Raw genomic sequence first — 115,343 nt, forward strand, 5'->3', positions numbered from 1 at the left:
AAAGTAGTGGAGCTTCAAAAAACTTAGCGCATGCTTCCGAAGCGAGTTTTTTGTGACGCAGCATCTAAAGTAGTAAAGCTTCAAAAAACTTTCAGGAGGTGCAACATGGACATTGCTGCATTATCAATGGCGATGAGTCAAGCGTCCCTACACCAGGCTGCAGGGCTGCAAGTCATGAATATTGCCACAAAAACGACTGAGATCCAAAGCCAGAATCTGGTCCAAATGCTCCAGCAGAGCCCACACCCCAACTTGGGAAAAACACTTGATATTGTAGTTTGATTGATTTATGCTTATATACATAAGAACATGAGTTCCGGTTATCCTTGAGCCCTCTGGGCTTTTCTTTTGGCCAATAATACGAACATACGATCCTATATTGAGGTGATTCCCATGCAATCCTACTATCAAATGACCGCCCTGGAGAAATGGACTGAAGATTTATATCAGCGGTTGAACGTGCAACAGCCGTCGCAAATCTCCATTGAGTACATATCGGAGCGGCTGAATATCTGGATTCATTATCTGGATGTAAGAAGCAAGAGCATTGAAGCCTCTGCAGGCATGTACAGCATGTTTATTGACAGCCGCCTTCCTCCCGGGCTGCAGCGTCTCGAGTTCCTCCATGAGCTCTGCCATTTGCTTCGCCATGCCGGTAACCACACGCTGATGCCCGAACAGTTCACACAGGCACAGGAGGATGAATCCGAGCGTTTTATCCTTTATTCGGCGATGCCCTACTCCATGATTTCCGCCAGAACGTTGCCTGAACTCCGTGAAGATGCCGTCCAATATATCGCTTCAACCTTTCAGGTTCCTGCTGAGCTGGCCATGCAGCGGATTGACCAGATTCAGAGACGAGTGTTCCAGGGGCAATTGATGGCTGTGATGGAAAGGAACGAAGACAGAAATTTAATCCACCGACATATTCGGTAAACGCTGCGGGGATAATAAGTTTATGCATAATGAAATGCAGAGACCTTATGTATAGGGTGAATTTACCCGTAAGGGGGAGCGAAATGGACGCCATTCAAGTCATCCAGTTATTAATGACCCATCCGGATTACAGCGTGGATGCCGTGCATCCTGATATCCCGGATTTTGTTGGCATTGAGACCATTGAGGTCGATCATGAAACCCAGACCTTCTCCATTCTGCTGCAAGAACCGAAGGAAGAAGATTAGGGGAACCCATGGACAAAAAAAGTGACCCCGCCGGCGTCCGGCAGGGTCCATATCTATTAATAAGGGGGGTATGTGTATACTATAAGCCTGTTAGCTTAAGCCCTAATGAAATCCCGCTGAAGATGAACTGAATCTTTTACTAGAGCGTGTCTTCAAACTGGAAGAGCTCTGGGGAAGCAGGGATTTGAAAGTAGGGCCCCTAAAAGCCTGCAGCGGGTTCGTGCACTCGTAACGGACTCAGGAGACGCTATAGAGAGTAAAACCCCTGTTTATTCTCTTTTGCGGACCCAGACGACCTTATCTGCTCTGCATTCTATCTAAAAGCGGCCATCAGGGAGAAATAACTGCGCTGGAGTCCGTTTTCCTACTGTAACAGGCTAAAATCTCCAAATAAGTGCAACTCGGTCCGTTCATGCTCAGAGCCAGGAATACACTTTCCGGACGCACACACGCCTTCGGAAGAAGTGCGAAGTCTCTGAAACACCGAAACGTAAGCCTCCACCGAAAAAACTACCTAGTGGCGAAATGCCTTTCTCCGCGTGTGATCAGAAAATGCTACTGTACCCATGATTCCTTAGGGCATACAGCAGCAGGTTTTGGCGGGTCAAGCGCTTTGAAGACACGCCCTAGTCCCTATGATAGTATCGTAGAAATCGCAGCATGTATCCTTGTTCATCCTGATAGCGCTTGTCTGCACTACACTGCTCGTTCATGAGAAGAACGAATGAACAATCTGGCTAACCTGAGCTCACAAACTGCATTACGCCTATTGCCATCAGCAGGAAAAACACGATCAGAATCCCCCATATTACCCTGCGCAATATTTTTCTGGGATCATTGCCGGGTGGATGCCCGCCTTGACTCTCCAGCGTAGCTATCCGGCGCTCAAGCTCCTGAATTTTCTTTTGCTCAGACATATTCTCCATCTCCTTTTTTTGTATATACTCAATAAAACGCTTCCAAATCCAAAAAGTTTCATAAAAGGAAATTAACCTTTCTTTCATCTCTCTGTAACCTATCTCCCAATTTATTCCTTTACTATGGGAGGAGGAGGGGATTTCCATGAAAACACTCTGGGTTCTTATGTCTGTAATCCAGCTTATGTTCGCATACAGTCCGCAAGCCGGTAACATAGATGAAGATAATAACATCCGTACATTCCAGTATTCTTTGGAAGCTGGGTATAGCTGGAAGGCAACTTCAGCAGGTTCAGGAATGTATCAGGCAGATAACCGTATCTATATGAGCAATGACAGAGGCATATCCTGGCATAAGCTGAGCGATTCCTTGAGCGGCACTTTGCCAAGCGGCCCCATTGGAGACCTCAAGTTTAAGACGAAGGACACTGGATGGATTACGATCCATTCTCCACGACAAGGCGATATTGGACTATATAAGACAACCGATGGCGGAATTCACTGGGCCAAAGAGCAGCTTGAAGTACCTTCAAAATACGCTGCCGTTCAGTTTAACCCTGCCTCTCCTATATTTTTCACCTCTACAAATTATGGAATCGTCCTACTGAATGAGATCGGGCTGCTGAACGAGGAAGGCCAGACTGAGACCTCTCTACTCTTCTATGCAACGCAAGACAATGGACGTCATTGGACCCCCATCATGGATAGACCTGAGGGGGAATGGAACGGTTTATCCTGGAAGGCCTCTTTGGATCAGAAATCCGCAAGCTACTCATGGAGTATTACTATCGGCGATAGAACCTGGACTTCATCCAATGGGGAAATCTGGTCTATGAATTAAGATCCTTAGCATTTATAAAACGGGTGTCTTGAAGGATGGGCACAGCACTGCTAATATTCACCTGACAGCAGTAGGTCACATCGTCTTCATACCCGCGCTCACGGAGTTCACGGGCACTCGCACAATCCCATATAAGCTCCCTGATGGTTTTGCTGGAGTACTTCAAAGCTCCAATACAGACCTCAGCCTCAGGAGATTTGCTGCCGGTTAATTGGGAAAGAATCAGACCTGCACCTAAATAATCTTCAATGCCTGGACGCAAATTATTTTCACCCTCCCTAACATCGGACCACCTTTCGCCGCAGGGGACCACAGTGATATTTGCCTGCAATTGCTGCATTAAACGGTTAGCAATCTCAGCCACGGCAGACGCATTAAGGAAACATCCGATGAGCAGCGCCGGCACCTGTGAAGCAATCCATGTACAAGCAGCACCATTTAATGAACATAATACAAAGTCACGGCCAAAATCAGCAGAACTAAACGACAATGGAGACAGGGAATGCCCTCCTTCTCTGATCGCCTCCGCTCTTCCCCAGACGATTTCCGCACTGTTGGCTCTGGCATAGGCTTTGGCATTCTCATTGATTGGCGGGGGATACGGAAAGACATTAGCCTTGTGCTGAACCGCAGTCACTACCGTAGAAGAGAAGCTGAGCACATCAACGATGATCACAATGTCCCCACGTTCAGACGCGGCCCGCGCTCCTCTTTGCCCCCATTCCACTTTGACTTTATACGGTGTCTGGTCATAAAACATCGGACTTCCTCCTTTATCCCAATTTTATAGGCTGGAGATTATATTTGCTATAATATAAAGTTAAAAATATACAATTACTAGAGGAGGAACTATGAAATTCCTGTCCCGTATATTGTTCGCTATCTCGGTGATCGCTCTGATCCTTTATACCTTCGATCTTGCTGAAGAATACAATAAGGATCTTCTATACCTCCTAATAACTGGCTTCACAGGTTCCTTTTTTACCAGCTTCTTCGGGAAAGAGACCTCCAAACCGCTTATCCTCAGATGGGTATCTGCGCTTGTTGTAGTGGGAATTCTGCTCTATATTTTTGTCTTTGTAACACTTTGGGGTCTGGCGATCAGACCCTGACAAACACATATCTTTTATGAACTTTCAGATTAGGAGGACATTTGATGAGCTCCCCCTTTGTCCCAGTTCAAGCCCGCTCCTTCATTCTTAACTTGCCCGGTAGATATAACGAATGGAGGCCAAGTGTTAAATTACATAAATATGTATACTATTACTGGCTGTCTACCATCCGCAGTTTCCAAGACTCCCTAAGCCCAATTTCAATATCCGGCAGGAAGGAAATGATTGCCCCCGACGGCTGCATCGATATCGTATTCCAGATAGGAAAAGATAGGGCAACCCTTCATGGCATGATCGTTGGCACGTTGGACCGGTCACTTTATGTGGATCTGGCGTATGACCGCTTGCACACTTTTGGAATCCGATTTTATCCGGGAGGGCTGCAGGCTTTCTTGAGAGAACCGGCCGATTTATTCACATGATCAAGGCGCTGGGCAGCGGCACAGTAATAAGAAAGGAAGCCTATGACCGTATACTTACTCCTTACGGATATTTGTGGTACCTGGAGGCTTCGGTGGGATATGGCTGTTGTGTAAAGGGCGAGCCTGTAGAAGAAATGTTTATGGACGGGAATATTTATGGATACACCTGCACCCTACAGCGGTACATATCCGGGGAGTTCACCGTAATTGTACTCAGCAACAACGATGCCAGCCCCGTAGCCCGCCTTGTAAAGGGCCTGAGAAGCATTCTGTACACTGGGGCGACCTCCATCATAGTCAAGCCGGAACTTGCGGACGCCGCGGACTATGAGCAATATAGACACTTCGCGGGGGTGTACTGCTTTCTGCCAATGGGCTGGCATTTTACAATTCATTATGAAGAAGGCCTGCTGTATGTAGACCAGCTGTTCAATCAGGAGTTCAAAAAAAAGAAGTTCCAGCAGGTAACCTACAGTTTCGATACCTTGAACCTGCCTTATGAGAGATCCGGCGGATAAAGCGGTAAACAATAAAGCAGCGGAAGCCTGAGCAAGAACAATACTCTTAGCAGCCGCTGCGTTTGTGAGTGTGTAACTTAGGAAGCTGGATAAGCCGAAGTTACAGCCAGAATGATTTGGTAATAATTACGAGCAAAATAAACAATACCAGAATTGCCGCAGTCGATGTGCCAATACCGCCAACATGACCTACATTTTCTCCGCATCCACATGAACCCATTTCCCATTCCTCCTTCAAAAGTGAGTACAGCATAGAATATGCAGAATGCCCTTCACTGCTTGGGTGAAATGGAAATGTGTTGTTGTGCATTCAGCCGGTCTGGTTTATTTATCCGCCATGAATGTTACGTATGTTGCTGCTGCAAATACAACAACCAGCACCAAAGAAATGACGCCCATAATCCGTTCATTTTTCCAGGCACGAATTGTGTTTGCAATATATAGGATCATGAGCCCTGCCATCATTAGCGACAGGTTGATGCCCGTTATAAACAACACAACAAACCCTATCATTACACAACCCCAAATAATCATGAACCACAAAGGATAATTTTTAAAGATCGTTTTAAGCATTTTCCGCCTGCCTCTATTCCATCTCAAATTTATACTTCCCTATAATCTCACAATCCAGTCTCGCTAGCAACGGAGGAAGTTTGTCCGGCAGCCGTAAACCAAAAAAGGACAAGCTCTTAGAGCCTATCCTTATCCATTTAGAATACATAATTCTATATTGATCCAATTTATACGAGAGGCGCTTGAATCAATGTTGCGAAATTGAACTTGTGTACGTGACCATCATTTAAAGTAGTTTGACCCGTAACAAAATGGACATGTTTGCCGTTTCCTACTGGAATAGCCGGTCCTGTTCTAATCTTCTTCAAATTATGAAAATGGTTAAAGAAATCGGTTCTTTCCAAATCAATCTCATGGACATGACTTGCTCCTGCCCGAATCGCCTGTCCTGTAACACCTGCGAACCGGTGGTTGTGCCGATCTGCACCTTCTTCAGCCAGTTTAGTGCTCCCTTCAAATTCATGTACGTGTCTCTGTGCCTGAGTTGAGCCTGTTCTTATCTTCTTTATTGTAGGCCGTTTCTTCTTCATCCGTTGTCTACCTCCCTAAAATTATGCAACTTCACAACATCTTATTAAGGCAAACTCGGATAGGTGCACAGCCATTGTCAGATCTTTTCTGGATTCAAAAAAACCACAACATAGCAAAAACCCCTTGCTAGGCAAGGGGTTTAGTGAAGTGGGCCCTACAGGACTCGAACCTGTGACCAATCGGTTATGAGCCGACCGCTCTAACCAACTGAGCTAAGGGCCCGGATCTAAAGTATCCGTATGATATACAATGGCTGTAGGAAAATAAATTGGTTGCGGGGGCAGGATTTGAACCTGCGGCCTTCGGGTTATGAGCCCGACGAGCTACCGGGCTGCTCCACCCCGCGTCAGTAATCATATTCAAACAGCGACAATAGTTAATATACAATATACCAGGGACTAAAGTCAAGGATGATTTTGTTAATTTATTCAGGGCAGGAAACGTACCCCGTAGCGGCCCTTGCGGGAGCGATAAATTTCCACAAATCGGGGATCATGATAGCCGTAAATCCAGCCGTCCTGCTCCAGCCTCTTGGCCAGGCAACCTGCTTGAAATCTCGTCCTGAACAGCTTCGCGAAGTATATCCAGTTCATGATGCCTTCTTCTCCTTTGTTACGATAATGGATGTCTTCCTTCCCTGAAGTTATCATGCCCAGTTTTTAAAATATAAGCCGCCGAATACGGTATCCGCCAATAAAAAAACAGCAAGGCCCTCACCTTGCGGTGAGGGCCTGAGAAACATTGCCGGATACAATTCTGCTACACGCCGAACGAGGCCGGATCTTTGCGCCAGGACTGCAGCAGCGCTACATCGGTGTCAGCGATTGTGCCTTGACTCAGGGCTACATTAATCAATGTGCTGTAGTTGGACAAGCTTTGCAGCGGCACACCTGCTGCCGCAAATGCCTCAGTGGCCCGGTCCAGCTCATAGCTGAAGATGGCAAGCACTGCCAGCACCTCTCCACCGGCTTCCTGTACGGCCTGCGCCGCCTTAATGGAGCTGCCGCCGGTAGAAATCAGGTCCTCGATCACAATGACCTTCTGTCCGGGAGAGATAATGCCTTCGATCTGGTTCTGCTTGCCGTGGCCTTTGGCTTTGTCGCGGATATATGCCATCGGCAGATCCAGCTTATCGGCCACCCAGGCCGCATGCGGAATACCCGCAGTTGCTGTGCCCGCAATCACTTCAGCGTCCGGATAGCTGGCTCTGATCAGCTCTGCGAAGCCAGCGGCAATGTAGCCGCGCACTGCCGGGAAGGATAAGGTCAGGCGATTGTCGCAATAGATCGGCGACTTGATGCCGGAGGTCCAGGTAAAAGGCTCCTGCGGACGCAGCGCCACTGCCCCAATCTCCAGCAGATAGCTGGCGACTTGCTGGCTTTTATTCGATAATGTGCTCATGCTTGAGTCATCTCCTCAATAATAGATAGTGCGGCTGCGCGCGGATCCGCCGCAGCCGTAATAGGCCGGCCCACTACAAGGTAGTGGCTGCCTTGCCGGATGGCTTGTCCCGGCGTCATCACCCGGGACTGATCGTCCAGGGAAGATCCTGCCGGACGAATGCCGGGGGTAACCGTGCGGAACTCTGGGCCGCACGCGGCAGCAATCGCCGCCGACTCCTGCGGTGAAGCTACCACGCCGTGCAGGCCGGCTCCAGCCGCCAGCTTGGCGTAGCGCACCACGGTGTCCGCTACATTCCCGGCAATGCCAATCTCGCTGTTCATCACTGCCTCACTGGTGCTGGTGAGCTGTGTCACTGCGATAATCAGCGGCATTCTCAGCGACGGGTGCAGGCTGACCGCCTGGGCAGCCCCGTCCAGCGCTGCGGCCATCATGGCCGAGCCGCCGGAGGCGTGTGCGTTGAACATATCCACACCGAGCATCGTAAGGCTCTCCGCCCCACCCCGCACCGTATTGGGGATATCATGCATTTTGACATCGACGAACACGGAATAACCGCGGGCCTTCAGTTCTCTGATGAAGTCTGGTCCGGCTGCATAGAACAGCTGCATCCCAACCTTCATGTAACAAGGAATGCCTTCCAGCTTCTCAATGAGCAGCCTCGCTTGCGCTGCATCAGGATAATCCAGGGCAATCATCAGCCGCCCAGCCATTTCATCCCGTCTGGTAATCTCTCCGATATTCTCGTGTTCAAGCTGCTGTGGGCTAGTCTGTTCCATGTTCTACTCATCTCCTTATAGGTCTTATTAACGGCTACCGGGTCCCCGGGCATAGCGGAACGGTCTGCGATAACGCAAACCGTTCCAGTGGCATGCCCGAAAGGGCCGCTCATACAACTATAGGTTATTGTCCGACAAAAGCAGGCATGGACTGCGACGAGAAGTTGATCGTCTGCAGCATGATCAGCAGCGCCGTTACCGTATCCAGTGAGGTCATACATACGACACCGTTCTCTACCGCTTCACGGCGGATGCGGAAGCCGTCGCGCTCCGGCGTTTTGCCTTTAGTCAGCGTATTGAAGACGAAGTTGGCCTGACCGCCGCGGATCAGATCAAGGATCGTCGGCTCTCCTTCATCCAGCTTGTTGACATTCATCACGTTCAGGCCTGCCTGCTCAAGAGCATGCGCCGTACCGCCGGTGGCAATGATTTTGTAGCCCATGGCGTGGAAGCCCTTCATCAGCTCTACCGCCTCGGCTTTGTCTTTGTCCGCTACCGTAACGATGATCGCTCCGGTTGCCGGAATTTTCATGCCTGCTCCGATCAGACCTTTATAGAGCGCTTTGGCATAAAGCTTGTCGCGGCCCATGACCTCGCCGGTCGATTTCATTTCCGGTCCCAATGTAGGCTCTACTCTGCGCAGCTTGGCAAAAGAGAACACCGGCACTTTTACCGACACATAGTCGCTTTCCGGCCAGAGACCTTCGGTGTAGCCATCGTCTTTCAGCTTGCCGCCGAGAATGATTTTGGTAGCCAGATGAGCCATAGGAATGCCAGTTACCTTGCTCAGGAAAGGAACCGTACGCGAAGAGCGCGGATTCACTTCGATCACATATACTTCATTCTGGTAAATAACGAACTGGATGTTGACAAGGCCAATCGTTTTCAGTTCCTTGGCAATCTTGATGGTGATTTCGCTTATTTTCTGCTTCAGGCCTTCATCCAGATATTGCGGCGGGTAGACAGCGATGGAGTCACCGGAGTGGACACCCGCACGTTCTACATGCTCCATAATACCAGGGATGACTACGGTCTCGCCGTCGCAAATCGCGTCAACTTCGACCTCTTTGCCCAGCATGTAGCGGTCGATTAGCACCGGATGCTCCGGATTCACCTTCACCGCTTCAACCATGTAGCTCAGCAGCTCAGCATCGTTGTAGACAATCTCCATTGCACGACCGCCCAGTACATAGGAGGGACGTACAAGTACCGGATATCCCAGCGATTGCGCTGTTTCTACGGCTTGACTCACATCGGTTACCGTCTTGCCTTTGGGTTGTGCAATATTCAGACGGGCCAAAAGCGCTTCGAATTTCTTGCGGTTTTCAGCTTCGTCGATGCTTTCCAGACTGGTGCCGAGAATATTTACACCGGCTGCAGCCAGCGGTGCAGCAAGATTAATGGCAGTTTGTCCTCCGAACTGGACGATAACGCCAATCGGATTCTCCTGGGTGATGACATTCATGACATCCTCGAAGAACAACGGTTCAAAATAGAGCCGGTCCGAGGTGTTGAAGTCGGTCGATACCGTTTCAGGGTTGTTGTTGATGATTACAGCTTCATAGCCGGCTTTCTGGATCGCCCAGACCGCATGTACGGTACTATAATCGAATTCAATCCCCTGACCGATCCGGATAGGTCCGGACCCGAGCACGATAACCTTCTGCTTGTCGGAATGGATAACCTCATTCTCCGTCTCATAAGTGGAGTAGTAGTAAGGTGTGGAGGCTTCGAATTCAGCCGCACATGTATCTACCATTTTGAAGACCGGAGTTAGTCCCTGCGCAAGGCGCATGGCACGAACATCCACTTCCTTCGTCTGAGCTCCGCCCGGACGTCCTTCCGCCCGGATCTCGGCAATTGCCCGGTCAGTGAACCCTTTGCGTTTCGCTTGATACAAGGTTTCGGCACTCAGCGTCTCTTCGCTGCGCAGCACATCCTCGAAATTCACCAGGCCTTCAATCTTGGACAGGAACCACCAATCAATGCTGGTGATATCCTGAATCTCCTGCAGGCCGTAGCCGCGGCGGAACGCTTCCGCAATCAGGAACAGCCGCTCGTCATCCGCTTTGGCGAGACGACCCCGCAGCACGCTGTCTTCCAGCTGCTCTGCGCCCGGCAGGCGGAAACGGTGGACACCGATTTCCAGGGAACGGACTGCTTTATGAATCGACTCTTCAAAGGTACGGCCAATCGCCATGACTTCGCCGGTTGCTTTCATCTGCGTGCCCAGTTTACGGTTCGCCGATGTGAACTTGTCAAACGGCCAACGCGGAATTTTGCTGACGATATAGTCCAGTGTCGGCTCGAAGCAGGCGTATGTCTGTCCTGTAACCGGGTTAACGATTTCATCCAGAGTGTAGCCGAGAGCGATTTTGGCTGCCATTTTGGCAATCGGGTAACCGGTCGCCTTCGACGCCAGCGCCGAGGAGCGGCTGACCCGGGGATTTACTTCAATGACAAAATATTGATAGCTTTGCGGATCAAGTGCGAACTGCACGTTGCAGCCGCCTTCGATATTCAGCGCGCGGATGATCTTGAGTGACGCGCTGCGCAGCATTTGGTATTCGCGGTCGGACAACGTCTGGCTTGGTGCCACAACGATACTGTCGCCTGTATGTACGCCGACAGGATCAAAGTTCTCCATATTGCAGACAACGATACAGTTGTCGTTCGCGTCCCGCATAACCTCATATTCAACTTCCTTCATGCCGGCGATGCTCTTCTCCACCAGACATTGACCGATCGGGCTGTAACGGATACCCGCTTTGACGGTTTCACGCAGCTCTTCCTCGTTGTCGCAAATGCCGCCGCCGGTTCCACCGAGCGTATAGGCTGGGCGAACAATCAGCGGATAGCCGATTCCTGCGGCAAAACCCATCGCTTCTTCCACAGTGGTGATAATTGTGCTCTCCGGTACTGGCTGATCCAGTTCGCGCATCAGCTCGCGGAACAAATCACGGTCTTCTGCCTTCTCGATGGATTCCAGCTGTGTGCCCAGCAGCTTCACGTTCTCCGACTGCAGCACACCTGCGCGGGCCAGTTCCACGGCCATGTTCAGGCCGGTCTGTCCGCCCAGTGTCGGCAGCAGGCCATCCGGGCGTTCCTGGCGGATAATCGCCGTAACAAACTCAAGTGTAATCGGCTCGATGTATACCTTGTCGGCCATATTGGTATCGGTCATGATCGTGGCCGGGTTGCTGTTGATCAGCACAACCTCCACGCCTTCTTCTTTAAGCGCCTGGCAGGCCTGTGTTCCTGCATAGTCAAACTCGGCAGCCTGGCCGATGACAATCGGGCCGGAGCCGATGACGAGAATCTTTTTAAGTTTATCGTTTTTTGGCATGTTATAGAGCTCCTTTCACGGCTTCAAGCTGTGCTTTGGGTTGTGGTGCCGTGATTCTGGCATTTGCGGCAAGCTGGGCCTGGCGTGAGCCTGCTGGCGTCTTCGCTTTGTGATCAGCAATCATTTGCAGGAAACGGTCGAACAAATAGCTGCTGTCATGCGGTCCCGGCGCCGCTTCCGGATGGTACTGCACCGAAAATGCGGGGTAGCGGGTATGTTTGAGTCCTTCGACTGTCTTATCATTGTTGTTGATATGCGTAACCTCAAGCTCGGTATTGACAACTGAATCCTCATTTACTGTGTAGCCATGGTTCTGCGAGGTAATGAAGCAGCGTCCGCTCTCCAGTTCCTTAACCGGGTGGTTCCCGCCGCGGTGGCCGAATTTAAGCTTCTCTGTGTCGGCGCCGCAAGCCAGGGCGAACAATTGGTGACCCAGGCAGATCCCGAAGATCGGGTATTCGCCGAGCAGCTCGGAGATCGTGTTGACGGCATACGGCACGTCTTTAGGGTCCCCAGGGCCGTTGGAGAGCTGAATGCCATCCGGGTTCAGGCGGCGGATCTCATCTGCAGTCACATCATGCGGCACGACTACAACATCACAGCCGCGGCTGTTCAGTTCGCGCAGGATACCGGTCTTCGCGCCGTAATCGACCAGCACGATCCGTTCTTTGTTCCCCGGGCTGCTGTAGGTTTTGGTTGTAGATGTCCGGGCTACCTGATTGCGCAGCTCCTCAATGGTCGTGTCGCCCATCATTTCCATGAGCTCCTCCACACGTTTGTTGGAAGTGGTTAGAATGGCCTTCATCGTGCCGTGGTGGCGGATAATGCGGGTCAGCATCCGCGTGTCGATCTCGCTGATTCCGGGAATGCCATATTCCTTCAGCAGGTCATCCACGCTGTATTCGGCGCGCCAGTTGCTTGGCACTTCCTCATGGCGGCGTACAACAAAGCCGTGTACAAAAGGACGCACAGATTCGAAATCATCACGGGTAATGCCGTAATTTCCGATCAGCGGATAAGTCATTGTGACGATTTGCCCGCAGTACGAAGGGTCCGACAGCACCTCCTGATATCCCGTAATTCCTGTGTTAAAAACAACCTCGCCCGTCTTTTCGCCTTCAGCGCCAAATGCGGTGCCTGTAAACAGCGTTCCGTCCTGTAGCAGCAATCTCGCCTGCATTCCCATCCACTCCTTCTTGTTTCTGTAGTCTGATTCTATGCCTTGCATCATTAGCGGAGTGTAACGCGCCAAAATGCCGCCGCATGTTCACCTTGCCCCATACAGCCGGCATCTTCGCTCCACCAGTTCATTAATTAGCTTTTGTCCATACCGCTGTGCCGTCTACCCATGTCATAACCGGCCAGCCTTTAAGCTTCCATCCGGCAAAGGGAGTATTGCGTCCTTTGCTGGCAAATGAAGCCGGATCTACTTCCTGCTCCTCCTTGAGGTCGATCAGCGTCAAATCGGCAGGCGCCCCAACCGTGAGATGGCCTGTATTCAGCCGGAACACCCGGGCCGGATCAGCGGTCATCCGCTGCACCAGCAGGGACAGATCCCATTTGCCGGTTGCCACAAAAGCGGTGTAGAGCAGCGGGAATGCTGTCTCAAATCCGACAATGCCAAACGGTGCAAGCTGCATGCCTTTCGCTTTTTCTTCCTCGCTGTGCGGTGCATGATCGGTCACGATGATATCCAGCGTTCCGTCCAGCAGACCTTCGATGCAGGCTTCCACGTCGTGGCGCGAACGCAGCGGCGGGTTCATTTTCCAATTGGCATCCATGCCCGGAATGTCTTCCTCCGACAGCAGCAGATGATGCGGGCATACCTCCGCGGTCACCTTGATGCCGATTTGCTTGGCCTGTCGGATCAGCCGCACCGATTGTTCCGTGCTGACGTGGCAGACATGATAGTGAACGCCGGTTGCTTCAGCCAGCAGAATATCGCGTCCGACATGGATCGCTTCCGACTCGTTCGGAATGCCTTTGAGGCCATGCGCAGTTGCAAACTTGCCTTCGTTAACCGCACAGCCTTCCACCAGCGAGTCGTCCTCACAATGCGCGATTACAGGCATATCCAGTCCGGCAGCCAATTTCATGGCATCCTTCATCATCTGGGCAGTCTGTACGCCTACTCCGTCGTCCGTGAAACCAATGGCTCCAGCTTCCTTAAGTGCGGCAAAATCGGTCAGCTCGCGTCCCAGCTCATTTTTCGTGATCGCCGCATAAGGGAGCACCTTCACCAGTCCGGCTTCGCGCGCTTTATCCTTCACAAACTGTACGATTTCCGGGCTGTCCGTTACCGGGCGTGTATTCGGCATGCAGGCGATGGTAGTAAATCCGCCCTTGGCAGCCGAACGGGCTCCGGTTTCTACCGTTTCCTTATGCTCAAAGCCAGGCTCGCGGAGATGCACATGCATATCAATCAGTCCCGGGATCAGCAGTTTGCCTTCGGCTTCTATGATTTCAGTGGATTCATCGAGCGCATCCAGATTACTCTCAATTGCGGAAATTACGCCGTCCTTAACTACGATATGTCTAGTCTCTAACTCGCCTTCCTGGTTGAGCACGCTGGCGTTTCTAATGATCACGGTTATGATTCTCCTTTTACCTGCAGGCTGCAGCCGCAAGCTCTCTGATTATTATATAATAAAAATTCATCTTTGTGTATATTTATTAGTGTATTTATGTCAGCTTTTTTTAACTTGAAGAGTTGCTATTGAAGGGCTCTCTCCATCACGGCCATCCGCACAGGCACGCCGTTGGACATCTGCGGGAAAATCCGCGATTGGCTGCTTTCGACCACTGCGTCATCAATCTCTACGTTGCGGTTCACCGGAGCCGGATGCATAATGATCGTGTTCTTATCGAGCCGGGCCGCCCGTTCTTCCGTCAATCCATACTGTTTCCGGTATTCCTCGGCAGACAGCAGTATGCCGGATGCATGGCGCTCAAGCTGAACCCGCAGCATCATGACTACATCAGCCTTAAGCGCTTCTTCCATACTCACATAAGGAGCGTAGGCAGCAAGTTCCGGCGCCTGCATATTCTCCGGTGCACAGAACTGCACCTTGGCCCCCATCTTTGTCAGTCCCCAGAGGTTCGAGCGTGCAACCCGGCTATGCATAATATCCCCTATAATCGAAACTTTGAGGCCCTTCAGTCCGCCAAAATTTTTGCTCATTGTATACAGGTCCAGCAGCGCTTGCGTCGGATGCTCGTTATTGCCGTCTCCGGCATTGATTAGCGGAATGGACACCTTCTCGGCCAGCTGCTGCAGCACGCCCGCAGGCTTCAAACGCACAACTCCGGCATCGATCCCCATTGATTCCAGTGTGCGTACTGTATCGTAGATCGACTCGCCTTTTTCTACACTGGAAGCCGCAGCCGTGAAATTCAGGACCTGAACGCCAAGGCGTTTCTCGGCCATTTCGAAGGAAAAGCGGGTGCGCGTGCTGTTCTCAAAAAACATGTTGGCAACAAAATGTGATCTCAGTACCGGGGTCAGCTTCTCGGCCTGATTGTCCCAGTACGCTGTTCTCTCCAATAGCTCACGGATTTCCGAGCTGTCCAGCTCTTTAATCCCCAGCAGACTGCGTTCCTTCACCTTGGTTGCCGTCATCATTGTTATCGTTCCTCCCGGTTTGAAATAATGTAAACTTCATCCTTGCCGTCGAATTCGGTCAGCGCCACTTCGATCTGCTCATGCCTGGAGGTAGGTACGTTCTTGCCGATGTAGTCCGGACGGATCGGAAGCTCCCGGTGTCCACGGTCAGCCAATACAGCGAGTTGGATCATCCTTGGCCGTCCGCAATCCATCAGGGCATCCATCGCCGCGCGGATCGTGCGTCCGGTGTACAGCACATCGTCGAACAAAATCACTTTTTTGTCGTGGATGCCACTACTGCCTTCTGGCAGGGTCAGGTAGCTCTTCACTACCGCCCGGTCCATCTCTTCCCGGTTGTCTCCGCCTTCGCGGTCATCGCGGTAATGTGTGATGTCCAGCTCGCCGTAAGGAATATCAACACCTTCAATTTCCTTGATACGTTCTGCGATTCGCTGGGCCAGGTAAATTCCGCGTGTCCGGATGCCCACCAGCAGACAATTCTCGATACCTTTGTTTTTCTCCAAAATCTCATGGGCAATGCGCGACAGTGCGCGGCGAATTGCTGTTTCGTCCATAATTACGTTTTTCTCAGTAACCATAATCCGTCATCCTCCTGCTTGTACGCCCGTTCAAGCTCCCGGAAATCAAAAAACTCCTTGCCCAAAGCAGGCAAGGAGTGAAATCCGCAGATTCAAAAAGATGGCGTGTCCGCGCGCATAAAAAGACCCTCCGTACTCATACGGATTCCTTTCTTAAGTCGCGAACCTCGATTCACGTTACCTTGCCAGCCTCACGGGACTGAATTAAAGGCGCATATTCATTTAACAGAATTATGACAGAAGTCATGGCTTGTGTCAAATGGGAGGCAGTGGAAACAGAAAAACTGGAGGAGATTTAGGTGAAAGGACGCAGACTGCGGGAATGTTTGGACTTTCGGCCGCTGTTGTCTCCAGATTTATTTGATTGGATCCGCGTCACGGATTAAATCTGGAGACAAAGGCGGACGCATTCGCTCCTACAGTTCCAAAATCCCCTCCGCAGCTTCCACCTAAAATTGGAATTTTTCAGTTTAAGTAAAGGAGCAGAAAGAATATCAGCTTATTTCATGAAACTGATGATGATCAAGACCCTCTGCTTGTTTTACGTCTGCTTCCGCTCTGATATGATGAAGACCGGAGGCGACTTGATAATGGAACTGGAATTTATCACAGCTGCGCATTGGAATGATAGCTTGTGGGAGTTAATCGAACCCATGTACCGGGAGGCTTTTCCCAGCGGGGCCAAACCGGCAGGAATACTGCACAATATGCTGGACAGAGGAATAGCTTATCTGCATGCTGGCCTAGCTGATGGACATGTTGTAGCAATGGCTGTAACCGGGATCGTTGGAGGGACGGCCGATAAGCGGCTTATCATTGACTATCTGGCAGTTGCCAAGAAGTCGCGCGGAGAAGGCCTTGGCTCATTGTTTCTGGAAAAAATCATTCACTGGGCTGAACAAGTGCATAAGGCCGGTGGAATCATCATTGAAGTGGAAGCCGGAAACACGGCTGCGCATCTTGAGCGTATTCACTTCTGGGAACGGAATGGTTTCAAGCTGACACCGTATATCCATCAATATATTTGGGTGCCGGAGCCGTACCGGGCAATGCTGCGCCCGCTGAAGCAGGGGGTTGCTGTCGAAGATAATGGGGAGTCCTTATTCCGTTATATTAACAATTTTCACAGAAATTCTTACCGCCTATCTTGAGCGTGCTGCAACAAGAAGCCGCCGCAGATTTCTCTGCGGCGGCTTCTTAGTTGTCCGTTATTTTAGAATTCGAATTCAACGTCGCTGAGGCGTCTTTGAATTTCGGAGATTACACGTTTCTCATCCTCTTCACCTTTGGCGATAAAGGTCACGGAGAAACGAACAAATGGGCCTGCATCATCCCAAGGCACGGTGGAGATCAGCTTCTCGCGGATCAGGAACTGCGAGAAATCTTCGCCGGATTCGAAGCGGCGTCCGCCTTTGACACCTTTTGGTGCTGCTACGTACAGGAAGAAAGAACCTTTTGGTTTCTCTGCCTTGAAACCCAGGCTGTTCAGCGCGTCCACCAGCATGTTGTGGCGGCGGGAATACTTGGCAGCAATCGCTTCAGTAATCTCAGGGTGTTCCAGACCGTAGGCGGCAGCCTTTTGAATCGCGATGAACTGGCCGGAGTCATTGTTGTCCTTCACATCGCTGAATGCTTTCACGACCAGCGGATTGCCGGCAACGAACCCGATTCTCCAGCCTGTCATGTTGTAAGACTTGGAGAGTGAGTGCAGTTCTACGCCGACATCCTTCGCGCCAGGTACGGACAGGAAGCTCAGCGGCTTCACACCGTCATAAGTCAGCGCTGCATACGGAGCGTCATGGATGACTACGACGTTATATTTTTTGGCCCAGTCTACAACGGCGCTGAAAAATTCAGGAGTTGCGCTGGCACCCGTAGGGTTATTCGGATAGTTCAGGTAGAGCAGCTTCGCTTTGCGGGCAATATCTTCCGGAATGGAATTCAGATCAGGCAGAAAGTTGTTCTCTCTCTTGAGTTCCACCGTATAGACTTGTCCACCCAAATATTTGGTGTGGGTACCCAGTACCGGATAACCCGGAACCGTCATAATGGTGATGTCGCCCGGATTGATGAAGCAGGATGGCAGCATGGCCAATGCCGGCTTCGAGCCGATGGAATGCACAACCTCGTTTACAGGGTCGATCCCCTCTACACGAAATACATCCTTCAGGTAAGCTGCAGCGGCAGCTTTGAATTCAGGAATTCCGTTGTCGGAATAGCCGCGGTTTTCTTCTTTGGCCGCTTCAATGGCAAGTCTTGCAACAATGCCTTCATCCGCCATCTCGTCAGGCTCGCCGACGCCCATATCGATCAATTCAATATTAGGAAAATCCTGTTTCGCCGATGCTTTGGCGCGTTTGATTTTCTCGAATTTGTAAATGGATGTATCTTTGCCGTAGTTCGCACCGCCGATGCGGTCCGCAAAATTAGTCTGAATGAAAGTCTCTTGATACTGTTCGATACTCATAATTTTGTTCTCATCTCCTGGCTATTATTAAATATATCATTAAATATGAAGCAAAATTGTCTCCAAAACCATGGATTTATGATCACTTCATTTGTACTTATCTGCTGCGCAGCGTAAACAATACTTCTTCCATATCTGCCGGAATCGGTCTGCTGAACTCCATATACTCACCCGTGGAAGGATGCTTAAAGCCCAGTACGGCGGCATGCAGAGCCTGTCCGTTCATCATAATCCCCTTGCTGCGCCCGTATACCGGATCGCCGACCAGCGGATGCCCGATAAACTTCATGTGCACGCGGATCTGATGCGTCCGTCCGGTCTCCAGCTGCAGTTCCAGCAGTGTGCAGTCGCCAAAACGTTCCAGCACGGTAAAATGGGTCACGGAACGTTTGCTGTTTTTCTCGGTTACCGTGTACAGCTTGCGGTCATGCGGGTCACGGCCAATCGGAGCGTCTACGGTTCCTTGGCTATGTGCCAGGTTACCATGCACCACTGCGATGTAGCGGCGTGTTACACTGTGCTCTTTAAGCTGGGCAGCGAGTGAAGCATGACTGGCATCATTTTTGGCTGCCATAATCAGACCGGAAGTATCTTTATCAATGCGGTGTACAATCCCGGGACGAATCTCGCCATTAATGCCGGACAGATCTTTGCAATGAAACATCAGCGCATTGACCAGTGTACCGGACGGATGCCCTGCTGCCGGATGCACAACCATGCCGCGAGGCTTATTAATTACAATAACATCGCTGTCCTCATAGACCACTTCAAGCGGAATATCCTCCGCAATCAGATCGGTAACTTCAGCCTCTGGAACCGTAACAGCGATAACATCGCCTTCATTCAGCTTATAGTTGGCCTTAACCGGAGAACCGTTAACCTTAACATGTCCGCTGCTGATCCACAGCTGTACCTGAGAGCGTGAAATCTCTTCTTCCCAGGCCTCCGTAATATATTTATCAACCCGCTCCCGGGCATTCTCTCCGGAAACAATCCACTCCGTGACGTCCCTTTCTTCTTCGAAGGCAATTGCACCTGCCTGCTCATTGACGTCCTTGTTCAAATCATTCATTCCCTTCTTTTACTTCCTTTGATTCCTTAACTTCGATGATTTCGTCTCCGCTCTTCATATCCAGCAGTGTATCGAGAATAATCAGTCCAACCCCAATCACGATGCAGGAGTCGGCGACATTAAAAATAGGGAAGGTGTAGCTCCCGAAGTTGAACATCAGGAAGTCAACAACCTCACCGTTCAGCATCCGGTCCAAAAAGTTGCCTATAGCTCCGCCCAGCACCAATGCCAGAGCGGTAGGAAGCAGCTTCCGCGAGGCTTTGGCCTTATTCATATACCAGACAATTCCGACGACAACAACAACCGTAACTATAAAGAAAAACCATTGCTGTCCTTCAAGAATTCCGAAAGCGGCTCCACTATTGCGGTGGGAGGTAATAATGAAGAAGTCGTTTATGACCGGAATCTGCTCGCCGAGCTCCAGCCGGGTAGCAATCACATATTTGGTACCCTGGTCAATCAAAAACACAATTAGCGCAATCAGATAGTACACCACAGAAGTTGTCACTCCGTTCTTATTTTTCCCGCGTTATAGCGGTACGAATACTGAATAAAGACTTGTATATTGTAGCACAGGCCTCAAGAAGCCGTCTATTGCGGACCGTATAACCCTTTTAAGGCCAGGGGACTATTTACCATCGCTAAAAAGACGCTTCTCCGGTCAAGCTATCAAAGAACGAACCGGCAGGAATGCCGGGAAGCGTACGTTATGACAAAAGCATCTGAAAGGAGCACTCGCCTATGAGCCATCTGACATCACAGCAGCTCTCGCAGCTGCGGGCAGCGCTGCTGCTGCAGCAGGAGGAAATCCGCCACAGGCTGCAAAATAACGAGCATTACGGTCTGCAGGAAGCCATGCGCGATACAACCGGGGAATTGTCCGAAATCGACAACCATCCCGGCGATGCCGCCACTGAGCTGTATAACCGCTCGATAGATATTTCCCTGCTGGAGCGCGACGAGCATGAATTGGACGATATCGAAGCCGCTCTGCAGGCCATGGATGAAGGCACCTACGGGATTTGTATCGCCAGCGGCAATCCGATTCCATATGAGCGCCTCTCAGCCATTCCATCCACCAGATACAGCAAGGAGCATGCCCCACGCCAGAACGCGCCGTTTACCCGGCCGGTCGAAGAAGAGCTGCTGTCCCCGCCTTTTGGACGCACCAGCCTTGACGAACGCGATGAGCAAAATGGTTTTGACGGCGAAGATGCCTGGCAGATCGTCGAAAGCTGGGGCAGCTCCAACTCCCCGGCCATGGCCGAAGGCAATGATATCAGCTCTTACAACGATATGGAGATTGAGGCCGACGAAACCGAAGGCTTCGTGGAGCCGTGGGAGAACTTTGTGGCGACCGATATCGCCGGAAACCATTTGACCATCATCAAAGGAACCAGTTACCGCCATTATATGGACACCGAGGAAGGCAGCTACCTGCTGGATCCGTCCGCTAAAAAGGAAAGGGAGTAGCCATGTGCTGCTCCTTTTTTAGGTACACACGCCAGATCAATGATTCTCTAATCCCTAAAAAGTCTTAAGCTCCAGCTGGTGCTGTACGATCCGCACAATATCTGCAATATAATCTCCGATAATCGGCAGGTTCAGTGCCCCCAGCATCTGCAGTACATAAATGATCGTCGCTGCAAAAAAAGTGAATCCGAGGGCAATCCCCACCCCGCGCGCTATTCCTGATATTATGTTCAGCCAGATCAGCCGCCAGGGCGAATGCAGCAGCTGTGTATATTCAGCAATCCGCGATTTCTCCATCTCCCGGGCCAGCCCCAATGTCAGCCGGTATACCGCGCTCAATTTTTCATCCGGGGAAAGGGCCTCTGCCCCCGCTTCAGTCTCCCGTTTGAAATCCGGCGCCTGATCCTGTCCGCTGCCCTCGCCTGTTGAGGCGGAGATTCCTCCCTGCTGCCCGGAGCTTTTGCTTCCTTCTTTCCGACCCTCCAAAACACTCTTGCTCCTTCCCTAACGTCCACAAAATAAACGAGCCCGGTTCGGGGAGAGGCAATCTCTCCCCGAACACGGGGCTCGTCATTTTGCGCATAAATATAAGGTTCTCAGTAAAGATCCTCATATTTCCGCAGAAACGGCTTCCTGATCAGCAGTGCACATACCGCCAATCTCGAAAGCCCCTGCCCTATGCTAAAGGCCTGGACGTTTCTTCTTATGCCGCTAGTATATGTCATTTGGAGACAAGCGATACGGGGATCAGCATTTAGCTTCTCTTTAGGCTCCGATATGGATACCAATGGATCTGCCGCCGGCATCCACCGTTTCAAATGGATGCGCTCCGTCAAACTCAACGGTAGTCACTAGCACATTTTCACGCAATACATGTTCAAAAGCAGTCACTGCCGCTTTCAGTTCATCATCCAGCTGCAGCGTGAGCGCAATCCGTTTCTCGATCGCCAGATCCAGGCGTTTGCGGTAATCCTGCACTGCACGGACAATTTCGCGGACCCAGCCCTCCTGCTCAAGTTCAGCAGTGATTTCTGTGTTCAGTGCTACCGTGAGCCCGTAACCGGAAGCTGATGCAAAACCCGGTTTGGCCTGTTTCTCGACAAGCAGCTCCTCGGCAGTAATCTGCAGCTCTTCCCCTTCCGGCGACACGATGGCAATCACACCGTCCTGTACCGCTTTGCGGGTAGCGTCGCTGTCCATCCCTTTCAGGTAGCCTTGAAGGAAGCCTACGCTCTTGCCGTATTTTTTACCGGCTACCTTCAGGTTCAGCTTCAGCGTAAAATCAACAAACCCGCTGTCGCTGTTCTCCAGCACAATTCCCTTGACATTGATTTCATCCTTGATGATCTCTTCATAATCCGTTACATCAAAGCTGCGGTCCAGAGAAACGATCAGCTCGGACAGCGGTTGGCGTGTCTTGATGCCAGTCTCGTTGCGCACGTTGCGGGCAAGCTCGACAATGCCTCTGGCACTCTCCATATCCCGCTCCAGCTCAAGATCGATCAGACTCTCGTCGGCAGCCGGATAATCCGCCAAATGTACGCTTTCCCCGCCGCCAAGGTTCGTATAGATATCTTCCGACAGCATCGGTGTGAACGGAGCCATCAGCGTAGCCGTTGTGAGCAGTACATGTGTCAGCGTACGGTAGGCGTCCAGCTTCTCTTCGCCAAGCCCGCTGCCCCAGAACCGGTCGCGTGAGCGGCGGATATACCAGTTACTCAGTTCATCCACGAAGTTCTCAATCGCTTTGGACGAATTGACGAAGTCGTTGATGGCGAGGCCTTTTTCCACAACTAGAATCAGACTGTTCAAGCGGGAGAGAATCCAGCGGTCGAGCTTATGCCCGGATACCTTGAACGGATGTTCTGCCGGGTCGTAACCGTCAATGCCGGCATAAAGCGTCAGGAACGCATGCGTGTTGACCAGCGTATCCACAACCTTGGATTTGGTCTCCCCGACCAGACCGCGCGAGAAACGTTTGTTATTCCACGGCGCACTGTCGGACAGGATCGCCCAGCGGAAGGCATCGGTGCCGTATTCGTTCATGATTTCCCAAGGGTCAATGACGTTGCCTTTGGATTTGGACATTTTTTGGCCATTCTCATCGAAGATGTGGCCGTGGGCAATAACTGCCTTGTAAGGCGCTTTGCCCTTGAACAACGTCGATACCGCAAGCAGGCTGTAGAACCAGCCGCGTGTCTGGTCAATTCCTTCACAGATCATATCTGCCGGATACTGGTCGGCGAATCTGTCTTCATTCTCGAACGGATAGTGGCTTTGGGCAAACGGCATCGAGCCGCTGTCAAACCATACGTCGATGACCTCAGAAGTACGTACCATCACGCCGCCTTCGCTGAACGGGCTGCGCAGTTTGATGTTGTCTACATATGGCTTATGCAGCTCGATATCCTCAGCGACTTCGCCGATCGCCATCGAGCGGAGTTCAGCGATGCTGTGCGGCGCAAATTCTTTGCCGGTGTCCTGGCAAACCCAAACATTCAGCGGTGTGCCCCAGTAGCGGTTGCGGCTGATATTCCAGTCCACCAGCTCTTCCAGGAACTTGCCGAAGCGTCCTTCGCGCACATGGTCAGGATACCAGTCTACGGTGTTGTTGTTGGCGATCAGCTGATCTTTGATCGCTGTCGTTTTGATGAACCAGCTGTCTGTCGCATAATACAGCAGCGGAGTATCGCAGCGCCAGCAGAACGGATAGCTGTGCTCGTATTTCTCTTTATTGTACAGCAGCCCTTTTTCGGACAGCGCCTTTATGATATCTAAATCGCAATCTTTCACAAACCGTCCGGCAAAATCACTTACCACGTCAGTGTATTTACCAGAAGTATCCACCACATTGACAAAGCTGATGCCGTTATCGCGACAGCTCTTATAGTCATCCTCACCATGTGCCGGGGCCATATGCACGATCCCGGTACCGCTGGAATCCGTTACGAAGGATGCACCAACGATCACATTATGTTTCTCCGCCTGGATATAGCTAAACGGCGGGGTATAGCTTTGACCGATAAAGTCAGAGCCTTTGTGCGTAGAAAGAACCGTATACTCCCCTTTCAGCACCTCTTCCACGAGGTTCTTGGCCAGCACGTATACGCCGTCTTCCTGCTGCGCACGGACATATTCCATCTCCGGGTTCATTGCCAGCGCCATATGCGCCGGAAGCGTCCAAGGGGTGGTCGTCCAGGCCAGCACATAATCGCCGCTGCCATCCAGCTTGAACTTGGCCGTTGCACTGAGGTCCTTGACCGTCTTATAGCCCTGCGCCACTTCATGGGAGCTCAGCGTCGTCTGGCAGCTCGGACAGTACGGGCTGACGCGGTGTCCACGGTACAGCAGACCTTTCTCATGCACCGTAGCCAGGATGTTCCACACGCTTTCGATGTACGTATTATCCAGCGTCACATACGGGTTATCCAGATCGGTCCAATAGCCGATAGCTTCCGTGAACTCACGCCACTGCTTCTCGTAGCCGAACACGCTCTCTTTGCACTCTTTGATGAACTTCTCCACGCCGTACTCTTCAATTTCCTGCTTGCCGGAGATTCCGAGTTTCTTCTGCACGCCAAGTTCAACCGGCAGGCCGTGAGTGTCCCAGCCCGCTTTGCGCACAACGCGGTACCCCTTCATCGTCTGGTAGCGGCCGATGAAATCCTTGATGACCCGGCCCAGCACATGCCCGATATGCGGTACGCCGTTAGCTGTTGGAGGTCCTTCATAGAACACATAGTTCGGACGGCCCTCACGGTTCTCCATGGATCTGCGGAACGTATTCTCATCGCTCCATTTCTTCAGAATGCGGACATCTCTTGCCCGCGCTTTTTCTCTGACATCTACTTTTTGCATTGCTGGTCAATCCTTCCTTGGTTTAGTCTATAAAGCTGCTCGATCCCCCTAAATCCCCCTTAGCCAAGGGGGACCCCGAGGGCCCCGGCCCTCTGGACACCCGGAATATTGTCTAAACTCCAGGGAGAGGCGGATGTAGAGTTCATTTTGGTGTTGTCCCCGCTTGTCGCCGCAAGCGGCCCGCTTTACCTCAAGCACGCTAGGCGCGCAGCCTGCTCGCAGGCTTTGCTCTTGCCTTTGCCTTTGCCCTTGCCTTTGCCTTTGCCCTTGCCTTTGCCTTTGCCCTTGCCTTGGGCCCCCGGCCCGCGATCCCGTCAGGGCAGCGCTGGGTCGGGGTGCCCCCGCGGCGGGGGGGAGCCGCCGCAAGCCGTCTTTGCCTTTGTCTTTGCTCTTGCGCTTGCCTTTGATCTTGCCCTTGCCCTTGCCCTTGTCCTTGCCCTTGTCCTTGCCCTCGCTCTTGCCCTCGCCTTTGCTCTTGTCTTGGGCCCCCGGCCCGCGATCCCGTCAGGGCAGCGCTGGGCCGGGTTGCCCCCGCGGCGGGGCGCAGCCGCCGCAAGCCGTCTTTGCCTTTGCTCTTGCCCTTGAGCAGGAAAGGCCCCGCAGGCGTACCCGCCAGGGGAGCCTAAGAAGGGCCGCTCCCCCGTCGAACAAATCCCTACCCGTCCGCGGACGCCACTCTGCACAATGCCCTTGTTGCGGGTGTCCAGAGGGCGGCCAGCCCTTGGGGTCCCCCTTGGAAAGGGGGATTTAGGGGGATCGCGCCCCGCAACAACAAAAACGAGCGCCATCCCGCCCCCCAAGGGGCGAGACGACGCTCGCGATACCACCCTAATTCTGCGCTTCACGCACATCCTCAGGGGGAGTGTATTCAGCACGATCTCAGTTCCGCGCAGACAATCTAAACGCACGGGTCCGGGATAACGTCCGGCAGACGGCTAAACTTACGCACGAATTAACGCTTCAGCTCAGCTTCTAGGGGAAGATCTTCCGGCAAGGTGTGAACAATCGGCTCGCAGCAAACACCGACTCTCTGGAGAACGTAACCTTATCGTACTTGTCCCGTCATCGAATAATTATGGTACAGATATGTTTTAGTTATAGACGTTTTAAGACAAAATGTCAATATTCATAACCACGGTATAGCAGTGGCCGGAAAACAAGAGATATTCATCTCTCATGATATGCTCAGCTTTATTAGAAGGTTAAAGCACGTTCTCGCTGACTTCGCGGCTCTCCAGGGCATTCCAATCATCCTGAGACAGCAGTTCAAGCTGTGCTTCGACGAGAGTCCGGAAACGAGTGCGGTAGATAGAGGCTTGCTTGCGCAATTCTTCCGTCTCAATCGCTACTTTCCGGGATTTGGATAACGCTTCGTTGATAATCCGGTCAGCGTTCTTTTCCGCTTCCTTGATAATCAGCTGTGACTCCTTTTTGGAATTGTTCTTGACATCATCTGCCGCTTCCTGTGCGACGATGATTGTCTTGGACAAGCTTTCTTCAATATTCACAAAATGATCAAGGCGCTCTTGAATAGACAATAGCTGATTGTGCAGCTCCTTGTTCTCACGAATGACACTTTCGTAATCCTTGATTACCTGATCCAGAAATTCGTTGACCTCATCTTCATCATAACCGCGGATTCTCCGGGAGAATTCCTTGTTATGTATATCGAGCGGCGTTAATGGCATGCTGTGCACCTCCTAGAAATTTCAGACCTCTTATGCCCATGAAACATAATTTGTCCCGGCAGACAAAGAAGAAAGACTGTACTTTAAGAAGAAACGAACATGCCTGCCTGGATAAGGCGGCAAGTGTTTCTGCAAGAAAAATAAGGCTGGTTATCATTCCGAATGCCGTTTAAGGATCCGCCTCTTCTACAAGTATCGGCGCCCAGCTTTCAAAATGTTTGCTTCCCTAGAGATAATGAATTTCGACAAGCAAATCCGGATTCCTGCAAACGATTCAGACAAATTTGCCAACCTGAATCCGGTAACGGCCTTTTTTCGTCAAACTTCCGATCTCCAGAACCTTAAAACGGCCAAAACCTTGAATGGAGACCATATCGCCGTCTTTAAGTCCAAAGGAGGGGTCTTCCTCCACCTTCCAGTTCACCCGGACCCGTCCGGCTTTGATCGGGGCAAGTATCTTGCTCCGGCTGAGCCGGGTCACATCCGCAGCGATCCCATCAAGCCGCAAGGAAGCCACAGTCAACTCCATGATCTCAAGCTTAACCTCACTGCTCTTCAATCCGGACAACGGCAGAATCTCTGTGCTGACATTAATCCGGTGCACTCCGGTTAAATTCACGTCCAGGAAATTGGCGATATCCGCCGCCACTACAACATGACAGCCATCCTCAAGCACATGAATATCACCAATTTTGCCTCTTTTGATGCCCAGTCCAAGAATTGAACCCATATAGTCGCCATGCTCCAAGGCCAAAAACTTCTGTTCCCCGGAGGTAATGGCAAGCACCTTGAGTTCCATATCTTCTTCTGAAAGGTCACGGTAATCTGGTGCCACCATTGCCCGCTTCCGTTCAGCATTTTCTGAGCCGCCCTCCCATCTTACAGCAACATCGGGATGACGGTTCACAAGACTCTGCAGAATATAGCCCTGACGGGGATCGAGAAATTCAGTCAGCTTGAGCTCATGATACTCTCCTGCATGAGTGACCCATTCCCAGGCCTTGTCCACAAATTGCCGTTCGTCAGGGTGAAAATGACCATAGATTTCATTCTTCATGTCATTAACGGAAGAGCAGGCCCACAATGGAATGCAGACCGCCTTGTGCAAATTGAAGCACAATCAGCGCGATGATCGGGGAAATATCCAGCGTTCCGAACAGCGGCGGAATAATCCGGCGGAATGGACTCAGATAAGGCTCCACGAGCTTGCCGAGCAGCTCTCCGATGAAATTGTCACGGACATTGGGCAGCCAGGACATGAGGATATAGAAGAAAATCATGTAGTAGTAGATCTTGAAAAGTAAATTAATAATTAAATCGATTTGGGACAAAGCCCGTTCACCTCATTCTGTTGTAGTCTTGATCGTCACCCAGAATTTCCGTTATGGAACCTTGAATTTCGACCGTATCCGGTGTGCACATAAATATATTGCCCCCAATTTTGGAGATTCCTCCACCCAGGGCATAAACAGTTCCGCTGAGAAAATCAATAATCCGCATCGCCTGGTCATTGCGCACGCGCTGCAAATTAATTACGACTGTGCGGTGCGAACGGAGATGGTCGGCAATTTCCTGAGCTTCGTCATAAGAACGGGGCTCATAAAGCACTACCTTCACATTTTTTTGCGAATGGATACTGACGACGTTGGCCCGCTGGTTTTTACGGTTTTCTACAGGGGCGGGCTCGTATTCATCCTCTTCACGGGAAATCTGCTCCCGCTCCACAATTTCCTCTTCCTCCTGCAAGCCCAAAAAGCTCATAAATCGGTTCATCACGCCCATCAAGCTCCCTCCTCATGACCTACTAATACCGTTCCCAGGCGCACCCAGGTGGCTCCTTCCTGTATCGCCACTTCAAAATCATTCGACATTCCCATCGACAGCTCTTGTATAGGCTCAGGTGTCAAAGCTAGCAGATTGAGCGCATCGCGCAGTTCGCGGAGTCCGCGAAAGACCGGGCGGGTAAGCTCGGGATCCCCTTCATAAGGCGCCATCGTCATAAGGCCGATTACTTTCACACGATGCAGAGGAGCGATTTCACGCAAAAATCCAGGCACCGCTTCAGCAGATAAACCAAATTTCGTATCTTCTCCCGAGATATTCACCTGAAGGAAGACGTTTACGTCTATACCGGCGGCCTCGGCCTTCTTGTGCAATTCCTGTGCCAGTGAAAACCGGTCCAAAGAGTGTATATATTGAAATTTGCCGATAACGTCCTTTACCTTATTGGTCTGCAAATGACCGATGAAATGCCATGTACCTTTGTTGCCCAGGGCGTTCCATTTATGTTCGGCGTTCTGCCAGCGGCTTTCGGCAATGTCCTCAAGACCCGCTTCCAGCACAGCGGATACCGTTTCCAGCGATACATATTTCGTCACTGCGATAACCTTGACGTCACTTGCATCCCTGCCGCTTGCCGCACAAGCCCGTTCCACACGTTCCTCGACCTCGGCTATTCTTTCTTGCAGTGTCAAACCCAACTTTCAGCTCTCCTTTATTCCGATCCAGCTCGTCATTCTTCCTGTAACTCCGTTTTCCTTGCGGTATGAGAAGAAGAGATCACTGTTACAGCTTGTACACCAAGTTGTACATTCGATATGAGTCGGCAATATTCCTGCTTTAATCATAATGCGTCGATTCATTTCTTTCAAGTTCAGCATGCTTTTGCTGTCATCTGCATCCGACTTCCTGTATAAGACCGGAGCGTTCTCAGCTAAATTCATTGTGTTAAATCCATCCTCCAACCGGCGGACATGATTCATTACATAATCATCGACCTCATAACAGCATTCACCGATAGAAGGTCCAATGGCTGTCAGGATATCCTTTGGACGGCTGCCGTAGACCTCACCCATTGTGCTGACCATAGCTCCGGCAATTTCTGCTACAGTCCCTTTCCAGCCCGCATGCGCAAGACCGGCCACCTGCTGCAAAGGATCATAGAAATATAGCGGCACACAGTCCGCATAAAAGGAAGTCAGCAGCACCCCCGGCACATTGGTCAGCAGCCCATCAGTGGACTGAAAGGCGCTTGCTCTGTCCAGATTGCCGTATCCTTGGTTCTCTTTGGTAACAACCGCAATATTTTTTCCATGAGTTTGTTCCCCGCATGTCCATGAATCCAGTGTAAAACCGAGACTCTCGGCGAGCATCCTCCGGTTGCTGATCACATCTTCCACGTCATCGCCGACATGAAGAGCGCAGTTGAAGCTGTCATACGGCGCCTTGCCCGCACCACCTTGTCTTCCTGTAAAGCCGGCAGTAATTTGAGCATGTGCTGAACACCACGGCTCCAGATGAAGCTGCACAGGCGTTCTGTCGATTTGTACGAACGGTTCCATCTTCTCACCTCCGCCTAAGTGTACCACAAGACCTCCCCACAAAGTGGTGTTTAGACTTCGAAGCTTACTCAAGTACTTTACAAAGCCCCCGCACAATCTCTTGGTTATGGGCTGCACTTCTTACATAAGCTCTATACCCGTTTCCGTCAAAAAAAGACGCACCCGGTTAATATGTGCGCCTTTCACTACGGTCTCCCCGTTCCAAATACATCGTTTCCCGCTCTTCCTGACCTTGGGGCATTCTGGACTCCTCTATCTTTACGAGCACAACATCAGCACCAATCTTAACGATATTCCTCCAGGGAATGATCAAATCAGCGCCACCTCCAAAGAGCCCCATAAACCGTGTGTACCCGGGCACAATAATTGCATCAATAACTCCACGGCGCAGATCGAGCTCCAGATCACTGATTTGCCCGAGCCGCTTGCCGTCGACAATGTTAATGACATCCTTGGTCTGAAAATCGGAGATTTTCATTTTTTTGCCTGTGCCTATTGAATCTTCGTTCACCTCGCCACCCCTGTACTTTCAGACATATAGTCCAATATATGTTGTTCGGGCTTGGCAACATGCAATGCAATATATATTTTCCAATACGGTTCTACATACAAAGGGGTATCCAAAAGGGTTTTAAGCCCCCAGGATACCCCTGCTTCATCTATCGCTGTTACTCAGGTCTTCACATGCTTTTGCATTTGCTGGATAGCCGATTTCTCAAGTCTGGAAACCTGGGCTTGAGAGATCCCAATCTCATCGGCGACCTCCATCTGGGTCTTGCCCTCGAAGAAACGCATGGACAGTATCCGCTTCTCGCGTTGTCCCAGTTTGCGCATCGCTTCCCGCAATGCAATTTCCTCAATCCAAGAGACATCTTTATTCTTATCGTCGCTAATCTGGTCCATCACATAAATCGGGTCCCCGCCGTCATGGTAGATTGGCTCGAACAAGGAGACCGGGTCCTGGATGGCGTCTAAAGCAAAAACCACATCTTCTTTCGGAACTCCCAGCGCCTCGGAAATTTCAAAAATCGTCGGCTCCCGGGAATTCTGGTTCGTCAGACTGTCACGCACCTGCAGCGCCTTGTATGCGATATCCCTGAGCGAACGTGATACCCGAATCGGGTTATTATCGCGCAGATACCGGCGGATTTCACCGATAATCATCGGTACTGCATAGGTGGAAAACTTCACATTTTGCGATAGATCAAAATTATCGATGGCTTTCATCAACCCGATGCAGCCTACCTGGAACAGATCGTCAACGAACTCTCCCCGATTATTGAACCTTTGAATAACACTAAGAACGAGTCTAAGGTTACCATTTACCAATTTCTCTCTGGCGGATCGCTCGCCCTGCTGCTGCAGCGAAGTGAACAGCTCCCGCATTTCCACGTTTGTTAGAACGGGCAGCTTGCTGGTGTCCACACCGCAAATCTCGACTTTATTTCGGGTCATGATGATTTACCTCCCAAGGAGAAACATTACTGTACATTATCTCCCCGGTCCGGCATTTTATTCCTTGCTGATTTATGCTCACACCATCTTGTTAAACTCCTTGCGCAGCCGCTTGATAATTCTTTTTTCCAGACGCGAAATATAGGATTGGGAAATACCCAGCAGATCGGCCACATCCTTTTGCGTTTTTTCTTCTCCCCCGCGCAGTCCAAACCTTAGCTCCATAATCAGGCGTTCCCGCTCACTCAGCTTCTCCAGCGCCTTCTGCAGCAGCTTCCGGTCCACTTGCTCTTCGATGTTCCGGTAAATGGTGTCGTTCTCGGTGCCAAGCACATCGGAGAGAAGCAGCTCGTTGCCGTCCCAGTCAATATTTAGCGGTTCATCAAAGGACACCTCACTCCGTGTCTTGCTGTTGCGCCGCAAATACATCAGGATCTCATTTTCGATGCAGCGTGAGGCATAGGTAGCCAGCTTGATTTTTTTCTCCGGATCAAACGTATTGACCGCCTTGATTAGTCCAATGGCCCCGATAGAGACAAGATCTTCAATGTTGATGCCGGTGTTCTCAAATTTCCGGGCAATGTACACAACGAGCCGCAGGTTGCGCTCAATCAGCATAGCCCGGACTGCCGCATCGCCGCTGGACAGCCGCTGCAGCAAATACTCCTCCTCTTCCCTCGTCAAGGGAGGAGGCAGCGCCTCGCTTCCACCGATATAATAAATTTCCTGGCTTTTCAGCCCCAGCAGAAACAGCATGCGGTAATATTGCAGTTGCAGCGCTAACTTCCATTTGACCATTCTTGTTCCTCCTCCAAGAAGTACACAGTAACCCTGTGATATTTCTTATCCCATCCATTTCCTGCTGCCCTGCCCCAATTCTCTTTGTCCGATATTAGGATTGAAATGCCAAATGCTTCTGCGGTTATCAGCATGGCAGCGCCGCGTCAGCAGCCTGTTCTCTTTGGGCGAGGTCAGGATGTATGACCGCCCGGTACGCGCCGTCTCCCGACAGTGTCCCGCCATCCAGCCCGATGAGCACTCTTTTGCTGTAAAAGGTCTCCTCACCCAGCTGTATCTTCACAAGATCCGGCTTCAGCGCAAGCATAAAGGATGAACCACGGTTGATCCCCCTATAAGGGACAAGCCGCATCCTGTCCTGCCAGGCAAAAGACTGCCCGTCCGTTTCCAACAGAAGGGTGTCTGCGCTCGTCTGTGTCAGCCTCCCTTTCCATGAAGCAGGCAGATGGCCTTCCCAGAGCGACGCCTCCATCACCATTACCGGAATCCGCGTCAACGGATCACTGAGCCGGTTCCCTGTATCCAGCAGCCCTTGACAGACCACAGTTACGCCGTCAATTTCCACAGTTACCTCACCAATGTACGATTCGAGCTGCTCCCTGCGGATCCGTGAAGAATGGAAGAGCTTAAAGAGGAGCAGTACCAGCGGTAAGACCGCAAGCACAAACCAGAAACCGATCTTCATCCGGTATGCTTGGCCTCCTGAAGAGGTAAACAGAATACCGTTCCAGATGTCGCCTGAGCTCTGCAACAAATAGTGAATACCTACAATGCCGCCGGCTGCTGCAAAATTAATAATATAAAAGGCCCCCAATATGCGGAGGTAGCTTTGCAGACTCCTGAATCCAAAGGCAATCCACAGCATGACTACCGACAATCCGAACTTAATGAGGAAGGTATAGAGAAAAGACAGCTCCGGTACGAACATCATCACTACATAAAGCGCGCCAACCAGCGCGGAGAGCGCCAGTCTCCACCAGGAGACCTTAAGTTTGACCAGCCAGCCTGTCAGCCATAGAAGAATGCCATCGATCAGCAGATTGGCAGCGAAAATCAAGTCAATATAAACTACCAATACATTCACCTGCCTAAGGGCTGCTATCTATCCTCAAGGCCGGGGATCAGGCTCTCTTTTTGGACGATAAGATTAGTATAGGAACTCTCGCATTCAAAGTCTGTCTAAACTTGGGGGGCGTTCTTGAGGTTTTTTTGTCGAGTTATAGCGTGAAGCATATAAATTCTTTTATTTTCAAAAAAGCCAGCCTCTAAATCTAAAGGCTGACTTCAAAATTCCTATTCTTAAATTCACTTCATAGACTCTAATTCTTCATCTGTAAGACCCGTTGCCGTTCGGATCGCATGATAGTCCAGTCCCATCGCAAGCAGATTTCTTGCCACTTCCAATCTGGCTTCTAATTCCCCTTCTAACTTCCCTTCCAGCTTGCCTTCCGCCTTACCTTCCTCTAAACCCGCAGCTCTTCCTGCCGCTCTTCCCTCAGCCAATCCTTTAGCAAAGCCCTCTGTAAGCGCTCCGTCTCTTTGCGAAGCCTCATCCAGCAAAAACTTCTGGCGGGCTTCATACTTCATGCGGGCCTCCTCATCCTGGCTCAGGAATTGCAGCGTATCCATTGCCTTTTTCAAGACAGGCTCATTCATGCTAAGCACCTCCCAATTCGAATCGTCTATTCCTTTCAGAAACAGCAGCCAATTGACCAAACCGACTTCACCGGGAACAGGCGTATGCTCCAGCTTCGGCAGCTCCAAGAAATGAATTTCAATATCGTCTGCGAGCGGAGTTCCATTCCTATCTTCCCGCAGATGAAACACACTATGAGTATGCTCATTGGGCAAAACATTATAATTTAATATATTGATGGTCACACACTTTTTGAGATCTTTATACTTGCCCGTCTCCTGCAGCTGGCCCGAATATCGTTTGCTCCAGTAATAAAGCGTGCGCTTCTCAATATCGTATTTATTAAATAGCTGCATTTCGATATTGATCAACTTGCCTTCCTCGGTCTTGGCCCATATGTCGAATATCGATTGCTTATCCAGCGGATCATCCTTATCCGTGTATGGATTCAACAGCACCACTTCATTCAGCGGAGGTTCCCCCGCATCCGAAAAAATCCCGTTAAGAAAAGCCAACAGCACATCCTTATTGCCCTCACTTGCAAAAATACGTTTAAATACAAAATCAACCCGGGGATCAAGCAGTTTCATTGTATCCTCTCCCGCTACTAGTATTATAACAGCCGGTAAACCAAAAAACACCGTATCCACCCATAGCTGATCGCTAGGGAGATACGGTGCTTCCGTAATCTATTACACTATACTATTTTATTAGTCGTTATTGCCGCGCGTACGGTTGCGCAGGAATGTTGGAATGTCCAGCTGGTCAGAGGCCGTCTGATTGCCAAACGGACGCAGATTGGCATTCTTATCCGGCGCAGCAGGTTCGCTGCTCGCCGATGGACGGCGGGCTGGAGCAACAGGTGAAGGTTTGTGTTCAAAGCCGGTAGCGATTACCGTAACTTTGATTTCATCCTTCATGCTTTCCTCAATGATGGCACCAAAGATCATATTCACTTCAGGATCCGAAGCAGAGGTAACGATCTCGGCTGCTTCATTCACCTCATACAGGGAAAGGTTGGAACCACCCGTAATGTTCATGATGACGCCGCGAGCACCTTCAATGGAGGTCTCCAGGAGCGGACTCATGATCGCTTTGCGGGCCGCCTCCGAAGCACGGTTCTCGCCGGTGGCAATACCGATACCCATAAGAGCGGATCCGCGTTCTGTCATAATGGTCTTCACATCGGCAAAGTCAAGGTTAATCAGACCCGGAACAGCAATCAGGTCGGAAATGCCCTGTACCGCTTGACGGAGCACGTTGTCCGCTTCGCGGAAAGCTTCCAGCATCGGTGTTTTCTTATCAACAATTTCCAACAGGCGGTCATTCGGAATAACGATTAAGGTATCTACTTTTTCTTTCAGTGCTTCGATACCCAGTTCTGCCTGATTGGAACGTTTTCTTCCTTCAAAAGTAAACGGACGGGTTACAACACCCACCGTCAGCGCTCCGCATTCTCTGGCGATTTCAGCAATCACAGGCGCTGCGCCTGTACCGGTGCCGCCGCCCATACCAGCGGTAACAAATACCATGTCCGCGCCTTTAAGGGTATTTGAAATCAGATCACGGGACTCCTCGGCCGCTTTCTTGCCCACCTCAGGATTGGCACCCGCGCCAAGACCCCGGGTCAGCTTGTCCCCAATTTGCAGTTTATGCTCCGATTTGGCCATATGCAGCGCTTGGGCATCTGTATTAACTGTGATGAATTCCACACCCTGAACGCCATTTTCAATCATCCGGTTGACAGCATTGCTACCGCCGCCGCCCACACCGATGACCTTTATTTGCGCCAAGCTCTCCATTTCAAAATCAAATTCCAACATATTGTTCCATCTCCCCCTCAATGTGCTTGGATGGCCAGTCCAAGTATATCTGGACTTACACTTATATGAACTCGCTGAACATATTCTTTAGACGTTCCACCAAACCCGGCTTCGAAACGGCTTCCTGATTCGGAGCTGTACTCTGCTTGTTCCGGTTGACCGTCTTCTTATTCCCGCTGCTGCTGTTTCCGCGTCCGCGGAATCTGCGGACAACGTTATGCAGGATGCCTACCCCTCCGGTAAATCCGGGATCGCGGACTCCGATATAATCCGGCACCGCAACGCGCACAGAGGCTGATAGTTCAGTCTGGGCTGCTTTTAATACTCCCGGCATAGATACAGTGCCACCCGTTAGTATATAACCTCCGGGAAGCTCATTGTAACCAAGCCGCTTCACTTCCTGACGAATCAAATGGAAGATTTCCTGCACTCTCGGTTCAATGATCGCCGCAAGATCTTCCTGATTAAATTCTTTTTCCACATTGCTGCCGATCCGGAGCACCTTGAACACCACGTCAGAAGCGGCGTCGTCAATCCAGGCGCAGCCATACTTCAGCTTCACCTTCTCCGCCTGATCAGTAAGTGTACGGAGTCCGTATGCGATATCATTGGTTACAAATTCTCCGCCGATCGGGATCGTGGAGGTGGCACAAAGGGAACCTTCTTCATATACGGCTATCGTCGTTGAGCCCGCACCGATGTCAACCAGCACGGCGCCCATTGATTTCTCATCTTTGGAAAGCGCTAATCCGCCAGCTCCAAGAGACATCAGTACAAGATCTTTGACTTTAAGTCCTGATTTCTCTACGCAGCGAAGCAGATTATGTATTGGCGTTTTGGCCCCGGTAATAATCGTCGCTTCCACTTCCAGACGAACTCCGATCATCCCGCGGGGATCCTGGATTCCTTCAAGGCCATCGACGATATATTGCTTGGCGACAACATCAATTACCTCGCGTTCAGGAGGCAGTGCAATAACTTCTGCTGCCTTGATTACACGATCGATATCATCTTCGCCGATTTCACGATCCTCATTCTGAACGGCCACGACACCATGACTGGATTGAAGCCCGATATGATTGCCGGAAATGCCGACATAGACCTCGGATATTTGTATACCGACCATTTGCTCCGCATGATCTACAGCACTCTTGATCGATTGCACAGTCTGGTCGATATCTACAATCGCACCTTTTCGTATTCCTTCCGAATCAGCAGATCCAACGCCAATAATATTAAAGGTTCCATTAGTAACTTCCCCAATAATTGCCCGAACTTTGGATGTACCGATGTCCAAACTAACAATGATGTCATTGTTGCTCAAGCCCTATGGCACCTCCTGTTATTATCAAAATGAAATGTAAAGCTGATTTAGTTTTTGGTTTCCATTGAAGAAAAACTTCTCTGTACATATTCAACATCTCTAATCCTTTCCCTCTTTTTTCTACAAATTTTTTGAGTGGGATAATATTACAAGCATCTCGCATGAAGACAGTTGCTGCTAGAAACCTGAAAACAGGCATTTATTACATGAAATATGAGTGTAATAAAGAAATGTCATCCATATTTGATACTTCATTTCAAAAAATCCGAAGAAAAAAGAGGGACGTTGCCTATTGCCCGTAAAACCGATTGTAGCATTTTTTTCTTACTATTAGTAGGGCCTATTTACTCTTGCGTGTCCTCTTTCACATTCTCCTCTTTTACAGGTGCAAAAGGAACATAGGAATCCGCTTCAAGCATCTTGATCAGTCCGGGCTCCTCTGTCTCTATCACTTGATTTAAATACTCTACTTTATCCTTAAGCAAAGAAATTGCCGTAATGACTTCAAAATGCGAACGGGTATATAGCTTGATGCGGTCTGGAAAGGATAATGTTGGTGATGGCACAATCTCGGAAATGTCACTGGTCAGTTCATTCGGGATACTGGCGAGAGTCTGGCACAATTTGGCTTTATGGGGATCATCTTCCCCCCAGCTTGTCAAGATCGGCTTCTCCACCGCAATGCCCGTTTCATTCACGGAAACAGCAGCGCCGCTGGATAGAATCGCCTCCAGTACCCCATCTTGATCCAATTCATAGGCAACTGCAGGGTACTCCTTAATACTGATGGAGACTAGACCGGGAAATTTCTTTTCCACACTGGCCTCCTGAACCGTCTTGAGTTCCTTAAGGCGATCGGCCACTGCGTCATTCGAGACGGCAAAATACTGTCCTCCGAGGGCAAGTCCGCTTTTTTCAAGCAGCTCCTCACGGGTGGAATATTTGTTTCCCTGAAATTGAATCTCTGTAATCCGGCTCATTGACGAGCGGAAGAAAATCACGGCCAGCAGCGCAATAAACAGCAGCAGCAGAATGAAAGTAATCTTTCGGCTCATTTTTTTGGTAGGCTTGTCCTCTTTAAGAAGAGGTAAACGGGTTTTTGGCATCTCATATCTCCGTAATAAGGCCCTGTCTCCTTCCCACGCATGAAGCTGAAGGAGACAGGGAGCTTTAATTGGCCAAATCAAACGGACCCGGCACAGGTACTTTGCGGCTGATGCGTGCACCCAGCTTCTGAAAGAGCTGCTCAATGCCGTCATATCCGCGGTCAATATGATGCGCCTGCTCAACGACCGTGGTCCCATGAGCGGCGAGTCCGGCAATCACCAGGGCAGCTCCCGCCCGCAGGTCGGTTGCTTCCACCGTTGCTCCATACAGTCTCTGCACCCCGCGGATAAACGCACGGTTCAGATCAATGGAAATATCGGCGCCCATCCTGGCCATCTCCTCCACATGCTTGAAGCGTCCCTCGAACACCGTCTCTTTGATGACGCTGAACCCGTCGGCCAGCGACAGCAGCACCATTACCTGAGATTGGAGATCTGTGGGAAAGGAAGGGTAGGGAGAAGTAACGATTCGTTCCACCGCACGGGGACGTCCCATGCAACTGATATTAATTATATCATTGCATACGGTGATTTGAACACCAGCCCTCCTCAGCACATGGATCAGGGAGGTTAGATGCCCGGCATTGGTATGGGTCAATGTAACGTTGCCCCGCGTAGCGGCAGCGGCAATCATGACCGTTCCGGCGACAATCCTGTCGGGAATAACCTCGTACGTACAGGGATACAGCTTCTTTACACCTTGAATCGTAATGGTATCGGTACCGGCACCGATAATCTGGGCACCCATCTGATTCAGGAAATTCTGCAGATCCTGAATCTCCGGCTCTCTGGCCGCACCCGATATCGTTGTCGTTCCTTCTGCCATGGAAGCAGCCATCATAATGTTCTCCGTGGCTCCGACACTAGGATAATCAAGATGTATATCGCTTCCCTTAAGTCTTGCGGCCCGGCAGGAAATCCGTCCATTGCTCTCTTCAATTTCCGCCCCCAGCTGCTTCAACCCCTGCAGATGAAGATCAATCTTGCGCTCCCCGATCGCACAGCCTCCCGGCTGATAAATCGTCACCTCTCCAAATCTGGATAATAACGGTCCCATCAGAAAAATAGACGATCTCATCTGCCGCATTAAATCCTCAGGAACATGGGAAGTGCCTAGCATTGATGTGTCGATAGTCACCGTCTCGTCTTCATGCACGCCCCTGCAGCCCAGCCGTTCCAAAATATTCAGCATTGTTTCGATGTCCAGCAGCTTCGGCACATTATGCAGTGAGTGAACTCCTTCGGCCAGCAGGCTTGCCGCCAGGATCGGCAGCGCCGCATTTTTTGCTCCATGGATACGTATGGTGCCTGACAGGGGGTTTCCACCCTCAATCACCAATTTGTCCAATGTATCACCTCCGAGATTACCGCTCACCCACCACAAGCACTTCCCGTACAAGGAGCAATGAAATGTGCGGGATGGCCCTCCCGCTTTGTCATCTCATAAACCGGAAGTGCCCTGGGTGATTGTCACGATTATAGGATTATCCTATGTTCATAACCCCGGGTGTGTGACAGTGGAGGATAACAAGAAGATTAACGCACTAAGTACAGGTTCGGCACGGAGAATTGCTTTGCTGTTCACCAAGAAACTCATAACCTCTTAACTAGAGAAAAAGTGCGCGCTTCCCCGCCTAATTGCCTGTTCACGCAAGCGGGAAACAACATCGTCTTCAGTTATACATTACCCAACAACCTGCAGAAGACCTAGGCTTTACGGTTGGCCACGAGCCTGCGCAGCTCGGCCACGACCAGCGAGGCGGAATCTCTTTTGCCCAGACGTCTTGAGGCTTCCGACATGCTTCTCTGCACATCTTCTGCGCCAATAATCTTCTGTACAGCCGCCAGCAGGGTCTGGCCGTTCAGCTCCTTCTCCAGCAGTACAACCGCCGCACCTTCACGTTCCAATTGTCTAGCATTTGCTTCCTGATGATTATTCGTCACGTTGGGAGACGGGATAAGGACAGAGGGGATACCCAGTGCCGTAATTTCTGCAAGAAAAGATGCGCCTGCCCGGTTCACAATCAGAGAAAGACAAGCCAGAACCTCGGGCATGTTGTGAATATAGGGAAGGATATGCAGCCAGCTTGGCTCGCTTCCCAGCTTTTGACGCAGGGCTTTCCGGGTCTCTTCGAAATAGGACTCGCCGGTAACATACACATAATGAACACCATTACCCTTACCCACATACGGGGCCATCTCAATCATCGCCTGATTGATGGCCTTAGCCCCCCCGCTGCCTCCGACAACCAGCACCACTGTACTGCCTTCAGGAATGCCCAGTGATGCGAAACCTCTTTGAGCGCTGGCAGTCGTTACGGTTGTTGCCCGGGGATTGCCTGTATAAATAACGTTTTTGCCTCCCGGAAAAGCCGATTCAGTCCCCTCAAAGCTTACGGCAACCGTGTCGGCATACCGGCTGAGGAAGCGGTTCGTAAGCCCGGGAATGGCATTCTGCTCATGAATCAAGGTCGGAATTCCAAGACGGGAGGCCGCATAAACGACCGGGCCGCAGACATAGCCTCCAGTGCCGATCACGACATCCGGTTTAAATTCTCTGAGCATTTCTTTGGAGGTTTTAACCCCCTTAAGGAAACGCATGACTGTTTTTACATTGTCCATGGAGAGCTTCCGGCGGAAGCCCGTAATATCAATCGCTTTGAATGGAATTTTCTCCTGGGGAACGATTTTACTCTCCAGACCACGCTTGCCTCCGATATACAAAAAGGCAGAGCCCTTGTCTTCCTCTTCCAGCTGTCTGGCGACGGCGACGGCGGGATAAATATGCCCCCCCGTACCCCCGCCGCTTAATACGATACGCATGTCTCTCACCTCGCATAACGGGATAAATTCAGTAAAATACCGAGTGATGTAAGCATCAGGGTCAGCGACGAGCCTCCATAGCTGATCAGCGGGAGCGTAATGCCCGTCACCGGCATCATGCCGATGACAACACCGATGTTGATGATGACCTGGACAGCCACCATACAGACGATGCCTACGGCCAGATAACTGCCGAAACGGTCAGGCAGGCTCATCGCCACCTTCATCCCGCGCCAGATCAGAATCAGAAACAGCAGCAATACCGCCAGCCCCCCGATAAATCCGAGCTCCTCGGCCAATATAGAAAAAATAAAATCAGTCTGCGGCTCCGGCACGTAGCTGTACTTTTGCCGGCTCATGCCCAGTCCAAGACCGCCAAGACCACCTGGTCCAATCGCATACAGCGACTGGATAATCTGGTAACCGGCACCGAGCGGATCGGACCAGGGATCCAGGAATGCTGTAATGCGCTGCAAGCGGTATGGCGCGGCAGCAATCAACCCGGCGAACCCGGCGATGCCGGCCACACCGAGTGACAGCAGATGCTTCATCCGGGCTCCTGCCGTAAACACCATCATCAGGGCGGCACCGAACATTACAGTTCCAGTGCCCAGATCCGGCTGCAGCATAATCAGCCCAAAAGCAGAACCAATCAGTGCCAGGGGAGGAAGCAGCCCGCGGGTGAAGACGGAGATATCATAGTCATCCTGTCCCAGCCATTTTGCCAGAAAAAGAATCATCCCCATCTTCATAAACTCGGAGGGTTGAATTCCGAAGGAGCTGATCCCCAGCCAGCTCCGCGCACCGCCGCGCACAACCCCGATTCCGGGAATGAGCACCATCACGAGCAGAACGAAGCAGATGATCAGAGCAGGCTTCGCAAATTTTTTGAGCACCAGGTAGTCCGTGTTGGCGGTAACAAACATTGCCCCGAGACCCAGCCCGGCAAACAGCAGCTGTCTTTTAACAAAATAAAACGAATCGCCATAATTGCGGAAGCCCAAAACGGACCCGGCGCTGTACACCATCACCATGCCGATTGCCAGTAGAGCCAGAATCGGAATCAGCAGCCAGATATCAGGCGCATGACGGGATTTCTTCATCAGGAGCACACCTCTTGCATCCGTAGTAGGGGCTTATCCACCCCCCTACTTAAAGGTTATGCACCGCCTCTTTAAAAATACGCCCGCGCTCCTCATAGGAAGTAAACATATCCCAACTTGCACAGGCAGGGGACAGGAGAACAACATCTCCTTCTTCCGCAAGAGCGGAAGCCTCCCGGACAGCCTGCTGCAGCACGGCGGCGGCGCTCTCCCCATTATCGACGGAGATGATGTGCTTTACTCCTGCCATTTGCGCCACACTGGCCAGCTTGTCCTTTGTTTGCCCCAGGACCACCAGCCCCTTCACATTGCCGCTGAGGACAGGCAGAAGCTCCATATAATCGGACCCGCGGTCGAGTCCCCCGGCGATCAATACAATCGGCTCGCGGAACGAAGCCAATGCCATGGAGGTGGCTTTGGAGTTTGTTGCTTTGGAATTGTTGTAGTAAGCGGCGCCAGCCTTATCCGCCACATATTCCAGACGGTGCTCCACCCCGCGGAAAGAAGCCAGCACAGCCCCAAGACCCTCCGGAGCTGCTCCGGCAGCGATAGCGATCCCGCAGGCAGCCAAGGCATTCTCAACGTTGAACCGCCCCGGCAGGCCAATGGAATCCACCGTAGCAATCTCCGTCTCGCTCTCTGAATAATCACGATAAATGATTACCCGTTTGTGGTCATCTTCGATATCCGGCACAAAAGAGGGACGAACAAAGATGCCCTGAACCAGCTCCTCCGTCATGGAGAAAGGCAATATACTGCCTTTGATATAAGGAACCAGGCCCCGGCAAACCGGATCATCCCAGTTCAGCACAGCCGTGTCACTAGGCCCCTGGTTAGCAAACAGCTTCGCTTTGGAAGCAACATAATCGTCCATGCCGCCATGATAATCCAGATGGGTTTCGGCTACGTTCAGCAGAGCACCCACCTTGGGACGGAAGGTCTCCGTCCCTTTAAGCTGGAAGCTGCTTAGTTCGACAACCATCCAGTTGTCCTCCTCCGCCTCCAGAGCGGCCTGAGAGAGCGGCGTACCGATGTTGCCGGCAACAATTGGCTTCATCCCTGAGGCCTCCAGCATGCGTCCTACCCAGGTCGTAGTCGTTGTCTTGCCGTTGGAGCCGGTAATACCGATCATGGGGGCGGCACAGAGCCGGTAAGCCACCTCCACCTCGGTCACAACCTCGATGCCTAGCTGCAGCGCCTGCTGCACTGGAGGGACAGTGTAGGGAATGCCCGGATTTTTGACCACCAGGCTGACACCTGAATGAATCAGTCCTTCCGGATGTCCGCCGCATATAACAGAAATTCCCAAAGTTTCCAGTTCGGAAGCTTCGGGACTTTGATCTCTTTCCTTTTTATCGTTAACCGTAACTACCGCACCGCGCTCATGCAGCACTTTGGCCACCTGGACGCCGCTTTTAGCCAGCCCCAGGACGACCACCTCTTCCCCTCGGTACATATCCGGATGTTTCATTCTTTACAACCCCTTGCTGATATATAGTCCTACTGCCGCCAGCACAAGGCTAACCGCCCAGAAGGAGACAACAACCCGCCATTCCGACCAGCCGCCGAGCTCAAAGTGATGGTGGATCGGGCTCATTCTGAATATGCGCTTGCCGCGCGTTTTAAAGGAGGCTACCTGCAAAATAACAGACAACATCTCAACCACAAAAACTCCGCCAATCACAACAAACAGCAGCTCGGTTTTGGTCACAATCGCAATAGCCCCGATCGCACCGCCAATTCCGAAGGAACCGAAGTCTCCCATAAATACTTTGGCCGGATGGGCATTAAATACCAGAAAACCTAACACCGCCCCGATCATCGCTGCTGCGCAGACACCGGCAGCAATCGAGGTAGCCTGCATGGCCACTACGGCAAAGGCGGCAAGCGCGATCGCGCTGACACCCGACAGCAATCCGTCTACTCCGTCAGTAAAGTTTACTGCATTCGTGACCGCCATCATCATGAGGATAATAAATGGATAGTAGAACCATGCGCCCCAATCAAAGCTGATGGAGGTTCCCGGTACGCTGATACCTGTATTATGGCCGGCGTTAATCAACAGAACGCATAACACCACCCCGATCAGCAGTTGACCTGCCAGCTTTTGGCGGGCTGTAAGTCCCAGCGAACGCTTGAAAGCAATTTTAATATAATCATCAAGGAAACCAATCAGCCCGTAACCGAGCGTTGCTACCAAAAGGACATAAAAGTCCGAATTCACCACGGAAAATTTCAGAAAAGATAAAGTGAAGGCCACCATAATAATGATACCGCCCATGGTAGGCGTTCCAGCTTTTTTCAAATGAGTTTGCGGTCCGTCATCACGAACCTGCTGTCCGAATTTCATCCGTCTCAGCAGCGGAATGATCAGCGGAGCGGCAATGACCGCAAGGATAAAGGACACAGCAATCGTCAGCAGCAGCAGTTGATAATCCATGGGTACACCCCCTCCAATATGTTAAGTTTGCTCAAAATGTTTGTTTAGGCTGTGCAGTACTTCTTCCAAGCGCATTCCTCTGGAAGCCTTGAACAGCACAACATCGTCAGGACTGCATTTCCCGATCAAGACGGAAGTCAGCTCCGCTTTGTCCGTAAAAGAAAACACGCGTTCTGCTCCGAATTTGTCCCTTGCCGTCTCAGCAATGTGAGCGGAGAGTGGTCCATAAGCAAAGACCAGATCCGTTTCCTCTGGATCGAGATAAGTCCCGATCTCCTGGTGGAACCGCACTTCATCCGGCCCAAGTTCCAGCATGTCCCCCAGCACAGCGATTCGGCTGCCAGTGCATTTCATAGACTGCAGCACATCAATCGCTGCTTTCATCGAGGTAGGACTGGCGTTATAAGCATCATTCAGCAAGGTAAGTCCCGAAGAGGTCAGCATCACTTCAATCCGCATGCCGGTCAGCTTAAGCCTCTTCAGCCCATCCTCTACTTGGTCATCAGTTACGCCGAAATGACGTGCAACCGCAAGCGCGGCCAATGCGTTGACTACATTATGCCTGCCCGGCAGCGGGAGCGTATAGGCACGCTCCTTATGGAGTGAACTGGTAAAGGTCATACCTCCGCTATGCGTCATCATTCCGGTCGGATAATCATCGTTATCCGTAGAGATGCCGAAACGCAAGGTATGCATTCCCTCCGGCGCATGGAAGGAGGCCTCGGCCATAACCTCAGCTAGTAGCGGCTCATCCCCATTATAGATCAGCAGACCTCCCGGCTTCAGCCCTTCGGCAATCTCCAGCTTGGCCCGGGCAATCTCCTTGCGGGAGCCGAGCTGCAGCAAATGAGATTCGCCTACATTCGTGATGACGGCCACATCAGGCGCAGCGAGCGAAGCGAGCAGGGCGATTTCGCCCCTTGAGCTCATCCCCATCTCCAACACGGCGATCTCCACATCCTCGCGCATAGAAAGGACCGTAAGCGGCAGTCCGATATGGTTATTGAAATTGCCTTGAGTTTTATGAACCTTAAATTGTCCTTCAAGCAAGGCTGTAATCATATCCTTGGTAGTCGTTTTGCCGTTGCTGCCTGTAACCGCAACAACCTGCGGAGCAATTTCGCTCAAATAAGCAGCAGCCAGCTTCTGCAGTGCAGACAGCGTGTCTTCTACCAGAATAACCCCGCCGCCTTCAGGCGCAGTCCCCTTATCCTTCTGCCATAGCGTTGCAGCCGCTCCCGCAGCCAAAGCTGCAGCACCATAATGATGTCCGTCAAAGTTGTCTCCGGCTAGCGGAACGAACAGACAGTCAGATGTAATTTTGCGGGAATCGGTAACCACTCCGGCAATCTTTACATTCATATCTTCAGCGGAAAACACTTCTCCCCCGCACATGTCAGCGATATTTCGCAGCGTTCTTGTAATCAATAGCTTCGGCCCCTTATCACTTCTTTGGCGACAATGCGGTCATCGAAATCATGAACCACTCCGCCGATCAACTGGTAGGTCTCATGACCTTTCCCCGCAATCAATACTACATCGCCGGGGCTTGCCATTTCAATAGCTTTTCTGATCGCTTCCCGCCGGTCGGGAACCATTTCATAACGTTCCTGCGCTACCCCATCCTCTTTCAGTCCCGCTTCAATATCCCGCAGAATCAGCAGCGGATCTTCGGTCCGGGGGTTGTCAGAGGTCACAAATACGCTGTCGCTGTATTTGGCTGCGATTTTCCCCATCAACGGCCGTTTGGTGGTATCTCTGTCCCCGCCGCAGCCAAAGACGGTAAGCACTTTGCCGGTTGCAAATTCGCTGACTGCCTTCAACACATTTTCAAGGCCATCCGGTGTATGGGCATAGTCAACGATAACCGCAAAGTCCTGCCCCTCATCCACCGACTCCACCCGTCCGTCCACACCTGGCACAGACTCTAAGCTGGCTTTGATCTCTTGAAGCGGCACATCTTCTAGAAGAGCGGCAGTGATAGCGGCAAGTGCATTATATACGTTAAACTTGCCGACCATGCGCAGAGAAATGTCTGCCTCTCCCTTAAACGTATCCACATGGAAAAATGTTCCTTTGGATGTGATCGAAATTTGTGAGGCTCGGACATTTGCCTTGCTGTCGATGCCGTATGTAATCACTTCCGCTGCAGTCTGGGCAGAAAAATAGGCGCTCGCCTCATCGTCCGCGTTAAGTACGGCATATTTGCGCTCTTCTTTCCATGGAGAAATAGCGTTGCCGAGACGGGAGAAGAACAGGCCTTTAACGGCGCGATACTCTTCCATTGTATGATGATAATCGAGATGATCCTGGGTTAAATTCGTAAATATCGCTGTGCGGTAATCTGTCCCCTTCACGCGTCCCTGCTGCAGCGCATGGGAGGAGACCTCCATAACGCAGCAATGTACACCTTTAAGCACCATATCTTGAAGCGTACGCTGCAGTTCAAGCGACTCCTGCGTGGTGCCTGACATCGGATAACTTTGTCCGTCATATCGCATTTGAATGGTTCCGATCAGTCCCGTTTTTACACCATGGTCCTGCATGATCCGTTCAATCAGATAAGTGGTAGTAGTTTTGCCGTTGGTGCCAGTTATCCCTATCATTCTCATGCGGCTGCTAGGCGATCCGAAGAAGACATTTGCCAGCACGGACATAGCAAACCTGCTGTCGTCCACTACGAGCTGGGGCAGATCAATATCCAGCCTCCGCTCGCAGACGATGGCAGCGGCTCCACTCGCGGCAGCCTGCGGGGCAAATTTATGCCCATCCACAGTATGTCCCGGCAAACAAATAAATAAATCACCCGGTTTCACTTGGCGGGAATCCGTCTGAAGATCGGAAATCTCTGTTTCACCATCGCCGTATAGGCGCGAAGCTGCAAGACAAGAAGATAATTCATTAATGTTCATAGCAATCCCTCACTCTGCTTTGTCATTCTTATCATTCACCGGAAGACCCCATATAAATCCTGATTGTCGAGCCTTGTTCGACTCTAGCTCCCGCTTTGGGGGCCTGATTGACTACGGTATTGCCTGAGCCTGAACGCACGAGCGTAAAATTCATGTTGAGATCTTCATAAATATCCTGAACTGTGGCGCCTGTCAGATCGGGAACCGTCACAATCGGAGTCTCCCCGTACTTATAGGTTTTGGGAAGCTGGTCTTTACGCTCCGGCACCTTCAAATAACGCAGGGAGTCCTCAAGAATGTTCTGTACGATCGGAGCCGCCACCACGCCCCCAAACTGTATGCCCTGTGGATTATCCACCGCAGTGTACACAACAATCTGCGGGTCATCCGCAGGCGCAAATCCTACAAAAGATACGATATGCTCTGTAGGAGAATATCGGCCATTAATTACTTTCTGTGCCGTCCCTGTCTTGCCCCCCACACGGTAGCCGTCAATAAATGCCGGCCGGCCGGTGCCTTTGGCAACTACGCTCTCAAGGGCAGCCCGCACCTTCTTCGAGGTTTCCTCTGAAATAACCTGCCGCACTTCTTGCGGCTTCACTTCCGATACCGTCTCACCGGTATCCGGATTAATCCATGCCTTAGCAACATGAGGCGTGTACAGCTTACCGCCGTTTATTGCCGCAGACACTGCCGCAATCTGCTGAATCGGCGTAACCGACACCCCTTGGCCAAAAGCTGTTGTAGCGAGTTCTACCGGCCCCACCTGCGAAGGCTTGAACAGGATACCGCTTGCCTCCCCGTTCAAATCGATCCCCGTCTTCGTGCCAAAGCCGAAATCACGGATATATTTGAACAAGGTATCTTTGCCAAGACGCTGGCCCATCACGACAAAACCCGGATTGCAGGAATTCTCCACCACTTCGAGAAAGGTTTGGCTGCCATGGCCGCCTTTTTTCCAGCAGCGCAGCTTCGCCCCTCCGACCTCAATAAAACCGGGGTCAAAAAAATGCTCATGCTGCAAATCCACCTTACCCTCCTGCAGCGCCGCAGCCAGGGTAATAATCTTGAATGTCGAACCCGGTTCATATGTCATCCATATTGGCAGATTACGGTTATAGACTGCCGCATCGTATTCCTTGTAAGCGCCCGGCTCATAACCCGGCCGGCTCGCCATTGCCAGAATCTCGCCATTTTTCGGATTCATAGCAATAGCCCAGCTGCCCTGAGCCTGATATTTCACCATTGCCTGATCCAGCTCCCGTTCCATAATGGACTGGATCTGCTTATCAATGGTCAACTGCAGACTCAGTCCCTCCTGGGGTTCGAAATACTTCTCAGAGGAGCCAGGCATTAACCGGCCGCCTGCATCAGACAAATAAGATATTTTCCCGTCAATTCCCCGCAGCAGTTTATCGTAAATATTCTCAACGCCGGTGATGCCCTGATTATCGATTCCCGTGAATCCAAGAATATGGGCCGCCAAATCCCCGTAAGGATAATAACGTTTGTTGTCCTCAGCGACAACGATGCCCGGCAGCTGCAAATCACGGATGCTCGCGGCAAGCTCCATCGTAATTTTGCGGCCGCCGGGCTGTAGCTTCACCGAAGACTTCCCTTTAGACAGCAGCGTCACTAGCTTCACCTCAGTCATGCCGAGTAGTGGAGCCAGCTGTTTTGCTGTTCCTTGCTTATCCTTCACCTGCACAGGAACCGCATAAATCGTAGGCGAGCTGACATTATAGGCCAGTGACGTCCCTTCACGGTCCAATATTTCACCGCGTTTTGCAGTAAAAGGTATGTCACGGCGCAGCAAATTTTCCGCCTTGGCGCTGAGTTCTTCGCCTTTGGACAACTGCACATAGGCAAGACGCACGGCCAGAGAGCCGAACAATACGGCCAATCCCAGCAGCGTCCACAGCATTCTCTGCCGAGTTACGACTTTCGAAACCTTCATTCCGTTCTCCCCGCTTTCGCTCGTATAGACATGATCTCTTATCTCATGACTATTCGGGACAAACAGGGCTTAGAACAGCCTGTACGATTGCCGCTCTTAAGCTAATGGGGCTAACACGGTTTTACCACTGCCAGAACGGCTTTGGTTCACTTCTTTAATAGCCCGAGATCCCCGGCCTACTCTTTCGCCGCATCCTCTGACGGCACCGTAACCGGGATATCCTCACCGTATTCATTGATCGGATTGAGCTTCAGAGTAACCAGAGGCTTGCCATTTTTGATGCCTTGCGTTTGCTCGGAGACATACCCTTCGCCATCCACAGCAATGCCGACCTTCAGAAGATTGAGAATTTCCAGCGCATCCCGCAGGGATTGCCCGCGCAAATCCGGAACGGTCTGTTTCTCACCCTGCTGAGTTAACAGGTAAATGCGCTGTCCTGTTGCAAGCACAGTTCCTTTCTCTGGGTACTGGCTGACCACAGTAGCTCCTTGACCCACAGTTTCAAAATCATATCCCCCATTGATAAGCAGCTCCCTGGCTGCCTTCACGGTTTTGCCCGTCAGATCAGGTGCCTTGCGCTGTACAGTGGCTTGCGCCTTGACCGTTTTCTTGCCGCTGTCGGTATCGCTCGTGTCACCCATTTTGGGCACGCCCATATAGGGCAGAGCCTGGGATACGATCTCCTGGAACACCGGGCCCGCCGCGATACCGCCGCCGGCAGCGTCGGCAGGCTCGTCAATAATGACATAGACCGCGATCTTCGGATCATTGACCGGTGCGTATCCGAGAAAGGAAGAGCGCACCTTGTCCCGGTCATAACCACCTTTGCCGTCAGGCTTGATCGCCGTCCCGGTCTTGCCCGCCACACGGTAGCCCTCAATGTAGGCGTGTCTCCCGGTCCCATGCTGCAAATCCGCAACAACCTGCTCCAGATAGCTTCCGGTCTCGCGTGCGCTTTCCTTCGAGATAACCTGACGTACAACCTTAGGCTGGGTGACCGTTGTCTTCCCGGTATTCGGATCGGTAATTTCCTTGACGACATGCGGTACCATCAGCTTGCCGCCGTTCGCAATGGCTGCCACCGCCGTAAGCTGTTGGATCGGAGTAACGAGCAATTTCCCGTGACCGTAAGAAAGTGTAGCATTTTCCGACACATTGTTCGGGTCGGGGTTAACAAGCCCGATGATTTCTCCCGGAAGGTCGATGCCTGTTTTATCTTTGAAACCAAAATCAGTGATATATTGCAGCAGCCTTTCCTTACCAAGCATTTCATAGCCAAGCTTGACAAAAGCTACGTTGCTGGAACGTTTAACCCCTTCAAGGTAAGTGATTTCACCCCATCCTACTCTGTTGATATCAGGAATAGGCTTGCGCAAACCCTTGAGTTTGATTTGGCCGGACTTAAAATAGGCATCCGGATCAAAGAGGTTTTCCTCCACCGCACCGGCCAGCGTTACAATCTTGAACGTCGACCCCGGCTCAAATCTCGACATGATGGCGTGGTTATAGAAGTCCCCCGGTTTTGTTTCCGAATTCCAGAATTCATTGGGATTGAAGGTAGGCAAATTGGCCATGCCCAGAATCTCCATCGTGTTCGGGTCGGCGGCAATCACACTTATGGACTTTGGTTTGTACAGCTCATAAGCTTTTTTCATCGCTTCTTCGATGTAATACTGAATTGTGCTGTCGATGGTCAGCTTGAAATCACTGCCGTTCACGACAGGCTGGAAAGTATCCTGTGAGTCAGGCAGCTTGAACCCTTTGCCGTCACTCTGGTAATACAGCTTGCCGTCGACGCCTTTAAGCTGCTTATCGAAATATTTCTCCAGCCCCGCTATGGCAATGCCGTCTCTGTCGGTATAACCCAAAATATGCGCGGCAAGTGTTTTCTTGGGATAATAACGTCTCTGCTCCCTGACCGTGCCGACGCCGGTTTCGAGAATATCATGCTCCTTGCGGAGCTTTTCGATAAAAGCGTCCACCTTGTCCTTCATTTCCTGGTCGATTTTCCAGCCTTCGGTGCGAACCTCACGATTCTTGAGAAAATTGCCTTTATCATCCTTGGCCTCAACCAGTACCTTCAACTGATCCACCGGCTTGTTCAGCAGGTCATGCAGACCCTGAATAACTTCTTCCCCGATTTTCAGTTCAGCAATGACCGCGGGGTCCACCACAACGGTATATGCCGGGACATCACTAGCCAGAACAATGCCGTTGCGGTCTTCAATCGTTCCCCGCACCGCTTTAATAACCGATTTATGGGCCCACTGATCGGCCGCCTTTTCCTGCCAGGACTCGCTTTGCAGAACCTGTATCCAGAAGACCCGGGCGACTAAAACAAGAAAAAAGAGGGTAATACACCCTCCTATAAACAGCGTGCGAAGTTTTATTCTTTTTACCATAAGGAAACCTCACAAACTCTATTATTGCGACTTCTGCCAATCGCTATTGGTTATCTCCGTCAGTTGAAGTACTACCCACCGGCACATAAATAGTGGTATCCTCAGGCGGCTGCACGTATCCCAGCTTTTTTGCCTTCTCGATTACCAACTGCTCTAAATTCTGCTTCTCCATCTGATATGTGGCAATCTGCTTTTTGTTGTTTGCAATTTCGCTGTCCAGCTTCTGAGCCTGCAAGTTCAAATCATAAATGTGGACGTAACGCCAAATCAGGGCGACAGCCACCAGCACAAATGCTCCCAGTGTCAGCATATACATCAGCTTCTCCTGCAGTGGAAGCACCATCCGCCTAGTGACAACTTTTGTCTTCTCGCGGTAAAGCGGGTTTACCTCTTCTTTTCTCTTGGGCTTGACTGCTAAATTGCCGCGGGTATAGGCCATCTCTGACTCTCCTTTATCGTCTTTTTTACAATTTCTCTGCAATACGCAGTTTCGCTGAACGGGCGCGCGGGTTAAGCTCCAGCTCTTCCTCGGAAGGAACGAGTGGCTTGCGGTTAATTAACTTGAGAGTGCCTTCAGCGCCGCATACGCAAAAAGGAAAGTCAGGCGGGCAAGTGCATCTGCTTAAATAGCTGCTGAAGATTTGCTTGCAAATCCGGTCCTCCAGGGAATGGAAGGTAATTACAGATACCCTTCCTCCGGGTGCCAGGCAGCGCACTGCTCCATGAAGTCCTTCCTCGAAAGCGCCAAGCTCGTCGTTCACGGCGATTCTCAGACCCTGAAAACTGCGTTTGGCGGGATGTCCACCCGTCCTGCGCGCAGCTGCAGGGATGCCTTCCTTAATCAGCTCAGCCAATTCGCCTGTACTTTCTACCGGCCTTCCCTCTCTTCGCTCCACAATTTTGCGGGCGATCCGCCGCGAGAACTTCTCTTCTCCGTATTGGAAAAGCACGCGGGCGATTTCCTGCTCGCTCCATGTATTAACGATTTCGGCTGCTGTCAGCTCTGCGGACTGGTCCATCCGCATATCAAGCGGAGCATCGTGATTATAGCTGAACCCCCGTTCCCCTTCATCGAACTGGGGTGAGGATACGCCAAGATCAAACAGGATTCCGTCGACTTGGGGAACACCATCTTTTTGCGGCACAAAAGGAAGCTCCTTCAGCACCTGCTCAAGATCGCGAAAGTTAGTCTTAACCAGAACAACCTTCTCCCCGTATTCAGCCATCTTCTCCCTCGCATTGTTCAAAGCCCACTCATCCTGATCCAGACAGATCAGCCGGCCTTCGCCGCTAAGCTTGGATGCGATAAGAGAACTGTGTCCGGCTCCTCCGAGCGTACAGTCAACGTAAATCCCATCCTTCTTGATGTGCAGCCCTTCTGTCGCTTCTTCCTTAAGCACCGTGATGTGGTGAAACAAGCTGCATCCCTCCAGGGCAGTATTCGAATTGTGTTTGTGTATGTTATAGATCAAAATTGAAATCCACCAATTTTTCGGCAATCTCGTTGAACGATTCCTCTGACTGTTCGAAGTACTGCTCCCATAGCTCCTTGTTCCAGATCTCCACCCGGTTCGAAACGCCCAGAATAACACAGTCCTTGTCCAGCTTGGCATATTGCCGCAAATTCCCCGGCAGATTCACCCTGCCTTGCTTGTCCCATACACATTCTGTCGCTCCTGAGAAAAAAAAGCGGCTGAAGGCACGGGCATCCGATTTCATCAGTGAAAGGCTTTTGAGCTTTTGCTCCATGATTCCCCATTCTTCCATGGGATAAACAAACAGGCAGGAGTCGAGGCCTCGGGTCGCTACGAAAGAGGTTCCGAGCAATTCACGGAACTTGGCCGGAATAATGATGCGGCCCTTGTCGTCAATGCTATGCTGGAATTCCCCCATAAACATAGTTTTACCCACCCTTTGCTACCGATTCCCCACTTTACCCCACTTTACACCACCTAAGCATAATAGATTCGCCATTAAAAATCAAAAACCTTTTTCCGCAGCAAGGTAATTTTTTCTTGTTTGTCAAGTCATCCCCTCCACAGGCACCTGACTCTATGCATTCACCCATCCGGATCAAAAAAAGAAGCCCGCACCATATACATGGCAACGGGCCTATCGATAAGGATAAAATACCGCTTAGTCGTTCAAATTCCAGCTGTCCAGATATTCCACCTGCGCTGGAGTCAGGCTATCGATAGCAATTCCCAGACTTTCGAGCTTGTAGCGTGCCACCTGCTCATCCAGATCATAAGGAACATTCTCCACTTTGACACCGATGCTCTTGTAATTATCATTCACATATTTAAGCGACAACGCCTGCAAAGCGAAAGTCGTATCCATTATTTCCGCCGGATGCCCATCGGCCGCACCCAGATTGACCAGCCGGCCTTCAGCCAGCAGATACAGCTTGCGTCCGTCCTTCAACTGGTATTCCTCGATATTTTTACGCACGGTACGCTGGGATACCGATCGTTCCGCAAGTTCCGGTTTATTCACTTCCACATCAAAATGTCCGGCATTGCACATAATTGCGCCGTCCTTCATAACATCGTAATGCTCGCCGCGGATGACATACCGGTTGCCGGTAACCGTAACGAAGAAATCACCGCGTTTGGCCGCTTCCAGCATCGGCATCACATGGAATCCATCCATATGCGCTTCCACTGCCTTGATTGCATCCACTTCAGTGACGATTACGTTAGCTCCCAAGCCTTTAGCCCTCATGGCTACCCCTTTGCCGCACCAGCCGTAACCGACTACAACCACGGTTTTGCCTGCTACAATCAGGTTGGTTGTACGGACGATCCCGTCCCATGCCGACTGGCCCGTACCATAACGGTTATCAAACAAATATTTGCAATACGCATCATTGACGGCAACCATCGGGAACTTCAGGATGCCCTGCTTCTGCAGTGCCTTCAGCCGAATGATCCCTGTAGTAGTTTCCTCAGCACCGCCGCGGATATTCTCCATCAGGTCGGGACGTTCCGAATGCAGCAGGGTCGCAAAATCTCCTCCGTCATCGATGATCAGATCCGGCTTACTCTCCAAAGCCTTGATATTCAGTGCCTTAAACTCCTCCGGTGAGGGATTATATTTGGCGAACACTGTAATGCCGTCTTCGACAAGCGCCGCGCAAACATCGTCCTGGGTCGACAGCGGATTTGATCCGGTTATTGTAACTTCAGCACCGCCCGCCTTGACTACCTTCGCAAGATAAGCCGTCTTTGCTTCCAGATGCAGCGTAATCGACACCTTCAGCCCTTTGAAAGGCTGCTCAGCTTCGAACTGCTCGCGGATGCGGTTCAGCACCGGCATATGCTGGCGGACCCAGTCGATTTTCAGATGCCCTTCATGCGCGAGCGACATGTCCGCGACAATACTATTTTCTTTCGACATTGAACTCATTTATGAAACCTCCTAAAAGTTTTGTAAACATAGACTTCCTTGAACTATATAAGTTGAACTTTAGATTTACTGATCAGGCATTAGAACGCAACTGCGGTGAATGTTTGGACTTCCGACCGCTGCTTTAGCCTCTAGCTAGTTCTTTAGTTCAACTTATATAGCTTCGAACAAAACTTGCTTCGTAAGCTTACTTCTTTTTCCCTACATATAAATAATACGGTGCGTTCCGCTGAAGTCGGCGGGTATGGTCATCAGTTCATCCAGCCAAGCCGGGCCGTAGCGGTTCAAGTAATACATCATATTGTATACTCTTTCCTGCGGCTTTCCCAGCGGCATGAGTGACAGCTCAATCCGCTCCCATTGGCGGAGCGCAGCTTCATTTTGCTTCTCCATGGCATCCTGGGCTTTTCCCTGTAAAAATGCAATCTGATCCAGGATCTTCTCTTTATTGTTATTGCCTAATTTAAGCAGACCGGCCTGAATCGTTCCGAGCTGTTCGATCAGCGGCTCATACATGGCGGAGAAGGCTTCCTTCGTTTCCTCGAACCTGCGGCCAAGCTCGAGTTCATCCTGGGCGGTGATCCATTCTTTCCGTTTCTGTTCAAGCCCTTGTCTAACATCCTCGAAGGAGAGGCTGTATTTATTCATATGCTTATGCAGTGTTCCTTCTATGACTGTAAAAGACATGCGCGGAAGGATCAGCGGCATCTGTCCGCCGACAACTTCGAAGGCATTGCGTGGAATGGCCCAATAGGCCAGTTCCCCTTGTCCTAATACCGTGCCCAGAACCGGCAGGACATAATCCTGCATAAGCGGACGTGTCAGCACATTGTTGCTGAACCGTTCAGGATGGTCTTCAAGCACTGCCAGCATTTCCTCCGGCGAGAAGGTGATGACACCCTTGCGGTCAGTATATCGCCCATCTGCCTTATGCAGCAGCAGCCGCGTACCTTCATGTATATAGAAAAGATTTGCATTGCCGGGAGTTACATCTGCCTGCAGTTCATATCCTCCGTCAACTATACCCATTGCCGATTGTTTGTAGGCTGCTTCCAGCTCATCATTGCGTTCAATCAGTTTGGCAAAAAACGGCTTCTCCAGCTTGCGCAGCTCCGGATCGGCAGAATCCAGCAGAATCAGGCCGAATTTGCCGAATAGCGAACCGATCAGCTTGGCAAAAGCATCGCTCATGCTGCCCGCCATTCGTGATGATTCACGGATAAACTCCATGATTTGCGGTTTGAATTCACTTTCCTGAAGCAGGCCATCCAGTTCGGCAATGACCTGCTCCCATCCGGATTCTTCCACCTTAATATCACTGACAGAAGAACGGGGGCCTTCAGCTTTGTCCAGCTTGATTCTGGTGATCTCCCCGGTGCGGTTTAAGACAAATGTATGATTAACCTCGTCCCAGTCATGATCTTCACCAGCAACCCAAAAGAGCGGCACAACCGGCCGTCCAAGCTGGGCTGCAGCTTCTTTTGCCGCCTGGATGGTGGTGATCACCTTATATACGACAAACAGCGGACCTGTAAACAGGCCGCTTTGCTGCCCCCCGGTCACCACCAGCGTCCCTGGCTGTTCCAGCAGCGCCAGAGCATTCATTACCGCAGAATGGGGATTATGCTGTTCGTTATAGAGCCGTAAAGCTGAAGCAATCTTAGTACGGTCGGCACGCTGATGTTCATTTGCATCCAGCCACGCCGCCCGTTTCTCTCGGCTGTCTTCATTTCTGAAATCCCCGCCGTACAAATGCTCTACCGTTTCATAACGGTCTATATAGTCGCGTGCGAGCGCAGATCCGCCCGGGATCGGTTCCGGTACTACTTCCATGTACAAATGCCTCCTGTTCAGCTATGCCTGCTATATGTAATCACAAATTCGTAAACTCTTTATGATTGTATCCAATGTAAGTGTTGGCGTCAAAAAATAACTTAAGATTCTTATTACAAACAAAATTCCCTATACAAAAGGGGGCCGTGCCATAAGCCATTGTATGACTTGTGCCACAACCCCCTCTGTTTCAGTTATAAAAGAGAGCTTTGCTTGCCTTAAGCGAATGCTTTAGCAACAAAATGCCCCTTGGATACTTCTACAAGCTCAAAATCGGCGTCATTGCTTTTCTCGTCAACCGAATAAATCGGGCTGCCAAGCTCATCATGCAGATGAATACGTTTCTTGTTGACTTCAATTTCCGGATCGGGAACTGGAATCGCCGACAACAGCGATTTCGTGTACGGGTGAAGCGGGTTCGCATAAAGCTCTTCGCTTTCTGCAAGCTCAACCATTTTACCCAGGTACATTACCGCCACACGGTCACTGATGTGCTTAACCATGGACAAATCATGCGCGATAAAGAGATAAGTAAGTCCAAGACGGTCCTGCAGTTCTTTGAGCAGGTTGACAACCTGCGCCTGAATGGACACGTCAAGTGCGGAAATCGGCTCATCGCAGACGATGAACTTAGGGTTTACCGCAAGCGAGCGGGCAATCCCGATACGCTGGCGTTGGCCGCCGGAGAATTCATGCGGATAGCGGGTAGCATGGTCATGGTTAAGTCCAACCATATCCAGCAGCTCTTCAATCCGTTTCTTGCGTTCTGCACGGCTTCCGGCCATCCCATGGATGTCCAGTGCTTCCCCGATAATATCGGACACCGTTAGACGCGGGTTAAGTGAAGCATACGGATCCTGAAAAATCATCTGCATGTCACGGCGCAGCGCCTTCATTTTGCCCGAAGATAATTTATAGATATCAGTGCCATTGTACTTTACGCTTCCTGCAGTCGGTTCATACAAACGAAGAACCGTACGGCCGGCAGTAGTCTTTCCGCATCCGGATTCCCCAACCATACCCAGGGTTTCACCTTCGCGGATCGAGAAATTAATATTATCAACAGCCTTAAGAACTTTACCTTTGCCTACATTAAAATATTTCTTAAGACCTTCAACTTCAATCAGGTTCTTACTCAAACGAACTGCACCTCCTTGGCCATCGAATGCAGATTCCAGCAACGCGCCATATGCGTTTCGCTGAACTCTGTTGCACCGGGATCGATTTGTTCGCAGACATGCATTGCTTCACTGCAACGCGCTGTGAACGGACAGCCGATCGGCGGCTTAATCAGATCCGGGGGAGTCCCGATGATCGGAATCAAAGGCTCACCCTTCTTTTGGTCCAGACGCGGCATCGACCGCAGCAACCCCCTGGTATACGGATGCTGTGGATTCTTGAAGATTTCCCATCTGGTACCTGTTTCCACCACTTCACCAGCATACATAACGATGACCCGGTCACACATGCCGGCAACTACGCCGAGATCATGAGTGATCAGGATGATGGAGGTCCCCAGTTTTTGCTGCATCTCTTTCATAACATCCATGATTTGCGCTTGAATCGTAACGTCAAGCGCCGTTGTCGGCTCATCTGCAATCAGCAGAGCCGGGCGGCAGGCCAGTGCAATAGCGATCATTACACGTTGGCGCATCCCGCCGGAGAATTCGTGGGGATATTGGTTAAAGCGAGCCTCCGCATTTTTGATGCCAACTAATTTCAGCATCTCAATACCTTGCTTTTTCGCTTCGGCCGCTGACATATTCTGATGTTTGATCAAAACTTCGGTTATCTGTTTGCCCACTTTGATAGTTGGGTTCAAAGAAGTCATCGGGTCTTGAAATATCATGCCAATATCTTTGCCGCGAATACTTTCCATTTGTTTCATGCTTTTGTTCAGCAGATTCTGTCCTTGAAAAATAATCTCGCCCTGTTTCACTTTGGAGGGCGGTGTAGGGATGAGCCGCATAATCGACTGCGCCGTAACGCTCTTACCACTGCCGGACTCACCGACAATGGCTACCGTTTCACCTTTACCCACTTCAAAATTCATACCGCGGACAGCCTGTACTTCTCCGCCTTTTACAAAAAAGGAAACATGCAGATCTTTGACTTGCAGAATGGGTTCCATCAATGTTCACCTCCTATTTCTTTAGCTTAGGATCCAGTGCATCACGGAGTCCGTCACCAAAAATATTAAAGGACAGCATGGTCAAGCTGATAACAAGCGCAGGGAAGATCATCCGCCAAGGGTAGTACATCCAGCCTGTAAGGGAGTCATTGATCATGGAACCGAGTGAAGCTACCGGTGCCTGTACGCCAAGTCCGAGGAAGCTGAGGAACGCTTCGGAGAAGATTGCGCTCGGTACGGACAACGTTACGGTAACAATAATAGGTCCCATTGCATTTGGAAGCAAATGCTTGAACAGCAGGCGTTTCCAGTCAGCACCCATAGAGCGGGAGGCCAAGATGAATTCGCGGTTTTTGAGCTGCATAATTTCGCCGCGCACAATCCAGGACATATTGATCCACCCCGTAATGGTCAAGGCAAGTATAATCGTCCACAGACTCGGTTCAAATACCACAAGCAGCATGATTACTACGAGCAGATAAGGAATCGAATATAAAATTTCGGAGAACTTGTTCATTACAGTGTCGATGCGTCCACCGAAGAATCCCATAATCCCACCGTAAATAACACCAAAGATTAAGTCGATCATCGCAGCGGCAAGGCCGACAATCAGCGAGATCCGGGCACCCATCCAGGTGCGGACAAATACATCGCGTCCAAAATCATCCGTTCCAAACAAGTGATCCAAGGATGGTTTCTTGTTCGTACTCATCAAATCATTCGAATCATAAGTATAAGGAACCAAATGCGGAGCAACAATGGCCATAATGACAATCAAGATCATAATAACCAGCGCAACCATAGCTAATTTGTTCTGGCGCAGACGCTGCCATGCATCCTGCCAAGCGGAAAGGCTTTCGCGCTGAATCACTTCCGCTTCCTTCTCATCAATGCCGATTTTACGGAAATCTTCGGGCTTCAGGTCCACATGTGGAGCAACAGTATTATTATTTGCAGCCAACGTTAATCCTCCTTTCCTCCAGCAAGTTTAATACGTGGGTCAACAGCAACATAAGCGACATCCGTAAGGAAACGTGCGACCATCAAAATTACACCATAGAATATGGTGATACCCATAATAATCGGATAGTCACGTGTGTTAATCGCTTGAACGAACTGTTTACCGATACCGCCGATACCGAAGATTTGTTCAATGACAACAGAACCGGTAATAATGTTCGCGGTCATCGGTCCCACATAAGTAATTACCGGCATAATACCGTTGCGCAACACGTGGCGGGATAAAATCGACATCCAGCTGAGGCCCTTCGCCTTTGCTGTCTTGATGTAATCGGCATGAAGCACTTCAAGCATGCTGGAACGGGTAAGACGCGCTATGACCGCAATAGGAGACGCCGTCAGTGCCATAACCGGTAGGAAATAATTCATCGGTCCTTTAAAGCCCATGACAGGGAATATTTTCCAGTGATAGGCCAGCAAATATTGCAGCAATGAAGCCACAACAAAGCTCGGTACCGCAATACCGAGAACAGCCAATATCATTGCGACATTATCGATCAATTTCCGGTGATGCAGAGCCGCAAGCATCCCTAGCCCTACACCTATGATAATCGCTACGATAATAGCCACAACCCCAAGCTTCAGCGATGAAGAGAAGGTTTGTGAAATAATATCTGTTACTTCCTGGTTAAGCATTTTCATCGAGATGCCCAGGTCACCTTTAATAATATTCTTCAAATAAATTACGTACTGCTCAAAGACGGGCTTGTCCAAATTATACTGCGCGTATAGACGCTGCAAAATTTGTTCAGGAATTTTCTTTTCTGCTGTGAATGGGTCTCCGGGAATCGCCTTCATTAGGAAAAAGGTCGCAGATATCAATACAAACAGGGAAATAATCATGTGGAGAAATCTGTTGAAAATATAACGAACCATGCCCGCCATCACCTCCTTCGACAATATTTTTACTTACCTATTCTAAGGAAAAAACACTCATTTGTCCATTTAATCAAATTGTTATTTTTTCCAAATAATCTCATTTACTATCCCATACAAAAAAAAGGGATATATATGGAGTTCCACATATATATCCCGAAGTAATATAAAAACCTTCAGATATTATATTACTGTATTTTGTTGCAAGCTTTACTCTTAGTGTTCGAGCAAGTAAGCGCGGGTCAGGTCGATTGCACCGCTGAAGTCAAGAGTTACACCTTTAAGGTACTCTTTAGTCAACGAGTTGTTTGTGTAGTAATAGATCGGAATCAGAATCATATCATCCATAATCATTTTTTCTGCAGCAGCAAACTTCTCTTGACGAACAGCATTGTCTGAAGATTTTTTAGCTTCGTCAATCAGTTTGTCATACGCTGGGTTGGAGTAACCAGTATCATTGTTACCGCCGCCAGTTACCCACATATCAAGGTAAGTCATTGGATCATTGAAGTCCGCGGACCAGCCGGCACGTGCTACTTGATAGTTCTTGTTTTGTTTGTCTTTGATGAAGACGCCCCACTCTTTGTTCTCCAGCTTAACTTCAACGCCGAGGTTCTTTTTCCACATATCAGCAATGGCTACAGCGATCTTTTGGTGGCCTTCACTTGTGTTATAAGTCAGAGAGAAGCTCAGTTTATCCAAGCCTTCTTCTTTCAGACCTTCGGCAAGCAATTTTTTAGCGCCTTCCACATCTTCACTGAAGTATTGGGAATCAGCTACTTGAGCACGGTATTCTTTTTCATTACTTTGGATGCCCGGAGGAACATAACCGAATGCCGGCAGTTGTCCGCCCAAAGTGATATTATCGATGATTGGCTGACGTTGGATAGCCATAGCCAAGGCTTTACGGATTTTAGCATTTGTAAAAGGTTTTTCAGTTACATTGAACTGGTAGTAGTAAACGCTGGAAATACCTTTTCTTGCAAATTCTTTAGGGAATTCTTTCTCAACGATTGGCAGTTGCTCGGTTGGAATTTCACCAATCGGACCGCCTGCACGGTCAAGTTCGCCGTTTTTGTAACTCAGCAATTCAGTTGCACCACTGTTTACGATGGAGAAGTTGATGCCTGCTGCTTTAATTTGATCTGCAGCATAGTACGATGGGTTCTTAATTACGGCCAGAGATTGGCCAGTTGTCCACTCAGACAAAGTGAAAGGTCCGTTAGTAATTTGGGTTTCAACCTTAGTTGCCCATTTTGGATCATTTGCAACGGAACTATGCACTGGGTAGTACGTATAGAAAGACAACAGACCCAAGAAATATGGTGTAGGGTTGTTCAATGTCACTTCAAGTGTTTTATCGTCAACTACTTTAATGCCAACTTGGCTGAAGTCAGTGATTTTGCCACCGAAATAATCTTCAGCACCTTTGATGTAGAACAATTGGTAAGCGTAAGGAGCAGCTTGTTCCGCATTCGGATCAAGCACACGCTGCCAAGCAAAGGCGAAGTCTTTAGCTGTTACAGGGTCGCCGTTGCTCCATTTTGCATCACGAAGTTTGAAAGTATACACCAGGCCGTCAGGGGAGATTTCCCAGGACTCAGCAATACCTTCTTCAGCTTGCCCAGTTTCTGCATTTTGACGAGTAAGTCCTTCATACAGCAATTTCAGGATAGCATTGGATGTGCTGTCTTGAGCTTGTTGCGGGTCAAATGTAGGAGGCTCGGAGCTCAGGTTGATCTTAAGCGTTTGGTCAGCAGCTAACTTCTCATCGCCAGTTGCGTTTCCTGTGTTCTTGTTACCTGCGTTGTCAGCCGGCGCATTGGTCGGGCTGGCATTTTTGCCATTGTTTGCATTGTTTCCGCCGCAGCCAGCAAGCACTGTGCCGATGACTAAAACTAATGCAATCATGAGCAATAGACTTTTACTCTTCTTCATCTAGCAGTTCCCCCTAAATAGAATGTGGTATATGGTTTATGATTATACAACCAGTGGTCAAAAAAATCTAGAGCAATATTTTCTGAAAACCGTTTTTTTTTTAAACTTAAAAGATTTGTGACATTGACGCTTCACCGAAGCAGTGGAACGTTACATCGCTTGTGATATGTATTGAATGAGGCCTACGACCAAAAACAGAATGTAACTAACGGTCATAAAAAAGAAAGAAAGCCGCCATACTGCCCGAAGTAACCGTTTTCCATCCACTTTTCCTTTTAAGCGATTTTGAGCCCCTCCAATCAGTCCGGTGGATATTAATACAATAAGTAGTATAAGATAGAAGCCCCAACCCGAATCAAATATGATATTAAATAAGGCCGATACGGAAAGTAATAAAAATAATGTAGTTACGTCCATTGCCAGCAAAAAAGTGCTTTTCTTTTCTTTTTTGAAGCCTATTCCCGCAAAATAGACGATTAAAAAAGGAACAATCGGAATAACGCTTATAGTAATGAACGAATTCCGCAGAAATTCCAAACAGCCTCACCTCTCCCTCACAAGCATGCCTTCTACCATCCGGCAAATCCAGCGGTGTTGTGGAGCATCGATGCCGCTCCGCTCCGCCATATCCACAATGCTCCCATTAATCCAGCGTATTTCCGTTGCTCTTGAGGACAACACATCGGCAAGCATCGATGAAATATTGCCGGCTGTTGCCCGGCAAACCTCCATTATGCCTTCCCAGGCGTTACTTTCAAGAGCAATACCGCAGGCTTCATAAACGGCAATCGCCTCCTCATACAGCTCCTTCATCAAATGTATGCGCTGCTCGGCAGCGAGCAATTCACCGTTCGGTACGCGCCAGATCGCTGTAAGAGGATTGATCACAGCATTGATTAAAAGCTTCCGGTAAATCATGGTATCCACTTCTTTCGACATAGAGGCGGAGAATCCTGCTGCTGTGAGCGTTTCAATGAAACTAATTAGCGAGGATGGACCATGAGTAGTATTGCTGTCGCCAACCTTCCCTATACATATTTCTCCTCTCCCTGCATGAACAACCTCGGTTAATGTTTTTCTTTTGGCTGCCTCAGTGGTTACCGCTGCCCAAATTGCTGCTTGTGGCAGCAGCTCCTGCAGCAGCTCCAAATGGCCATAACCATTCTGAAAACACACCGCCTGAATCTTGCTCTGCTTAAGTGGAAGCAGCATCTGCGGGAATTCATTATGGAGTGCATTCTGTTTGACCATGATTGCCATCCAATCCCCCGGATCGTGCAGATAAACTTCGGCAAATGTGTTCACAGATGCTGACTTAAATTTGTCGGGCGGAAGAAAAAACGGGGGTTGGCCATCCTCATAGCTTATTGTAATACCGCTCTCCTCCAGCGCCCTGCTCTGTTCTTCACTTCGGCACCAGAGTCTGACCTCGGCTCCGGCGCCGATAAGTTTTCCTGCCAGCAGCAAACCAAGTGATCCCGCGCCAATAATATCAATTTTCACGCCTCGCCTCCGCACCCTTCCAATAATTTCCCTCATTATATCCGCAGGCTCCCGCAAATGCAAAAAACAAAAAACCGCAAACACTGTGCCCGAAGGCAGCTTTGTTTGCGGGTCATACCGTTGCTTAACTTTTATTCCATACGTTCGAGATTGCCGTTGGCATCCATTTTGAACCGAGTCTTCATTTCCTCTTCTTCTTCATTAAGGAAGGCAAGTCTGCGGGCACGGTCCATAATCTGAATCAGTGCCTTGTAATCATCGTTTACCACGCGGTAATCACTCTGGGCGAGGTTAACTTCCTTCGATAACCGCTCATTTTCCACCCTGAGCTCGGATAATTCATCTTCCTTCTCCCGCAGATCTCTTTCCAGCATCTTCAGCTGGCGTCCCGCCTCCTGAAAAGTTCCTTTCCACTGTCTGAGGAAACGGATAACCGCATCAATGGATAACGAATTTTCGTTCAAACCTTCGCTTCGTCCATATTCTTCTTCATTGTCGCCGAGAATCAGTCCTGCTACCTGTGCTCCCCTGTTCATCGGCTGTTTTTTCAAATAGCTCCGCTTCTGGCGCTGGCCTTTGGCGATGCCAATTGCATCCTCATAGCTTTTGCGGACACAACTGTTCCAGCGAAATCCGCATGCCGCCGAGGTCCTGCCGATTTTTTCTCCCACCTCTTCAAAAGCAGCGAGTTGCGTACTGCCTTCCCGGATATGACGCAGCGTTATTTCTGCCAAAATCAAATCATCTTCAGCACTCCAAGCATCTTGTCTAACGGCTGTCATAAAGCCTAACCCTCCTAACAACATCATGAAATAACCATCTTCATAACCGGCAGCTCCGCCGGGTAGTGAATAGGATAAAAGCTGCTTACTCCATTTCTATGCCTCTGATAGAGTTCATAGAATCTATTTGATACTAAATTGTATTTCCATTTTGTCTAAACATCATACGCGCATTGCTATAATTTCTAATTTCTCTTGTTAGATACATATGTCAATTTCAAAAATCATATTAATTTAAAAAACAAAGGTTTTTTTCATTGAATTCGTTTACAGTCTTTTGTCCAGGAGGTATAATCAATCCAAAGAAGTCATATTCGGGAATCATTCTAAGAAGGGGGACACTCTCTTGGACCGCATGTTTCGCGTATTGGGGTTTTTCACGCTCGTAATCGGGCTGATGGCTTTTGCCGGGGATTTAACCGAGATGGCCTTACTCTTCTTCTTGCAAACCGCCTTTTTTGTAATACTTGGCTATCTCAAGTTTACAGAAAAGACCTACATCATGTTGTTCTGGGGATATATGATTGTTACATTTACCGGCTTCAGCTACTGGACGATCTTTCAGATGGGGTTGCCGCTATAATGGCTATTGGCCAATCAAACGGAAGTCAATTCCTTAGAAATAAGGACGACTTCCGTTTTTTGTTTTTCTTTTTGTAGGCCGGGAGGCGGAAAACAGGGTATGATATTTTAGCAGGACAAAACATATTAATAGTACATACCTATTCTATTTTGCCAAAGGTGGTGGTGTAGTGCTTTCCCGCAATATTTTAAGCCTAAGGTTCGCCTTCCTGCTCATTCTGCTTCTCTGCACGATGCTGCCGCTGACATCTGCGGCCTCGCTTTCCATGGGCTCTAGTGCTGCCGCCGTCTCCTCTCCTCCTGATTTTCCCGATAATGAAGAGACCCGCAGGCTACTGGAACAGACGTTGTCCTCGGCTGAAATTGAACGTGAGATCCTTAGAATTACCGCGGAGCAAAAGGTTCTCGAGAAGAAGGTTTCACTCCTTAGCAAACAAGCAGCAGAAAAAGAAGCAGCTATCGCGGATCAACAAGAGCGTGCCGGGGCTGTCATTCGTTCTTATTATATGGGGGACAGGGATAGTCTGCTGGCCGCTCTGCTCTCCGCTAAAAGTATCAGCCGGATGCTTGCCCTGTACGATTATTACGAGATTATTATTGGGCAGGACCACGATATCCTTGATCAGTATGAAGAGCAGTACAAAGATATGAAGTCCACGATAACGGCTTCGCTGCGCAGCAGCGAGGAGCTTGAGGAACTTAAAGCGGCTCTTACCGAACAAAAAACGCGAGTTGCCACGTTAAACGAGGAGATTGAAGGAGGAATCAGCGCCAGCAGCGATCCGGAGAGCATGAGCGCGCTGCTGAACGAATTTACGAGGTATTGGGAGAACATTGGTATTCATGAAGTGAAAACCTATTTCAAGGCTTTGTCATCGGCAATGAATCATCTGCCGCAATTTGTCCAGAGCAAAAGCGGGATGCTGACCCGCAAAGGAATGACCTATACCCTTGCGCTGAAGGAAGAGGACCTTAATGCCTTTCTGGTTTCACAAAATGAGCTGTTTAAGGATTTCGCTTTTCATTTCAACAAGGGTCAGGTGACTGCTTCGGGAACCAGCGGCGGCTTGACGCTTACCCTGACCGGTCATTACACGATTGAAAACGAGCCGGTTAACGGGCTCATGTTCCATGTCGACAATGTAGTATTTAATGGCCTGGAGCTGCCTGATTCCACCCGCCAGTCACTGGAGGAAGAATTCGATCTAGGGTTTTATCCGGAGAAAATCGTCTCACTTCTGCATGCGACTGAAGTAGAGAGCAAAGAAGGCGTGCTTTATGTAAAGCTCTCCATCTCATTTTGAGGTTGCTGCCAGCGCTTCCTGGTATCCTGCCGCATCCAGCTTGCCGGTAAGCAGCATTACCACCGCCGTGGAGAGCTCACTCCAGCTGCCAACCGGTCTTTCCTCGGTGATGGCTTCGTCTGTCAGCAGCACCCCGGAGTCAAAAGGAAGCCTATCCATCTCCGGAAGTCCCGAACGGTAAAGCTCATCCAGCGCAGGCAGACGCCCCGTGTTCTCCAGCCATTCCAGCTGCGCGGAGCTTGAGGTAATATAGGCGAGCCATTTCACCGCCGCCTCCGGGTTGCTCGACTCTGCGGGAAGAGCGAAGAAACGGCTGTACATTGCCTCATAGCCTTTACTGCTCCCGCCAGGCAGCGGCACTTCCACAGCCAGCGATGAGTTCCCGTGCTTCTGGAATTCAGAGAGCGGAAGCGCAGCAACGGCGACCTTTCCCTCCTGTAGCATATTCCAGATCTCTTTATTATACCGGCTAGTCAGGTAGAAGGAGCTGCGGGCGTTCTGGGTCCACTCCAACATTGCCGCATTCTCTGAAGTCAGGCTGGCCCCCATACTTTCCAGGACCGCAGAGTAACCATAGGGATTGCGGGTATCCATAGCCAGGATATATTGTTCCTGATCCTGTTTTTCTCGGAGATGCTTCAGCAGCCCGCTCCACTGCTCCAGACTTTTCGGCGCTTCCGAAAGGCCCAATTCGGCAAGGCGCGCCGGAGAATACACCAGTACGTAAGGATCAATATCGAGCGGAACTCCCCAATCATATCCATTCCACTGCATTTGCGGAATCAGCAGGGTCAGCGGGGCGCTGCCGGGAACGCTCTGGTAGACATCCACCGGTAGCAAATATCCCCGGGTGGCCAGATCGGAAATATTGCGACCATCGGTCATCACAATATCCGGACTGTCGCCTGTAGTCAGGTCCTGCTTCAGCACTTCAGCCGATTCCTCGCTGTCCACATTGCTCAGTACGACTTCAATCCCGCTCGACAACGTATAGTTCCTGCTGATCCGTTCCAGCTCACGCAGCTCTTCGCTGCTCAGCGAAACGCGAATCCGCAAGCTTTGCACATTTCCCGTCTCTCCCGAATCCGGGCGCTCTGATTGATCGAGCGGCAACTTCTGCGGACGGGTGCGTTCGCTGGTGTCCAGCTCCATGCTGGGTGACAAGCTTGTCAGCGCAAGCAGCAGTATTGCAAACAGCAGCCAATAGTTTTTGCGTCTCAGCATTTCTTTTCCCCTCCGGCCTAAACACTTGTCCCCCTATTTTACCAGATGATTCTTTGATTGTCTGTGTTAGCTGAAAACGTTCTCTTTCTATTATATAGGTGTGAACGGCGGAGGCCTCGAAATTCTGTGGAGAGTTAGGCCGCTGCGCGTGCGGATTATTCTTCCGATCGCTGTTATCTCAGATTTCCTGACTCTATATAAGTTGAACTTTAGATTTACCAATCCGGCATAGAACGCAACTGCGGTGAATGTTTGGACTTCCGGCCGCTGTTGTCTACAGATTTCTTGATTTAACCCGCTATTTGCGGTTGAAATCCGTAGACAAAGGCGGTCGCTATCGCTCCTACAGTTCCAAACTTCCCCTCCGCTGCTTTTGCCTCTAGGTAGTTCTTTAACTTATATAATTCCGCCTGCAGCGGAAGAAATCCGGGGACAATGGCGAACGCTGCCGCTTCTCCAAAACAATTCCGCTCTCTCCGCTAATCTACTCTCTGTGAGCAGAACCTAAAACCTCCGCCGTTCCAGGGGGCGGGCAGACAAAAAGCCGGGAGACATTGATCTCCCGGCTTTTGCTGTGGTAATGATAATGAGTCGCTTCGCGGTGATTAGGTATGTTGCGAACCCACTATATTGTGTGCAATGCAACGGATCAAAGACCTCTGGCGATTACAGTAAATCGGCGGCCAGCTGGGCCAGGCGGGAACGCTCACCTTTTTCCAGTGTGATATGACCGCTGATCCCTTCCTGCTTAAACTTCTCGACAATATAGCTGAGCCCGTTGCTCGCTGCGTCGAGATAAGGATGGTCGATCTGCTCCGGGTCGCCCATAAGAATAACCTTGCTGCCTTCCCCGGCTCTGGAGACGATGGTCTTCACCTCGTGGCGGGAAAGGTTCTGGGCTTCATCAATAATGATGAACTGTGAAGGAATAGAACGTCCGCGGATATAGGTGAGTGCCTCCACCTGGATGCTGCCTAGGCCCATGAGTATTTTATCAATATCCCCGGACTTCTTCGTATCAAACAGAAATTCCAAATTATCATAAATCGGCTGCATCCACGGACGCAGCTTCTCATCCTTCTCCCCGGGTAAATATCCGATATCTTTACCCATCGGCACAACCGGCCGGGCGATGAGCAGCTTCTTGTAGCGGTGCTCATCCTCCACCTTGAACAACCCGGCAGCAAGCGCCAGCAGCGTTTTGCCTGTTCCTGCCTTGCCGGTAATAGTTACCAGCGGGATGTCATCGTTCAACAGCAGCTCCAGCGCCATCCGCTGCTGGGCATTGCGGGCACTGATACCCCACACTGCATCATTGCCCAGATAAAGTGGTTCAAGGCGTGTAGCGTCGCTGTTCACTTTGAGCAGAGCAGATTTGCCGCTGCCGATCTCATCCTTCAGAATTACAAATTCATGCGGGTAGAGCGCATAGGACAGGGGCAGTTGTTTGGCGGACAGGAAACGGTGGCTGTAATATTCATCAATCAGCGAAGGATGGACCATCAGTGACTGGTAGCCGGTATACAGCTCATTCAGATCACCTGTACGGTCAGATAAATAATCCTCCGGTGTAATGCCAAGCACATCCGCTTTGATGCGGACAAGTACATCTTTACTTACGAGTACCACAGGACGTGGTTCAGCTTTCTCGTTCTCCTCATGAAGATAATTGAGCGCTACAGCCAATATCCGGTTGTCGTTGGACACCTCGCCGAACATTTCCTGTACCTTTACGAAGCTGCGGTGGTTAAGCTCCACCTTCAGCATGCCTCCATGTTCCAGAACCACACCGCTATGCAGGTGGCCCAGTTCCCGGAGTCCGTCTAACAATCGTGACACGGTGCGGGCGTTGCGGCCGATTTCATCGGCATTACGCTTCTTGGAGTCGATCTCTTCCAGAACCACGGCCGGAATGACTACTTCATGCTCCTTGAAAGCAAAGATCGAATTGGGGTCGTGCAAAAGCACGTTGGTGTCTAGTACAAATATCTTTTTCATGCTATCCCCTCCACAGCGCCTGGTTTGATTGATCATACATAACTCTTTTCAGCAAGGGCAAGATAAAGTAAAGAACTGATTTCTGACTGAAAGGAGTAAGCACATATGAGAAAATCAATGTGTCTGTTGCTGGTACTGCTGCTGCTGACAAGCTGCGGTATCGCTAATAAAGAGACATCACCCTCTCCTCAGGATAAACAATCGGCCAAGGCTTTAAGCAGCCAGGGAAACCGCGAGGTGCGGTCATTGTCTAATGATGGTAATATGGCCCCTTATGCTGAAGCCGGACAAGCTTCTGACGGCAAGGGGGAAAGCGATGTTGCACTCAAGGATCATTTTGAACAGCTGGCCCAAAGAGTTCCAGGCGTCAACGGTGCCCACTGTGTCGTAATGAACAATGTCGCCGTGGTTGGTATTGATGTTGACGGGAAGCTGGAACGTTCGCGTGTCGGAAGCATCAAATATTCGGTGGCTGAAGCCATCCGTAAAGATCCGCGTGGCGTCAAGGCATTTGTCACTGCCGATATGGATCTCTCCAACAGACTGAACGAAATGGGCCGTCATATCTCTAAGGGAAATCCGGTGTCCGGCTTCGCTGCAGAAATGGCGGATATCATCGGCCGCATCATACCGCAGCTGCCAGAGGATACCAAACCGCAAGGCAACAATCAATAGCCTGATTCTTTGGACAAAAAAAGCCTAGTGAGATCCTCACTGGGCTTTTTGCATGGCGGCAAATACTTGGCCGTCCAGCTTCTCAGCCGCACGTGCATCGTATACCTTAGCATATTTTGGAGCGGACTCCAACTGCGCGCCATAGAACAGCGCGTTGCGTACCGCTTCAATTTCAACATCAAAACAGCACATCTTGAAGGGAACATCCGGCAGCGGATCCTGCCTCACAACAGCACGCCCGTTAATGGCATGAACGGTGCCCTCGCCAAAAACTGTTACGGTTACCATTGGATTCACCTTCATGTTGTTCACAAGTCTGGAGCGGTGGTCTACCGCCAGACGCACGATAGAAGGGCTCACTGCATAAATCCAGGAAATCGCCGTAGACGTAGGGCCTCCGGATTCCGCATCAACAGTGTTAAGCAGGACAAACGTTTCCGACTGCAGCATCGATAGCAAGGTTTCATTGAGCTGAGCAACGGCTTCGGACATAAGTACAGGCCCCCTATGCGGCAAATGTGCGTTCACTTTATTATATTATAGCACACGCCCAAACTTGCATTCAATTTAGAGTTGCTTCCAGACCTTCGTTAAGGAGCAGTAGACTCTGAGGCAGCGGAGGAAACCCCGGCAATCCGGTCCTGCAGGCTTTTCTTTGCCGCTTCAAGCTCTTTATCGTTAATATATACATACGGGCTGCGCCAGGTTCCGGTCACCGGCACAAATTCAATATTCTCTTTAGATATTTTCCAATAAGTAGAAATCAAGCTTTTGATCTGTGCATTCTCAATATCACTTTGCATATTGTCGCCCACGGCGTCAAAAACCTTGCCTATTTTGAGCACTCCTCCAAGGGACTGCATTTGTCCAACCAGTCCGTTCAATACCTCGTTCTGGCGTTTATTGCGGTCAAAGTCATCGGAAGCCTGGGTCCTTGGACTACAGTTGGACTTGCGGTAACGCACATAATCAAGCGCCTCATCCCCATCCAGCTTGGCCGGGCCCTTCTTCAGATTAATATCTGTTCCGTCCACACTGTCCGTATAGCACATGTCGGCGCTGATGTTGACATCTACTCCATCAAATTCGTCCACAATATCACGGAAACCTTGAAAATCGAGCACGGTGACATAATCGACATCGATGTCCAGATATTTGCTCATCATCGTCTTCATCTCATCCTCAGCTAGAATGCCGGAGGTTTTCTCCTTGCTCTTAAAGCGGGGGTAAAACGCATTGATCTTGGTCTTCTTATAACCGCTCAGCTCGACGTAAGTATCCCGCGGAAGCGAGACAATCGTCGCCGAATGCGTCTTAGGATTCAGTGCAGCAACCATAATAACATCCGTGAGATTGGACGGATGCTTCGGGCGGTTGTCGGTTCCCAGCAGCAGCATAGTCAGCGGCTTAGACGAAGCAAGCTGGCTGTCCTGGACGGGCTGGTCCACTCCAAATCCTCCCTGCTCGAACTTATAGTACAGAAACCCTACGTAACCCAGCACAGCCAGGATCGCAACCAGAAGGATAATTAATAGCATTTTTCCCAAACGGGCTGCAAATCCCCGTTTCTTTGCTTTTTTCTTGCCCTGCTTCCCAGGAGCCGCCTTAACCTGCTGCCCTCTGCCCGTTTGTTGGGGTCCAGCGGGTCTTCTTGGAGGTAAACTTCCCTTGCTTGTACTCATAATAGAATAAGGTCCTTTTCATTTCGCATAGATTAGGTTGATTTATACTTACTATAGACGATTTCAAACGGTAAAAGTTGCGGTTAATGTCTTTTGGCTGCTGCAGCTGCCTTGCGCTTCTGCCGGGCCTCTACAAAATAACGGACCCGTACGAGCAGCATAAGTCCTACAGCCACCAGCAGGCATTGAATGATCGGCAGTTTGTCGTGCTGAAAAATCAGCAGCATGCCAGAGCCGAGTGCCATCATCAGATAGAGCACGATTTCTTTACCAATGGGGAGCTTCTGATTCACGCGAAATACACGGTTATACACATAAGTCAGCAATATAAAAATGACGATATAGGCCACAATAGGATGCTCCGCAAACCAGCACTGCAAGGTTCACCACTCCTCCCAAGGTATGTATCGCTTACATTATATCATCCCCGGGAGCTTTAATCCGCAAATAATCCCTGCAATTTAAAAGATCGCCTCACAAGTGGAAACGGCTTCGCCGTCCTCAAAAGGACGGTATCCCTTTCAGCGAGAAATAGAAAGATAATTTATAGCGTGAAGCATATAAATTCTTATATTTAAACAAATACAAGCCGCCGGAGTTGGATCCGGCGGCTTGTTCTATATCAGCTTAGGCCTGGCTGGCTTGTGCCGCTTTACGCTGCTTTTCTACACGTTCACGCTCGCCCTTGTTCAGGATCTTCTTGCGAAGACGAACAGATTTCGGGGTGATTTCACAATATTCGTCATCGTTCAGATACTCAAGCGCACCTTCCAGAGAGAACATCCGTGGGGTCTTCATTTTTACCGTTTCATCCTTCGTAGCGGAACGCACGTTGGTCAGTGCTTTTTCCTTGCAGATGTTAACGATAATATCGTTATCACGGGTATGCTCACCGACGATCATACCTTCGTAGATTTCTGTTCCTGGCTCCAGGAACAGAATACCGCGGTCTTCAACGCCCATCATACCGTAGAACGTTGTACTTCCGGTCTCACTGGACACCAGCACGCCCTGATGACGTCCGCCAACCTGGCCGCCGATCAGTGGAGCATAGCTGTCAAAGGCATGGTTCATTACACCATAGCCGCGTGTCAGCGTCAGGAAGTGTGTATTGTAGCCAATCAGGCCGCGTGCAGGAATCAGGAATTCCAGACGAACTTGACCAGTACCGTGGTTGATCATATTGACCATTTCGGCTTTGCGGCTGCCCAGGCTCTCCATTACGGCGCCCATGCTTTCTTCAGGAACGTCAATCATCAGACGTTCAAGCGGCTCCATCTTGGCTCCGTCGATTTCTTTGACGATAACCTCAGGCTTGGAAACCTGCATTTCAAAACCTTCACGGCGCATATTCTCGATCAGGATACCGAGGTGAAGCTCACCGCGGCCGGATACGATAAAGGCGTCAGGAGAATCCGTTTCATCCACACGCAAGCTGACATCTGTTTCGAGCTCTTTGAACAGACGCTCGCGCAGCTTACGGGAAGTTACCCATTTGCCTTCTTTACCGGCAAACGGACTGTTGTTCACGAGGAACGTCATTTGCATCGTAGGCTCATCGATCTTCAGGACCGGAAGGGCTTCAGGATGCTGCGGATCGGCAATCGTCTCACCGATGTTGATATCCTTGATGCCGGCGATAGCAACGATGTCGCCTGCGCCCGCTTCTTCGGTTTCTACGCGCTTGAGGCCCTGGAAGCCGAACAGCTTCTCGATCCGTGCCGTCTTGCTCTTGCCGTCACGCATAATAACAGTTACGGACTGACCTTGCTTGATAACACCGCGGTTTACACGTCCGATGGCAATACGGCCAAGGTATTCATTGTAATCCATCAGCGTAACAAGGAACTGCAGAGGTTCTTCAACTTTTTCAGTCGGAGCCGGGATATGCTCAACAATGGTTTCATACAGAGCAAGCATGTTGTCATCCTGTTTCTCAGTATCCATGCTCGATGTGCCGTTTAGTGCGGATGCATAAACTACCGGGAATTCCAGCTGATCGTCACTGGCTTCAAGCTCAATGAACAGATCCAGCACTTCATCAATAACTTCCTTCGGACGTGCAGCCGGACGGTCAATCTTGTTCACGACAACGATGGGTGTCAAGTGCTGTTCCAGCGCTTTGCGCAGAACGAATTTCGTTTGCGGCATGCAGCCTTCATATGCGTCAACAACAAGCAGTACACCATCAACCATCTTCATGATTCGTTCCACTTCGCCGCCGAAGTCAGCATGGCCCGGGGTATCTACAATGTTGATCAAGAACTCTTTATAGGTAATTGCTGTATTTTTGGCTAGGATGGTGATTCCGCGTTCCCGCTCCAGGTCGTTCGAGTCCATAGCACGTTCTTGCAGGTGCTCATGCGCGCTGAAAATTCCTGATTGCTGCAAAAGCTGATCGACAAGTGTTGTTTTACCATGGTCAACGTGGGCAATGATCGCAATGTTGCGAATATCTTTTCTTGAATGCATGATTTGTATCCAAATCCTCTCATTTATCAAATTAAAAATGTTTAAATTTATAGCATGTCATGGCAGTCTCACAAAAGAAGCGCCTGGCAGAAAGCCGACGCTCCAACATTCCTTAATATTATAGTGAAAGCACTATGAAAAGCAAGTCTTTTTCTGAAAAAACGATTTCCAACTTCGTTTAATTTTTCTAATTCCGTGTCAGACCCTTTTTTCCTTGAGAAGATCCGCAAATTTCACAGCAGCCGGTTCACTCACCAGCCCCCGTTCCACTTCTTGCGGCTTCCCGGTTTTCCGCGCCCGGCCATCAGCCAAATCCCGGCAGCAATCAGTACCGCACCTAACAAATACAACGCTCCTGTGCCCAGCAGACTGAAGATAAACAGCACCAGACTCAGTGCTCCCAGTATGACAGACGTAGTCATCAGACCGCCGGTCCGCGCCGAAGAATACAGCGAATATTCATACAGTCCGACAGCGATGCCGAACAGCAGCAGCGGCCACAGATGAGTCATAAGCCCCCAGCCCCAGGTATTGCATAACCCGAGCAGCAATCCATACACAGTCAATATTCCGGCCGGAATCAACACGGTTGCCGAAGCGCGGCGGCTGAAGAAGAGCACATGCAGGAACAGGCCTGGAACCAGTATCACGAGTGGCCATAAGGCCCGCCCGAGAAACCCGAACACCCCCAGCTTTCCGAATAGAATCACAATGCCGGCGGCGGCAATAAATATACCCAGTTTCATGTCGTTTTTGGAAGACATCAATCACCCATCCCTTCAAATTCACGTCTATTCCTTGCCTCGTCACTTCGAAAGTTCAATTTCCTGCGACAGGATTCCCTTTATATTTTATCTGAAAAATAAATAAAACACCATCATTCTTCATATTTTAGGAGATGACAAGTGGAACCGGCTTCACGGCTCAAAAGGACGGTATCCGTTTCAGCGAGAAATAGAAGGATAATTTATAGCGTGAAGCATATAAATTCTATATTTTGAAAAAGCTGCTCAATCTAAAGAGGCTGCGCCCCAGCTTATCCAGCTTTTGGCACAGCCTCTAGTATTGCCGCTTCTTAACCTGCGGATACGGTCCTCCGCTTAATCATGCCGGACAGGACAACGATAACACCAAGTGCAAGCGGCAAAATGGAGTGTAAAGACGGCAGCATAAAGGAGAGCACCGCGCCAAACTTGGCATCCTGCAGCAGCATTTCTCCAGCAGTATGGGCGAGTATGTAGGCGCCGATGAAGACAAGCACAGGAAACCGGTGCAGCCAGCCGACGATAATACCGCTTCCCCAGACGACGATCGGAATGCTTAACGCGATCCCGATGACGATCAGGGCCAAATCACCCTTGGCTACTCCCGCAATCGCCAGCACATTGTCGAGACTCATGATAAAGTCAGCCAACAGAATGGTGCGGATGGACCTCCACACGGTAGAGCTTTCCTCCACCCTAACCTCCTCTTCTTCCTCCAGCAGCAGCTTGAAGGCAATCCATAGCAGCAGAATGCCTCCGCCCGCTTCAATATAAGGGATTTTCAGCAGCAGCACTGCCGCAAACGTTAGCACACACCGCAGAATGACAGCGCCCGCAGCCCCCCACCAGACAGCAGTTTTGCGGTTCTTCTCCGGGAGATTTTTGCTGGCCATCGCTATGACCATCGCGTTATCTCCGCTCAGCACAAGATTGATCATCAATATTTCCCCAAGCAGCAACAAGGAATCCATTATCTTTTACCTCCCCGGACTACATGTAATTACATGTATGTGGAATGGCGACAAGCTATGCTTCCTGTCCAACTTTTTTCCCGGCTGATGCATGTCCGGCCCCTTTTTTGCGTATACAAAACTATACCTATCTAATGCTCTGACCAACAAACTATGGGAGTGACCCGGCTTGAATACAACCGTTACCGATTTTATATTGCCCTTGCTGAATATCGTCTTTCTCGATTTGATTCTGGCGGGGGACAACGCTATTGTCATCGGGCTTGCTGCACGGAATTTACCGGCAGACACCCAGAAAAAGGCTATTCTGCTTGGAACGGGCGGAGCCGTTGTGCTGCGGATCATCGCTACCATACTGGTTGTCTGGCTGCTGAAAGTCCCTTGGCTGCTGCTGTTCGGTGGTCTGCTGCTGATTCTGATTGCATACAAGCTGCTCAGCGGGGAAAATAACGATGCGGATATCAAGGCCGGAGGCACACTGTGGGCGGCTGTGCGGACAATTATTGTTGCCGACGCGGCCATGGGTCTGGACAATGTCATCGCCATTGCCGGAGCAGCCAATCACAATATCACGCTGGTTGTGGTAGGACTGCTTATCAGTGTCCCCATTGTGGTCTGGGGCAGTACGCTTTTTATTAAGCTGATTAACCGATATCCCTGGATTATTTACATTGGTTCCGCAGTGCTGGGGTACACCGCCTCCACCATGATTACCGGTGAACAGAAGCTCCAGCCTTTTTTTGAGCAGCACCCGCTGCTGCATGTACTCTTCATCATCCTTGTGATTGCAGGCATACTTGCTGCAGGGCACTGGAAACGGCGGCTGGAGCACAAAAAGATCCCGCATAGCGGAACCTCGGGCTAAGACATACCGTTTCATCATCAAAAAAGGGGGTCCGAAATCCGCCAACGGTTTCGGGCCCCCTGTTATTGTGTTAGAACCACTCTTCCTGCAGCCCGGCTTGCGCCGGAACTACGTCGCTTGGTTTCTCATCCCCGTAAGGCGTAATGGAAATCGTCTCTGTCCCCGCGACAGCTGCATCCAGCCGTGCGGCATATCCGGGCAATGTCGCTTCAATCTTGTCCACAATCCGCAGATTCGGGTTGGTCGTAGGCGATTTTGGCACAAATAACGTGCAGCAATCCTCGTAAGGCAGGATAGATAGATCATACGTGCCGATCATTTGGGAAAGCTCGACAATCTCGCTTTTGTCCATCATGACCAGCGGCCGCAGCAGCGGCAGCGTTGTAGCGCGTCCGATGACATTCATGCTGGACAACGTCTGGCTGGCCACCTGCCCCAGACTCTCCCCGGTAACAAGCGCAAGTGCCCCTTCCCGTTCAGCCAGCCGGGTGGTAATCTTCAGCATCGCCCGCCTCATCAGCGTAATAATCAGGTTATCCTGGCCAATCCCTGTAAAAGCGGTCTGCACCTCCGTAAACGGAACGAGATGCAGCTTAATCACCCCGGCATAACGCGATAGTACCCGCGCAAGATCCACAACCTTCTGGCGGGCAAGCTCGCTCGTATAAGGATAACTGTAGAAGTGGACACACTCCACTTCCAAACCGCGGCGCATCGAAGACCAGCCTGCCACGGGACTATCAATGCCGCCGGACAGGAGAAGCATAGCCTTTCCGTTGGTTCCCAGCGGAAACCCTCCGACCCCGGGGATATTCTCACAGAAAATATAAGTATGCCCCTCGCGGATTTCGATCTTGAGCTCCATCTGCGGTGATTTCACATCCACGATCAGGCCGGGATAGCCTTGCAGCAGCGGAGTCGAGATCAGCTTATTCATCTCGATGGAGCCATGCGGGAACTCCTTCCATACCCGGCGCGCGTTGACCTTAAAGGTAGTACCCGGAGCTGGGGCGATAATCTCCAGGAATGTCCGGCTGGCGGACAGGATATCGTCAAACTCCGATAAAGCGACCTTGACCGGACTGATAGAGGCGATGCCGAAAACATTCTTCAGCGACGCCGCCAACTCGCCGGCCGGCTCACTGTTCAACTGCACATAAATCCGTCCGAATTCCTTGCTCAGCACCACATTGGGATAAGGCTTGACCATCTCCTTCACGTGGCGAAGCACCGTCTTCTCGAACCGGGCCCGGTTCTTGCCCTTCAGTGTAAATTCCCCGAACCTCAGTAAAAGCATGTCTGCATATTCAATACTGCTTCCGCCGCTTACGGCAGTTCCAGTTTCCTGCTCTTTCATCGGTTATCTCATGCCTCCTTCAACAATCTTCAAAGCCTGTACAGCCTTAAGCAGCGCCTGCTCCAGCAGGGCAATATCAGCTTCCGTATGGCTGTCGCCAAGGCTAATGCGGATTCCGCCAAGTGCCGTAGAAACATCTCTGCCCATGGACAGCAGAATCCGGCTCGGCTCGGCCAGCCGCGAGGAGCAGGCCGAACGGGTGGATACGACCATCCCCAGTTCCTCCAGCTTGCGGGCCAGCACCTCCCCCTTCATGCCGGGATAAGAGAAATGGACAATATGCGGGGCTCCGTCCTCCCTGCTGTTGACCTTCAATTCTGGGATGCCGGCCACAAACTTCAACAGCCGGTTGCGCAGCGGAATCATCACATTGTTAAACTGTTCCCTCCGCTCGCCGCTCATGCGGATGGCCTTGGCGGAAGCCACAACCGCCGGCACATTTTCTGTGCCGGCGCGGAGTCCGTTCTCCTGGGAGCCGCCAGTCAGCAACGGGAATAGTGAAACCCCTTCTCTTACATACAGCAGCCCTACCCCGCGCGGGCCGCGGATTTTGTGGGGGGACAAGCTGTACAGATCAGCCTGCCACTCACCCAGTCTTGGCTCAAACCCGCTGTAGCCCTGCACTCCGTCCACATGAAACAGCGTCCGGTGGTTGGCAGCCTTCACCAGACGGCCAATCTCCAGCAGCGGCTGCACTGTTCCAACCTCATTATTGACATGCATCACGCTGACAAGTACAGTATCCCGGCGCACCGCAGCGGCAATACGGGAGGGCTCAACCATTCCTGAGCTATCCGGTGCTACAAAGGTGACCTCCCAGCCCATGTTTTGCAGCTGCAGGCAGCTCTCATAGACCGAAGGATGCTCTATTCCCGTAGTCACGATATGGCGTCCTCTGCTCTGATACTGCAGAGCTGCGCCTTTTACCGCAAGGTTGTTGCTTTCGGTAGCGCCAGAGGTAAACAGAATCTCCTGCGGCTTCACTCCGAGCGCGGCTGCGCAGACTTCGCGTGAACGTTTGATAAGCCGGTCGGCTTCCGTACCTGCACGGTGCAGCGACGAGGGATTGGCATAATGCTGCTTCATAATCTGCTCCATCGTCTGCACTACTTCTTCATATGGGGGTGCGGCAGCGGCATAATCCCAGTACAGCATATATCGGTCTCTCCTTTGCTTGCTTCTGTGCTGATAAGCTCATGCGCGAGAATATAGAATAACTGATCCGGCTGAACTTATAAAGTCTTGGTGCCTGTACTTTCTTATATCCGGAAAAAAGGATCAAACGGGTCCCGCCACCAGAGTGGTCCAGACGACACCATTTGATCCTTTTTATTATACCCCGTACTCAGCTCGGGCGCGTTCTATTTTGAGAATATAGGCCTGGGTTTCCTCCGGAAGCTGGGAAAGCTTCTCCATCAGCTCCTGGTCACTGTTGACTCCGAGCTTGTTTACCCGTCCGGGACCGGCATTATAAGCGGCCAGTGCCATCTTCTCCTGCCCGTCAAAACGCTTCAGCTGATACGATAAATAACGTACCCCGCCGTCAATGCTCTGAGCCGGATCGAAGGGGTCGGAAACGCCGAGGCCATTCGCCGTGCCATCCATCAGCTGCATCAATCCCTTCGCTCCTGCCGAAGAAACGACATTGGGGTTGAACGAGGATTCCGTATCGATTACTGCCTTGATCAAGTCTACCGGCACACCATACTTCGTACTGGCCGTCTGAATCAGCTCTTCATAATCGGTAGGCCTGGTTTCCGTTATTTCCCCGGAAATTGCGTTATAGGAATCGCTTGTCCCTCCAAGCTGCTGCCACAGCAGACCCCTTAGGGAGGAACTGTCGCCAAGGGAATTCAGTGCAGTGGCGCTGTCCTTATCCCCCGACTGCAACGTCCGCTCCTGCAGCAAAGCGGAAAACTCCGCTGACGTTGAACCCGATACTTCACTGGAATTTTTCCCTGTTTCACTTTTGAGGCTTGAACTTCTTAAGTTCACCCATCTTAGTTGCCCAACTCCGCTCCCTGAAGCCGGATTGATCGCCATATTGCACTTTCCTTTCCTTCTGCTGATCCTCTATATAAATTTCCTAACCTTAAGAAACTCAAATTAAATTTAAAATACGACTTTATTTTACAGTCGATTCATAATAATTGCTATATGCTGACATGAAAAAACAGACTTCAGACCCTCATAGTTAGGTCTAAAAGCCTGTTTTGAATTCATTGCTTCTGGTTTCTTCTTACGTTAGCGGGCAAATGGTATCATGACAAAATAGCTGAGTGTGGATACAATCCCCAGTCCCATTGCCCATGCACCGGTAGTTTTTTGCCCTTTGGCGTAAGCATAGTACCCAAGTATGGCAGCTACGGGACCAAGAATGACCGACCAGATGAACAAGGAGGCAATCCCAAAGCCCAGACCGACCCTCCCCATACCCTTGCTGCCGGTCTCTGTCTCACCCTGCTCCTTGGTCTCGGCTGTTTTTCCGCCTGTGCTGTGAATATGTGCCGGAAGCGGACTTATCTCCGCGGCATATTCTTCATTGTGGGCCCGGTCCCGCCGGGGATAATCCACTCTACGCGGACGCAGGATAATTTTTTTCCTTTCGGACGGGTCAAGTTTGGATTTATCACTGTGTTTGTCCATTTTTAGGCCTCCTAGTTGTTAGGCTTGAAGGTCAGACAGCAGGTCGCGGACGAAGTTCCGGCATGATCATGATGATTGTTAGCCATCAGCTCTTCGGCATATTCTTCCTTGAACCCGCTGCCTGCATGCTTGTCGATTTCAATAACGATCTCCTCGGCCCGGCATAAGTTCTGTTCACCCCAATAATGACAGTTGCTCACACTGCATCTTACAAGCGGTTTTGCGTTTGTCATGTGATCACCTCAGGAATCATTATGTCCGTGGAATTCCCTCTCTATGCGGTTAATAAGGTGCCAGTCCCCTCCACAAGACCCACAAAAAACACTGTATCCCAACGCTTTGCAGAAAGCTTAATCAATACAAAAAAGACCGTTCCGCCATGTGTACATGACTGAAACGATCCTTTGAATTTCGTAAAATATGACATAAGATGTTAAACCTGGTTTTGCATACGCTTTTCAGTTAAATAATCATTCTCATAATAATTGAGGTCATCGCGCAGCTCTTCATAGACTTTGGTAATCTCCATAATAATATCACGGGCCGGGCGAACAGGCTTTTTGCGGAAACGGATAGCATCCTGGCCTGTGTAAGCGTAACGGCCGTCCTCGGAGTAACTCTCATTCTTTGGATAAAAGAAATTGTTGACTCCATAATGATATACATTATATAGCGCTTTTTGCGCGAAAGCTTCGTCAAATGTGGCGCGGCGCAGGGCAACTCCCAGCTTCTCATAAGACATTTCCGAGAATACCAGCAGGTGGCGGAGATCGGACAGGAAACCTTGATAGAAAGTTACCGTTTCTTCATCTTCTTCGGTTACTAGCTGAGGCAGGGCATGGTTGTTGAGGAATAATTCCATTTTACCGATCACGGATTTAAGTTTTTCTCTCGTCGTTTCACACAATTTCTGCACATTGGCTGCTGACATGGCGAGTGCTCCCCCTTATTAGTCCTTGCTTCTTGTAGTCATTTTCAACTTCTTGTAGTCATTCTCAATAGGTATTGCTTATTTCCTTGCAACTTAATCATCCTATTACTTTTTGATATTAACATAAAACCTTGGGACGCGGTATCCTTTTCTGTGATGCATAAAACGGGCGCTCTCTTCTAAACCTATAGCTATTACGATGCCATGAAGGAGCGGAAAATATGTCCCGTAAAAATTTAACCGTCGCCGGTTTAGTCACCGCTGCGTTCACGGTAGTTCTACTGACGTTTGCGTTGCGGCCTGAAGGAGACGGGAAGCTGAAACAAGCAGTCGTGCCTAATCCCTCACAGGAAAAAACAGTCAAGAAAACTTCCCTGGTTCAGGATGTTAAGGCTACAGACCAGCTGAACCGGACCGACGTCGGCAAACACCTAAGAACAATGCTTGCTGATACGCATGGCGCAGCGCCCCGAGATATTTCAGCATATGCCAAACGTCTGCAGCAAGGACACGGGCATATCACCATGCTCATCTGGATCGATTTCGTTACCCAGCAAACACACACCTTCAAATCCTCACTGCCTGAGGGCAGCGATCAGGAGAATAAACAGCTGCTAAAGTACCTGAACACGGCAAAATCAGCGATTAGAGGCCATCAATCCTATGAATCCCCTTCCTTCATCATCGGTCAGAAGAAACATTATTTCATGGCTCAGCGTGATCAGGATGGAAAAATTGGTGTCATTGCCCTGATTAATCAGAAGATCCTCGACCGTGTCGCCGATCATCAGCTCAAAAATCTACGGCTGATTCCTTATCCGAAGGAAGGCAAGTACCGGGTGGAATCGGTTCATGCTGATACGCTGAAGGATATCACCGTCAAGACCGGCCATGATAATGAGAACGCCAGCCATTTCTACGAGAATGAAATCGTCGTACGCTTTAAGAGCGGTCATCTCACTGCAGGACAGATCCAGACTATAACCGCGGACATCCGCTGCAAGGAGCCGCGTAAATTGGGATATGCCTATATTTTCCGTTCGGAGAAAATGAACTATGCCGAGCTTAAAACCTACTTCACCTCTAAATGGCAGCCTGAATATACAGAGCCTCACTATATGTATTTAACCAATGAGACCGCAGTCGAAAATACAGGAGCCAGTGTAATTACACCCAATGATCTGCTGTTCTCTACCTACCAATGGAATTTGCCGGCTATTGAAACAGAGCAAGGCTGGAATTTGTCCAAGGGCAGCAAGGAAGTGGTTGTGGCTGTGGTCGATACCGGCGTACAGGCAAGCCATCCGGATCTGCAGGGCCAACTTCTGGCGGGATATAACGCAATCGCAAAAGGTTCGACACCGGATGACGATGTGGGGCATGGAACCCATGTAGCCGGCATTATCGGCGCGGTGATCAACAACGAGGAGGGAGTGGCCGGCATCAGCTGGTACAATAAAATCCTTCCAGTCAAAGCGCTGGACAACTCCGGCGCAGGCACCACGTATTCCGTCGCTGAGGGTATTATTTGGGCAGCAGACAACGGAGCCAAGGTGATCAACCTCAGCCTCGGCAACTATGCCGATTCGCAGTTTCTGCATGATGCGATTAAGTATGCCTATGACCGCGATGTCGTTATCGTTTCCGCAGCGGGCAACGATAACACTGAACGTCCGGGATTTCCCGCTGCTTATGAGGAGGTTCTGGCGGTTGCCGCTACTAACGCTAATGGAGAAAAAGCCTCTTTCTCCAATTACGGGGATTACATCGATGTCACCGCACCCGGGGAAAGCATCGCAAGCACCTATCCCGACAACCAGTATGCAGCTTTGTCCGGAACCTCTATGGCCAGCCCCCATGTTGCTGCGCTCGCGGGACTTGTACGTTCGCTGAACCCGGCGCTGACCAATAAGGAGGTCATGGAGCTGATGATCTCGAACGCCGTCGACCTTGGCGATACCGGCCATGATAAATATTATGGCTGGGGGCAGGTCGATATCTATAGAACACTCCGGGCAGCCGGAGGAAGTGTAGTTCCGCTGCAGCTATTCCCGCAGCATGTCGATCGTCAATTGAAATCCATGCAGCACAATCTGGAGAACAGCAATTAACGGGCAGAGCTAAGATGTTTGTCCAAGAGCCTAAGGAACAGCCGCAGCCCGCGTTCCATATCCGCTTCCTTCATCTGCGAATAACATAGCCGGATATGCCGGGACGGAACCTCTCCGGAGTAACAGACATCGCCCGGAAGGAAAGAGATGCCCTCCTGCTCTGCCAGCTCATGCAGCCTGCCAATGCCGCTGGCCGTAGGCAGCTGCAGCCACAAATTCAGCCCGCCCTCAGGCAGATTCCAGGACACTCCCTGAGGGGCATGCTGTTTCAGCAGCTTTGCCGCCTTCTCCATGCGTCCCCGCAGCGCGGTTCGCAGTTGCTCTGCGTAAGTCTCATATTTGCGCGCGATGAACGGAAGCACCGCCTTCTGGGTCAGCAGGGGGCTCCCGAGGTCACTCGCCGATTTGGCGGCAATCAGCCGGGAGAGAATGTTGCCTCCGGCGGCAACGCAGGCAATTCTGCAGCCTGGGGCAATGACTTTGCTGAAGCTTTTCATGTACACAACATGCCCTTCTGCATCCATCGATTTGATCGAAGGCGGAGGCGGCTTGCGGAAATACAGATCACTGAACGGATCATCCTCCACAATGAGACAGCGGTAGCTTCTGGCGAGTTCCAGCAGCCGCTGTCTTCTTGTGATGCTCATCGTGACGCCGCTCGGATTCTGGAACGTAGGATTGGTATAGATTAGCTTCGGCGGTCTCCGGTCGCATAGTTTAGTCAGCACATCCACTTTCATCCCTTCGTTGTCCATGGGCACAAAGATCATCTCCGCACCGCGGCCGGCAAAAACATCTATAGCCCCCGTATAGCTGGGTGCTTCCAGATACACGGTATCCCCGGGGCCGACAAACGTCCGGGCCACCAGATCAATCCCCTGCTGAGTTCCGCTCGTGATCATTAAATCAGATGAGCGCAGATGGATTCCATGACCTTGCAGATGTCTGCACATCACTTCCCGCAGCTCTAGATCCCCCTGAAAATTGCCGTACGAAGCCATTAGCTCCGGCTGTTCGGTCACAAGCGTTGACATAGTCGCGCCGATAGAATCCAGCGGAAGCAGATCGCCATGAATCGCCGCCATATGAAAAGGATATTCCACCTTGGAGTAATCAAAATTACGCCATAGCTGAGCCCGCGGCAAAAAGTCGTCATACCCGTCCTGCCACCCCGCTCCAGCATCCAGGGACATTCGCACTCTCTCGGCTACAAAGCAGCCCTTTCCCTGGCTGCAGGTGATATGCCCGTGACTTTCCAGTTCAGCATAAGCTTTGCTTACCGTTACCTGGCTTACCTTCAGGGAAGATGCCAGATTTCTCACGGAAGGGAGGCGGGCTCCCGGCTGCAGCAATCCCGAAGTGATCCGCTGGGCCATCGTTTCGCTGATTTGCTGCGGCAGAGATTTATTGCCGCTGCGGAGTAAATCAATATGCATCTGCGCTTCCCCCCACTGTTATATTCAACGCTTTACTGTTATACCGCTATGCCGTTATGATACAACAAAATTGTAAAGCGGGGAGCATTTTTATGAAGATCAATTACTCTACGATGACGGAACATCTGGGATCCTCGGCAGTTCGTGAGATTCTGAAGATTACCCAAGGCAAAGACATCATTTCTCTGGCAGGCGGGCTGCCCGCCGAAGACTTCTTCCCGGTGGAAGCTGTTCGTGAGGCTTACAGCCGCGCTCTTGCCGGCGAGACATCGGCTCTGCAATATGGTCTGACCGAAGGCTATATTCCGCTGCGTGAGCAGGTTGCGGCCAGGTTGACCCGTCAGGGTATCCCAACCGATATCTCGGAAATGCTCCTCACCACAGGCTCCCAGCAAGCCATCGACCTGCTGTGCAAAATACTGCTTGATCCCGGAGACGCAGTCCTCGTGGAAGCTCCAACATATATGGCGGCCTTGCAGGTGATGAACTCCTACCAGGCTGACATTCACATTGTTCAGAGCGATGAATCCGGCATGCTGCCGGACCATCTGGAGGAGCAGCTTCGCACACACCGCCCCAAGCTGCTCTATGCCGTTCCTACCTTCAACAACCCCTCCGGGGCAACCTGGAGCAAGGAACGCCGCGAACAAGTGGTCTCCCTGTGCCGACGATATGGCGTGCTGATTCTTGAAGACAACCCTTACGGTGAAATAACATTCGATGAAACACCGGATGCCTATCCGTTCTCACTGGCAGCAATCGACAGAAGCTGCGGCGAGGATTCCTGTGTCGTCTACACGGGAACATTCTCCAAGATAGTCGCACCTGCCCTGCGTACCGGCTGGATTATCGGCCCGGCTGAGCTGATCCGGGTAGTTGCCAAAGCAAAGCAGGCAGCCGACCTGCATTCCAGCACCATAGACCAGCGTGCCCTCTATGAACTACTTCGGGTCTTTGACCTTGAGGGACATATCCGTCTTATCTCCCGCGAATACCACTCACGGATGAAACAGCTCTCAGCCGAGCTATCGTCGCGCGGGTGGGAAGACGCAAAGTTCGAAGAACCCCGGGGCGGTATGTTCCTGTGGCTGAAGCTATCCACCGCTATTAACACTACCGGGCTGCTTCCATTCGCCGTGGAGCAAGGTGTAGCCTTTGTACCCGGTGAAGTGTTCTATTCCGCCAAGCCGGTGAAAAATGCCATGCGGCTGAACTTCACCCATACGCCGCCGGAGCTGGTTCCGCTCGCTGTACAACGGCTGGAAAAGGCCATCAGCCAGTACTCCCAGAGCCTGGAGACAACGCTCATGCCGACGCTGGAATAACAGAGACCCCGCTGCGTTGCCTGACAGATATTGTTGCTTCTGCCAGCTAGAAAAGCCAGCCAGGAATACTCCGGCACGTTCATGCTTAGTCCTTGCCCGAAGACTCCACATGATCTGCTTTTGGCAACGGACTCCAGGGACCTAATTTGTCTAAAATCAGCTCAATAATGCCTGGTGCGGACTCCAGTGCAGTTATTTAACAATAGAACAGCTATTAACCTCACTATTTTAGTAAATAACGCCGCCTGAGTCCGCTTCTACGACAGTAACAGTATTATCGCGTAAATAACGTCACTGAGGTCCGCCAGAGTGATCATCCAAAACAACAAAAAAGATCGTACCGTCCTCATGCAAACGGGGAGCGATGCGGTCTTTTTAATTTTATCTTTAAAAAACTAAGGCGTTAAAAAAGCGGCCTTCCAAAGGAAGGCCGCTGTCTGTCGTATATAAGCTTCACAGGATAACAGTTCATAAGAGTTGTCAGTTAGGAAAGTTTGCCGTAAGCCGGGTTCTGTGCTCGTCGTGGTTCAAACGGGAACTACCCTCCCACCATAAGCGACAATCATCTATCTAGGCCATACATTACTGCACAGCTCCAGCGACCAACCTAGACACGCCTCAGGCGAAGGCTGCTCTTCCGGTTAAGGAAGCGCTGCGTCTCATTAGGTCTTGCTCCAGATGGGGTTTACCAGGAACGAAGTCACCAGCGTTCCTCGGGGTCTCTTACACCTCGGTTCCATCCTTGCCTGTGCCGCCCGAAAGCGGCCATCGGCGGTCCATTTCTGTGGCACTATCCTTCGGCTCGCGCCGACTGGATGTTATCCAGCACCCTGCCTTGTGGAGCCCGGACTTTCCTCCCGCGGCGTCTTCACGCACACCGGCGATTGTCTGTCAAACTTCCCGATCAACATTGTATATTATACAGATTTGCCGCAACCTGCACAAGTGTAAATAAAGGGAATCTACAGGAATTTGAAAGGCTCTGTATTAATCTGCGAAGCATACACCGCTGTGCCGTACTTATGCTCAGCCAGCTTGCCCTGAATCCACTCGGCCACTTTCTCCTTCATAATCTTCTCCGCATTATGTCCCGGATCAATTAATGAGATGCCGGCCAAGTAAGCATCTTGAGCCGTATGATAATCGACATCGCCAGTCACCAGCACATCGGCTCCTTTGAAGATGGCGCTGTTATAATACTTCGCCCCCGAGCCGCCCATCACAGCCGCTTTACGGATGGGGCGGTTCAAATCGCCTACAACACGAACATGATCGACCTTTAGTCCGGTTTTGACCGTCTCGATAAATTCGCCAAGCGTTGTTGGCTCCTTAAGCTTGCCTACTCTGCCGAGTCCGAGGCTGCGGCCTTTAAGATCCATGGAATAAAGATCATATGCAACCTCTTCGTAAGGATGCGCTTTAAGCATCGCCTGAACTACTTTATTGCGAATAGAAAGCGGCACGATCGTTTCGATGCGGACTTCCTCGGCACGTTCCATTTTACCAGCTTCACCAATATAAGGTTCCGAGCCTTCACGCGGAATAAAGGTGCCGTAGCCTTCGATGTTAAAGCTGCAATGGCTATAGTTGCCGATCCAGCCTGCACCGGCATTCAGGATGGCGTCCAGCACCTTCTGGTGGTGATCCTTCGGCACGAATACAACCAGCTTGGACAGCTGCTCGGTATGAATGTCCTTGATCGGCGCACCGTTCTCGATGCCAAGCGCTTCCGCCATCCAGTCGTTCATCCCTCCTTCGGCGACATCCAGGTTGGTATGGCTGATGTATACGGCAATATCATTTTTGATCAGCTTCTCATAGAGCTTGCCCATCGGGGTTTCAGTCTGTATCCCCTTAAGCGGACGAAAGATAATCGCATGATGGGCAATAATCAGGTTGCAGCCTTGGTTAATCGCTTCGTCCACAATGTCTCCGTTGACGTCCAGTGCAACCAGCACACCGGTAATTTCTTTCTGCAGACTGCCCAGCTGGAGGCCGATGTTATCCCATTCCTCAGCCAGATGTTTCGGGGCAAGCTGCTCCATATACCCGATTACAGTTTGTCCTTTGGCGTACATTTCAGCACCTCCGAGATTGTTGTGATTTGTGCCGTGATCCTGCTGCGCTTTTCTTCCGCCGATTCAAGCTCCGAGCGGGACAATGAAGCCAGAATCCCTTCCAATTTTGCAATCTCACTCTGCCATTTGGCAGTAAATACGGCGTTTGGCGCTTGCAGCAGCCAAGGACCCATTTGCAGAAGCAGCTCCTTGCTGCATACCATATTGCCACCAGCAAGCTGCCGTTCATGATAAAGCTGCTCATTTGTGATTCCTGCAGCTTCACCCTCAGGGACCGCCGTCAGTATTTCATATATTTTCCCGTCTTCTTCCAGGATATGCTCTGCCGTAAGCACCCAGTGGTTGTTCAGCAGCCAGCGGCGCAGAATATCCTCGCCCACATTTGGCTGCAGCGCAAGCAGCTTCACACCTGCAAGCTTGCCGAGGCTTTTGCCGCGGTCCAGGATAGCGGCAATTAATGCGCCGCCCATTCCGGCGATGGAGATGCTGTCAGCTTCACCCGGCTCCAGCACTTCGAGACCGTCTCCGCGCCGCACCTCAATCTGTTTGCCCAGGCCCGCCTCCGCCACACCTCTACATGCTGCTTCATAAGGTCCTGGATTGACTTCACCTGCTATTGCAGAGACCGCTTTCCCGCTTCTCAAGGCTGCTACCGGAAGCAGGGCATGATCCGAGCCGATATCGGCAAGTTTGCTGCCTGTTGGAATCTGCTCCAGCACAAGCTGGAGCCGGTTTGATAATTTTATGTTGTTCATGAGGCCACCCACGTTATCCATTTTTTTCGGAAAATAAACAGTAGCGCAAGGCCAACTGCAATTTTCAATATTAAAACCAGCGACACCCATCCCGGATAATCCGGTCTGAGCCACAGCGCATCAATCTCCGGCATCAGCCACAGTGACACTCCAACACCCAAATATACACCTGAAACCCCTTTGATCCTGTGATACAACAGCCAGCTCAGCCAAATCATCAGTATACAGAGCGGCAGCCAGAGCAGCTCAAGCTCCAGGACGGAAGCATCAGGACGCTTTTGGCCGGAGAACCCGGCATAGAGCAGGGCCCAGAAGGCAAACCCGCAATAGTGCAGCAAGCCCATACGCAATGTGAATCCGAGTATCACCCACAATAGGCCGCATCCTGCGATCAGCAGCGGCCGCCAAAAATCCGCGTTCAGATCATGCAGAGCAATGAGCCAGAGGCCAAATCCTATCGTCAGTACACTGCCAACTCCTGCCAGAACAAGACTGATCATGTGGTTTCGGTCCCTGTAAATAGCCGAGTAACCGTAACAAACAATTAGTACACATAGAGCTGTGGCAAGTTGCAAAGGCCAAGGAAAAACGCTAAAATAAAGACTAATCAAGAAAATCAAGGAAATAATTCCAAAACCAAACAACCATATTTTGATGCTGCCCTGCTGAAGATTTTTCAGCGAGATCGGATTACTGTCTTTGATCTCCTTGTCATCATTGTAGAGGTTGGTCAAGAAGTCGCAATACTGCTCAGGCAGTAGCTTGCTCCTTCTCCAGTAATGAATTTCTCTTAATATAATTTCTCGTTTTTCCAAATTCAACGGCTAATCCCTCTTTTCACACCTTTACTTAGGTGTATCTCAAGATAAAAGGACCTCCTGCCACCGTGCAGCAGAAGGTCCGGTTTATAAAACTTATTCTAGGAAATCTTTAAGCCGTTTGCTGCGGCTTGGGTGGCGCAGCTTACGCAGCGCTTTTGCTTCAATCTGGCGGATCCGCTCACGGGTTACGCCGAATACTTTGCCCACTTCCTCAAGCGTTCTCGTCCGTCCGTCATCCAGACCGAAACGAAGACGAAGCACATTCTCTTCACGCTCGGTGAGCGTGTCCAGCACATCCTCCAGCTGTTCCTTCAGCAGTTCATAGGCTGCTGCATCCGCAGGAGCAAGCGCCTCCTGATCCTCAATGAAATCGCCCAGATGCGAATCATCCTCTTCACCGATTGGTGTTTCCAGGGAAACCGGCTCTTGGGCAATCTTCATGATTTCTCTGACTTTCTCAACCGTCAATTCCATTTCAGCCGCAATTTCTTCCGGCGAAGGCTCGCGTCCAAGCTCTTGCAGCAGCTGACGGGATACACGAATCAGCTTGTTGATCGTCTCCACCATATGCACTGGAATACGGATTGTCCGCGCCTGGTCGGCGATAGCCCGCGTAATGGCCTGGCGAATCCACCAAGTAGCATAGGTACTGAATTTGAACCCTTTATTGTGGTCAAATTTCTCAACCGCTTTGATCAGACCCATATTGCCCTCCTGGATCAAATCCAGGAACAGCATGCCGCGTCCAACATAACGCTTGGCGATACTGACAACGAGCCGCAGATTCGCTTCGGCCAGCCGGCGTTTCGCTTCTTCATCACCATTTTTGATTCTCATGGCCAGTTCGACTTCATCGTCAGCTGAGAGCAACGGCACACGTCCGATTTCCTTCAGATACATCCGGACGGGGTCGTTAATTTTGATTCCCGGCGGCAGCGACAAATCGTCGTCAAAGCTGAAGTCGTCAGAGTCGCTATTCTCGTTGTCCTCGCTCTGGCGGAGCGGCGAACCTTCCTCGTCATTCTCATTTACAACCTCGATGCCAAGGTCGCTGAGCTGCTCGTAGAATTCCTCCATCTGCTCGGGGTCTTGATCAAACGGCGACAATTTCTCCATAATATCTTTGTAGTTCAATGATGATCTTTTCTTGCCGTGCTCAATAAGCTGGTCCTTAACCTGATCCAGAGTAAATTCTGCTTCCAGTTCAGTGTGCTGATCGTTCGCCATAATTCGACTCCCTCCTCCCTAGGTACATCCTGTCAATTCCTTATTGTCTCTCTAGGGTTATAATCTCACTTGCAATTTGTGCCGCACGCAAAAAGTCACCGGATTTCTCCGCTTGAATCATTTCTTCGCGTTTTTGTTCCATCCTGCGCTGCAGGGGGTACTTCCGTACTTCACGGATGCAATCGTCCAAAACCTGCGTGTTCCAATCCGGCGGTGTGTCCATCATGGATATCGCTGTTGCAGTCTTCTCCAGACGATCATCCTGTAGTGATGATAAAAAACGGCTGATGCCGGGTGGCTTGCCTTGCGCATAATAGGCATATAGATAAGCGGCGATTGCCGCATGATCATCGATGTTGAACTCTTCTCCGAGGCGTTCGCCTACATAAGTAGCAGCTTCCGGGTCCTGAATCATAAAGGAAAGCAGGCGCCGTTCCGCAACATGATAAGCGGGCAGTAAAGTAGGTGTCTGCACTTGCCCTTTTTTATGCCTACCATTATTCCACCTTTTATCGTTATTATCCCCTTCGGGGATGTTTTTTTGCATCGACGCCCGCAGCAAGTTGCAATCCTGCTTTAAGCTATCATATGACAGCTCCAGCTCTGAGGATATTTCCCGCAGATAAACTTCACGCTCGGTCGATGATTGCAGTGATGCAATAATCTCCAATGCCTCCTTGACATAGGCGATTTTGCCGTCTTCCTCTAGGAGTATATGGTTTTTTTTCAGATATATAAGCTTAAATTTTATGGATGATACCACCGAATCCATCACCTGTTCCTTGAATCTGTCCCCGCCGTGACGGGAGATAAATTCATCCGGATCCAGACCGCTCGGCAGCACGGCAACCTTCACCCGCAGATCATTGCTTTCCAGCATCGGGATCGCCTTCATCGCTGCAGCTTGTCCCGCCCGGTCGCCGTCGTAGGCAAGAACAATCTCGTCAGCCAGGCTTTTCATCAGGGCTACATGTCCCTCAGTCAGCGAGGTTCCCATGGTAGCCACGCCGTTATGCACACCTGCTTCCCAGGCCGAAATGACATCGCCGTATCCTTCGAAGAGGACGATTTGCCGCGTTTTGCGGATGGATGCTTTGGACTGGTGCAAATTGTACAGTATCCGGCTTTTATTAAATAGTCTGCTCTCCGGGGAATTCAAATATTTCGGCTGACCTTCCCCAAGAATTCTTCCGGCAAAAGCGATGGTCTTGCCTGTGCGGTTCGCAATCGGAAAAATCACGCGCCCGCGAAAGCGGTCGAGATAACCTTTGCCCTCGCCCCTGGCAGACAACAGCCCGCCCTTTTCCATTTCAGCAAGATCAAAATTCCGTTTCTCCAGAAACTGCAGCAGGGTGTCCCATCGGTCTGGAGCATAGCCGATTTGAAACTGGTCGATCATTTTATCACTGAAGTTCCGGGATCTTAAATAATTCATTGCGGCAGTGCCGTATTCCGTGTTCTTCAGCAAAAAATGATAAAATTTGGCCGACAACTCATAAGCCTGTATCAGCCGGTCCCGCTCGGGATCGGGAGGAGATAATGTGCCTCCTTTGCCTTCGGGAATAGCAATATCGCTTTCTTCCGCCATTATTCTGACTGCTTCGGGGAAGGATAACCCTTCGATTTCCATCCTGAATTTGATGGCATTTCCGCCCATACCACAGCCAAAGCAATGAAAAACTCCCCGGTCCGGGGTTACGGTGAAGGAAGGGGATTTCTCCGAATGGAACGGGCAGAGGCCCCATAAATATTTCCCCTGCTTGGACAAATGGACAACCTTACCGACGGTATCGACAATGTCATGCCGCGCCAGCACGCTCTCGATAACTTCTTCTGGAATATTACCGTGTCCGCTAGCCAGTTCAACCACCTTCATCTCTTAACAAATAAATATAATTCGCTATAGCTCCACATTCTCCTGCAAAAGTGTTAAAAGTTTTGTCAGTTTATGTTGAAAATTCATTTTTTCCTCTGCGGTGATGGCTTTTGGGCCCTTGGAATAGTGCCCACGCCTGCGTTCCACCGCACTGGCATGCCTGCTCTCCAGCATAAAATCCATGTTGGAATTGTCATATTCCTGTCCCCGGTTAGAGAGCACCTTGCAGCGTTTGCCGAGCGCAAGTGCCGCCAGGCCGTAATCCTGGGTAATGACTACATCTCCAGCAGAAACATGATTGGCAATATAGAGGTCTGCACTGTCAGCACCGCGGTCCACCTGCACCACAGTAACACCTTCTTCAGCTTGCAGCACATGGTCAAAAGAAGAAACCATCAATACCGGAATGCCGAAAGAACGGGCTACAGCAACGATTTCCTTCTTGACCGGGCACGCGTCCCCGTCGACTACAATTGTTCTTGCTTGGGATCTCAACATGACATCACCAAATTCCCGTGTAATATATATACGCTTTGCCAAACGAAAATCCTTCTTTGATAAAGCATAAATACGGAACGAATGTCAACTTACGCATTGGCACCGTTCCGTATATTTATACCCTAAACCATCGATCTATACCATAAAAATCACAAACATTACTTGAATGCTGCCGGGTTTTACCAAACCAGCTTACCGAAATCGGCAAAAGATTTGGAGTCGGCATCAATGCCGGCCAGCAGCGCAAGACGGTTCGCGCGTATTCCCTCATCTTCAGCCATAACCATTACGGAATCGAAGAATCCGGTAACGGCATCCTTAAGGCCGGAAAGAATCCGCAGCGCCTCAGCAGCATTTCGGGCAGTGAGCGCTTCATGATACGGCGTGTGAATACCCTGCCATGTTTCGTACAGCTTAAGCTCAGCTTCTTCTTTCAGCAATGAAGGCTCAACCACAATACCTTCCGGCGCCTTCGCTGCCAGATTGCTGATACGAGTCAGCGAATCCACAGTGATCTTGAAATCGGCGACGTCATTCACTGCATCGGTAAGCGCACGGCTTCTGCCTACAACAGCGACAATGTCATCAAAACCAGCGGCAGTCACAGCATCCACCACATCGTAGCGGATTTTGTCGTCTGACAAGAGTCGTTTTACGCGCAGACCGAAGAACTCGTAAAGGTTTATACGCAGCTCAGGGGCAAAATGTTTCTCTGTGCGCAAATTTTCATGAATTTCCAAAGCCGCAGCGAAAATTTCCTGCAAAGAGATCGGCAATTGATGCTCCAGCACCATCTGCACGATTCCTGCCGCCTGGCGGCGCAGCGCGTAAGGGTCCTGTGAACCGGTCGGTATAATGCCGATGGAGAAGCAGCCCACGATCGTATCGATTTTATCGGCCAGACTGACTACAAGACCAGCTTGCGTAGAAGGAACTGCATCTCCGGCAAAACGCGGCTGGTAATGCTCAAAAATACCTTTTGCCACATTTTCCGCTTCTCCCGCTTTGCGGGCATAATCTTCACCCATTGTGCCCTGAAGCTCAGGGAACTCATAGACCATCTGCGTCACCAGATCGAATTTGCAAATATCGGCCGTACGGCTGACTTCAGCCGCGGTATCTGCGGACAGTCCCAGCTTCGCAGCAAGCTTGTCAGAAATGGCCCGGATGCGGCGAACTTTATCACCAACGCTGCCCAATTCTTCGTGATACACGATTGATTCCAGCTTAGCCAGCGCATCGCTGATCTGCAGTTTCTGATCCTCTCCATAAAAGAATTTCGCATCCGATAGGCGGGCACGCAGCACCTTTTCGTTCCCCTTGGCAATGACGTCCAGCGATACTTCGTTTCCGTTACGCACGGTAACGAAGAACGGCAGGAGCGTGCCTGCGCTATCTAAGACCGGGAAGTAACGCTGATGCTCCCGCATCGAGGTGATCAGCACCTCTTGCGGGATATTGAGGAACGAAGGATCGAAAGTGCCAAACAGCACAGTCGGTGTCTCTACCAGGAATAGCACTTCCTCCAGCAGATCTTCTTTGATGGCAATTGTCCAGCTTTTCTCTGCTGCCAGCTTGTTGATCTGGTTCAGAATCAGCTCTTCGCGTTCCTTCACATCAACCAGCACGTGCTGCGCACGCATAGCTTCCACATAATCCGCAGGTTCAGCAATAACAACATTCGTTCCAAGGAAACGGTGGCCGCGGCTCGTATTGCCTGCTTTAACCCCTGTAATTTCCAGATCAATGATCTCTTGCCCAAACAAGGCAACCAGCCAGCGGATCGGACGGACAAATTTAAAATCATACGCTCCCCAGCGCATATTTTTCGGAAAGGTCATCGAGCTGACAATGCCGCTGAGTCCTTCGGACAATAGCGAGGAAGTATTTACACCTTCACTGTTTTTGGTGGCGTAGATGTACTCCACTCCGGCCAATTCTTTAAAGGTAAACTGCTCCGTCGACACCCCTTGGCTGCGGGCAAAGCCGAGTGCGGCCTTGCTCCACTCGCCGCTCGCGTCCAACGCGATTTTGCGAGAAGGGCCCTTCACCTCTTCGCTGATATCCTCTTGCCTTTCGGCAGCATCCTTCACCAGGACCGTAAGGCGGCGCGGTGTTGCATATGCGTTGACTCCGCCATGGGAAATACGCGAAGCTTCCAGCCATTTAGTTGTTCTGTCTTTCAACTGCTCCATCGCAGCGCGGATGAAGCGTGCAGGCACCTCTTCCAAACCGATCTCGAACAATATATCTTTAGACAAGGTCAGCACCTTCTTTCTTCAGCAGCGGGAAGCCAAGCTTCTCGCGTTCCTCAAGATATGTCGCCGCAACGGTACGGGCCAAATTCCGCACCCGCGTAATAAAGCCCGTGCGTTCGGTAACGCTGATCGCTCCGCGTGCATCCAGAAGATTGAAGGTATGCGAGCATTTCAGCACATAATCGTAAGCCGGAAACACCAGATGGTGCTCCATAGCTCTGCGCGCTTCCTCTTCGTAGGTATTAAAGAGTGTGAACAGCATTTTGACATCAGAGACTTCAAATGTATAGGTCGAGTGCTCAACCTCCGGCTGATGGAATACATCACCATAGGTCATGCCGTCCACCCATTCCAGATCAAACACATTTTCTTTCTTCATGATGTTGGAGGCCAGCCGTTCCAATCCGTATGTGATCTCAACAGCAACCGGTTTGGTCTCAATTCCTCCGACTTGCTGGAAGTAAGTAAACTGAGTAACCTCTTCCCCGTTCAGCCATACTTCCCAGCCAAGGCCTGCGCAGCCCAGCGACGGATTCTCCCAGTTATCTTCGACAAACCGGATATCATGCAGCAGCGGATCTACGCCAAGCGCCTTCAGGCTTTCCAGATAAAGCTCCTGGATGTTGTCCGGTGAAGGCTTGATGATCACCTGGAACTGGTGATGCTGGTACAGGCGGTTCGGGTTCTCGCCATAACGTCCATCCGATGGACGGCGGGAAGGCTCGACATAAGCTACTTTCCATGGCTCCGGTCCAAGCGAACGTAAAAACGTCATGGGGTTCATCGTGCCCGCCCCTTTTTCCGTATCATACGGCTGGACGAGAATACAATTCTCTGCTGCCCAGAACTGCTGCAGTGTCAAAATCATCTGCTGAAAATTCATACTACCGACTCCTTCGCTTACAAGTTTTTGGCACGCTGTGCCCTGAGGCATCTTGCTCTTGCGCGATGGAGGCGGCACTCTTTTATACTTGCGGCGGTACAGAATTCTTAAATTAACATCCATGCCACAAGGCAAAAAAGCTCCCGCCCCCATGCCTGATATACAGACATAGGGACGAGAGCTTAACTTATTCTCCCGCGGTTCCACCCTACTTGATTACGCAACCGGTATCCGGCCAATAAACAGGGCCACATCCGATCAGCGCAATCCACTTTTCATTCTGCCGTTACCGTACTCCCGGGTGCCCTGTTCATGAACCTTGTCCCGCCAGGCTTCCACTATCCCCGGCTCGCTTTAAGCGACAAATTTGCCCACTACTTTCCCGATCACTGTACGTCTCCAAATGTCAGAGCAACAACGGCTGTATACAACAAGAAGAAACTGTCACCATAGTAACGGAAAATTTGGATTTCGTCAAATATCGTATTTGTCGAGCTGATCAAGAAACCCCTGTGACTTCAGTTTCAGCCCGAGCTGCATGTCCATAAAGGCACGCATAATCTTTTTAAGTTCTGCGCGGGTGCCTTCCTTCACGTCGACATTTCCAAGCCGGGTTAAATCTAGTGCAGCGAATAAACGCAGCAGCTTCAGCGCCCGCGGAGAAATCTCCATGGCCGGAGGATCATTATGCCTGCAGCTGCGGCAGAGCACCCCGCCGAGGCGGGGGCTTATTCTGAGTTCTTCATCAGGCTTGTCCAACCCGCATACGACACAGGCATCCAGTTCCGGACCATATCCGGCCGCCTGCAGTATTTTCATCTCAAAAACATTTATAATGACGCCGGGTTCCTTGCCGTCCTCAAGTGCATTCAAGCAGGCTGAAAGCTGGCGGAACCAAAAGCTTCCCGTCTCCTCATCATGCAGCACACGGTCAAGCAGCTCGCAGGCATATGAAGCATATGCCGCTTTGAACAAATCCCCGCGCAGCGGATGGTGAGACTGTGTAATTTCCCCGGCATTTAATGTACCCAGTCCCCCGTTGTTGCGGAAAAACACAAATTCCCCTACAGTGAACAGCTGGATCAGTGCAGCATGGCGGCTTTTGACCTTCTTGGCGCCACGCACCAGAACGCCTACTTTGCCGGCGTTCTCGGTGCAAAGCGTAATAATCGCGTTCCCCTCGCCGTAGTCCATGCTGCGGATGACGATCCCTTCCACCCTGTGTAGCATGCCTCTTCCCCCAACCATTCGGCAAGCAACCAGTCCTTATTGCGCTTCTTCATCAAGGGCCTTCTCTTCCTCTGCAAGCAGCAGTCCGCCTTCATCCAGCGGATCTCCGGCTTCCCTGTACAGCAGATAAGCATCGACATCTCCAGTCATTGCAAAATACTTCCACGAAAAGTCTCGCATTCGTATTCATCCTTTCTTCGGAAACACGATGTCTCTTCAGAAATAGGATGTGCGATGTACCAGGTTCTATCCTTGCAATTCCTGCCAAGAAGCTGCGGAGCCCAAGATTAAAGGTCTTTATGGAAGCCCAAATCCCGCAGTACGCGGTCCTGATTGCGCCAGTCTTTTTTCACTTTTACCCATAGCTCCAGAAAAATCTTCGATCCCAGCAGGTTCTCGATATCCGTACGGGCCCGCCGGCCCACTTCTTTCAGCAGCGCACCCTGCTTACCGATAATGATCCCCTTCTGGGAATCGCGCTCCACAAAAATAACAGCGGAAATATGCACAACCCCATTGGGTTCTACACTCATATCCTCGATAGCCACCGCGATGGAATGCGGCACCTCTTCGCGGGTCATATGGAGAATCTTCTCGCGGATCAGCTCCGCGCAGACGAATTGCTCCGGATGATCGGTAATCTGATCGTCGGGATAATACTGCGGACCTTCCGGCAGATATTTCGCCACCTGATCCAGCAGGGTATTCACATTGTTGCCAAGCTTGGCGGAGATCGGCACAATTTCGGCAAACTCATGCAGCTTGTTGTACTGTGTAATCAGCGGCAGCAGCGCCTCCGGCTCGATCTTGTCAATTTTGTTCATCACCAGAATAACCGGTGTCTTGATACTGTGTAATTGCTCGGCGATAAAGCGGTCGCCGCCGCCGAGTCCTTCGGATGCGTCCACCAGAAACAGCACAGCCTCCACTTCATGCAGCGTGCTCATCGCCGTCTGGTTCATGTAATCGCCCAGCTTGGATTGTCTTTTATGGATACCCGGCGTGTCCAGAAATACGATCTGCGAGTTGTTTGCGGTGTAAACCCCGTGGATTTTGTTTCTGGTTGTCTGCGGCTTGTCCGACATGATGGCTATTTTTTGGCCAATCACCTGGTTCATGAGCGTCGATTTGCCTACGTTCGGTCTGCCGATAATGGCGACAAACCCTGATTTGAATTTCAATATAATCTTCCTTCCTTGACATAACTTCAAATTCATAAAGTTTCTTTTGAAAAACCTTTTCGATCCCCCTAAATCCCCCTTAGCCAAGGGGGACCCCAAGGGCCCCGGCCCTCTGGACACCCGGAATGGGATAGCACAGTTAGGTTCGGCGCTTGGAATAGGCGGCGTGCTTTGAGCGCTTTCGTTCCCTGCGGGAACACGCTTGGACGGTTGCGCAGGGGATATTACTCAAAACCTTTTCGATCCCCCTAAATCCCCCTTAGCCAAGGGGGACCCCAAGGGCCCCAGCCCTCTGGACACCCGGAATGGGATGGCACAGTTAGGTTCGGCGCTTGGAATAGGCGGCGTGCTTGGAGCGCTTTCGTTCCCTGCGGGAACACGCTTGGACAGTGGCGCAGGGGGATATTACTCAAAACCTTTTCGATCCCCCTAAATCCCCCTTAGCCAAGGGGGACCCCAAGGGCTCCAGCCCTCTGGACACCCGGAATGGGATGGTACAGTTAGGTTCGGCGTTTGGAATAGGCGGCGTGCTTTGAGCGCTTTCGTTCCCTGCGGGAACACGCTTGGACGCTGGCGCAGGGGTATTACTCAAAACCTTTTCGATCCCCCTAAATCCCCCTTAGCCAAGGGGGACCCCAAGGGCTCCAGCCCTCTGGACACCCTGAATGGGATGGTACAGTTAGGTTCGGCGCTTGGAATAGGCGGCGTGCTTGGAGCGCTTTCGTTCCCTGCGGGAACACGCTTGGACGGTGGCGCAGGGGATATTACTCAAAACCTTGTTCGCGATCCCCTTAGCCAAGTTACTCTGAAGATTAAGAGTTGTTTAGCACATTTTGAACATTTTCACGCTGATCGTATCGTTAACAATTTGAAGCAGTCTCACATGATATTCTGTTGCATTTTGTGCAGCTGAATTCACATAAATATGGCTCTTTTCTGCATCTGCTGCATTTTGTACAATTGATTTGCTCAGAACAGGCGAAAAACAGGCGAACTACCTCATTCTGCTGCACAAAGTGCAACAGATTTCCATTTCAAAGAAACATCAGCTAATTCTACTGCACATAGTGCAGTAGAATACAGTTAACATCGAAACAGCTTACCGCTGTTTTCTAAATGCAGGCTTTTACTCAGGAGCCTGGCCCTGCTCCAGATCGTCCGGACCGAAAGCGCCCGGGAGCAGGTCACGCACGGTAGTCTCCACGATATCGCCTTTCATGTTCCCGAGGATGACCTTCATGTCGGGACCGCATAGTTCCACCATCACCTGCCGGCAGACACCGCAGGGTGATACGGGGCCATCGGTATCCGCAACAACCGCGATGGCCTGGAAGCTGCGGGCTTTATGGCCGTCCGCGATGGCGCGGAACATCGCAGTCCGCTCCGCACAGTTGGTCGGCCCGTAAGCAGCATTCTCAATATTGCAGCCATGATGGACATGGCCGTCCTGATCCAGCAGCGCAGCACCGACGCCAAAGCGGGAATAAGGTATATAGGCACTCGTTCGTGCCTTTATCGCTTCTTGAAGAAGTAGCGCAGAATCCATAGTGATCCTCCTAAAAGTTTTGTAAGCATAGACTTCATCGAGCAACTTCGGACAAAACTTGCTTCGAAAGCATAACCCTAAGTTTTGTAAGCATAAATTTCATTGAGTTGATTCGGGCAAAACCGTTTCCCCTACACACCATTAAATTTGTTCAACATACAGGATTCTTACTGCGAGAAGTATGGATCTAACCAAAGATGGCGGAGCGCAAAACGCCGATCCGCCTCTCCCCGAGCTGAAGTTGTAAACTGATTATGACATAAGTCCAGTGATCCAGTCCATCACCGGATGATAAAAAACATAGATTCCCGTAATCACAGCAAACACCGCCGTAAGCAGCACAGCACCTGCGGCGGTATCTTTGGCAGTCTTGGCCAGGGGATGAATCTCCGGTGAGACCAGATCAACCGTCGCTTCAATAGCCGTATTCAGCAGCTCAGCGGTCAAAACGAGCGTAATTGCCAGCAGCAACAGCATCCAGCTTGCCGCAGGAAGTCTGAATACGGCGGCAGCGGTAAGCACAAGAACAGCCAAGCCGCTATGTACCTTCATATTCAGTTCGGATTTGAACGCTCCGGCAATGCCCTGCGCTGCAAATCGAAACGAATGCCAGAACTTTTTGTGGCCTACCGCCGTATTTTTGACCATTAGCGTGTTAACCCGACCTGAGCCAGCACATGCTCCTGCTTGGACATCATTTCGGCCTCAGAAGCAGCATCCTGATGATCGTAGCCCAGCAGATGCAAAAATCCGTGCACAAACAGGAAACCCAGCTCACGCTCCAGGGAATGGCCATATTCCAAAGCCTGCTCCTGCGCGCGGGTGACAGAGATAATGATATCCCCCAGCACATTCGGCACTTCTTCAAGCTCTTCATTCTCTTCTTGTCCGTATATAATTTCCAGCTCATCTTCGCCGGTTTCATTCATGGCAAAGGAAAGCACGTCCGTTGGACGGTCAATTCCCCGGTATTCCCGATTGAGCTCATGGATCCGTTCATTGTTGACGAAGGTAAGATCCACCTCGCCGCCCTCAATACCTTCGGCTTCACCCGCTTTTTGTAGAATGCGCTCCAGCAGGGATATTAGCTCGTCATTAATCTCGTGTTCTTCCTGTTCATTGCTCCAAGCGATTGCAAGACTCATGTATTTACGGCTCCTTCCTCTTTTTTAGGTTTCTTCACTTCCTCCGGATATTCGATCCGGGAATGAAAAATCCCCATAACCGTTTCTTTCAGCGTCCGCGCGATAATATCCAATTCCTTAATCGTCAGATCACACTCATCGAATTGATGGTCATCCAGCCGGCTTTTGATAATCTTCTCGATCATCGTCTCCACCTGCACAACCGTCGGCTTGCGAAGTGAACGGACAGCAGCCTCCACACTGTCGGCGATTCCGACAACTGCAGATTCCTTCGACTGCGCCTTCGGCCCCGGATAACGGAAATCCTCTTCCGTGAAATCAGGCTCCACACCCTTCTCTTCAGCCAGCTTCAGTGCTTTATGATAAAAATAGTGCAGAAATGTCGTGCCGTGATGCTGTTCGGCAATGTCGCGGATCGGTTTGGGCAGCTTGTACTCCTTCTGCATTTCCACCCCGTCGCGGGCATGGGCCACGATGATTGATTTACTCAGCTTCGGTTCAATCGAATCATGCGGATTCTCCATGTTGTTCTGGTTCTCGATAAAATAAAACGGCCGCTTCGTCTTGCCGATATCATGATAATAGGAGCCTACGCGGCAGAGCAGCCCGTCCGCCCCGATCGCCTCCGCCGCAGCTTCTGACAGATTGCCGACCATTACACTGTGATGATAGGTTCCGGGCGTTTCTGTAAGCAGCTTGCGCAGCAAAGGATGATTCGGATTCGACAGCTCTACCAGCTTGAGTGCCGATAGAATGCCAAAGGTAGCCTCGAAGAAAGGCATTAGGCCGATTACAAGTACCGCAGTCAGCAGACCGCCGGCAAAGGCAAAGCCGATAGCGTACAGTGTCTGCGTCTGATTCCAGTCTCCGCCGTTCAGCAGCGTCAGCATAAACACAGCCACACAACCGAACAGGGACACCATGATCCCGCCTTTCAGCAGCGTAGAGCGCTGCCCGGCGCGGTGGGTGGCGAAAATAGCCACATAGGAAACAATAAGCGCAAAAAAGCCGAAGTTGAAATCAAATACCGTATTCTGCTGCACATTCAATATAATACTGGAAAGAATACTGAACAGGATGGAACAGAAATAAGCCAGCGTCATATCCAGCAGCATTGCGATCAGCATAGCGCCAATGGCTACCGGAGCCAGGAACCCGACATAAGACCGGACATCGGTCTGTAAAAACGCGGCAAGCCGCATCGAGATGATCGTAATAATAAACACAAGCACCAGCATAAGCAGCTGGGAATTATTGTACTTGAAGCCGGAGGTCCCCCCGGTATAACGGATGAACATCAGCAGACCGGCGGAGAGCATAGCTGACAGCAGGAACAGGCCCAACTGCGGCCAATAATTGACCTCATTGCTCAACAGGCCGCTCTCATCCAGCAGTGCGTACAGCTCGGGTGTAATATAATCCCCTTTAGCAACAAGCACATCCCCCTGCTCAATGAACACATCCGGCGTGTTCTCGCGGGCCTGCACCTTAGCTTCCTTGGTGGCTTCCTCATCGTAGAACTTATTGCTCGTGATCACCAGCCGTACCAGCTCCTGCACCACCTCACGGGCTGTGCGCTGGCTTAGCGAGCTGACGCTGACCTGCTCCGCTACCTTCGCGCGCGCAGTCTGGGCATCCACAATCTGGTCGTTCATCAGCTTGGTGACAATATCCCGGGCAACCGGCTTCATCTCGATGATGTCCTGGGAGGTCAGCCGCGGAATTTTGATATAAGTCTCTTCCGGGATGACGTAGGTCTGCTCTTTGATGACGGACTGCATCTCATCAAGCAGTGTAGTGGAATACGTGCCGGAGTTACGGCTCGAATTCACAAAGTTCACGATAAAATCATTGGCCCGCTGCGGGATTACATCCTTGTAAATGCCGACCTTGTCACTTTGTGAAATCAGATCATCCTGATTGAGCCGGTCAATCCGGTCTAGCAGCAAGGTTACCAGATTATCGAGCCTCATCGGGATAATCTCATACCTGTTCTGCACGGTCTCAGCAGCCGCTTCCTGAGCCTTCAGCGTAGCCTTGCTGTCGAGTATTTGCTTCGGCGCAGTAATTTCCTTGGCGCTTTTGGTATTTTCTTTAATATCATAGCGTTTGGGCAACAGATCGGACGAGAGACTGAAGTAGAACACAATCCCCAATAACAGGAAAAGAGCATAGCGCGTCGCCGCGCTATACTTCCAGCCGTTGTTGCCATATACAAATCCGCTTAATTTCGATGGTTGCTTTGAGGCCATGGAGACAGTCCCCTTTGTTATTCCTGGTTTTCGGCAGAGCGGTCATAGGCGACGATAATTTTTTGCACCAGGGAATGCCGTACGACATCCTGTTCCGCAAAATAAACAAACCCAAGCTCCTCGATGCCTGACAGAATCGCCTTCGCTTCGATCAACCCGGATTTTTTGCCGCGCGGCAGGTCAATCTGGGTAACGTCACCCGTAATAACCATCTTGGAGCCAAAGCCAAGCCGGGTAAGGAACATTTTCATCTGTTCAGGAGTCGTATTCTGGGCTTCATCCAGAATGATAAAAGAATCATCAAGCGTCCGTCCGCGCATATAAGCGAGCGGTGCAATTTCGATCAACCCCCGTTCCAGTGCCTTGGCAACCTGATCGGGGCCCATGACGTCGTATAAGGCGTCGTAGAGCGGACGGAGATATGGGTCAACCTTTTCCTGCAAATCGCCGGGAAGGAAGCCCAGGCTCTCTCCTGCTTCAACTGCAGGACGCGTAAGCACGATGCGCTTCACGGAACCTTCCTTCAGTGCGGTGACGGCGAGCACAACGGCGAGATAGGTTTTCCCTGTTCCCGCAGGTCCGATGCCGAAGACGATATCGCGCTTCTTGATCGAAGTCACATAGTGCTTCTGGCCAATCGTTTTGACACGGATCGGCTTGCCGCGGAAGGTTGTCGTAATTTCACCTTTGAACAAATCAAGCAGTTGGTCGGCGCGGAAATCCTTTGCCAGCTCCACCGCATACTGCACATCACGTTCACTAAGTATGTAACCGCTGCGGATCAGAGACAGCAGCACATTGAACAGCTGTCCCAGCATGTCCACTTCCCGCTCCGCCCCGCGTATTGTAACTTCAGCTTCACGCGAGTCGATAACCGCCGGTATTTCACTCTCGATAATTTTCAGAAAACCATCCTGCGGGCCGAACAGGGATTGCGCTTCTCCCGCATTTTGCAAAGATATACGAATGCTTGCAGTCTGTTCTGACAAGTAGCCTCATTCTCCTCGGTTGTTTACTATCGGAAGTTCTTCCGCGATTCTCTCTTCCACTTCAAAGAGCACTTTCATATAAACTTTACCATTCTCTTTCTTCTCATGCAAAATTTTTTGACTTTTAATAACGCTGTCAGTGCCGTAACGGGCCAAAATATCATTAGTTGCCCGGGTAATCCCTTCCTGCCGGGCAGCCTCCGGAGTTTTCGTGCCGGAAGTATATTTGACCTCCATTTCCTTCTCAGTCATCAGTCCAAGCGGCACCTGCAAAGAACGCCAGGACAGCAGATCATGCTCCGTAAGCGTACGTGATTTCTCAAATCCGGATTTCCCGTATCCCCAAAGTTGTACCGCCCAATTGCCGATCACCAGATATGTGCGGTCTTTCCGGTCCCCTGTATATGAACTGCCGGTTGTTTTGAGCGGCACCTCGATGTTGTATTCATGCCATACTAGACCCTTAACCTCGCCTTTGGCAACCACCGTCTGCATATTGTTTTCATCACCCAGGGTGCCGGAGATCAGAATATCCCCTTTTTTGACGCGCGAATTGCGCGCTACAACCGGTCTGCCCTGCTCGGCGTAGATCTCGGTAACCACCGCATCGGTTCTGCTGATCAGATGGCGCTGGCTGAGCAGCGGCTTGTTCTCGGGCTTGTCAGCCTCGACAACCTGGATGGTAATGCTCGTCCCCGTCCGCTGCACCCCTACCCAGGAAAGCCCCGGCATCCGCGAGGTCATCTCCCTGGAGAGCTTGTCCGGGTCCTCCATACGCCAAATCCACTGGAAAGGATAGATGCCTTCTTGACGAGCAGCGTCCAGAATATCTTCGGAGGCAATGAATTGATTCCCTTCGACTTTGATGCTCCACACCATTGAAGAAAGCAGCAGAAGGCCAATGCCAAACAGCAATAAACCGGCAGCAAAAAACTTCCGTTTCCACAGCCGCGCCAGCCGGAAGGGCAAGCCGTTCCTGCCTGTCACATGCATGCGGCAGCCTGTCTTTTTTAACAGCGGCCGAAGGACAAAAAAGTCATTCAGCAGCAGGTTCAGGGAAGCGCCATCCCCCCCAGGCCTCACATCCCATATGACGATGCCTTGTTCGTTCACTGCATTGATAAACCTTTCCACCTGCGGTCCCGTCACATGCAGTGTAACGAACCCCCGCAGAGATGCCAGAGGCGGTTCTTTCATGGTTTCTCCTCGCTTCCCTTATATCTGATCTCCCCGATTAAACCCTCTACAGCCAGTTCCTGGCCAAGAATATTCCGGATCACTAATCCCTCGCCGGAAATCTCCAGATAACCATTGACTAACGCAAGCTTAAGCTGCCCGGAGGAAAAATGCAGCACGCCGCGATGGTTCTCAATATACAGCTCCTTATTGCCGATCAGGGTGATTCGGGGCATCTCCTGCAGCACATCCTGCGGAAGATCCAATACCCCGTTTGTCCATCCCCGCAGCCTGCGGCCGATACGGGTCATATGTAGACTTCTCCCCCTTCCTGCCTTCTGTACACCTTATGCGGCAATGCTGTTTTTTATGAGAAGAACTCACCCTGCCTACTGTAATTTCAATATCAGCATAGAATCCGGCATCCCCGTTCCATTTGAAATTGGTTGAAAATACAATCCAAAATGTAAATCTCAAAATATAATAATCTATCTAAACAGGAACGGAGGAATTTACTATGACAGCTACGCCTAACCCGGATATTGAAGTAGTCGTTACCACCGTAGGCGTGGACGCTGGCGGCAAAATAGTGGACAACCAGCAGTATCTCTACACTGAACTGACCACAATTCCCGCTCTGACTCCGTAAAAGCATATCCTCTCCGCAACACCAAGAAGGACTTCATAAAAAAAAGCGGCAATCAGCCACCGGTGGAATACCGGCGGCTGATTGCCGCTTAATACTTCATAACTATACTTAACGCCGCGAAGAATGCGGTTTACGTGAACGGGGAGGAGCAAGGATTTCAGCCCATACCAGCCCGTTCCGCAGCGATTCACGATTATCTGCCAAACCATGACGGGCAGCAGATCGCTCGGAGACAGCGCCGCTCTTACGTGCATTGCCTGCGTCACCTGCCGCTGAAGCGCCTGCCATGCCGTCAAGCGACGCCTGCAGGCGTTCCAGCTCCCGCTGCACCCGTTCTGTACGCGCCTGTACGCCCTCTTCTCCCGATTGCTCAAGAGACATGCCTTCACCTGTATCATAGTCGGGAGAAGGCCGCTCAGGAGACTCCTTCCAGACAGGAGAAGCATCGTACTCACGCTCGTCATAGGACACAGAAGGCTGGCCCGGATAAGAAGACTCGCCTGGAACAGGAAACCCGCTGCCCTGACGGGCCGGGCTTTCATCCTCAGGGCTCTGTTCCTTATACCGGGCACGGCGGAGAGGAGTGGCGTCCCCTCCGCCGCCAAAAGTTGGCATACCGCCGCGTGGAGCATTTTTCTGTTTATTCTTCCCCGCTTTGTTCATGTTGGAAAAGATCGCAATCACAATGACTACGGCGATATAAATCAAACTGCTCATGGGATCTCACATCCCCTTATTTATTGGTCGGACGGCTCGAATCATCGCCATCATTTAATTTGCCGAGCGAGCCGCGCATTTGCGTGTCGGCTTCAATGTTTTTGAGGTTCATGTAATCCATGACCCCGAGTTGACCTGCACGCAGCGCTTCTGCCATAGCCAGCGGTACCTGAGATTCAGCTTCGACGACCAGCGCCTTCATTTCAACGACGCGGGCTTTCATTTCCTGCTCATGGGCAACGGCCATCGCTCTGCGTTCCTCCGCCTTGGCCTGTGCAATGCGTTTATCCGCTTCAGCCTGCTCGGTTTGCAGATAGGCTCCGATATTCTTACCAACGTCGATATCTGCAATATCAATGGACAAAATTTCAAAGGCCGTACCCGAATCCAAACCCTTGGACAAGACTGTACGCGAGATTGAATCCGGATTCTCCAGCACATCCTTATGGGAATCACTTGAACCTACTGTTGTTACAATCCCCTCGCCGACACGGGCAATGATCGTTTCTTCCCCCGCACCGCCGACGAGCCGGTCGATATTCGCCCGGACTGTAACCCGCGCTTTAACCTTGACCTCAATCCCGTTCTTGGCAACAGCAGCGACAATCGGGGTCTCAATCACCCGTGGATTAACGCTCATCTGTACGGCCAGCAGCACGTCGCGGCCAGCAAGATCAATGGCAGCGGCACGTGTGAATTCAAGCGGAATATCCGCCCGCTGGGCGGCGATCAAGGCATTGACAACCCGGTCGACGTTACCACCGGCCAAGTAATGGCTTTCCAGTTGATTGATATTCAGGCCAAGCCCTGCTTTGGTGGCTTTAATGAGCGGATTAACAATCCGGCTCGGAGTAACCCGGCGGAGTCTCATAGCCACCAGGGTAATAATGCTGATTCTTACCCCGGATGCCCATGCGGAAACCCACAGCATCACCGGGAAGAAACTGAAGAACACGCTCAGTACAATGATCACAACAACCGCGATCAGCAAAATCGGAATTAAAGACGCTTCGCCCATACTTTTTGTCAACCTCCGTTACATTTTTAAAATTCATAAACATACTGGCTGCAGGCTCCGCTTATTTCTCGGATTTCTTCACAACCACACGGCCTCCCTCGACCTTCACCACGGAAACTGGAACCCCCGAACTGATGAAGCTCCCTTCGGTTACCACATCCACACGTTCATTGCCGACCAAGGCCGTTCCGGCCGGACGAAGCGGTGTAATGCTGACGCCCGAGGCACCAATCAGACTCAGTTTCTCCAGCACCGGAACAAATCCCTGCTCTTTGGTTAGACTGTCGCGCAGAATAAACCGGTTCCAGATGCCCCGTTCCTTGAAGACCACAGCTACGATGGCGATAACTACTGTGGCTGCCGCAAAGGCTATTCCCAGATTCAACATTGCATGCTCTAAGCTGAACGCAGCCCGAACAACGCCTGCTACAAGGCTTACAGAGCCCAGCAAACCCAGAATTCCGAAGCTTGGGACAAACAGCTCCAGCACAAGCATGACAAGTCCCAGAATGAACAACAGCCAGGTCTCCGCTCCAGCAAAGCCCGCCACATAGTTGCCGAAGAAATAAAGGGCAAATGCGAGCGTCCCGATAATTCCCGGAGCGCCAAAGCCCGGCACCAGCAGCTCAATGACAATTCCGGCGATGCCGATGAAGAGCAATATCGTCATAATAATCGGATTTGTCAGAAAATGCGACATTTTTTCTGCTCCGGTATGTTCCACGCGAAAAATGTCGTCTGTGGAATAGCCAAGCAAAGTGATAGCCTCTTCCGGCGTATCGGCAAGATGATCGGCATATCCGGCTTTCAGCGCTTCATCGCTGGTCAAGGCAATAATTTGGCCTTGCGCTTTGTTCACCCCGAGTTCAGGCTTGTTCACGACAAGGTTCACATCCATCATTCCTGCAGCAATCTCCGGATCACGTCCGTTCAGTGAAGCGGCGCCAACCATCTTGGATTTCCAGTAGGAGACCATCTTTGCGTCATCCACGCTCTTTCCGTTCATATCCACCAGCGATGCAGCGCCGATCATACTTCCGGGCTTCATAATAATTGAGTTGGCGTTTAGGGCAATATAACTGCCGGCAGACGCAGCATCTCCTTTAATATAAGCAGCTGTAGGAATTTCACTGTCCCTGACCATCTGCCCGATTTGTTCCGCAGAGTCGACAAGTCCCCCTGGTGTATCAATCTCCAGTACAATCAGAACCGCCCCGTATTTTGCCGCCTCCTCAAATCCCCGCTCCAAAAAGCTTTGCAGTCCGCGTTCAATCTCCTGGTCAACCGGAATAATGAACACCGGCCCGCCCTTCAGCTTTTCCGCAGCCGTTCCTCCTGCAGCCGAAGAGGTCCCCTCTGCTTGCGTGTAAGCTGCAAACGGCGTCAAGAGCATCAGCAGCAGGACGGTGACTATGCCCGAAAAGGCAATTTTACGGATTTTTTTCACTTGTAAACCTCCTTTCTCTAAAAATAACTCCAGCACATAATCCTTAGTACGCCATTCCCGGAAATATGTTTCAAACAATCGTTCGGTCTGTACAGGAACACATTACCGGAAACAGGGCGGAGCAACAAAAAAAGGGAGGAAGTAAGCTGCGCTTTACTTTCTCCCTTCATTTTATCCACCGATAATGAAAAACACCCCTTTATTCAAGGGGTGCTAGCGTTATATTATTGCAGAAATTGCAGAACCGCCTGGTTCACGAGTTTACCATCGGCGCGACCTTTGACCTTAGGCATCAGTGCGCTCATGACCTTACCCATTTCACTTTTCGAAGAAGCACCGGTTTCCTGGATGGTCTGCTGTACAATTACTTTAATTTCTTCTTCGGAAAGCTGCTCGGGAAGATACTTCATGATAATCTCGATTTCTGCCTTCGTACTCGCGGCAAGCTCGTCGCGACCCGCTGATTCAAATTCTTGGAGGGCATCTTTGCGCTGTTTGATTTCACGACTAAGGATATCAAGCACTTCGTTGTCGTCTAATGTTCTCTTCAAATCTATTTCAAGATACTTTATTGTAGAACGAACCATTCGAATGGTGGAGAGTGTGAACTTGTCCTTACTCTTCATCGCTTGCTTCATATCTTCGTTTAATCGTTCGCTAAGATTCATGCGTGGGTAATCCTCCTAAAACTTTCTCTTACGAGCAGCCTCAGACTTCTTCTTGCGCTTTACGCTTGGCTTCTCATAATGCTTGCGTTTCTTCACCTCAGCCAAGACACCATCTTTAGCGATGGAACGTTTAAAGCGACGAAGTGCAGCATCAATTGTCTCGTTTTTACGAACTTTCGTTTCAGACACCAGTTTTCCCTCCCTCCGACCAGACCGTCCAAGAGCATAACACGGTTCATCATATTTCATTATAGGTCAAACCGAAATAAGGTGTCAACCTTCGTGTTATTCTTTTTTTAGGCAGGTTATCAGAATTTGAAATATCTGCTAAGCATGTGATGCGGAATTGCCGACAAGTGCGCCCAGTTTGGCACCGCCAAGCAAATGATAATGAAGATGAGGCACGGCTTGTCCGCTGTCCGGACCGCAATTGTTGATCAGACGGTAGCCTGTCTCCGCAATTCCCAACTGAATAGCAATTTGCTGCGCTACAGCGTGAATCTCACCGATCAGAGGCAGATCTTCAGCCGTGACATCATTCATCGAAGCGATGAACTTCTTAGGGATAATCAGCACATGCACCGGTGCGGCAGGCTCAATATCGTAGAATGCCAGTATCCGCTCGTTCTCGAACACTTTTTTGGAAGGGATTGAGCCTTCAATAATCTTGCTAAAGACAGTTTCCATACAACGCTTCCTCCTAAAAGTTTGTGGAGCGATACTTCCGTAGTAATTCTTCAGACCGGCCTTCTTCGCCACAATTAGTTTTTATGTTCTCTAATCATACAGGATAATCATGGATTACGAAAGCGGCACAAGAATAATACAACGCGGGGAAGCCGGAAAGATCATATCATCAGTCAAATGAAATGAATACACACGCAAGCAGGAGGATAGCTCAAACATGGATAGGACAATGCTTAGTGAAAATGTGTACTAGGGATAATACAGAACTCTGCTTATCACCATGGCTGTATTATAGACAGTGTTAGCTGCTGGCAGACGGGGTGGCATTGTTTTATTTATTTCGCTTGTGGCCTGACTCCCGGGGGCATCTATCTGCACAGTTCCTTTGTTACCCAGGACGCACTTCAGACTTCGAACTTTTTACGCACGGACTGTGTTCTATCAGCCCATATATATTTATGTGGAGCTTTATATCCCGCTTATCTGTATCAGATACAGAAAAGGTGTATTCTGTTTGTCCCCACATCATCCGCATCCAACATTCAGGGTGATCGTCATACAAAGTAATCGTTGTCAAAAAGGCACTGCTGAGGCGCTTCTCTATGTGTAGTTGTGGGTTCGGTACGGGGGAACAAGGTAATGATAGCTTAATCTAGTCGCATATCTGACAGGGATCTCAACCTTCGGGATCCATCAGATTCATAAAAAAAGCAAAAAAAAAGAAACACCCTACCAGCTTAAAAAGCTGATTCGGCGGCGGACGTATGAAAAGGAGCGTTTCCCGGTCATACGTCCGCCGAGGTGTTTCAAAATGATGTCGGCTTAGCTGTATTATAACAGGGGGTTGAAGGTGTATCTGTGATTGTCATCACACCTTCAACCCGCTTTCACATTTTTTCCAAAAGAATACGCGAACCGCCCCCGCCCTGCTCAGCAGGCACGACTATCAGCTTGCGCGGCAGTCGCGCCCGGAGCTCAGGAACATGGCTGATGATCCCGACGGACAGCTGGTCATTATGCAATCTTTCGAGTGAAGTAATGACGGTGTCCAGCAAATCCGGATCAAGAGTACCAAAGCCCTCATCAAGGAAAAAGAATTGCAGCGGATACTGACCCCGCAGCTGAATCTGTGCCGATAAGGCCAACGCCAGTGAGAGGGAGGTCAGGAAGGTTTCTCCGCCAGACAGCGTCGAGACCGGACGTCTGACTCCTCCATTGCCATCATCGCGGATAACAAAGCCGCCTCCAGAGTCAACTTCCAGTGCGTAACGCTGCTTGCTCAGGAACCGCAGCCGCTGTGAAGCGGCCTGGCATACCTGCATCAGCTGTTCTTCGGCGATATATTCCACAAAGGCGTTGCCGCGCAGCACAGCCTGCAGCTTGGACAGCCGGTCCTGCTGCGCTGCATGCTCCTTACGCTGACCTTCGAGCTCCATCCAGCGGATATGGCGGTGCTGCAGATCCTCAAGATCACGCTCTGCGCGCGCACGGCTCTGCAGAGAGTGTTCATCTTCTTCCTTGCATGTCTGCAGGGCAGACTGGCTCTCCTGCCATTCCTCAGTGCTTAAGGAGGCTCCGGACAGCTTCTCCTCGATGCTCCGCAGCTGAAGCGTCACTTCCGCCTCTTCCTCCCGGTGAGCCCGAATACGGGCAGCGGCTCCGCTGCGTTCCTCAGGCATGAGCGCCGCCCCTTCAACCTCAGGGGCTGAAACAAACGGAGAAGAGTTCAGGCTCTCCTCCCAGTGGGCCGCGGCCGCAGCGCTATGCTCTCGCGCTGATTCCGCCGCCTGGCGGGCAATGGCCGCCTCCTTCACCTCATGCTGCGCCCTGTCCGCTGCCTGCCGGTGCCTTTGCTTATTATTGTCCAGCGCCGCCTGCAGCACCTGAAGACGCCGTTCGCATTCCTCCAGCAAGGCGGCGGCAGAACGGCCGCCTGTCCACTGGAGCAGACGCTGCTCCTTCTCGCGCTCGAGCGCTTCTTTGCCTTCCAGTTGGGCATTCCATTGGGCCAGCTCTTTATCCAGCCCGGCAATCTCTTCCTGCAGAACTTGTACAGCATTGCCCTTCTCCTCAAGAAACTTCACGCTGATGTCGAGCCGGCCTCTGATTTCCTCAGCCTGTTCGTCCTTTGCCAGCATCCCGCGATAGGCATTCTCGGCCTCATCCACGGCCAGTTCAGGGAACAGCCGCGCCCAGTCCTGGCGCAAGGTGCCCAACCGGGCGGCAAGATCGCCAGCCTTGGCGGCAAGCCCTTCCACCCAGGCCGTCTCGGCAGTGGCCGCAGCCGCTTCCTGGTGGCATAGCTGCTGCTGTTCCTGCATCCCCCGCTGCCATTCCGCCGCTCCCCGGCGCAGCTCGCCGGAGCGGGCTTTCAGGGCCATGTGCTGCGCCTCCAGCCCGGATAAGGACATTTCATCCGGGATGATCCCGGTGGAAGCTGAATGCATAGAGGCGTCCGTGCTGTCCTGCGCCAGTCCTGCAGCCGCAGGTGTTTTCAGAGCGTCGCCTATAACCCCTTCACCATAAATCTGTTCCAGCCATGCGCCATCCTGCTCCAGCAGGCTGCGGAACAGATGGCGGGCTTCCAGCGCGCGCCGCTCAAGCGCACGGATATGCTGGAGCTGAGTTTCCAGCCCTTCCCGCCCGCCGCTGTCCTGGGACAACGCAGGCGAGGGATGATGCTCGCTGCCGCAGACCGGGCAAGGCTGCCCGTCCTGCAGCTCGCGGGCTAGGGTAAGCGAGAGCCTGTGCAGCTCCTGCTCCTTCAGCGCAGCCTCCAGCGTGCCGCCGTGCAGCTCTAGGCGCTCGGCGGCATTTCTTGCAACGGCTTCCGCAGCCCGCAGCTCCTCCTGGTGCAGCGCAGCCGCAGCAATGTGCTCTCCGCGGGCTGCGGCCAGCGACTG

At 50.8% G+C, this 115,343-nt stretch carries 110 protein-coding genes, 2 tRNA genes and 1 other RNA gene (1 of these 113 only partly in view); 16 read left to right on the top strand and 97 right to left on the bottom strand.

Features of this window, described 5'->3' with window-relative positions; all coding sequences use genetic code 11:
• The first annotated feature begins 105 nt into the window (after positions 1-105).
• From ACQ76X_RS05945 to ACQ76X_RS05955, 3 genes are all read left to right on the top strand, one after another.
• Complete coding sequence (locus tag ACQ76X_RS05945; protein ID WP_076109072.1) at positions 106-282, top strand: YjfB family protein; 177 nt, start codon at positions 106-108, stop codon at positions 280-282.
• Between the two features lie 111 nt (positions 283-393).
• Positions 394-936, top strand: coding sequence for an ImmA/IrrE family metallo-endopeptidase (locus tag ACQ76X_RS05950; protein ID WP_438492262.1), 543 nt, complete (start codon positions 394-396; stop codon positions 934-936).
• 83 nt (positions 937-1,019) lie between these two features.
• Positions 1,020-1,184, top strand: coding sequence for a hypothetical protein (locus ACQ76X_RS05955; RefSeq protein WP_156130946.1), 165 nt, complete (start codon positions 1,020-1,022; stop codon positions 1,182-1,184).
• Positions 1,185-1,921: 737 nt separating this feature from the next.
• Here ACQ76X_RS05955 and ACQ76X_RS05960 read toward each other — a convergent pair.
• Entirely contained in the window at positions 1,922-2,101 is a 180-nt protein-coding gene (locus ACQ76X_RS05960; protein WP_438492264.1) for a hypothetical protein, read from the bottom strand.
• Positions 2,102-2,246: 145 nt separating this feature from the next.
• On the opposite strand from ACQ76X_RS05960, the gene ACQ76X_RS05965 reads away from it, so the two are divergent.
• Complete coding sequence (locus ACQ76X_RS05965; protein ID WP_438492265.1) at positions 2,247-2,942, top strand: WD40/YVTN/BNR-like repeat-containing protein; 696 nt, start codon at positions 2,247-2,249, stop codon at positions 2,940-2,942.
• On the opposite strand, the gene ACQ76X_RS05970 is transcribed toward ACQ76X_RS05965, so the two are convergent.
• On the bottom strand, positions 2,932-3,702 hold the full coding sequence (locus ACQ76X_RS05970) for a 2-phosphosulfolactate phosphatase (RefSeq protein ID WP_438492267.1): 771 nt from the start codon (positions 3,700-3,702) through the stop codon (positions 2,932-2,934). The genes ACQ76X_RS05965 and ACQ76X_RS05970 overlap by 11 nt on opposite strands.
• 91 nt (positions 3,703-3,793) lie before the next feature.
• Here ACQ76X_RS05970 and ACQ76X_RS05975 point away from each other — a divergent pair, with 91 nt between their 5' ends.
• From ACQ76X_RS05975 to ACQ76X_RS05985, 3 genes are read left to right on the top strand one after another with little or no spacing between them, the layout of a single operon-like run.
• Positions 3,794-4,054, top strand: a complete 261-nt coding sequence (locus ACQ76X_RS05975) for a hypothetical protein (RefSeq protein ID WP_438492269.1) — start codon at positions 3,794-3,796, stop codon at positions 4,052-4,054.
• Between the two features lie 44 nt (positions 4,055-4,098).
• On the top strand, positions 4,099-4,476 hold the full coding sequence (locus ACQ76X_RS05980) for a DUF6597 domain-containing transcriptional factor (protein WP_438492270.1): 378 nt from the start codon (positions 4,099-4,101) through the stop codon (positions 4,474-4,476).
• On the top strand, positions 4,473-4,994 hold the full coding sequence (locus tag ACQ76X_RS05985; RefSeq protein ID WP_438492272.1) for a hypothetical protein: 522 nt from the start codon (positions 4,473-4,475) through the stop codon (positions 4,992-4,994). The genes ACQ76X_RS05980 and ACQ76X_RS05985 overlap by 4 nt, the downstream gene beginning before the upstream one ends.
• A gap of 100 nt (positions 4,995-5,094) precedes the next feature.
• Here ACQ76X_RS05985 and ACQ76X_RS05990 read toward each other — a convergent pair whose 3' ends face one another.
• From ACQ76X_RS05990 to pyrR, 13 genes are all read right to left on the bottom strand, one after another.
• Positions 5,095-5,214 carry a sporulation protein YjcZ gene (locus ACQ76X_RS05990; protein WP_144024222.1) on the bottom strand — a complete coding sequence of 40 codons (120 nt, stop codon included), beginning with the start codon at positions 5,212-5,214 and terminating at the stop codon, positions 5,095-5,097.
• A gap of 104 nt (positions 5,215-5,318) precedes the next feature.
• Complete coding sequence (locus ACQ76X_RS05995) at positions 5,319-5,567, bottom strand: hypothetical protein (protein WP_038595321.1); 249 nt, start codon at positions 5,565-5,567, stop codon at positions 5,319-5,321.
• Positions 5,568-5,734: 167 nt separating this feature from the next.
• The gene (locus tag ACQ76X_RS06000; RefSeq protein ID WP_438492274.1) at positions 5,735-6,097 is read right to left on the bottom strand and encodes a YmaF family protein; all 363 of its coding nucleotides are present in this window, start codon (positions 6,095-6,097) and stop codon (positions 5,735-5,737) included.
• 149 nt (positions 6,098-6,246) lie between these two features.
• Positions 6,247-6,320 (bottom strand) — tRNA-Ile (locus tag ACQ76X_RS06005).
• A 47-nt stretch (positions 6,321-6,367) separates the two neighbouring features.
• Positions 6,368-6,444 (bottom strand) — tRNA-Met (locus ACQ76X_RS06010).
• Positions 6,445-6,526: 82 nt separating this feature from the next.
• The gene (locus ACQ76X_RS06015) at positions 6,527-6,691 is read right to left on the bottom strand and encodes a hypothetical protein (protein WP_019909365.1); all 165 of its coding nucleotides are present in this window, start codon (positions 6,689-6,691) and stop codon (positions 6,527-6,529) included.
• Positions 6,692-6,857: 166 nt separating this feature from the next.
• Positions 6,858-7,499: an orotate phosphoribosyltransferase gene (gene pyrE / locus ACQ76X_RS06020; RefSeq protein ID WP_438492275.1), complete on the bottom strand. Its 642-nt coding sequence runs from the start codon at positions 7,497-7,499 to the stop codon at positions 6,858-6,860.
• Positions 7,496-8,212, bottom strand: a complete 717-nt coding sequence (pyrF, locus tag ACQ76X_RS06025; RefSeq protein WP_438492475.1) for an orotidine-5'-phosphate decarboxylase — start codon at positions 8,210-8,212, stop codon at positions 7,496-7,498. The genes pyrE and pyrF overlap by 4 nt, the downstream gene beginning before the upstream one ends.
• A gap of 190 nt (positions 8,213-8,402) precedes the next feature.
• A complete protein-coding gene (carB, locus tag ACQ76X_RS06030; RefSeq protein WP_438492277.1) occupies positions 8,403-11,624 on the bottom strand; it encodes a carbamoyl-phosphate synthase large subunit in 3,222 nt (1,073 codons plus the stop codon).
• Between the two features lies 1 nt (position 11,625).
• Positions 11,626-12,804 (bottom strand): glutamine-hydrolyzing carbamoyl-phosphate synthase small subunit, encoded by a 1,179-nt coding sequence (carA, locus tag ACQ76X_RS06035; protein ID WP_076109061.1) that lies wholly within the window; start codon positions 12,802-12,804, stop codon positions 11,626-11,628.
• 130 nt (positions 12,805-12,934) lie between these two features.
• Entirely contained in the window at positions 12,935-14,212 is a 1,278-nt protein-coding gene (locus ACQ76X_RS06040; RefSeq protein WP_438492280.1) for a dihydroorotase, read from the bottom strand.
• A gap of 125 nt (positions 14,213-14,337) precedes the next feature.
• Positions 14,338-15,246 carry an aspartate carbamoyltransferase catalytic subunit gene (locus ACQ76X_RS06045; RefSeq protein WP_038595331.1) on the bottom strand — a complete coding sequence of 303 codons (909 nt, stop codon included), beginning with the start codon at positions 15,244-15,246 and terminating at the stop codon, positions 14,338-14,340.
• 2 nt (positions 15,247-15,248) lie between these two features.
• Positions 15,249-15,827 carry a bifunctional pyr operon transcriptional regulator/uracil phosphoribosyltransferase PyrR gene (gene pyrR, locus ACQ76X_RS06050; RefSeq protein ID WP_076109059.1) on the bottom strand — a complete coding sequence of 193 codons (579 nt, stop codon included), beginning with the start codon at positions 15,825-15,827 and terminating at the stop codon, positions 15,249-15,251.
• A 590-nt stretch (positions 15,828-16,417) separates the two neighbouring features.
• Between pyrR and ACQ76X_RS06055 the strand changes: the two genes are divergently transcribed.
• The gene (locus ACQ76X_RS06055) at positions 16,418-16,978 is read left to right on the top strand and encodes a GNAT family N-acetyltransferase (protein WP_438492282.1); all 561 of its coding nucleotides are present in this window, start codon (positions 16,418-16,420) and stop codon (positions 16,976-16,978) included.
• Positions 16,979-17,040: 62 nt separating this feature from the next.
• Here the strand turns inward: ACQ76X_RS06055 and ACQ76X_RS06060 are convergent, their stop codons facing one another.
• The 3 genes from ACQ76X_RS06060 to lspA all read right to left on the bottom strand — a co-directional run bounded on the left by ACQ76X_RS06060 (position 17,041) and on the right by lspA (position 19,862).
• The gene (locus ACQ76X_RS06060) at positions 17,041-18,294 is read right to left on the bottom strand and encodes an LL-diaminopimelate aminotransferase (protein WP_438492284.1); all 1,254 of its coding nucleotides are present in this window, start codon (positions 18,292-18,294) and stop codon (positions 17,041-17,043) included.
• A gap of 97 nt (positions 18,295-18,391) precedes the next feature.
• On the bottom strand, positions 18,392-19,366 hold the full coding sequence (locus ACQ76X_RS06065; protein ID WP_341095408.1) for an RluA family pseudouridine synthase: 975 nt from the start codon (positions 19,364-19,366) through the stop codon (positions 18,392-18,394).
• On the bottom strand, positions 19,359-19,862 hold the full coding sequence (lspA, locus tag ACQ76X_RS06070; protein ID WP_076109056.1) for a signal peptidase II: 504 nt from the start codon (positions 19,860-19,862) through the stop codon (positions 19,359-19,361). Before lspA ends, ACQ76X_RS06065 begins: the two co-directional genes overlap by 8 nt.
• Before the next feature lie 245 nt (positions 19,863-20,107).
• On the opposite strand from lspA, the gene ACQ76X_RS06075 reads away from it, so the two are divergent.
• On the top strand, positions 20,108-20,839 hold the full coding sequence (locus tag ACQ76X_RS06075; RefSeq protein ID WP_438492286.1) for a TraR/DksA C4-type zinc finger protein: 732 nt from the start codon (positions 20,108-20,110) through the stop codon (positions 20,837-20,839).
• A gap of 54 nt (positions 20,840-20,893) precedes the next feature.
• On the opposite strand, the gene ACQ76X_RS06080 is transcribed toward ACQ76X_RS06075, so the two are convergent.
• The 38 genes from ACQ76X_RS06080 to ACQ76X_RS06265 form a co-directional block, all read right to left on the bottom strand.
• Positions 20,894-21,325, bottom strand: a complete 432-nt coding sequence (locus ACQ76X_RS06080) for a DUF5665 domain-containing protein (RefSeq protein ID WP_438492287.1) — start codon at positions 21,323-21,325, stop codon at positions 20,894-20,896.
• A 279-nt stretch (positions 21,326-21,604) separates the two neighbouring features.
• Positions 21,605-24,697: an isoleucine--tRNA ligase gene (gene ileS / locus ACQ76X_RS06085; protein WP_438492289.1), complete on the bottom strand. Its 3,093-nt coding sequence runs from the start codon at positions 24,695-24,697 to the stop codon at positions 21,605-21,607.
• Between the two features lie 1,202 nt (positions 24,698-25,899).
• The gene (locus ACQ76X_RS06090) at positions 25,900-26,385 is read right to left on the bottom strand and encodes a DivIVA domain-containing protein (RefSeq protein ID WP_038595344.1); all 486 of its coding nucleotides are present in this window, start codon (positions 26,383-26,385) and stop codon (positions 25,900-25,902) included.
• 274 nt (positions 26,386-26,659) lie between these two features.
• Positions 26,660-27,442: an RNA-binding protein gene (locus ACQ76X_RS06095; protein ID WP_438492477.1), complete on the bottom strand. Its 783-nt coding sequence runs from the start codon at positions 27,440-27,442 to the stop codon at positions 26,660-26,662.
• Positions 27,443-27,446: 4 nt separating this feature from the next.
• Positions 27,447-27,716: a YggT family protein gene (locus tag ACQ76X_RS06100; protein ID WP_438492291.1), complete on the bottom strand. Its 270-nt coding sequence runs from the start codon at positions 27,714-27,716 to the stop codon at positions 27,447-27,449.
• Positions 27,717-27,723: 7 nt separating this feature from the next.
• Complete coding sequence (locus ACQ76X_RS06105; RefSeq protein ID WP_038595346.1) at positions 27,724-28,167, bottom strand: cell division protein SepF; 444 nt, start codon at positions 28,165-28,167, stop codon at positions 27,724-27,726.
• Positions 28,167-28,859 carry a YggS family pyridoxal phosphate-dependent enzyme gene (locus ACQ76X_RS06110; protein ID WP_438492478.1) on the bottom strand — a complete coding sequence of 231 codons (693 nt, stop codon included), beginning with the start codon at positions 28,857-28,859 and terminating at the stop codon, positions 28,167-28,169. Before ACQ76X_RS06110 ends, ACQ76X_RS06105 begins: the two co-directional genes overlap by 1 nt.
• A gap of 9 nt (positions 28,860-28,868) precedes the next feature.
• Positions 28,869-29,726, bottom strand: coding sequence for a peptidoglycan editing factor PgeF (pgeF, locus tag ACQ76X_RS06115; RefSeq protein ID WP_438492293.1), 858 nt, complete (start codon positions 29,724-29,726; stop codon positions 28,869-28,871).
• Between the two features lie 166 nt (positions 29,727-29,892).
• Positions 29,893-30,204 carry a YlmC/YmxH family sporulation protein gene (locus ACQ76X_RS06120; RefSeq protein ID WP_038600462.1) on the bottom strand — a complete coding sequence of 104 codons (312 nt, stop codon included), beginning with the start codon at positions 30,202-30,204 and terminating at the stop codon, positions 29,893-29,895.
• A 194-nt stretch (positions 30,205-30,398) separates the two neighbouring features.
• Positions 30,399-31,181 (bottom strand): RNA polymerase sporulation sigma factor SigG, encoded by a 783-nt coding sequence (gene sigG, locus ACQ76X_RS06125; RefSeq protein WP_038595349.1) that lies wholly within the window; start codon positions 31,179-31,181, stop codon positions 30,399-30,401.
• A 78-nt stretch (positions 31,182-31,259) separates the two neighbouring features.
• Complete coding sequence (sigE, locus tag ACQ76X_RS06130; RefSeq protein WP_038595351.1) at positions 31,260-31,979, bottom strand: RNA polymerase sporulation sigma factor SigE; 720 nt, start codon at positions 31,977-31,979, stop codon at positions 31,260-31,262.
• Positions 31,980-32,106: 127 nt separating this feature from the next.
• Positions 32,107-33,054 (bottom strand): sigma-E processing peptidase SpoIIGA, encoded by a 948-nt coding sequence (spoIIGA, locus tag ACQ76X_RS06135; RefSeq protein WP_438492295.1) that lies wholly within the window; start codon positions 33,052-33,054, stop codon positions 32,107-32,109.
• Between the two features lie 230 nt (positions 33,055-33,284).
• Positions 33,285-34,205: an Rpn family recombination-promoting nuclease/putative transposase gene (locus ACQ76X_RS06140; protein WP_438492296.1), complete on the bottom strand. Its 921-nt coding sequence runs from the start codon at positions 34,203-34,205 to the stop codon at positions 33,285-33,287.
• 120 nt (positions 34,206-34,325) lie between these two features.
• Positions 34,326-35,438 carry a cell division protein FtsZ gene (gene ftsZ, locus ACQ76X_RS06145; protein ID WP_340896972.1) on the bottom strand — a complete coding sequence of 371 codons (1,113 nt, stop codon included), beginning with the start codon at positions 35,436-35,438 and terminating at the stop codon, positions 34,326-34,328.
• Between the two features lie 61 nt (positions 35,439-35,499).
• A complete protein-coding gene (gene ftsA / locus ACQ76X_RS06150) occupies positions 35,500-36,762 on the bottom strand; it encodes a cell division protein FtsA (protein WP_438492298.1) in 1,263 nt (420 codons plus the stop codon).
• 344 nt (positions 36,763-37,106) lie between these two features.
• Positions 37,107-37,868 carry a cell division protein FtsQ/DivIB gene (locus ACQ76X_RS06155; protein ID WP_438492300.1) on the bottom strand — a complete coding sequence of 254 codons (762 nt, stop codon included), beginning with the start codon at positions 37,866-37,868 and terminating at the stop codon, positions 37,107-37,109.
• Positions 37,869-37,932: 64 nt separating this feature from the next.
• Complete coding sequence (gene murA, locus ACQ76X_RS06160; protein WP_038595361.1) at positions 37,933-39,216, bottom strand: UDP-N-acetylglucosamine 1-carboxyvinyltransferase; 1,284 nt, start codon at positions 39,214-39,216, stop codon at positions 37,933-37,935.
• A gap of 359 nt (positions 39,217-39,575) precedes the next feature.
• Complete coding sequence (murG, locus tag ACQ76X_RS06165) at positions 39,576-40,691, bottom strand: undecaprenyldiphospho-muramoylpentapeptide beta-N-acetylglucosaminyltransferase (protein WP_438492301.1); 1,116 nt, start codon at positions 40,689-40,691, stop codon at positions 39,576-39,578.
• A 5-nt stretch (positions 40,692-40,696) separates the two neighbouring features.
• A complete protein-coding gene (gene spoVE / locus ACQ76X_RS06170; RefSeq protein ID WP_438492303.1) occupies positions 40,697-41,794 on the bottom strand; it encodes a stage V sporulation protein E in 1,098 nt (365 codons plus the stop codon).
• Between the two features lie 49 nt (positions 41,795-41,843).
• Complete coding sequence (murD, locus tag ACQ76X_RS06175; RefSeq protein ID WP_438492305.1) at positions 41,844-43,265, bottom strand: UDP-N-acetylmuramoyl-L-alanine--D-glutamate ligase; 1,422 nt, start codon at positions 43,263-43,265, stop codon at positions 41,844-41,846.
• 3 nt (positions 43,266-43,268) lie between these two features.
• A complete protein-coding gene (mraY, locus tag ACQ76X_RS06180) occupies positions 43,269-44,234 on the bottom strand; it encodes a phospho-N-acetylmuramoyl-pentapeptide-transferase (RefSeq protein WP_438492307.1) in 966 nt (321 codons plus the stop codon).
• A 21-nt stretch (positions 44,235-44,255) separates the two neighbouring features.
• Positions 44,256-45,662 (bottom strand): UDP-N-acetylmuramoyl-tripeptide--D-alanyl-D-alanine ligase, encoded by a 1,407-nt coding sequence (locus ACQ76X_RS06185; RefSeq protein ID WP_438492309.1) that lies wholly within the window; start codon positions 45,660-45,662, stop codon positions 44,256-44,258.
• Entirely contained in the window at positions 45,659-47,146 is a 1,488-nt protein-coding gene (locus ACQ76X_RS06190) for a UDP-N-acetylmuramoyl-L-alanyl-D-glutamate--2,6-diaminopimelate ligase (protein WP_038595369.1), read from the bottom strand. Before ACQ76X_RS06190 ends, ACQ76X_RS06185 begins: the two co-directional genes overlap by 4 nt.
• Before the next feature lie 31 nt (positions 47,147-47,177).
• Positions 47,178-49,103, bottom strand: coding sequence for a stage V sporulation protein D (locus ACQ76X_RS06195; protein WP_438492312.1), 1,926 nt, complete (start codon positions 49,101-49,103; stop codon positions 47,178-47,180).
• 176 nt (positions 49,104-49,279) lie between these two features.
• Positions 49,280-51,505, bottom strand: a complete 2,226-nt coding sequence (locus ACQ76X_RS06200; protein ID WP_438492314.1) for a penicillin-binding transpeptidase domain-containing protein — start codon at positions 51,503-51,505, stop codon at positions 49,280-49,282.
• A gap of 43 nt (positions 51,506-51,548) precedes the next feature.
• Positions 51,549-51,944: a hypothetical protein gene (locus tag ACQ76X_RS06205; RefSeq protein WP_438492316.1), complete on the bottom strand. Its 396-nt coding sequence runs from the start codon at positions 51,942-51,944 to the stop codon at positions 51,549-51,551.
• Between the two features lie 25 nt (positions 51,945-51,969).
• Positions 51,970-52,923, bottom strand: coding sequence for a 16S rRNA (cytosine(1402)-N(4))-methyltransferase RsmH (rsmH, locus tag ACQ76X_RS06210; protein WP_438492318.1), 954 nt, complete (start codon positions 52,921-52,923; stop codon positions 51,970-51,972).
• Positions 52,924-52,966: 43 nt separating this feature from the next.
• A complete protein-coding gene (mraZ, locus tag ACQ76X_RS06215) occupies positions 52,967-53,404 on the bottom strand; it encodes a division/cell wall cluster transcriptional repressor MraZ (protein ID WP_038595376.1) in 438 nt (145 codons plus the stop codon).
• Between the two features lie 237 nt (positions 53,405-53,641).
• Positions 53,642-54,913, bottom strand: coding sequence for an adenosylhomocysteinase (locus tag ACQ76X_RS06220; RefSeq protein ID WP_076109040.1), 1,272 nt, complete (start codon positions 54,911-54,913; stop codon positions 53,642-53,644).
• Between the two features lie 201 nt (positions 54,914-55,114).
• A complete protein-coding gene (gene bshC, locus ACQ76X_RS06225) occupies positions 55,115-56,746 on the bottom strand; it encodes a bacillithiol biosynthesis cysteine-adding enzyme BshC (protein ID WP_438492321.1) in 1,632 nt (543 codons plus the stop codon).
• Between the two features lie 218 nt (positions 56,747-56,964).
• On the bottom strand, positions 56,965-57,885 hold the full coding sequence (locus ACQ76X_RS06230; RefSeq protein ID WP_438492323.1) for an ABC transporter ATP-binding protein: 921 nt from the start codon (positions 57,883-57,885) through the stop codon (positions 56,965-56,967).
• Positions 57,882-58,877 (bottom strand): ABC transporter ATP-binding protein, encoded by a 996-nt coding sequence (locus ACQ76X_RS06235; RefSeq protein WP_038595381.1) that lies wholly within the window; start codon positions 58,875-58,877, stop codon positions 57,882-57,884. Before ACQ76X_RS06235 ends, ACQ76X_RS06230 begins: the two co-directional genes overlap by 4 nt.
• A gap of 13 nt (positions 58,878-58,890) precedes the next feature.
• Positions 58,891-59,838 (bottom strand): ABC transporter permease, encoded by a 948-nt coding sequence (locus ACQ76X_RS06240; protein ID WP_038595382.1) that lies wholly within the window; start codon positions 59,836-59,838, stop codon positions 58,891-58,893.
• Between the two features lie 2 nt (positions 59,839-59,840).
• The gene (locus ACQ76X_RS06245) at positions 59,841-60,773 is read right to left on the bottom strand and encodes an ABC transporter permease (RefSeq protein ID WP_038595383.1); all 933 of its coding nucleotides are present in this window, start codon (positions 60,771-60,773) and stop codon (positions 59,841-59,843) included.
• A 216-nt stretch (positions 60,774-60,989) separates the two neighbouring features.
• Positions 60,990-62,711, bottom strand: coding sequence for a peptide ABC transporter substrate-binding protein (locus tag ACQ76X_RS06250; RefSeq protein ID WP_438492326.1), 1,722 nt, complete (start codon positions 62,709-62,711; stop codon positions 60,990-60,992).
• 150 nt (positions 62,712-62,861) lie between these two features.
• A complete protein-coding gene (locus tag ACQ76X_RS06255) occupies positions 62,862-63,248 on the bottom strand; it encodes a DUF3397 domain-containing protein (RefSeq protein WP_438492328.1) in 387 nt (128 codons plus the stop codon).
• 6 nt (positions 63,249-63,254) lie between these two features.
• Positions 63,255-64,214, bottom strand: coding sequence for a ketopantoate reductase family protein (locus ACQ76X_RS06260; protein ID WP_438492330.1), 960 nt, complete (start codon positions 64,212-64,214; stop codon positions 63,255-63,257).
• Between the two features lie 131 nt (positions 64,215-64,345).
• The gene (locus ACQ76X_RS06265; protein ID WP_438492332.1) at positions 64,346-64,996 is read right to left on the bottom strand and encodes an RsfA family transcriptional regulator; all 651 of its coding nucleotides are present in this window, start codon (positions 64,994-64,996) and stop codon (positions 64,346-64,348) included.
• A 346-nt stretch (positions 64,997-65,342) separates the two neighbouring features.
• Between ACQ76X_RS06265 and ACQ76X_RS06270 the strand changes: the two genes are divergently transcribed.
• Both ACQ76X_RS06270 and ACQ76X_RS06275 read left to right on the top strand, forming a co-directional pair.
• Entirely contained in the window at positions 65,343-65,579 is a 237-nt protein-coding gene (locus ACQ76X_RS06270; RefSeq protein WP_038595390.1) for a DUF2626 domain-containing protein, read from the top strand.
• Positions 65,580-65,748: 169 nt separating this feature from the next.
• The gene (locus ACQ76X_RS06275) at positions 65,749-66,882 is read left to right on the top strand and encodes a coiled-coil domain-containing protein (protein WP_438492334.1); all 1,134 of its coding nucleotides are present in this window, start codon (positions 65,749-65,751) and stop codon (positions 66,880-66,882) included.
• On the opposite strand, the gene ACQ76X_RS06280 is transcribed toward ACQ76X_RS06275, so the two are convergent.
• Positions 66,874-68,106 carry a sugar ABC transporter substrate-binding protein gene (locus ACQ76X_RS06280; RefSeq protein WP_438492336.1) on the bottom strand — a complete coding sequence of 411 codons (1,233 nt, stop codon included), beginning with the start codon at positions 68,104-68,106 and terminating at the stop codon, positions 66,874-66,876. The two genes, ACQ76X_RS06275 and ACQ76X_RS06280, sit on opposite strands and share 9 nt — an antisense overlap.
• A 666-nt stretch (positions 68,107-68,772) precedes the next feature.
• On the bottom strand, positions 68,773-70,104 hold the full coding sequence (locus ACQ76X_RS06285) for a PhoH family protein (RefSeq protein WP_438492338.1): 1,332 nt from the start codon (positions 70,102-70,104) through the stop codon (positions 68,773-68,775).
• Positions 70,105-70,209: 105 nt separating this feature from the next.
• On the opposite strand from ACQ76X_RS06285, the gene ACQ76X_RS06290 reads away from it, so the two are divergent.
• Entirely contained in the window at positions 70,210-70,779 is a 570-nt protein-coding gene (locus tag ACQ76X_RS06290; protein ID WP_438492340.1) for a YhcN/YlaJ family sporulation lipoprotein, read from the top strand.
• Positions 70,780-70,815: 36 nt separating this feature from the next.
• Here the strand turns inward: ACQ76X_RS06290 and ACQ76X_RS06295 are convergent, their stop codons facing one another.
• From ACQ76X_RS06295 to ACQ76X_RS06320, 6 genes are all read right to left on the bottom strand, one after another.
• Positions 70,816-71,271, bottom strand: a complete 456-nt coding sequence (locus ACQ76X_RS06295; protein WP_038595395.1) for a pyridoxamine 5'-phosphate oxidase family protein — start codon at positions 71,269-71,271, stop codon at positions 70,816-70,818.
• Between the two features lie 98 nt (positions 71,272-71,369).
• Positions 71,370-72,461 carry an LCP family protein gene (locus ACQ76X_RS06300; protein ID WP_438492342.1) on the bottom strand — a complete coding sequence of 364 codons (1,092 nt, stop codon included), beginning with the start codon at positions 72,459-72,461 and terminating at the stop codon, positions 71,370-71,372.
• Between the two features lie 83 nt (positions 72,462-72,544).
• Complete coding sequence (locus tag ACQ76X_RS06305) at positions 72,545-72,841, bottom strand: YlaH-like family protein (RefSeq protein WP_438492344.1); 297 nt, start codon at positions 72,839-72,841, stop codon at positions 72,545-72,547.
• Positions 72,842-73,088: 247 nt separating this feature from the next.
• Entirely contained in the window at positions 73,089-74,933 is a 1,845-nt protein-coding gene (typA, locus tag ACQ76X_RS06310) for a translational GTPase TypA (RefSeq protein WP_438492345.1), read from the bottom strand.
• Positions 74,934-75,184: 251 nt separating this feature from the next.
• Positions 75,185-75,697 carry a hypothetical protein gene (locus ACQ76X_RS06315; RefSeq protein WP_076109027.1) on the bottom strand — a complete coding sequence of 171 codons (513 nt, stop codon included), beginning with the start codon at positions 75,695-75,697 and terminating at the stop codon, positions 75,185-75,187.
• Positions 75,698-76,008: 311 nt separating this feature from the next.
• Positions 76,009-76,668: a TerC family protein gene (locus ACQ76X_RS06320; protein ID WP_438492347.1), complete on the bottom strand. Its 660-nt coding sequence runs from the start codon at positions 76,666-76,668 to the stop codon at positions 76,009-76,011.
• A 169-nt stretch (positions 76,669-76,837) separates the two neighbouring features.
• Here ACQ76X_RS06320 and ACQ76X_RS06325 point away from each other — a divergent pair, with 169 nt between their 5' ends.
• Positions 76,838-77,533, top strand: a complete 696-nt coding sequence (locus ACQ76X_RS06325; RefSeq protein WP_340896949.1) for a TerC family protein — start codon at positions 76,838-76,840, stop codon at positions 77,531-77,533.
• A 70-nt stretch (positions 77,534-77,603) separates the two neighbouring features.
• Here ACQ76X_RS06325 and thiI read toward each other — a convergent pair whose 3' ends face one another.
• From thiI to ACQ76X_RS06355, 6 genes are all read right to left on the bottom strand, one after another.
• Positions 77,604-78,890 (bottom strand): tRNA uracil 4-sulfurtransferase ThiI, encoded by a 1,287-nt coding sequence (gene thiI, locus ACQ76X_RS06330; protein ID WP_438492349.1) that lies wholly within the window; start codon positions 78,888-78,890, stop codon positions 77,604-77,606.
• Positions 78,891-78,893: 3 nt separating this feature from the next.
• A complete protein-coding gene (locus ACQ76X_RS06335) occupies positions 78,894-80,045 on the bottom strand; it encodes a cysteine desulfurase family protein (protein ID WP_438492351.1) in 1,152 nt (383 codons plus the stop codon).
• Positions 80,046-80,222: 177 nt separating this feature from the next.
• Entirely contained in the window at positions 80,223-80,933 is a 711-nt protein-coding gene (locus tag ACQ76X_RS06340; RefSeq protein WP_438492353.1) for a lytic transglycosylase domain-containing protein, read from the bottom strand.
• 201 nt (positions 80,934-81,134) lie between these two features.
• The gene (locus tag ACQ76X_RS06345) at positions 81,135-81,536 is read right to left on the bottom strand and encodes a hypothetical protein (RefSeq protein WP_438492355.1); all 402 of its coding nucleotides are present in this window, start codon (positions 81,534-81,536) and stop codon (positions 81,135-81,137) included.
• 11 nt (positions 81,537-81,547) lie between these two features.
• Positions 81,548-81,769 carry a DUF1540 domain-containing protein gene (locus tag ACQ76X_RS06350; protein ID WP_438492356.1) on the bottom strand — a complete coding sequence of 74 codons (222 nt, stop codon included), beginning with the start codon at positions 81,767-81,769 and terminating at the stop codon, positions 81,548-81,550.
• A 200-nt stretch (positions 81,770-81,969) separates the two neighbouring features.
• Positions 81,970-82,467: a YpuI family protein gene (locus ACQ76X_RS06355; protein WP_076109019.1), complete on the bottom strand. Its 498-nt coding sequence runs from the start codon at positions 82,465-82,467 to the stop codon at positions 81,970-81,972.
• A gap of 221 nt (positions 82,468-82,688) precedes the next feature.
• Between ACQ76X_RS06355 and ACQ76X_RS06360 the strand changes: the two genes are divergently transcribed.
• Entirely contained in the window at positions 82,689-84,578 is a 1,890-nt protein-coding gene (locus ACQ76X_RS06360; protein ID WP_438492358.1) for a S8 family peptidase, read from the top strand.
• On the opposite strand, the gene ACQ76X_RS06365 is transcribed toward ACQ76X_RS06360, so the two are convergent.
• The gene (locus tag ACQ76X_RS06365) at positions 84,575-86,014 is read right to left on the bottom strand and encodes a PLP-dependent aminotransferase family protein (protein ID WP_438492359.1); all 1,440 of its coding nucleotides are present in this window, start codon (positions 86,012-86,014) and stop codon (positions 84,575-84,577) included. The genes ACQ76X_RS06360 and ACQ76X_RS06365 overlap by 4 nt on opposite strands.
• A 92-nt stretch (positions 86,015-86,106) precedes the next feature.
• Between ACQ76X_RS06365 and ACQ76X_RS06370 the strand changes: the two genes are divergently transcribed.
• Entirely contained in the window at positions 86,107-87,339 is a 1,233-nt protein-coding gene (locus ACQ76X_RS06370; protein WP_438492361.1) for a PLP-dependent aminotransferase family protein, read from the top strand.
• A gap of 485 nt (positions 87,340-87,824) precedes the next feature.
• Here ACQ76X_RS06370 and rnpB read toward each other — a convergent pair.
• The 19 genes from rnpB to yqfC form a co-directional block, all read right to left on the bottom strand.
• Positions 87,825-88,239: RNase P RNA component class A (gene rnpB / locus ACQ76X_RS06375), an RNA gene on the bottom strand.
• A gap of 62 nt (positions 88,240-88,301) precedes the next feature.
• Entirely contained in the window at positions 88,302-89,417 is a 1,116-nt protein-coding gene (locus tag ACQ76X_RS06380; RefSeq protein ID WP_438492363.1) for a Nif3-like dinuclear metal center hexameric protein, read from the bottom strand.
• On the bottom strand, positions 89,393-90,172 hold the full coding sequence (locus ACQ76X_RS06385; protein ID WP_438492365.1) for a tRNA (adenine(22)-N(1))-methyltransferase: 780 nt from the start codon (positions 90,170-90,172) through the stop codon (positions 89,393-89,395). Before ACQ76X_RS06385 ends, ACQ76X_RS06380 begins: the two co-directional genes overlap by 25 nt.
• Positions 90,169-90,672 carry a hypothetical protein gene (locus tag ACQ76X_RS06390; RefSeq protein ID WP_438492367.1) on the bottom strand — a complete coding sequence of 168 codons (504 nt, stop codon included), beginning with the start codon at positions 90,670-90,672 and terminating at the stop codon, positions 90,169-90,171. Before ACQ76X_RS06390 ends, ACQ76X_RS06385 begins: the two co-directional genes overlap by 4 nt.
• A gap of 414 nt (positions 90,673-91,086) precedes the next feature.
• Positions 91,087-92,220, bottom strand: a complete 1,134-nt coding sequence (gene rpoD / locus ACQ76X_RS06395) for an RNA polymerase sigma factor RpoD (RefSeq protein WP_038595416.1) — start codon at positions 92,218-92,220, stop codon at positions 91,087-91,089.
• Between the two features lie 40 nt (positions 92,221-92,260).
• Positions 92,261-94,096: a DNA primase gene (gene dnaG / locus ACQ76X_RS06400; protein WP_340896944.1), complete on the bottom strand. Its 1,836-nt coding sequence runs from the start codon at positions 94,094-94,096 to the stop codon at positions 92,261-92,263.
• Between the two features lie 24 nt (positions 94,097-94,120).
• Positions 94,121-94,594 (bottom strand): YaiI/YqxD family protein, encoded by a 474-nt coding sequence (locus ACQ76X_RS06405; RefSeq protein ID WP_076109190.1) that lies wholly within the window; start codon positions 94,592-94,594, stop codon positions 94,121-94,123.
• 179 nt (positions 94,595-94,773) lie between these two features.
• A complete protein-coding gene (glyS, locus tag ACQ76X_RS06410) occupies positions 94,774-96,855 on the bottom strand; it encodes a glycine--tRNA ligase subunit beta (RefSeq protein WP_438492370.1) in 2,082 nt (693 codons plus the stop codon).
• Positions 96,848-97,735 carry a glycine--tRNA ligase subunit alpha gene (gene glyQ, locus ACQ76X_RS06415; protein ID WP_438492372.1) on the bottom strand — a complete coding sequence of 296 codons (888 nt, stop codon included), beginning with the start codon at positions 97,733-97,735 and terminating at the stop codon, positions 96,848-96,850. The genes glyS and glyQ overlap by 8 nt, the downstream gene beginning before the upstream one ends.
• A 474-nt stretch (positions 97,736-98,209) precedes the next feature.
• Complete coding sequence (gene recO, locus ACQ76X_RS06420) at positions 98,210-98,965, bottom strand: DNA repair protein RecO (protein ID WP_038595420.1); 756 nt, start codon at positions 98,963-98,965, stop codon at positions 98,210-98,212.
• Positions 98,966-99,001: 36 nt separating this feature from the next.
• Positions 99,002-99,145 (bottom strand): YqzL family protein, encoded by a 144-nt coding sequence (locus ACQ76X_RS06425; RefSeq protein ID WP_341095525.1) that lies wholly within the window; start codon positions 99,143-99,145, stop codon positions 99,002-99,004.
• A gap of 107 nt (positions 99,146-99,252) precedes the next feature.
• Positions 99,253-100,083: a GTPase Era gene (gene era / locus ACQ76X_RS06430; RefSeq protein WP_231578510.1), complete on the bottom strand. Its 831-nt coding sequence runs from the start codon at positions 100,081-100,083 to the stop codon at positions 99,253-99,255.
• 1,189 nt (positions 100,084-101,272) lie between these two features.
• Positions 101,273-101,692 (bottom strand): cytidine deaminase, encoded by a 420-nt coding sequence (locus ACQ76X_RS06435; protein ID WP_038595422.1) that lies wholly within the window; start codon positions 101,690-101,692, stop codon positions 101,273-101,275.
• Between the two features lie 252 nt (positions 101,693-101,944).
• Positions 101,945-102,340 (bottom strand): diacylglycerol kinase family protein, encoded by a 396-nt coding sequence (locus tag ACQ76X_RS06440; RefSeq protein ID WP_438492375.1) that lies wholly within the window; start codon positions 102,338-102,340, stop codon positions 101,945-101,947.
• Entirely contained in the window at positions 102,340-102,837 is a 498-nt protein-coding gene (gene ybeY, locus ACQ76X_RS06445) for an rRNA maturation RNase YbeY (protein WP_438492377.1), read from the bottom strand. The genes ACQ76X_RS06440 and ybeY overlap by 1 nt, the downstream gene beginning before the upstream one ends.
• Positions 102,834-105,089, bottom strand: coding sequence for an HD family phosphohydrolase (locus ACQ76X_RS06450; protein WP_438492379.1), 2,256 nt, complete (start codon positions 105,087-105,089; stop codon positions 102,834-102,836). The genes ybeY and ACQ76X_RS06450 overlap by 4 nt, the downstream gene beginning before the upstream one ends.
• Positions 105,090-105,106: 17 nt before the next feature.
• The gene (locus ACQ76X_RS06455) at positions 105,107-106,078 is read right to left on the bottom strand and encodes a PhoH family protein (RefSeq protein ID WP_038595428.1); all 972 of its coding nucleotides are present in this window, start codon (positions 106,076-106,078) and stop codon (positions 105,107-105,109) included.
• A gap of 6 nt (positions 106,079-106,084) precedes the next feature.
• The gene (yqfD, locus tag ACQ76X_RS06460; protein ID WP_438492380.1) at positions 106,085-107,275 is read right to left on the bottom strand and encodes a sporulation protein YqfD; all 1,191 of its coding nucleotides are present in this window, start codon (positions 107,273-107,275) and stop codon (positions 106,085-106,087) included.
• On the bottom strand, positions 107,272-107,565 hold the full coding sequence (gene yqfC / locus ACQ76X_RS06465) for a sporulation protein YqfC (protein WP_038595431.1): 294 nt from the start codon (positions 107,563-107,565) through the stop codon (positions 107,272-107,274). The genes yqfD and yqfC overlap by 4 nt, the downstream gene beginning before the upstream one ends.
• A gap of 206 nt (positions 107,566-107,771) precedes the next feature.
• Between yqfC and ACQ76X_RS06470 the strand changes: the two genes are divergently transcribed.
• Positions 107,772-107,903: a hypothetical protein gene (locus ACQ76X_RS06470; RefSeq protein ID WP_438492382.1), complete on the top strand. Its 132-nt coding sequence runs from the start codon at positions 107,772-107,774 to the stop codon at positions 107,901-107,903.
• Between the two features lie 108 nt (positions 107,904-108,011).
• On the opposite strand, the gene ACQ76X_RS06475 is transcribed toward ACQ76X_RS06470, so the two are convergent.
• The 7 genes from ACQ76X_RS06475 to ACQ76X_RS06505 form a co-directional block, all read right to left on the bottom strand.
• Positions 108,012-108,620, bottom strand: a complete 609-nt coding sequence (locus ACQ76X_RS06475) for a hypothetical protein (RefSeq protein ID WP_438492384.1) — start codon at positions 108,618-108,620, stop codon at positions 108,012-108,014.
• Positions 108,621-108,636: 16 nt separating this feature from the next.
• Positions 108,637-109,638 (bottom strand): flotillin-like protein FloA, encoded by a 1,002-nt coding sequence (gene floA, locus ACQ76X_RS06480; protein ID WP_038595434.1) that lies wholly within the window; start codon positions 109,636-109,638, stop codon positions 108,637-108,639.
• A gap of 61 nt (positions 109,639-109,699) precedes the next feature.
• Positions 109,700-111,031, bottom strand: coding sequence for an NfeD family protein (locus tag ACQ76X_RS06485; RefSeq protein ID WP_438492481.1), 1,332 nt, complete (start codon positions 111,029-111,031; stop codon positions 109,700-109,702).
• A gap of 278 nt (positions 111,032-111,309) precedes the next feature.
• Positions 111,310-111,753 carry a GatB/YqeY domain-containing protein gene (locus ACQ76X_RS06490; protein WP_074085706.1) on the bottom strand — a complete coding sequence of 148 codons (444 nt, stop codon included), beginning with the start codon at positions 111,751-111,753 and terminating at the stop codon, positions 111,310-111,312.
• A gap of 15 nt (positions 111,754-111,768) precedes the next feature.
• Positions 111,769-111,942, bottom strand: coding sequence for a 30S ribosomal protein S21 (rpsU, locus tag ACQ76X_RS06495; RefSeq protein WP_005547957.1), 174 nt, complete (start codon positions 111,940-111,942; stop codon positions 111,769-111,771).
• Positions 111,943-112,080: 138 nt separating this feature from the next.
• A complete protein-coding gene (locus ACQ76X_RS06500) occupies positions 112,081-112,440 on the bottom strand; it encodes a histidine triad nucleotide-binding protein (protein ID WP_038595438.1) in 360 nt (119 codons plus the stop codon).
• An 887-nt stretch (positions 112,441-113,327) separates the two neighbouring features.
• On the bottom strand, positions 113,328-115,343 hold the 3' portion of the coding sequence (locus ACQ76X_RS06505; RefSeq protein ID WP_438492387.1) for an AAA family ATPase. It continues 1,413 nt past the right edge of the window; 2,016 of the gene's 3,429 nt are visible here — the last part of the coding sequence; its start codon lies off the right edge, out of view; its stop codon occupies positions 113,328-113,330.

Origin of the sequence: Paenibacillus sp. IHBB 3054, assembly GCF_051594305.1 — a bacterium.
GTDB lineage: Bacteria > Bacillota > Bacilli > Paenibacillales > Paenibacillaceae > Paenibacillus_AQ.

Excerpts from the sequence above, each read along its gene's own strand:
- ACQ76X_RS06190 (WP_038595369.1), bottom strand. The coding sequence starts at position 47,146 with ATGAACATTAATGAATTATCTTCTTGTCTTGCAGCTTCGCGCCTATAC.
- dnaG (WP_340896944.1), bottom strand. The coding sequence starts at position 94,096 with ATGAAGGTGGTTGAACTGGCTAGCGGACACGGTAATATTCCAGAAGAA.
- ileS (WP_438492289.1), bottom strand. The coding sequence starts at position 24,697 with ATGCAAAAAGTAGATGTCAGAGAAAAAGCGCGGGCAAGAGATGTCCGC.
- ACQ76X_RS05995 (WP_038595321.1), bottom strand. The coding sequence starts at position 5,567 with ATGCTTAAAACGATCTTTAAAAATTATCCTTTGTGGTTCATGATTATT.
- pyrR (WP_076109059.1), bottom strand. The coding sequence starts at position 15,827 with ATGGTTACTGAGAAAAACGTAATTATGGACGAAACAGCAATTCGCCGC.
- ACQ76X_RS06490 (WP_074085706.1), bottom strand. The coding sequence starts at position 111,753 with ATGAATCTTAGCGAACGATTAAACGAAGATATGAAGCAAGCGATGAAG.
- pyrE (WP_438492275.1), bottom strand. The coding sequence starts at position 7,499 with ATGAGCACATTATCGAATAAAAGCCAGCAAGTCGCCAGCTATCTGCTG.
- ACQ76X_RS05970 (WP_438492267.1), bottom strand. The coding sequence starts at position 3,702 with ATGTTTTATGACCAGACACCGTATAAAGTCAAAGTGGAATGGGGGCAA.
- ACQ76X_RS06090 (WP_038595344.1), bottom strand. The coding sequence starts at position 26,385 with ATGCCATTAACGCCGCTCGATATACATAACAAGGAATTCTCCCGGAGA.
- ACQ76X_RS05955 (WP_156130946.1), top strand. The coding sequence starts at position 1,020 with ATGGACGCCATTCAAGTCATCCAGTTATTAATGACCCATCCGGATTAC.
- ACQ76X_RS06315 (WP_076109027.1), bottom strand. The coding sequence starts at position 75,697 with ATGTCTTCCAAAAACGACATGAAACTGGGTATATTTATTGCCGCCGCC.
- ACQ76X_RS06015 (WP_019909365.1), bottom strand. The coding sequence starts at position 6,691 with ATGAACTGGATATACTTCGCGAAGCTGTTCAGGACGAGATTTCAAGCA.
- floA (WP_038595434.1), bottom strand. The coding sequence starts at position 109,638 with ATGGGCGAAGCGTCTTTAATTCCGATTTTGCTGATCGCGGTTGTTGTG.
- ACQ76X_RS05975 (WP_438492269.1), top strand. The coding sequence starts at position 3,794 with ATGAAATTCCTGTCCCGTATATTGTTCGCTATCTCGGTGATCGCTCTG.
- ACQ76X_RS06470 (WP_438492382.1), top strand. The coding sequence starts at position 107,772 with ATGACAGCTACGCCTAACCCGGATATTGAAGTAGTCGTTACCACCGTA.
- ACQ76X_RS06285 (WP_438492338.1), bottom strand. The coding sequence starts at position 70,104 with ATGAAAAAGATATTTGTACTAGACACCAACGTGCTTTTGCACGACCCC.
- ACQ76X_RS05985 (WP_438492272.1), top strand. The coding sequence starts at position 4,473 with ATGATCAAGGCGCTGGGCAGCGGCACAGTAATAAGAAAGGAAGCCTAT.
- ACQ76X_RS06320 (WP_438492347.1), bottom strand. The coding sequence starts at position 76,668 with ATGGATTCCTTGTTGCTGCTTGGGGAAATATTGATGATCAATCTTGTG.
- ACQ76X_RS06205 (WP_438492316.1), bottom strand. The coding sequence starts at position 51,944 with ATGGCCTATACCCGCGGCAATTTAGCAGTCAAGCCCAAGAGAAAAGAA.
- ACQ76X_RS06245 (WP_038595383.1), bottom strand. The coding sequence starts at position 60,773 with ATGGTTCGTTATATTTTCAACAGATTTCTCCACATGATTATTTCCCTG.
- ACQ76X_RS06450 (WP_438492379.1), bottom strand. The coding sequence starts at position 105,089 with ATGGCCTCAAAGCAACCATCGAAATTAAGCGGATTTGTATATGGCAAC.
- sigE (WP_038595351.1), bottom strand. The coding sequence starts at position 31,979 with ATGGTCAAATGGAAGTTAGCGCTGCAACTGCAATATTACCGCATGCTG.
- spoVE (WP_438492303.1), bottom strand. The coding sequence starts at position 41,794 with ATGAAGAAATCCCGTCATGCGCCTGATATCTGGCTGCTGATTCCGATT.
- ACQ76X_RS06000 (WP_438492274.1), bottom strand. The coding sequence starts at position 6,097 with ATGAAGAAGAAACGGCCTACAATAAAGAAGATAAGAACAGGCTCAACT.
- ACQ76X_RS06105 (WP_038595346.1), bottom strand. The coding sequence starts at position 28,167 with ATGGGCGTGATGAACCGATTTATGAGCTTTTTGGGCTTGCAGGAGGAA.
- ACQ76X_RS05960 (WP_438492264.1), bottom strand. The coding sequence starts at position 2,101 with ATGTCTGAGCAAAAGAAAATTCAGGAGCTTGAGCGCCGGATAGCTACG.
- ACQ76X_RS06075 (WP_438492286.1), top strand. The coding sequence starts at position 20,108 with ATGAGCCATCTGACATCACAGCAGCTCTCGCAGCTGCGGGCAGCGCTG.
- ACQ76X_RS05965 (WP_438492265.1), top strand. The coding sequence starts at position 2,247 with ATGAAAACACTCTGGGTTCTTATGTCTGTAATCCAGCTTATGTTCGCA.
- ACQ76X_RS06095 (WP_438492477.1), bottom strand. The coding sequence starts at position 27,442 with ATGAAGAATGAAATCTATGGTCATTTTCACCCTGACGAACGGCAATTT.
- ACQ76X_RS06140 (WP_438492296.1), bottom strand. The coding sequence starts at position 34,205 with ATGAAACTGCTTGATCCCCGGGTTGATTTTGTATTTAAACGTATTTTT.
- rpoD (WP_038595416.1), bottom strand. The coding sequence starts at position 92,220 with ATGGCGAACGATCAGCACACTGAACTGGAAGCAGAATTTACTCTGGAT.
- ACQ76X_RS06235 (WP_038595381.1), bottom strand. The coding sequence starts at position 58,877 with ATGGAACCCATTCTGCAAGTCAAAGATCTGCATGTTTCCTTTTTTGTA.
- ACQ76X_RS06380 (WP_438492363.1), bottom strand. The coding sequence starts at position 89,417 with ATGTACGCCAAAGGACAAACTGTAATCGGGTATATGGAGCAGCTTGCC.
- carB (WP_438492277.1), bottom strand. The coding sequence starts at position 11,624 with ATGCCAAAAAACGATAAACTTAAAAAGATTCTCGTCATCGGCTCCGGC.
- ACQ76X_RS06475 (WP_438492384.1), bottom strand. The coding sequence starts at position 108,620 with ATGAGCAGTTTGATTTATATCGCCGTAGTCATTGTGATTGCGATCTTT.
- ACQ76X_RS06200 (WP_438492314.1), bottom strand. The coding sequence starts at position 51,505 with ATGGTAAAAAGAATAAAACTTCGCACGCTGTTTATAGGAGGGTGTATT.
- era (WP_231578510.1), bottom strand. The coding sequence starts at position 100,083 with ATGAACCAGGTGATTGGCCAAAAAATAGCCATCATGTCGGACAAGCCG.
- carA (WP_076109061.1), bottom strand. The coding sequence starts at position 12,804 with ATGCAGGCGAGATTGCTGCTACAGGACGGAACGCTGTTTACAGGCACC.
- ACQ76X_RS06060 (WP_438492284.1), bottom strand. The coding sequence starts at position 18,294 with ATGAGTATCGAACAGTATCAAGAGACTTTCATTCAGACTAATTTTGCG.
- ACQ76X_RS06435 (WP_038595422.1), bottom strand. The coding sequence starts at position 101,692 with ATGGATTCTGCGCTACTTCTTCAAGAAGCGATAAAGGCACGAACGAGT.
- ACQ76X_RS05990 (WP_144024222.1), bottom strand. The coding sequence starts at position 5,214 with ATGGGTTCATGTGGATGCGGAGAAAATGTAGGTCATGTTGGCGGTATT.
- yqfC (WP_038595431.1), bottom strand. The coding sequence starts at position 107,565 with ATGACCCGTATCGGCCGCAGGCTGCGGGGATGGACAAACGGGGTATTG.
- thiI (WP_438492349.1), bottom strand. The coding sequence starts at position 78,890 with ATGAAAGAGCAGGAAACTGGAACTGCCGTAAGCGGCGGAAGCAGTATT.
- ACQ76X_RS06290 (WP_438492340.1), top strand. The coding sequence starts at position 70,210 with ATGAGAAAATCAATGTGTCTGTTGCTGGTACTGCTGCTGCTGACAAGC.
- ftsZ (WP_340896972.1), bottom strand. The coding sequence starts at position 35,438 with ATGTTGGAATTTGATTTTGAAATGGAGAGCTTGGCGCAAATAAAGGTC.
- ACQ76X_RS06300 (WP_438492342.1), bottom strand. The coding sequence starts at position 72,461 with ATGAGTACAAGCAAGGGAAGTTTACCTCCAAGAAGACCCGCTGGACCC.
- ACQ76X_RS06120 (WP_038600462.1), bottom strand. The coding sequence starts at position 30,204 with ATGAAAATCTCCGATTTTCAGACCAAGGATGTCATTAACATTGTCGAC.
- ACQ76X_RS06355 (WP_076109019.1), bottom strand. The coding sequence starts at position 82,467 with ATGTCAGCAGCCAATGTGCAGAAATTGTGTGAAACGACGAGAGAAAAA.
- ACQ76X_RS06385 (WP_438492365.1), bottom strand. The coding sequence starts at position 90,172 with ATGAACAACATAAAATTATCAAACCGGCTCCAGCTTGTGCTGGAGCAG.
- ACQ76X_RS06350 (WP_438492356.1), bottom strand. The coding sequence starts at position 81,769 with ATGACAAACGCAAAACCGCTTGTAAGATGCAGTGTGAGCAACTGTCAT.
- murG (WP_438492301.1), bottom strand. The coding sequence starts at position 40,691 with ATGCGTATCGTATTAAGCGGCGGGGGTACGGGGGGGCATATTTATCCC.
- murD (WP_438492305.1), bottom strand. The coding sequence starts at position 43,265 with ATGAAACATCCGGATATGTACCGAGGGGAAGAGGTGGTCGTCCTGGGG.
- ACQ76X_RS05950 (WP_438492262.1), top strand. The coding sequence starts at position 394 with ATGCAATCCTACTATCAAATGACCGCCCTGGAGAAATGGACTGAAGAT.
- ACQ76X_RS06155 (WP_438492300.1), bottom strand. The coding sequence starts at position 37,868 with ATGCCAAAAACCCGTTTACCTCTTCTTAAAGAGGACAAGCCTACCAAA.
- sigG (WP_038595349.1), bottom strand. The coding sequence starts at position 31,181 with ATGACCCGAAATAAAGTCGAGATTTGCGGTGTGGACACCAGCAAGCTG.
- ACQ76X_RS06440 (WP_438492375.1), bottom strand. The coding sequence starts at position 102,340 with ATGGTCAAAAATACGGCGGTAGGCCACAAAAAGTTCTGGCATTCGTTT.
- ACQ76X_RS06055 (WP_438492282.1), top strand. The coding sequence starts at position 16,418 with ATGGAACTGGAATTTATCACAGCTGCGCATTGGAATGATAGCTTGTGG.
- ACQ76X_RS06485 (WP_438492481.1), bottom strand. The coding sequence starts at position 111,031 with ATGCTCTTGACGCCGTTTGCAGCTTACACGCAAGCAGAGGGGACCTCT.
- ACQ76X_RS06250 (WP_438492326.1), bottom strand. The coding sequence starts at position 62,711 with ATGAAGAAGAGTAAAAGTCTATTGCTCATGATTGCATTAGTTTTAGTC.
- typA (WP_438492345.1), bottom strand. The coding sequence starts at position 74,933 with ATGCATTCAAGAAAAGATATTCGCAACATTGCGATCATTGCCCACGTT.
- yqfD (WP_438492380.1), bottom strand. The coding sequence starts at position 107,275 with ATGAAAGAACCGCCTCTGGCATCTCTGCGGGGGTTCGTTACACTGCAT.
- recO (WP_038595420.1), bottom strand. The coding sequence starts at position 98,965 with ATGCTACACAGGGTGGAAGGGATCGTCATCCGCAGCATGGACTACGGC.
- pgeF (WP_438492293.1), bottom strand. The coding sequence starts at position 29,726 with ATGGAACCGTTCGTACAAATCGACAGAACGCCTGTGCAGCTTCATCTG.
- ACQ76X_RS05980 (WP_438492270.1), top strand. The coding sequence starts at position 4,099 with ATGAGCTCCCCCTTTGTCCCAGTTCAAGCCCGCTCCTTCATTCTTAAC.
- ACQ76X_RS06405 (WP_076109190.1), bottom strand. The coding sequence starts at position 94,594 with ATGTTGAGATCCCAAGCAAGAACAATTGTAGTCGACGGGGACGCGTGC.
- ACQ76X_RS06370 (WP_438492361.1), top strand. The coding sequence starts at position 86,107 with ATGAAGATCAATTACTCTACGATGACGGAACATCTGGGATCCTCGGCA.
- ACQ76X_RS06295 (WP_038595395.1), bottom strand. The coding sequence starts at position 71,271 with ATGTCCGAAGCCGTTGCTCAGCTCAATGAAACCTTGCTATCGATGCTG.
- ACQ76X_RS06365 (WP_438492359.1), bottom strand. The coding sequence starts at position 86,014 with ATGCATATTGATTTACTCCGCAGCGGCAATAAATCTCTGCCGCAGCAA.
- ACQ76X_RS06220 (WP_076109040.1), bottom strand. The coding sequence starts at position 54,913 with ATGAGTTCAATGTCGAAAGAAAATAGTATTGTCGCGGACATGTCGCTC.
- ACQ76X_RS06340 (WP_438492353.1), bottom strand. The coding sequence starts at position 80,933 with ATGGCGATCAATCCGGCTTCAGGGAGCGGAGTTGGGCAACTAAGATGG.
- mraZ (WP_038595376.1), bottom strand. The coding sequence starts at position 53,404 with ATGTTTATGGGGGAATTCCAGCATAGCATTGACGACAAGGGCCGCATC.
- mraY (WP_438492307.1), bottom strand. The coding sequence starts at position 44,234 with ATGGATTATCAACTGCTGCTGCTGACGATTGCTGTGTCCTTTATCCTT.
- ACQ76X_RS06065 (WP_341095408.1), bottom strand. The coding sequence starts at position 19,366 with ATGAATGATTTGAACAAGGACGTCAATGAGCAGGCAGGTGCAATTGCC.
- ACQ76X_RS06360 (WP_438492358.1), top strand. The coding sequence starts at position 82,689 with ATGTCCCGTAAAAATTTAACCGTCGCCGGTTTAGTCACCGCTGCGTTC.
- pyrF (WP_438492475.1), bottom strand. The coding sequence starts at position 8,212 with ATGGCTGGGCGGCTGATGATTGCCCTGGATTATCCTGATGCAGCGCAA.
- ACQ76X_RS06265 (WP_438492332.1), bottom strand. The coding sequence starts at position 64,996 with ATGACAGCCGTTAGACAAGATGCTTGGAGTGCTGAAGATGATTTGATT.
- ybeY (WP_438492377.1), bottom strand. The coding sequence starts at position 102,837 with ATGAGTCTTGCAATCGCTTGGAGCAATGAACAGGAAGAACACGAGATT.
- ACQ76X_RS06335 (WP_438492351.1), bottom strand. The coding sequence starts at position 80,045 with ATGCTGTACTGGGATTATGCCGCTGCCGCACCCCCATATGAAGAAGTA.
- ACQ76X_RS05945 (WP_076109072.1), top strand. The coding sequence starts at position 106 with ATGGACATTGCTGCATTATCAATGGCGATGAGTCAAGCGTCCCTACAC.
- ACQ76X_RS06425 (WP_341095525.1), bottom strand. The coding sequence starts at position 99,145 with ATGCGAGACTTTTCGTGGAAGTATTTTGCAATGACTGGAGATGTCGAT.
- ACQ76X_RS06045 (WP_038595331.1), bottom strand. The coding sequence starts at position 15,246 with ATGATGACGGCAACCAAGGTGAAGGAACGCAGTCTGCTGGGGATTAAA.
- bshC (WP_438492321.1), bottom strand. The coding sequence starts at position 56,746 with ATGGAAGTAGTACCGGAACCGATCCCGGGCGGATCTGCGCTCGCACGC.
- ACQ76X_RS06345 (WP_438492355.1), bottom strand. The coding sequence starts at position 81,536 with ATGGACAAACACAGTGATAAATCCAAACTTGACCCGTCCGAAAGGAAA.
- ACQ76X_RS06195 (WP_438492312.1), bottom strand. The coding sequence starts at position 49,103 with ATGAAGGTTTCGAAAGTCGTAACTCGGCAGAGAATGCTGTGGACGCTG.
- ACQ76X_RS06280 (WP_438492336.1), bottom strand. The coding sequence starts at position 68,106 with ATGCTGAGACGCAAAAACTATTGGCTGCTGTTTGCAATACTGCTGCTT.
- ACQ76X_RS06500 (WP_038595438.1), bottom strand. The coding sequence starts at position 112,440 with ATGGAAACTGTCTTTAGCAAGATTATTGAAGGCTCAATCCCTTCCAAA.
- glyQ (WP_438492372.1), bottom strand. The coding sequence starts at position 97,735 with ATGAATTTTCAGCAGATGATTTTGACACTGCAGCAGTTCTGGGCAGCA.
- ACQ76X_RS06390 (WP_438492367.1), bottom strand. The coding sequence starts at position 90,672 with ATGATCAGTCTTGTTCTGGCAGGAGTTGGCAGTGTACTGACGATAGGA.